Source organism: Acinetobacter sp. YH12023 (assembly GCF_013420135.1).
Classification (GTDB): Bacteria; Pseudomonadota; Gammaproteobacteria; order Pseudomonadales; family Moraxellaceae; genus Acinetobacter; species Acinetobacter amyesii.
Genome location: NZ_VOYU01000008.1, coordinates 1 through 115343, shown reverse-complemented (window position 1 = coordinate 115343; position 115343 = coordinate 1). Strand labels below are relative to the sequence as shown.

Here is a 115343-nt window from a genome sequence, read left to right as displayed (position 1 = left end):
CAAGTTTTTTGCACAGCAAAGACAAATCGACTGCTTCTTTTTGAACAGTCTTATTGTTGGGAAACTCTGGTGCAGGTTGAGGTTCAGGCTGTTGTTGGCATCCATTCAACATACTGAAACATAAAAACATTGCACTAAACTTTGCAGGCAGCTGAAAAAATTTTGACACAGGAACTCGATGCGCTATAGAAGTGGTATTGTCCGATGGAATGTCGACTATTTTATAGATGAAACACGTGCAATATGTGTACTATTGTACAGTTCTTTGTTATAGCGTTGTGAGTAGTGTCCGAAAACGACTGAAATTATCCGGTTTTGTCGCATTTGATATAAAAAATTAATAAAAATCATACGGAAATTTGCAAGGATATGATTAGTATCTGCTTAGTTTTAGGCTTGAATATTCAATCTCGGGTATTTGAATATTAGGAATTTACAAAAAAAATGAACAAAAAAGTTGTGGTGGGTCTTTGTTTGCTTTTCACGAGTCAATGGGCGTGTGCGCTAGATCTTGTGCAAGCTTATGAACGTGCAAAACAAGAAGACCCCAATTGGCAAGCCAATAAACTACAATATGAAGCGGATAAATTGAATTTGGGGATTGCCAATGGGAACTTACTCCCGACGGTAACAATCTCTGGAAATGTGACCCGAAAAAATCAAAATTCCAACCAAAGCGGCGCTCAAGCCGGGCTGATCATGCCAGACAGCACCACAACAAGACAAATTGCGCTCACTGCCCGTCAGCCCATTTTTCGTTGGGATGCATGGGAAGGGCTGAAGCAAGTCAAGACCTCGATTAATTTAAGTGAAATTAATCTGCGGATTCAAAAACAAGATCATATTTTAAATGTCTCTGAAGCTTATTTTAATGTCCTACGCCAACAGGCATTAACGGTTGCCAACTTACAAGAAGAACAGGCGCTATCTGAACAGCTGCGCATGATGAATGCTAAATTAAAAGAAGGCTTGGTGGCAAAAAGTGATGTCAGCGAAGCCAATGCTCAATATCAAAATGCTCGGGCCAACCGCATGGCAACCAATGTTCAATTGGTTTTGGCGCAGGAACAATTACAACAGTTGATTGGGCCATATCGAGAAAATTTGGCGGTGTTACGTGAAGATTTTCAGTTTGAAAAACCGATTCCAAACAATGTACAAGCGTGGGAAGAACTGGCTCAGGAGCAGAACCTAGGCATTTTACAAGCGCGTATGCAACAACGTTATGCGGAAGATGGCAAACGCGTCGAAAAAGCTGCTTTATATCCTCAGATTGAAGCGGTAGGGACCTATGGGTATAACAAGCAAAGTCCACAATCCATCATGTCGCAAGATGGTCAATTTGATCAGGTGGGGATTGAAATGAACTGGAATGTGTTTAATGGTGGACGGACACAGAAATCCATTAAGCAAGCGGCGATCAATGTTGAGAAAAGCCAAGCACAGGTGGATGCAGCAATTCGAAAAGCACAAACCGATGTAAAAAAATCTTATATGCAAGTCGAAATGGATCAAAGTAAATTACAGGCACGTAAAGCCGCGATGGATTCTTCCGCGCAAGTGTCTTTGGCGTCACAAGCTCAGTACCAAGAAGGTCTGAAAACTATAGTTGATGTGCTACTGGCACAGCGTAATGCCTTCTCAGCCCGTCAAGATTATTTAAATTCCAAGTACGATTATTTAATTCATGTTCTACAACTTAAAGCCTCCGTTGGGAAATTAACGGAAGCTGATTTAGTGGAAATGAATGCATGGTTGGTCGATCAGAAAAATCAGCCATCGATCCTACTAAAGAAATAGGCCATGGTCATAAAAGTTTCACAATCAATATGCTTTAATATGGCACTAAAATCTGCCGATTCACGTTGTAGTGGAGACTCGCTTTGCCTAATAATCCTGTTTTAAACCATCACATTTCTTCGCAATTCAATGAAGAGTTGCAGGATGTGCATACCAAATTTATGACCATGGGTGGTTTGGTGGAGCAGCAGGTTGCAAATGCCATTCATGCCTTATTGGATACGGATGCAACGATGGCGATCGATGTTCAATTTCAAGACAATACGGTGAACCGTATGGAAACTGAAATTGATGAAGCGCTTACCCTAATTTTGGCGCGTCGTCATCCTGCTGCGATTGATCTACGCATGGTGATTGCGATGTCGAAAGCCAACACCGATTTAGAACGGATTGGTGATGAAGCGGCAAAAATTGCCCGTATTGCACAAAGCTTGTGTGAAGAGGGTGGTTCACCGCGGGGTTATATGGAAACACGTCATATTGGCAACCAAGTCCGCGTTATGATTCATGATGCGCTTGATGCCTTTGCACGTTTGGATGTAGATCAGGCTTTACGTGTCCTTTTGGCCGATGCTGATATTGACCGCGAGTACCAATCGGCAACCCGTACCCTCATGACGTATATGATAGAAGATCCACGGCACATTACTCGGGTCATGAATGTACTTTGGGTGCTGCGTTCACTTGAACGTATTGGTGACCATGCTCGAAATATCTCTGAACAAGTGATTTATATGGTGAAAGGTCTAGATGTCCGTCACACCAGTGTTGAAGAAATTGAGCAAAAAGTTCAGCGTTAATTGAATAAAACAAATATGAACGAAGCCCATCAAACGATGGGCTTTTTTCGGTCTAAAATTAACTATGTGTTTCTTCGTCTTCCTCAAAAGTACGGGCAATTTTGTCAATATTTAAACTTTTCGCCATCGCATCGAAGATTTGCTTATAAGCACCTTCTTGATGGTACAAATCATGATGCTCCCCGTGTTCTACGATTTGTCCGTCTTTCATCACATAGGTGTAATCGGCATCGATAATTTGCGACAAACTATGTGAAATCATGATGACGGTACGCCCTTGCTTAATTTGATCCAGACTATTTTTAATTTGTTCAGCAGCGATCGCATCTAAACTAGCCGTCGGTTCGTCCAAGAAAATAATCGGCGGATTTTTTAGAAACATGCGTGCCAAGGCAATGCGCTGTTGCTGTCCACCTGAGAGCAGTAAAGCATCGGCTTCATAGGCATGCGGAAGTTTTAAGATCTGATCATGGATCGAGGCTTTCCGTGCTGCATCAAAGACTTCTTGCTCTGTAGCTGTACTTTTGCCATAGCGAATATTTTCAAAAATTGAACCTGGGAAAATATGATTTTTTTGCAATACCAAACCAATATTTTCACGTAAATACTGTGTATCAATCTGTTCTAAATCGATGCCATCGAGTTTGATATTGCCCGCTTGAGGATGATAAAACTTATCCAGTAAGCTAATTAATGTCGATTTTCCAGCCCCAGATAAACCAACCAAGGCGGTGATTTTGTTCGGTTGGATGGTCATGTTGATGCGGTGCAATGCCTGAAAACCATTGGGATAGCTAAAGTCGACATTGCTTAATTCAAACTGACCTTGAATCGGAGGCTGGGCAGTGCCACTGGTTTCAATTTCATGATCCGCTTCTAAGATGTTAAAGAAGCTTTCCGAATAAATCATCGCAGAGTTAATTTCATCATAGATACGATGTAGCGAGCGAATCGGGGCAGAGACATTATTAAATAACAACACGTGATACATAATCATCCCGATACTCATTTGCCCATCCAAAACAAAATAGGCTGTCAGAATGATGATCAGTACCACACCGACCTGTTCAATAAAGGTTTTGAGTCCGTCAAAGATATAACTGGTTTGCCGTGTCTGCATCTGGTTTTCAGTCAGCGACTTTTGCAGATTTAATTGTTTTTTCGATTCGACGGCTTCTTTGTTAAAAGATTTAATGACCGTTATCGAATTGATAATACTCAGAATACCCTGATTTTTCTTTTCAAAATTATCGCGTAGGGCACGGCGTTTGCCTGCCAGTTTTTGTGATTGTTTGAAAGTTAGCCAAAAATAAATCGGCACAATAATTGTGGCCACCACGCCAACCCAAACATTGGCATAATACATTAAGCCCAGTGCAATAATAGCACTGGTAAATAGCGGTAAAATATCAATAAAAAAGATTTGAACCAGTCGTGTGAGCGAGCTAACCCCCCGATCAATTCGAGTTTGGAGTTTGCCTGCTTGGTTGTCTTGTTGATCGAAGAATGCCAATCGATAGGTGATAAATTTTTCAATAATGCCTTGGGACAAATCCTGAGAAATTAAAATACGTAACTTTTCACCAAACGATTTTTGTCCAAATTGCACGATGGCATTGATGACTTCTTTTCCCAATAAGACTACGGTGATGGTGATTAATATATGCCAACCATTGGCTAGACCGAGGCCTTGTTGTAAAAGCTGATTGATGCTGTCTACGGCATATTTGAGTGTCAGGGCATTCACCTGTGCCGTGAGTGAGCCAATTAAGGTCAAGATCAGCGTCACGACCACCAGCCAGCGGTATGGCTGTACAAATGGACGTAATTTTTGGAAAAGCTGCCACAGGTTCATAAGCAATTATTTTTATTGTGAATATGAGCTTTAGTCTAAGACTGAAAATTCTATGCGACAAGTAATGACAATGTTTTGATTTGTGACGAGAGTTTTTCGGCTAAGATATTTTTTAAATGTGCTCACGACATCAGCATTACGCTGCTGTGCCAAACAGTGTTGAGTTGAACCGATGAATTTTGAATTATTTACGCCTGAACCGCATGCAAATCTGTTGCCCTATGATGGTGAAGTTGAAGATTATGGATTGATCTTCAATGCTGAAGACAGTGAAAAATATTTACACTATTTCCTCACGCAGTTGGCTTGGCAGCATGATGAAGTCATTTTGCATGGACAGTATTTTCAAACGGACCGAAAAGTGGTTTGGTATGGAGATGCTCATTATGAGTATCACTATTCAGGCATGCAAAAGCAGGCATTGATCTGGAATCCAGCTTTACTGCGCTTAAAGCAACATATTGAGCAACGGGTGGGTCAGACGTTTAATTCCTGTTTGGCCAATTTATACGAAAATGGTACGCAAGCGGTGGGGTGGCATAGTGATGATGAGCCATCTTTGCTTTCACCCACACAGCAGGTAGTGATTGCATCCTTAAGTTTTGGGGCAAGCCGAAAGTTTTGCTTTAAACATAAAAGCACTCAAGAGAAAGTACAGCTTTTATTGCAAAGTGGACAGTTGATTGTGATGCGTGGGAAAACCCAACGGTATTGGAAACATGCCCTAATGAAGTCGATGAAAGTGACCGAGCCGAGGGTGAATTTAACCTTTCGTTATTTCTATGATCAACAGCCGTAAAAAAAGCCCATATCTAGATGAGCTTTTTTCTTTCTCTGAGGAAGAGTATAGCGACAATCAACTGAAATCATGGAACACATGGTTGAGATGACTGCTAAAGAACAATAATCATATTATGATAATTTATCTAATATTTATAATTAATAAATTCAATTAATAATATAAATTTATCAGATTAATTAAATATCATCTTTACAACATCGCATCAGTTGTGCGCAAACTGATCAGATTTAAATGGCGTCAGATTCTTCCATCATACTGCTGTATTTTTTCTCAATACGCGCTGTACAGTCTTGCATCATTTCTACGACTTTTTGAAAATTCATAAATTCAAAACGATTTTTAGACGCCAATAGGGTCAAAGCAAGCGGGGGTTCTTTACTGGAAAATTTAATCGGAATCGATAAGCTCGACATATTCGGGTCAACTTCACCATTGGAAAAATAGTAACCCTGCTTTTTAATCTTTTTCATTTGCTGCATAAATTCTTCTTCATTATGCGCAAAACCAACTTGTGATAACTCGTCCGCAAAACGGTGGTAATAATCTAAAATCCGTTGCTTAGGTAACTGCGACAAAATCACTTTAGACGATGAGCCTTTGTACATCGGACGCGGGCTACCTCGACCATAAGCCAAGGCTGCATAGTCTTTATAAAGTTCATGATGTACATCAATACATGAGTCGATATTCAGATGCGTCAATAAGCAACAAGACTCTGTGCGTTCCACAATTTCTTTCATGAAGGGAATGCTAATTTGCACCAATGGATCGGTGGTGCGAGAAATAAAATCAAGCACAGCAATTTTTGAACCCAGTGTGTAATCGCCAGAAGTCCCACTGAGGCGCTGCAATAATTCAGCAGAAACCAGTTCTTTTAAATAGCGATAGCTCGTTGGTTTAGATAAGCCTAATTCTTCACTAATAATGTCGACATTGATGATGGGACGAGCAACTGAAAATAAGTCGAGTACGGTGAGAATTTTACCAAAACTGGAAAGCGCCATAAGAACCTGCTTGGTCACAATAAAAATGAATCGTTAAGTTACTATATAACAAATTGCTCGGCCTGATGTTGCGCTTTTCTACATTGAAAATGAAACAAATCTGAAATATCACAGGGTTTCTTGGGTTATTCTGATAAAAGCATAATAAAAAATTGAAATATGCATTTAAAATATAGGTCAATTATCAAAATAAGATATTAATATTGACTTTAATTTGTTTTTTTAGCAAAATTATTGTGAAAATATCCTATATTGAATAAATATTGCCCATTCTTTCGATGCGCAGGCAATGTTGCACACTACTTTTTGTATTCAAATGGTTTGAAACACGATTTGAATCGCTTCTTTACTTATTGAAATTTCTAGTCATTCCTGTGCCGTGATACAGGTTGTGCTGTCGAATGTTTAAGCATTCGATACGAGGCCGTTTTCACTAAAAAGAAGCAAACCGACGAGATCAATCATGTTGCTGACGAAACAAATACTCGCTTTTCGGCCCAATAAAATGGACTGGATTTTTGCGACCAAAACGTTCATCGCGGGCATGTTGGCATTGTATGTGGCCTTTGTACTGAATTTGGCTTATCCGATTTGGGCAATTGGCACCGTTTTCGTGATCGCGAATCCATATTCAGGGATGACGTCTTCAAAAAGTTTGTATCGTGTATTAGGAACGTTCTTAGGGGCGGCCGTGTCGGTGGTGGCACTGCCACATCTTATTCATATGCCAGTACTGTTTACAGTTTTTTTGGCGGTTTGGGTTGGGTTTTGTTTGTATTTGTCACTGCTAGACCGTACGCCTCGTAGTTATGTTTCCATGTTGGCGGGTTATACCACGGTCATTATCTGTTTTAACGTCGTGTATTTTATTGATACCGCTTCGATCTTCGATATGGCCTTGGGGCGTTTTCTGGAAATTACGGTGGGTGTGGTCTGTAGTGCCATCGTGACCACGACGTTATTTCCAATGCATATTGGTCCTGCGGTTGAAACACGCGTGAGCAAAACCTTTGCCGATACCAAAGAAATATTTGATCAGATTTTATTAGAGCCTGCCGAACTAGAAAATTATTCAAAAAATCTCGGCAATATTGCACGAGATATCGCGGATATACATGTCATGGCGGTGCATTTGTCATATGAAAAATCCACCTTAAAAGGCATGACACGTCCGTTGCAGGAAATCTTGCATCAGTTGAGTTTGTTGGTCAGTAACTTGGTGGCCATGTCTGAACGGATGAAACAATTAGACGCTCTGGACACACATTATCGGACGGCACTCAAGCAAGCCCATGAACATATTGCCGCGTTTTTATTAGATCAACATCAGATTGAGGAAAGTAAACTTAATCAATTGCCTGAACAGTTTGAGCAAGATTTTCAACAGATTCAGGCACAGGCATTGCCATCACAACAGGTGATTTTGGGCAGTCTAAAAATGGATATTCGCCATTTTATTCAGAATATTCGTGCGATTCGTCTGCTTTGGCAGCGGGTACAACAAGGCGACTCCACTTTACCAGCTACACTGACTGCCTTGGGCAATAGTCATTATCCGACTTTGCACCGAGATGCGGGGGTTGCCATTCGTGGCGGGGTGTCTGCATGTTTGATTATTTTAATTTCTACGGGTTTTTGGATTGTTAGTGGTTGGAAAGCTGGATTTATGATGGCTGAAATGGCTGCGATCAGTGCTTGTATTTTAACTGCAATGGATAATCCTGTTCCTGCATTGAAAATGTTTATTCGCGCCAATATGTATGCGGCGTTCATGGTGTTCATCTACGCCTATGGCATTTTCCCGCATGTGACCGCCTTTTGGCAGTTGATCGTGGTGTTAGCACCATTTGTGATGTTCTGTCTGATGCTATTTTTACATCCGCCTTTGATTGGGATCAGCTTGCCGCTTTTGATGGGCACCATCATGGGACTGAATTTTCAAAACCGCTTTAGCCTCGATCAGGTGTTTTTCTTTGATGCATCGATTGGGACGGTTTTGGGACCCATTATTTCGGTGTTTATTATTCATTTAGTGCGTGCGATGTCACCAGATATGACGGCCCAACGCATACTTTCACAGCATTACAAGGCACTGCGTCAGGCTTTATATCTGCCGTACGGCTTACCGTTTCGGGTGCATTTACGCAGTATGTTGGACCGAATCGGCATCCTAAATAGCAAAATGGTGCAATCAGGGAACTTGAAACAACAGATCGAGTGGGCTTTGGTGGAAGCCAGTGCGGTGATTGATTTGACCCGCTTGCAAGAACTCATGAATAAACTCGATCCGAATGATGCACTAGTCAGCGAACTCGAAGAGTTACAACAAGATTTAGATGACTATTTTCGGGCCATGGAACAAGGGCAAAAGAATGTCTTTATGAGCTTGAAACAGCAAATTGTAGAGCGAGTTCAACGATTGAATCAGGCCGTTCAGGGTGTGGAAAACGACGATGTTATGCATCGAATTCTGTATTCACTGAACAATATTCAAAGCAGTTTGTGTCATGTCCTAACACAGCAGACTCCAAATCATTTACAGGTCGAGGCACAACATGGGTGAGCTAAATGTATATGGCATTTATGTGCCCATTCTATTGATTCAAGCGGTATTGGCCTATCTGTTATTGCGGGTCATCATGCGTTTGCTTGACCGATGGATGGCGCAAGATTGGGTGCCGATGCCCAATATTTTTTATTTGGGTGTATTTGTGATGTTGCTTTGGCTGGTGCATGAAATCTTTATTTTCTGCCAGTTCTAAGCCCTTAAAAAAATGAAATGATTGAGGTAATCGTATGACCAATTTGAATGTCCGAAAATATATTCGGCCTGTATTGTTGATAATCGTGCTATGTGGCGCATTACTTGCGCTAAAACATATTTGGGACTATTACAATTCGGAACCTTGGACGCGTGATGGGCGGGTACGTGGTGATGTAATTCAAGTGTCATCGGATGTTTCTGGTTTGGTCACAGACGTTTTGGTTCAAGACAACCAACAAGTGAAAAAAGGCCAAGTGTTATTTCGTATAGATGTGGCACGTCAAGCGTTGGATGTTGAGCAAGCCAAATCTGACTTGGCGAAAGCCAAAGCAGGACTGGCAGGGGCTGAAGCACAGCTTGCTGAAGCCAAAGCCAATCTAGTGAAGTCACAAGCCAATATCAATCTTGCAGATAAAAATGCAAATCGTTATGCAAGTTTGATGGACGGTGCGATTTCAAAACAAGAACAAGATCAAATGTTTGCAGTGCGTGATCAATCACATGCAGAGCATGAGCAAACTCAGGCAGCGATTGAACAAGCCAAAGCCAGTGTGGTGCAGCAAAAAGCCCTAATTGAAGCAGCGAATAGCAGTTTGCATTTGGCTGAGTTGAATTTAAAACGTTCGGAAGTGGTTGCACCAACAGATGGAACTTTGTCTAACTTTGAACTCAAAGCAGGGAATTACGTCAAAGTAGGACAAGCCGTGGCGGCTTTAATTGACCGTCAACAATTGTATGTTGTGGGATATTTTGAAGAAACCAAACTGGATAAAATCTATGTTGGCGCACCTGCAACAATCCAACTGATGGGAAGTTCTGAAGTTTATAAAGGCCATGTACAAGGCGTTGCAACAGGGATTGAAGACCGTGAACGTACCTCGACTGATGGCTTACTTGCCAATGTTAATCCAACCTTTAGTTGGGTCCGTTTGGCACAGCGTGTACCAGTGAAAATTGTACTGGATGAAGTACCGCATGATCAGTTGGCTTTTGTCGCGGGTCGAACCACCACGATTCATATTGTGGATAAAAACTAAGTTATCCCCAATCATTTCATTTGCGCAGCATTGAGTGATCAATCTTGCGCATAAAAAAACATCCTTTTTCGGATGCTTTTTTATGTGCCTGTTTGTTGAAAGCGCTTAGGGTTTTAGTCCCACTGGGTTTCGATACCAACTTTCAATAAACAATGCTGCAGCAAGGCTGTCGGCAGAAAGATGCTTCGCACGGCCTTGGGATTGATAGTGATCTAATTCATCACGCGCTTCACGTGTCGTTAAGCGTTCATCGACCATCAAGGTTTCAATATTGGTTTGGTGGCGAAGACGTCGTGCAAATTTACGCGCACGTGTGGAGAGTTCAGATTCGCTATCATCCATATTGAGCGGTAGACCCACGATGAACAAATCCGGCTGATACTGTTTCACAATCTTGAGTAGATTATCCCAATTGGGAATGCCATCTTTCATGGGAAAGAGTGGCAGGGGATTTGCACTTTCAATCAATGCTTGTCCCACAGCCATTCCTGTTTTTTGTGTGCCAAAGTCAAAGGCCATAATCATTTGATATTGTGATAAATCAGGCATGTCCAATCTCAGATGATAACCACGTGCGGTCTACGCCCATTTTTTTATAGGCAGCGTCCCAACGGTCGTCATAAGGTAAGTTAAATATTAAATCCATGTCTGAGTCACAAATGAGCCAATCACCCCGAGCAATTTCTTCTTCTAATTGGCTTTTACCCCAACTGGCATAGCCTAGAGCCACCTGATAACGACCCACACCTTCATTGTGTGCAATCGCATCTAAAATATCTTTAGACGTGGTAATGCAGACATTTTCACCTACAGCAATAGACGAATGCCATGTCGGTTGACCGGTATGAAGAACAAAACCTGCCTCTGGGCGCAAAGGACCACCTTGCAACACTTCATGAGGATGCACATTATCTGCCTCAATTTCCAAATCATTCAATAGTTCTTTGATCTGCAAGCCCGAAGGACGATTAATAATGATGCCTTGAGCGCCATCTTCATCATGTCGCGCTAAATAAATCACCGTATTGGCAAAGAATTCATCGTTCATTTCGGGTGGAGCAATCAGGCAGCGGTGTGTGAGGTATTGTTTAGTCACCTAATGGCTTCTCCTTATTGGGGTAAGTTTCATTCTTGGGGGGAATTGCATTCGAATAACGTTGTATTTATCAACATACTAGACTCACAAGTTTTCAACAATGAGTTTTTCTGCAAATTCAATATTTGTCATGCTCGACCAGTGAGGGACATGCTAAAAATCTTCATCGTGCAGGCGGGTCTGCAATGTGGTGAATTGTGAAGCGATGACAGGTGATTTGAACAACAGCAGTACAAAAGCGAGGAGAAGATACACGTGATTGATGATAAGGATTGCTTAAAATAGCAGGATAAACTGAGGGTAAAACAATGACACATTATTCAAAAATAATAGGGGTGGCACTCTGTGTAAGCCTACCTATTTCGGGCTTTTCAGGAATTGCTGACTTACAAAAACATGAATCTCAAGTAATTAAAAAATATAAAAACTTAAATTTTTATGAGGTCAATGGTGATATAGAAAGTGCAGTTGTAGACATTATTTCAGCTGATCAGAGCAGTTTTAATTATGATTTTCCTCTGTTGACCGAGCAAGGCTATGTACGTATCCAATATTCGCCTGACAAAAAACTGAAGTTTTATACATTTGATGTTTCGGGTGGCGGCACTATGGGGGAGTGGAGCAGCTATGTGCAATATGCAACGGGAAAAACGCAACATTTAGATCAATTTGACTCAGGCTATATCAATCAAATTTTGCCGGTCAACATCCAAAATAAAACCGTATATTTGGTGAAGAGTTATTATAAAGGTGATAATTGTAGTGGACTGCATCATCTAAGAGCTGTTGAAGTTGGGCCAAAGCAATTACTAAAATCCTATGTATTTAAAACCAAGCAAAAAAACCTGCATGAAATTTCAGTCGATTATGATTGCCACTACGATAAAGACAGAAGCTCCAGTCAAAACTATTTAAAAGTTGGTCCTAAACATGTGGATGTGATGTTATTAAATGAAAACTATCAGCCACAACAGAAGTACTTACGTTATAGCTTGGGCTCAAAAGGCTTTGTCTATCAAGGAATTATTAAATAGAAGTCGTAATTAAATAGAGGTTGTATCACAAGTGATAAAAAAAGCCTTAGTCAAAGTGAACTAAGGCTTTTTTTATTTAAGACATTTACGGTGATTTAGCTGTGCTGAAACTTTAATTGGCGTAAATGTTTGGCATGTTGTAATGTGGTATCGCTAATTTCAACACCACCCGTCATGCGAGCAAGCTCTTGAATTCGATCATCTTCTTCTAATTCGATAATGGTACTGCTTGCAGGATCCGTTTGACGTTTTTTCACCAAGAGATGTTGGTCAGATTGGGCAGCGACTTGGGCTTGGTGAGTAATACATAAAATTTGAACATGCTGCGCCAAATCAGCCAACAAACGCCCGACAATTTCTGCCGTTCCGCCACTGATCCCGACATCAATTTCATCAAAGACCAAGACTTCGGATTCGGTTTTTTCAGCATTCATCACTTGCATGACTAAGGCAATACGTGACAATTCACCGCCCGATGCCACGCGTGCTAGAGGCTGAGCAGGAATCCCTTTGTTGGCTGTGAATAACAGCTGAATAAAGCTTAAACCTTCACTCGAAACATGTTCAAGCGGTTCAAATTTAAATTCAAAATGCGCTTCAGGCAGAGCCAGTTGTTTGACTTGTTCAGTCAACTGCTTCGCCAATGGCGTAGCAGCATCTCGGCGTATTTGATCCAAGTGCTCGGCTTTGGAAATGAAGTCTTGATGAGAAACCTCAACTTGTTCTGCCAACGTTTCAGGATCTTCCAGCTGATGCAGTTGCTCTAACTCAAGTTGCCACGCCTCGTATTCTTGTTTTAAATCTTCAGGCTGAGTACGATATTTACGCGCTAAGCGATGAAAAACTTCCAGTTTGGTATTTAATTCGTCCATACGTTCAGGATCAAAACTTTGACGATCAATAAATTGACGTAAATTTGCGGTGGCATCTTCAATTTCACTTTGAGCGTTCAGTAGCGACGTATAAATTTCAGAAAGTTGTTCACTACGTCCTGCATGCGATTCAATTCGACGAATGATCGCGCCCATTTCTTGATTGATATTTTGCTCGGCGTCATCGAGGGCATTTAGACCATAGCTACAATCCTGCATGATATGTTCATGATGACTGAGACGGTCAAATTCTTGCTCGATTTCTTTGTAGTCCGTTTGCACAACGTCTTCAAGTTCTTCCAATTGAAGTTCAAGCGTTTCTATCCGTTGCTTACGTGTGGCTTGGGCATCGAGTGCGGCTTGGTGCTGTCGAATATCCTTTTGCCACTTGCTATAGGCATCACGAACGGCTTGAGCCGGCTGATAGAAATTATAATAACGATCCAGCCAATGCTTTGGGTAGGGTGGTTCTAAAAGTTGTTGTTGGCTGTGTTGGCTATAGAGTTGAACCAATAAGCGGCCAATTTCTTTTAATTCGGATAAGCTGCTCGGACGTCCATTAATCCATGCCTTACTACGACCTGTTGCAAAAATCACGCGACGTAAATGGATTTCGCCAGACTCATCATCCAATTCGTGTTCTTTGAGCCAAAGCGCTTCAGGACTGTGCTCTTGATAGCTAAAGGTCGCTGTTACATCGGCTTTGTCTGATCCATAGCGCACATAGTTGGTGTCTGTACGTTCACCTAAGCAAGCTGATAATGCGTCTAGAAGTAAAGATTTACCAGCACCTGTTTCACCCGTCAGGACGTTAAAACCTTGTTCAATGTCGATGGCTAAATGGTCGGCTAATGCAAAATTGATCAGAGTTAAATGTGTCAGCATAAACGCATCCGAGCTGCGAAAAGTTCTAGTTAAAGATAATTAAGTTTTGTTTTGGTCACAAGATAAGTTTTATTTTAAGATGACGAAAAACCTCATAATTCTATCCTAAATTTCAGTTTAATAAGAAATTAGTTTCGTATCTGCCGTAAGCACGCAGTGTAGTGATGCAAAGAGTAAATGATCTTGCATAACGTGAGCTTAAACCATCCAACATTTTGCTAAGTTCTCACAAAACACGTTTGTGTATGTATTCTTGTATTTAATCTAACGTGTTATTGCCTTAAAACGTCATGATTTGGTCTCTTAAATCCATCCATATAATTCATTATCCATGTATATCTGTGAAATGATTTTGCAGCGTTTCTATAGACCCTAACTAGGACTTTAGTGGATGAAATAAAAAAAGTATTTTGTACAAAAGTACAGTTTGTTTTAGATTCTCAATGTCAAGATAGTGAGATGGTATTGGGACATATCCACTTCTCAGATTTTTGTAATTATCTATCTCAAAGTTTTCAACACTGATTGATTAGTTTTTGCAGCACAATTAAACTACTTCGATCAAAATATTATAAATATGCTTTATCTGGAGAAAACGCATGTCAGCACAGTTTGATCATGTATCAGTCATCAAAAAATCAAATGTTTATTTTGGCGGTCTATGTATCAGCCACACTGTGCAATTTGAAGATGGAACCAAGAAAACACTGGGTGTGTTGCTTCCAACTGAACAAGCGCTGACTTTTGAAACCCATGTACCTGAACGTATGGAAATTATTTCAGGTGAATGTCGTGTTCAAATTGCTGATAGCGAAGAAAGCGAACTATTCCGTGCGGGTCAATCGTTCTACGTGCCAGGTAATAGCCGATTTAAAATTGAAACAGATGAAGTCTTGGATTATGTGTGCCACTTAGAAGGCTAATAATTCAATCCATTTAGGCACAGTTTTTTAACTTCAAATCGGTTAAACTATGTGTCATAGCATAAATCCTGTAAAGCTTGCTTTGCAGGATTTTTCTTTTTGATAACCTAAGCTGTGCGCTGGGTGATCATACCCTGTTTAAAAGTTTATCGAAGTTTGCAAATTAGAGGTCGTTCATGGCGAAACCGGAATATTATTATGGCGTTCATTCAGTGGAGTCATTACTGGAACTTGAGCCAGAACGCGTATTAACTTTATTTGCATTAAAAGGACGTGATGATCAGCGTTTAAAACGTATTTTTGAGTTGGCAGAACCGTTTGGTGTCAGCATTCAAAAAGCTAGCCGTGATAGTTTGGAAAAGCTTGCGGGACAACCGTTCCATCAAGGTGTGGTCGCGGCTGTACGCCCCCATCCAGTCTTAAACGAAAAAGATTTAGAGGCTTTATTACAAGCCAATCCCAATGCGTTGCTATTGGCTTTAGATCATATTACAGACCCACATAACCTTGGTGCATGCATTCGTACAGCGGCAGCTATGGGCGTTGAAGCCGTGATTGCACCGCGTGATCGTTCAGCAACGCTTACCCCAACAGCCCGTAAAGTTGCTGCTGGTGGTGCTGAAAAAGTGAAGTTTATTCAGGTGACCAACTTGGCACGTACATTGGCTCAAATCAAAGAAGACGTTAATGTACGTGTGGTCGGTACTATGCTAGATGAAAAAGCTTTGCCGATTCAAAAATTTGACTTCACTGGTACGGGTGTATGTGTGGTGATGGGCGCTGAAGATATAGGTTTGCGTCCTATTACGCAGGCGCAATGTGATCAAACTGTTTACATTCCAATGGCTGGTAACTTGCAAAGCTTAAATGTCAGTGTCGCAACCGGTATGGCATTGTATGAAGCATGTCGTCAACGTAACAATGAATTGAAATAGAAGTGATGATGTCTCCCCAAAAGCAAGGTTATTTATATGTTTTCATTACCATGTGTATTTGGGGCGGATTCACCTTAACAGCGCGTTTAAGCGCCAATTGGGGAATCAGTGCTTGGGACATTACCGCACTTCGGTTTGCTTTGGCATTTTGTATCTTAATGCCGATTTTAATTTATAAAAAAGATACGGCTTTTTTATGGAAGAAAGAGCCTTTTATCCTTGCCATGCTCGGCGGGGTGACCTATTGCTTAACGGCCTATAGTGCGTTTCATTATGCTCCTGCGGCTCATGCTGCAATTTTTCTCAATGGTTGTATTCCCTTATGTACAGCCATAGCCGCGTTTCTGATCTTCAAACAGCCGATCGATAAGCATACGTGGATCAGTGTGGTGATTATGGTCTCTGCCATTAGCTTAATGAGCTATTTAATGTACGTCGAGACTGGTGTGGCATTTGGTTTAGGTGATTTGCTATTTTTTATCAGTGCCATTTGGTGGGGGATATTTACGGTATTGCTTAAGCAATGGAGGCTCTCTGCTTGGCATGCCATGGCGGGGGTTGCGGTTTGGTCTGCCGTGGTATTCGTGCCTATTTATCTACTATTTTTCCCTAAACATTGGTCTGACCCAGAGCCATTGCAACTCATTGGACAAGTTATCTTTCACGGTATTTTTGTGGTGATTATTGCGACTTTAACGTATGTAGAGGCGATCAAGCGTCTGGGTGCATTTAAAGCCGGAAGTATCGTAACTTTGGCACCTTTTATTGCTGCAATTTTAGCGGTACCGCTGCTGAATGAACCCTTAAGTTTTGCAATTGTGTGTGGATTGGTCGGGATGGGGATTGGAGCGATTCAACCTTGGAAATGGTTGGGACGAAAGGATAGTCTAGAGCAGCAACTCGAACAACAAAAAAAGCAGTCTGAGTAAGACTGCTTTTTATTTAGCTTTTTTCAGCGTGCGCTAAGTACTTAAGATGCAATGGCCGAAGCTGCGCATAAAGATGATCTAAATGACCATCATTCAGCACGATATCATCGGCGATTTTTTGCTTTTCCTGACGTGACATTTGTACGTGAATAATTTTTTGGATTTGCTCGATAGTTTGACCATCACGCTGTGATGCACGCTGAATTTGCAATTGTTCCGTGGCATCAATAAGCAAGGTTTGATTGGTTAATTCATGTTGATTGGTTTCAAATAACAGCGGCGAAACCAAGATGACATAGGGGCTGCTTGCTTCATTTAACTGTTGGGTAATGGACTGACGTATTGCAGGATGGGTAATGGCTTCAAGTGCTTGACGTGCTGTGGGATCTTTAAAGATATATTCTCGTAAAGCGCGCCGATTTAACTCACCATTCGCAAGTAAAACCCAATCACCAAATTGTTGTTGAATCTGAATCAGTGCGGGTTGGCCCGGTTCGACAACCTCGCGAGCAACGATATCAGCATCGACGACTTGAATGCCTTGGAGTTCAAACCAATTGCTTGCAGCAGATTTTCCGCTACCGATACCACCTGTTAAACCCAAGACAAATGTCATACAACGACCTTACTGACCCAAATAAATTTTCATAATTTGATCACCCCATAAAAAGGCGATCCATCCGGCGATGGCAATATAGGGACCAAATGCAAAAGGTTGGTTTTCTTTACGAACCTTGAGCAAAATAATGCCAATGATTGCACCTACCAGTGAAGAGAGTAATACAATCAGTGGAAGCAGGAAAGGGCCCATCCATGCACCCAAGGCAGCTAAAAGCTTAAAGTCGCCATAGCCCATACCTTCTTTGCCAGTGATGATTTTAAATAAATAGTAAACAACCCATAGGCATAAGAAGCCGATGATATATCCCCAAATGGCTGAGGTTGCAGAGGTATAAATGGCATAGCTATTCACGCCAAGCCCGAGTGCAGCCAAAGGAAGGGTATAACGGTCAGGTAAAAGTTGGGTGTCAAAGTCAATAAATGTTAAGGCAATCAATACATAAGTCAGCACCAAACCAAACAGCATCTGGATGGTTGGACCAAAAACTGCAACAACAATCAGCGCACAGATCATGGTGAGTAATTCGATCAGTGGATAACGGCTACTGATCGGGTTTTTGCAACTTCCACATTTTCCGCGTAACACGATCCAACTGATGACTGGAATGTTTTGATACCAACGAATTGGCGTTTTACATTTTGGACAGGTTGAAGCAGGGGTACTCAGGGTAATCTTTGTTTCATCAATAATCGGTTGGTCTGGATGTAAAAACAGTTGGCAATCCGTGCGCCATTCTTGTTCCATCATCTTCGGCGTGCGGTAAATCACCACATTCAAAAAACTGCCGATGCAAAGACTAAAAATCCCAACTACGATATACATCGCAGTTGGGTTGTTGATTAAGTAGCTAAAAAAATCAGTAAACAAAATATTTCCTTTCCTTGGTTTTAACCAACCACTGAACCCATTTGGAAGATTGGGAGGTACATTGCGACAACAAGCCCCCCTACTAAAATCCCGAGAATAGCCATAATTAAGGGTTCCATCATAGAGGTTAAACCATCTACAGCATTATCTACTTCATTCTCATAATGTGTCGCCACTTTATCTAGCATGGCATCTAAAGCACCAGACTCTTCACCAATAGCGACCATTTGGACTGCCATAGGTGGAAATTTATCGGTAACACGCATGGCGAATTGCAATTGCTGACCAGTCGCGACATCTTCACGAATTTTCATGACCGCTGTTTCATAGACCACGTTGTTGGTTGCACCTGCAGTCGATTCTAGTGCATCGATTAAAGGTACACCTGCGGCAAAGGTGGTTGCCAAGGTACGGCTATAGCGGGCAATAATTGCTTTATAAACCAAATCACCAAAAATTGGTGCTTTTAGTGCAGCTTTGTCTAAGAAGTCTCGGAAAGCTTTGCTACGTTTTTTTGCTTCTAGAAACCCACCAATTAATATTGCAATAACCACGAGCATGATAAACCAATAATCTTTAGTCCAATTTGACATATTGACAACCATCTTAGTAAAAGCTGGCAGTTCTGCACCAAATGAACTGAAAAGGCCTTCAAATACGGGTACAACTTTCACCATCAAAATAATGGTCACAATTATCGCGACCACAATAACTGTGGCTGGGTATTTCATGGCCTTTTTGATTTTTTGCTTAAGCAATTCACTTTTTTCTTTATAAATGGCAACACGATCCAGCATGGTTTCAAGTGCACCCGATTGTTCGCCTGATTCAACCAAAGAGCAAAATAGGTTGTCGAAATACTGCGGATATTTACGGAGTGCACCTGCAAAGGTATTGCCGCCTTCAACTTCACCTTTAATCCCCAAAACCACTTCACGCATGGCTGGGTTTTCTAAGCCTTCTGCCACGATCTCAAAGCCCTGAACGAGCGGTACCCCGGCTTTCATCATAGTTGCAAGTTGGCGCGTGAATACCGTGATATCCAAAGTGGATACTTTCTTTTTCATCAAGCCTTCGAGAATGTTTTTACGTTTTTCTCGAATGGTTTTAATGGTGATGCCTTGCTTACGTAAAGTGACTTTGGCTAAAGCCATATTACGCGAAGGCATTTCCCCTTTGATTTTCGCCCCTTTGCGATCCACGCCTTCATAACTGAAGGTTGGCATCATCTGCGCTTTTTTTACAGCCATGAATTTATCCTTATTTTTAAATACTAATTCACTTACTCACTGGTCACACGATTGACTTCTTGAAGTGAAGTCACCCCCTGCATGACCTTAATTAAGCCTGAACGGCGTAAATTGTTAAAACCTGCTTGATTTGAAGCTTCGGCAATTTGTAAGGCATTGCCATCTTCCATAATAATTCTTGAAATTTCAGGTGTCACTTTCATGACTTCGTAAATACCCACACGACCTTTATAGCCTTCACGGCATTCGGCACAACCCACAGGCTGGTATATTTGGAATTCTGGTGTATTTAAATCATCTTCGGTAAAACCAAGCTCCAATAGACTTTGTTTTGGTACGTCTACTGTTTCTTTACATTGTGAACATAGGCGACGTGCAAGTCGCTGCGCAATGACAAGGTTCACGGATGTCGCGATGTTAAATGAAGGCACGCCCATATTGCGTAAGCGTGTCAGTGTTTCAGGTGCACTATTGGTATGCAGTGTAGACATCACCATGTGACCTGTTTGAGCCGCTTTAATTGCAATTTCAGCCGTTTCTAAATCTCGAATCTCACCGACCATCACAATATCAGGGTCTTGACGTAAGAATGATTTTAAGGCTGCAGAGAAGGTGAGGCCGACTTTATTATTTACGTTGACCTGATTGATCCCTTCTAAGTTAATTTCCACAGGATCTTCGGCCGTTGAAATGTTGGTATCTTCACGATTGAGAATATTTAAACCTGTATATAGAGATACGGTTTTACCGGAACCCGTTGGACCGGTAATGAGCAGCATGCCTTGTGGTTTTTCTAAAGCCTGCATGAACAGTTCTTTTTGATCAGGTTCATAACCCAACGCATCAATTCCTAGCATCGCACTAGATGGATCAAGGATACGTAGAACAAGTTTTTCACCAAACAATGTCGGTAAAGAGTTCACACGGAAGTCGATAGCTTTGTTCTTTGACAGCTTTAACTTGATACGACCGTCTTGAGGTATACGCTTTTCCGAGATGTCCATTTGTGACATGACTTTTAAACGTGAAGCGAGTCGTGTAGCGAGCTGCAAGGGCGGATTTGTAATTGTTCTTAACACGCCATCGACACGGTAGCGGACGCGATAGGTTTTTTCGTAGGGTTCGAAGTGTAAGTCAGATGCACCCATACGAATTGCGTCGACTAGCAGCTTATTGATGTATTTAACAATCGGAGCTTCATCCCCCGTTGCCTCATCTTCATCTTCTTTCGCTGGATCAATAGTTTCCTGTTCTAAATCAAGATCAAAGTCATCATCAAAGTCAAAAGTACTTTCTTCAGAAAAGTTCTGTTCAATTAACTTGTCAAGTTTGTCATGTTCAACAATAATTGTTTCAGTATTCAGCTTACTACCAAATCGAATGGCATCCACTGCTTCAATATTGGTGGGATTACTGATCGCAACGAATAATAAATTGCCATGTTTAAAAATAGGCAAAATACGATGCTTGGTAATTAACTTATCTTCAAATTCATCACGAATAATTAAGGAGGTGTCATAAGTCGAAATATCAAAAACCGGTTCACCGAATTCTATCGAGATGGTTTCAGCGATCAGGCGTGCTGAAAGTTGATATTCCTGAATCAAATGCGGCACGATATCTTGATGAGCCTTTTTTGAATTTTGCAGCGCTGTTTGCATTTTTTCGGCAGACAGATGCCCTTCGTCAACTAAGCGACGAATAAACCCCGTAAATCTTGAAGAACCTTGAACTGCTGTCATGCTTTTACTTGCCTATGCTTCAGTCTGTTTATAATTGGTATAGCAAAATTATACTTTTGTTGCACAAAAATACCATATCTTAAAGTGTTGTCACTAGCTAAGAATTGGTAAAAAGCATGAACCAGTCCTTAAATCTGCTTAATTTTTTTACAGAAAAGTGAAGATCTTGGAATGACTGGTGTGCTTCGAAGATGCAAATGTGTTGAAATTTATCTTCAAAATTATGAATTACGTGTAGAATGTGCCCGATTTCATCTTTGTCATGTGGGATAAATATGTCGGGTTCGACGATTACGCCTTGGGTAGTGGGTAACTGGAAAATGAACCCATTGCAAGCCGATGCTGGCGCACTTCTTAAGAATTTTAAGCAATTATTAGATGAACAAAATATTGCTGAAGCGGCATGTCATATTGGGGTTGCACCAACAGCTATTGCTCTGACCACGGTGCAAAATGAATTAACACAAGCTAGCCGTAACATCATAACCGTTGCACAAGACGTTTCTCGCGTTGCTGGTACAGGTGCATATACGGGTGAACTCAGTGCTGAGCTATTAAAAGATTATGGTGTTGAATTTGTACTGATTGGTCATTCGGAACGCCGTGAAATATTCGCTGATCAACCGCATATCATTAATGAAAAAGTAAAAAATGCATTAAACGCAGGTTTGACTGTGATTTATTGTGTGGGTGAAAGCTTAGAACAACGTGAAAGCGGCCAAGCAGAACAGATTGTGTTACAACAAATATGTGATATTGCTGCTGTTGTACAAGCAGAGCAGTGGAAACAAATAGTGGTAGCTTATGAGCCAATTTGGGCCATTGGCACAGGTAAAACAGCGTCACCTGAAGATGCGCAAGCGATGCACGCTAAAATTCGTGAAGGTTTAAGCCAAATCACCCCAATGGGACTTCATACTGCGATTCTTTATGGTGGTAGTGTAAAACCTGAAAATGCAGTAGAGTTGGCAGCCTGTCCAGATATCAATGGTGCGCTGGTCGGTGGTGCATCATTAAATGCAGAGTCGTTTTATAAAATTGCTCAAGCATTTGCAAATACAAAATAATTAGGAGTTCAGCATGCATACGTTTGTGCTGGTGGTACATATTATCTTAGCGATTTTAATGATCGTGCTGATTTTAGTTCAGCATGGTAAAGGCGCAGATGCGGGTGCATCTTTTGGTGGCGGCGGTGCTGCAACTGTATTTGGTGCATCAGGTTCGGGTAACTTTATGACCCGTTTGACTGCGATTTTAACGGCTTTGTTCTTCGTTACGAGCTTGACACTTGCTGTGTTTGCAAAGAAACAAACGACAGATGCTTATAGTCTGAATGCGATTTCTTCAGTACCGACTGCGCCTGCAAAATCGGCTGAAACTTCGCCAACTGCACCAAAAAGCGCTGAATAATTTATTTAGCACTTTCTTTTTTGACGTGTTGCGACTAGAATGCGTCACAGCTGCGGTGGTGGTGGAATTGGTAGACACGCTACCTTGAGGTGGTAGTGCTTTCGGGCGTGGGGGTTCAAGTCCCCCCTTCCGCACCAACTTATAATCCAGAACATAAGTTGGTGTATGCAGCAAAACTCTGTTGATGCGGGATGGAGCAGTCTGGTAGCTCGTCGGGCTCATAACCCGAAGGTCGTTGGTTCAAATCCAGCTCCCGCTACCAATCAATTCTATTTTTAAGATGCAAACTTTTAAATGGACAGCTTTTAAAGCTGAGAAAACTATTTGCATATTGATGCGGGGTGGAGCAGTCTGGTAGCTCGTCGGGCTCATAACCCGAAGGTCGTTGGTTCAAATCCAGCCCCCGCTACCAATCTTATATAGCACACAATCTATATAAGCAGTTTATCTGAAAGTCATTGTGATGTTGATGCGGGATGGAGCAGTCTGGTAGCTCGTCGGGCTCATAACCCGAAGGTCGTTGGTTCAAATCCAGCTCCCGCTACCAATCCTCTGAGATGCAACTCAGTAGGGCAATTCTTCAGGTTGTTTTAGATTGAAAATGACCAAGAAATTGTATATAATTTTTGCATGTTGATGCGGGATGGAGCAGTCTGGTAGCTCGTCGGGCTCATAACCCGAAGGTCGTTGGTTCAAATCCAGCTCCCGCTACCAAGTTTCTAAAAGAGGCTCACAACTAGGTGGGCCTTTTTGCACAGTGGACTATGGTTTTCTGTGTAATAATGGGGCGATTTACGCCCTTTTTTATTGGCTATCGTGTAGTGTCGACAGTATTTTGGTCAAACCGTCATGTTTCACTACTACTATAGTTTCGCATTGGTCTGTAGTGGTCATTTCGACCATCGAATCGCACAAATTTGACGAGAGTAAATGAAGCTATCAAATAAAACTCAAGCACTTCAGGACTTAATTGCCCCAGCGGTGCAAGCATGTGATGTAGAACTTTGGGGGATTGATTTCCAACCTCAAGGAAAACGTTCACTGTTACGTATTTATATCGACCGTGAAGTTGATGAAAATGCAGAACCTGTCATCAATGAAGATGGCGAAGTTGAGCAAGGCCGTGGTATCGGCGTGCAGGACTGTGTTCGTGTCACTCAGCAAGTGGGTGCGATGTTGGATGTACATGATCCAATTTCAGGCGAATATGCATTGGAAGTGTCATCTCCAGGTTGGGATCGTCAGTTCTTTAAATTGGAACAAATGACGGCATACATTGGTCAGCAAGTCGCTTTGCGTTTGATCAGTGCTGTAGATAATCGTCGTAAATTCCAAGCTAAACTTGTTAACGTAGACCTTGAGAACGAAATGATTCAGGTTGAAGTTGAAAAGCAACAAGTGTTGGATATTGACAGCCACAATATTGATAAAGCAAATCTGGTTTTCCAAGATTAATTTAATAAATAAGAATCTGAACGAATAGGTGACTTATGGCTCGTGAAATTCTTACCGTAGTAGAAACGGTTAGTAACGAAAAAGGTGTAAGTCGTGATGCAATTTTTGAAGCGCTTGAACAAGCTTTAGTTGCAGCGACTAAGAAGAAATTCTACGAGGGAACTCACTCGGAAGAAGCTCGTCTACGTGTAGAAATCGACCGTCGTACTGGTGATTACCGTACTTTCCGTCAATGGGAAGTGGTTGCCGACGAAGATCACGAAATGCCAGCATGCCAAGATGCGATCTCTGATGTAGATCCTGCAAAATGGGCAATTGGGGATATCCGTGAACTTGAAGTTGAATCGATTGATTTCGGTCGTATTGCGGCACAAATTGCGAAACAAGTGATTGTTCAAAAAATTCGTGAAGCAGAGCGTGCGCTAATTGCAGATGCTTACGAATCTAAAGTTGGTGAACTCATCTACGGTGAAGTGAAAAAACAAACCAAAGATGGCTTTATCATTGATTTAGGTGACAATGCAGAAGCATATCTTGCGCGTGAGGAAATGATCGCTAAAGAAATTCTACGTCCTAAACAACGTGTAAACGCGATTTTGTTTAACGTAAACCGTGAAGGCCGTGGTGCTCAGTTATTACTTTCTCGTTCTAAACCAGAAATGCTTATTGCATTGATGAAGAAAGAAATTCCTGAAATTGCTGAAGAAATCATTGAGATTAAGGCTGCTGCACGCCAACCTGGCGTTCGTGCTAAAATCGCTGTGAAAACAAACGATCACCGTATTGATCCTGTAGGTGCATGTATTGGTATGCGTGGTACACGTATCCAAGCAGTTCAATCGGAGTTAAATGGTGAGCGTATTGATGTAGTCGTTTGGTCGGATGACGCGGCACAGTACATTGCAAGTGCTTTAGAGCCTGCTGATGTATCAGGTATCGTGATTGATGAAGAAGAACGTACTGCAGATATTATTTTTGCAACGAGTGATCAGTTAGCACGTGCAATTGGCTCTCAAGGTCAAAACGTACGCTTAGCATCTGAATTGACTGGTTACAAGCTCAATATGATGCTTGAAGAAGAATATCACGCACGCCAACAAAACGAAGCGCAACAATATTTAGATATGTTTGTTACACGTCTAGATATTGATGAAGACTTAGCGATGGCGTTAGTTGAAATGGGTTTCACATCATTAGAAGAAATCGCGTATGTTCCTGCGGAAACATTCGATGAGATCGAACTTGATGCTGAAACTGTTGAAATGCTACAAGGTCGTGCAAAAGAAATCGCATTGGCTGATGCATTGAAGCAACAAGAAAACATCCAAGAGCCAAGCGAAGAGCTTGCTGCAATGGAAGGCGTGACTAAAGAAATCGCATATGCGCTTGCCGCTCGCGGTGTGGTAACTGTAGATGATCTTGCAGATCAAGCCACTGACGATATCTCTGATATCGAAGGTTTAGGTGCTGAAAAAGCAGGTCAACTTATTATGAAAGCGCGCGAATCATGGTTTAACTAGGAGGTAATATATGACGGACAAGTCGATTAAGGAGTTAGCTCTCAGCGTGGGTCGTCCAGTTGAGAAGCTACTGGAACAGGTTCGTGATGCGGGTTTACCACAAACTAAACCTGACGATATTATCTCCACTGAACAACAAAATGCCCTCGTTAACCATTTGAAAAAAGTTCATGGTCAGGATGCGGGCAATGCAGGACAAATCACGTTGAAACGTAAAACTACCAGTACTGCTAAAGTGGCGAGTACATCGGGCAAGGCAAAAACGATTAATGTAGAAGTTCGTAAGAAACATACATTTGTTAAACCGGATCCTGAGCAAATTAAAGCTGAAGCATTAGCGAAAGCACAAGCTGACCAACAAGCACGTAAACAGGAACCTAAGGTTGAAGCGAAAGCTGAAGAACCGAAGCAACAACCAGTATCTAAAGCGAAACAAGCTTTAGAAGCAATGCGCGCTGCTGCGAAGCAAGAACATGCGAAGCAAGAAACACCGAAAGCTGCGGTTGTTGTAAAACGTAAGTCAAACAACAAGCCAATTACAAAACCTGTTGAAACTCTAGAACAGAAAAAAGCACGTGAAGCTCAAGCAGCACAATTGAAAGCTGTAGAAGAAGCGGCGCGTCGTAAAGCAGCTGAAGAAGCGCAACAACGTACACTTGAACAAATGCGTCAAATGGCGTCTAAGTATTCTAACGAAGACACTACTGCGACCATTCGTGTTGTAGATGATTCTCCGCTTGCTGCCGGCCTTGTAGGTCAGGCATATGAAGATTCATTTGCGAAAGAAGACCGTGAAATTAAACGTGGTACCAATACCAACAATTCACGTTCACCTAAAAAAGGTGGTCGTCGTGGCGAAGAGCAATCTTTCCGTGATAACTCACATAAACGTGGTTTAAAAACAAGTCAAGCGAACAAGCATGGCTTTGAAAAACCAGTTAAAAAACAAGTTTATGATGTTGAAATTGGTGAAACAATTGTTGTTGCTGACTTGGCTGCGAAAATGGCGGTTAAAGTTCGCGAAGTTATCAAATCACTCATGAAAATGGGCGAATTGGTTACTCAAAACCAAGCGATTGATCAAGAAATTGCAGCACTTGTTGTTGAAGAAATGGGTCACAATCCAGTACTTGTTTCGGATACACAAGCAGAAGACAACTTACTTGAAGCAGCTGAAGAAGCGCGTGGTGTCCAAACCACTCGTCCGCCAGTTGTGACAATTATGGGTCACGTTGACCATGGTAAAACATCACTTCTTGACCGTATTCGTCGCTCTAAAGTGGCTGCAGGTGAAGCAGGTGGTATCACACAGCATATTGGTGCTTACCATGTGAAAACTGAAAAAGGTATTATTACTTTCTTAGATACACCGGGACACGCAGCATTTACTGCAATGCGTTCACGTGGTGCGAAATCTACAGATATCGTAGTGTTGGTTGTTGCAGCAGATGATGGTGTTATGCCACAAACTGCGGAAGCGATTGACCATGCACGTGCAGCAGGTACGCCAATTATTGTTGCTATCAACAAAATGGATAAAGAGTCTGCTGATCCAGATCGCGTATTGAACGAGTTGACGACGAAAGAAATCGTACCTGAACAATGGGGCGGTGACGTTCCAGTAGCAATGGTTTCTGCGCACAGCGGTGCAGGTATCGACGAGCTTCTAGACTTGATCTCAATTCAAGCCGAACTTCTTGAGCTTAAAGCATCTGAAGAGGGTGCAGCACAAGGTGTTGTAATTGAAGCACGTGTAGACAAAGGGCGTGGTGCGGTAACATCGATTCTTGTTCAAAACGGTACATTGAAAGTGGGTGACCTTGTTCTTGCAGGTTCGTCATACGGTCGTGTACGTGCGATGACAGATGAAAATGGTCAACGTATTAAATCTGCTGGTCCTTCGATTCCTGTGGAAATCTTGGGTCTACCAGAAGCGCCAATGGCAGGTGATGAAGTTCTTGTTGTAAATGACGAGAAAAAAGCACGTGAAGTTGCTGATGCGCGTATGGATCGTGAACGTCAAAAACGTCTTGAGCGTCAATCTGCGATGCGTCTTGAAAATATCATGGCGTCTATGGGCAAGAAAGATGTGCCTATTGTCAACGTGGTATTGAAAACAGACGTACGTGGTACTTTGGAAGCATTACACGTTGCACTTGCTGAACTTGCAACTGATGAAGTGAAAGTACGTATTATTGGTTCAGGTGTTGGTGCGATCACTGAGTCTGACGTAACACTTGCTGAATCATCAGAAGCGGTTCTTCTCGGCTTTAATGTACGTGCTGATAATACTGCACGTCAAAAAGCTGATGCTGATGGTATCGACATTCGTTACTACTCGATCATCTATCAATTAATTGATGATGTGAAAGATGCGATGAGCGGTAAATTGGCGCCTGAACACCGTGAAACAATTCTGGGTGTTGCTGAAGTACGTGAAGTGTTCCACTCAAGTAAATTCGGTGCTGCTGCAGGTTGTATGGTACTTGAAGGTACATTACACCGTAATAAACCGATTCGCGTATTACGTGATGACGTGGTGGTATTCCAAGGCGAGCTTGAATCTCTTCGTCGCTACAAAGATGTGGTTGAAGAAGTTCGTGCCGGTATGGAATGTGGTCTTGCGGTGAAAGGCTATAAAGACATCAAACCACAAGATAAGATTGAAGTCTACGATGTTCAATTGATTAAACGGAGTCTTTAATGGCGGGTAGTCAACGTCTGAAGCGTATGGCGGATACAGTACAACGTGAGTTGTCAGAACTGATCCGTCAGGAGCTGAAAGATCCACGCTTAGGTGGTCTCGTGACCATCTCTGCCGTGAAGGTGAGCCCAGACTTAGGATATGCCGAAGTTTATGTGACTGTAATGGGTCGTGAGCTAGGCGATGAGCAAAGTGAAGCCGCAAATAAAGAGACTTTAGATGTCTTGAATAAAGCATCTGGTTTCTTGCGTCATGAACTAAGCCGTCGTATCAAAACACGTATTACGCCACGTTTGCGTTTCCATTACGACAAAACAAATGCTTATGGCAACTATATGTTTGGTCTAATTGCGGAAGCGGTCAAGGACTTACCTCCTACTGACGAAGCAAAAAAAGATGATGAATAATTCAGTTCGCTGAATGAAAAAAGCCACCTTTGGGTGGCTTTTTTATGTTTGAATAACGGTAATTTAAAAACTCAATCACTTTAAAATTATAATATGCCAATGAAAGACAGGTCGAACATGATATTCAATCCGCCTATCTGTAAAAACAATGAAATGAAAAAAATCATGCTATTGAGCAGCATATTACTCATCACTATGCCAAGTTGGGCATGTCTAAATACCTATGTAGAAGATTTTTATACATTTGATTCAGAAAAAGAAAATCAACGCGAAGAACATCATGACGAAAAATTGAATCACTTTGTATCAAGGCATCCTAGCCCAATAGACTATCAGGCAGAAAATGATTATGCCGTACATCAGATTTATGCAGGTAAATACGATTTAGCCATTATGGTTTTAAGTAAATTGAAAAAGAGCATCCAGGTTTACCAAAGACTGCAGTGAATTTAGGTACTGCATATGAGTTGATTGGCAATATTCCACAGGCCAAAAGATGGATTGCTGAAGGTATGAAACGTGATCCAACGATTCACCTTGGAAGTGAATGGATTCATCTGAATATTTTAGAAGCCAAAACCAAGCGCGCAACACCAAAATATTTTCATGAATATCCATTGTTAAATGTACATTATGGAACAGGCTATGTTCCTGATGGACATTGGAGTGATCAGCGCAAACCCACAACAGCGGAATACAATGCCATACGATAACAGGTCAGCTTACAAATCAGTGAGCGGAAGAATTTTGTTTCAAGACAGGATGCCGTGATGGCACAGCTGTTTTATGAATTGGCGAATCTTGAGATGAGCCAGAATCAGCCTGGCTGGTATAACAATTTTCAAAGTAGTTTTGAGACTAACTTACTGATTGATTTAGCTAGGCAGTATGGTTTAAAAAAAACACCTTATAACCAAAAACGTTTGCAATATATGGCTCAAGGGAATGTAATTGAGAAATTATGGATGAAAATTAAAGATTTTTGGGCTATAAGGGATAATCAAAACTGGATCTAGATTTAATCCAGATCCTCCGGTTTTGAATGGAGTTTAGAGTGAAATGCACGGCGCCGAGTTCGCTGCCAAGGAAGAGGGCGATTCAGAGCTTCTGGTGCATCACCACTCATCGAGCGCAGTCGTAAATGTAATGCCGCTTGTGCCATGAGGTTTGCAGAAACCGGTGCAGTGATAAAAGCAAAAAGCGTGATCAGGATTTCTGCAAATCCAAAACGGCCTTGAAATGCTGCATAAATAATTGCAGCAATTAGAAAACTTCCTAAACCTAAGGTGCTTGATTTAGTCGGTGCGTGTAGACGCATAAATAAGTCGGGTAGGCGAACCATACCAATACCCCCGACCAACATGAAGAAAGCACCAATCACCAAAAAAATCGAGACCAAAATTTCCATGACTAATTGCATATTAAAGGACTCCTAGTCGATGACGTGGCCAGTGGTGAAATAACGCGCTAAAGCAGCTGTAGATACAAACCCAAGCATGGCAACCAATAAAGCCCCTTCAAACATTGATGTACTTGCCCAATAAATACCTAAAATGACGATTAAGCAGGTGGCATTTAAGAACAAAGTATCTAAAGCAAGTAGTCGGTCCACAACTGAGGGTCCCATCACCAAGCGGATGAGGCACAGTAACATCGAGATCGTCACCGCAACTAAACAAATGCCAAGCGCATAAGGTAAAATTGTCATGCAGACTCTCCTGTATCAGCGCCAAAAATAAGGATGAGAGGGCGCTCATAGCGCTCTTTAATGGTTTGAATTTCTGCTTCAGGATCATCCGTGCTCAGAGCATGGACCAAAATATCACCACGGTCTTGGTCAATTCCGGCAGACACCGTACCGGGTGTCGTGGTGATGATCATCGCAAGCAGAGAATTGACTTCTTCATGCTGTGTATCGAGAGGAACACGGAACCATTTCGGATGCAATTTATGTGTCGGACCAAGGACGAGTTTTGCAACATGGATATTACTGACAATAATATCCCATAACACCACAAAGAATAATTTACATGCTGCCAGCCAGTTGATATTCGGTGTTCGATCAATAAAAGGGCGAACCATTCGCGGAATAACAATTGCTAAAACCAAGGCCATGCAGAGTGTGGCCGCATCTAAACTGTGCGCTAACATCACCCAGCTCAGACCAACCATGACTGATACCAATGGATGCGGAAACCAGCGATTGAATAAAGATATTGTCGCCATGTTAAGGCACCTCCATTGGTTTCAGCTGGGTCTCTTCAGGCAATTTTTCTTCTTGTTGCTGTCCCTGAATTTGGCGTTGCTTATATTCAGAAATATGTTCGCCATTTAGGGTTTCAGGCGCAATCAATGCAGGGATGAGGTGTGCATTTGGATCCGCTGATTCGCCACCATATTTGGTTTCAGGTAAATTTTCAGGATCATAAGATTGAACACTGATAATTTGACCTTCTTTATCCTTTTTCAATAGCAACGATTCATATAATGGGTTGTCTTGAATTTGCTGCGCAGTCTTGTAGGTATAGTCATAGATTGGTGCAGCAAAGACCATATATCCCACAAGCGCTGTTAATAGTAGATAAATGGTCTTGTCATTGCGTAGCGGAGCCTTATTCGGCAAAGCCTGATAGCGTTGATATTCTTCAGTATCAATATCATCTTCTGGACGAGATGAACGCCAGAAAAGTACAAAACCAACGCGGGTAAATGCTATGATACTGAGTAAACTCACCAACAAAACAATTAAAATAATCATGATTTGGTAAGGTGAATTGGCCGTGGCTTGTAAGATAAATACTTTACCCAAAAAGCCGCTAAAGGGTGGTAGACCAGCCATCATCAACGCAATGATGAAATAGCAGACAGCAACGGTATTATGCTGTTTCATGCGGGGCGCAATTTTAAAATGATCTTTAAATTCGCCGCGTTGTGAGGTAATCCAACCCGATAGAATATAAAAAGCTGCACCAATAATGGTACTGTGAATCAGGTAATAAAGTCCTGCAGCCCATGCATCCGTATTAAAGAGTGAAATCGAAACCAATATTGTGCCGATAGAAGACAAAATCATAAAACCGACAAAACGACGTAAACGATCCGTTCCGATAGCACCATAGGCACCATAGAGCGAGGTTACTAAGCCAATCGGTAACAGCCATTGTTGTAAGATTTCACGGCTAATCCCATCGTCAAACACAGTGCCATTAACACGGAGAATGGCATAGATGCCGACCTTGGTCATAATGGTGAACAAGGCTGCGACAGGAGTGGTTGCCACAGCATAGGTCTTTGGTAACCAGAACCCTACAGGCAGCATTGCTGCCTTGATGCCAAAGACGGTAAACAGTAACAATGCACCAGCTACAGCAATACGATGTTGATCCGCTTCAAGCAAAGGCATAAGTCGTGCAACATCTGCCATATTTAAGCTACCTACACTGCCATAAATCATCCCGAGTCCGATCAGGAAGAGAGCAGAGGCAAATAGGTTAATGGTGACGTAATGAATACCCAATTGAAAACGTGCTTTGCCTTGGCCGTGTAAGAGCAATACGTACGATGCCATCAACAGGATTTCAAAGAAGACAAATAGGTTAAATAAATCGCCTGTTAGGAATGCACCACACAAACCCATCAGTAAGAAATGGCACATGGCATGGAAATAACGACCCCGCTCATCCCATTCTTTGCTGGCAAACCACATCACTGGCACAGCAAGACCATAAGTCAGCACCAACATGAATGCTGAGAGTCGATCTAGAACTAAGACAATACCAAACGGTGCGGCCCATTCACTCAGGTTATAAACCAAGACTTGGCCAGAGCTGGCGATCATCAAATAACTGATAGATGTGATCAGCCCAAGGATGCCAGAAACATAGCTGATTCCACGACGCCAAGGTTGTCGCCAGTCATGTGCCAACGAGCCAGAGCCGGGGTTGCCCAACAGAACTAAAATAAATGCAGTAATTGCTGGAATTAAAATACTGAAAATCGGGCTATGCGTAGTCCAAAATTGGATGAAGTCATGCATTATGGCTCATCCTCCCGCGGGTCAATTTGCGGTATTTCTTCTTTGGAGTCCACATGATCTGTTCCGGTTTCATAGCGGCTACGCAGAGCCAATTGTACGATAAACGCAGTGGTCGCAAAGCCAATCACAATGGCGGTTAGGACCAAGGCTTGCGGTAAAGGATCGGTCGCTTTGGTTGTTTCCGTTAACACAGCCGGTGCGTTGACATGAATACGTCCCATGACAAATAAAAATAAGTTCACAGCATAGCCAATCATGGCTAAACCCAGCACGACAGGAAAGGTACGTGCCCGCAAAATCAGGTATACCCCTGTTGCGGTCAGTAAGCCAATGGCTGAAGCGAGTAAAAATTCTAAACTAATCATCTTATTCGCCTCTTGGAACTGGACCAGACATACTCGAGTGACGCGAGTCGCCTAAGACGGAAATCATTAACATCGTCGCACCCACAACAGTGATGTAGACACCTGTGTCGAAGAGGGCAGCGGAGGCAAGGTGCATTTCACCTAAAATGGGTGGTGAGACATAGATATGAGCACTGGTCAGGAATGGGCGGCCCCATAGCCAAGCAGCGATCCCTGTCAAACCCGCAATGGTTAAACCAATACCAATCCACACTTCATATAAGCGACCTGATTTTGCACCAATCAATTGTTCAGCACGGTCTTGACCGAGCGCGATATATTGAATCACTAAGGCTAAAGAGGTAATTAAACCTGCAATAAAGCCACCGCCAGGTAAGTTATGACCCCGTAGGAAAATATACAGACTGATCACCAAGGCCAAAGGCAAAATCCAAGATGAGGTAATACGGAACATCAGTGGCGACGGATTAAAACGATAGGTCAGACCTTGCGTAATGGTGGTGCCATGAGCACGCATACCATCCATCATGCATAGCGTACCAATTGCAGCAATTCCCAGTACGGTAATTTCACCAAAGGTATCGAAACCACGGAAGTCCACCAAGATCACGTTGACCACATTGGTACCACCACCAAGTGGGATAGACTGCTGCATGAAGAACCATGAAATGGAATTGTGATCACGGGTCATGATCAACCATGAAATCCATGCAATCCCTAGACCTGCAATAATCGCAATCAATGCATCTCGCCAACGACGTGACACGCTCGACTCATAAGGGGTGAGCTGTGGTAATAACGATAGGCTCATGAGTAAGAGCACGGTGGTCACCACGTCAACAGTAATCTGCGTTAACGCCAAATCGGGAGCGGAGAAACAGATAAATACCATGGTCACAACTAGACCGACTGCACCACTGATGAGGACGGCTTTAATACGTTCATGGTGGAACCAAAGCATCATCCAACATGCAGAGAATAATAATAGCCACAGAACGATCGCGATGACCGGAGCATGTACCAGTTCACGACTGCCTGTGCCGATGCCTTGCAGCCAAAATGGAACGATGACGATGGCTACACTAAAGATTAAAATCCACAATACATAGCTTTGTAATTTGCCATTTTCAGTAAAGCGACGGAATTTTCTTGAGCTGAGTAAAAGATATTTTAAAAATAAGTCGAACAGCACTTTACCTTGCAAACGACCCAAAAATGGATCTAAGTCGATCCGCCGTAATTTGCCGCCCTTTGCCAATGCGAAGTAGAAAATTAAACCACCCAATAGTGCTATTACACTCATCAAAAGCGGTGCATTTAAACCATGCCAAATCGCTAAATGTGTACCTTCAAACGCAGGGTTTTGAATACTCGCACGTGCTGTGCTGTTGACTATATGCTCAACCAATAGGGCAGGGAATAATCCAACTAAAATACATAAAGCAGCCAGTAATGTTGCTGGTGCGCGCATACCAAACGGTGGTTCATGTGCTTCTTTATTGGGAATTTCTTTCCCCAGTGGACCATCAAAAAACACCCCATGAACCAAACGTACTGAGTACGCGACAGCAAAGATACCGGCAAAAGTAGCGATGATAGCCGACACGATCATCACTGGCCCAGTCAGGTTGGCTAAAAGTTCAGTAAAGAACATCTCTTTAGAGAGGAAACCATTAGTTAATGGGACACCTGCCATAGAGGCCGCAGTGATCATGGTTAGCGTTGCGGTAAACGGAAGTAATTGCCATAAACCAGAGAGTTTTCGTAAATCACGTGTGCCTGATTCGTGGTCAATAATCCCCGCGATCATAAATAGGGCTGCTTTGAAGGTCGCGTGGTTAATGATATGGAAAATGGCAGCCGCAACTGCAAGGGGAGAACCGATCCCCAATAAGCAAACGATCAGACCTAAATGGCTGATGGTGGAATAGGCCAAAAGCCCTTTTAAATCTTCTTTGAAAATGGCAAAGAATGCTGCCATACATAAGGTAAATAAGCCAATAAAGGTGACCAAGTTGTGATACAACGTAGCGCCTGCAAAAATCGGTAATAAGCGTGCAAGCAGGAAAATTCCGGCTTTCACCATCGTGGCAGAGTGTAAATAGGCCGAGACGGGGGTCGGTGCCGCCATAGCATTTGGCAACCAAAAATGGAAAGGGAACTGCGCACTTTTAGTAAATGCTCCCATTAATATTAATAGCAGTGTGGGTACAAAAAGCGAGTGCTGCTGAATTTGGCTACTCATCGTTAGGATTTGATCAATCTGATAGGTGCCCGTGATTTGCGCCAACAGAACAAAACCACCCAGCATACATAAACCACCCATACCTGTAATGGTCAAAGCCATTCGAGAGCCACGCTGAGCTGCGTCGTAATTGCTCCAATAACCAACCAAAAGGAAAGATGAAATGCTGGTAAGTTCCCAGAAAATAAGCAATAAAATTAAATTATTAGACAATGAAATGCCGAGCATGGCAGCCATGAACAGCATCAATAAAACATACAGTTTACTGAGCGAATTCTTTGGACTTAAATAATAGTAGGCATAGATATAAATTAAGGTGCCGATCCCGGTAATGAGCAGGGAAAACAATAAGCCCAGTGCATCGAGGCGGAAACTGAAATCAATGCCAACTTGAATGAGCCATGGCCATGTTTGAATGATGGTTTTGCCATTAAATACATCTTGAGCCTGACTCAATAATAAAACTAAACTGCTGAGGCTGACGCCAATCGCCCCTAAAGCTGTTACCCCGCGAGAGAATTGCTTCAACCACGAGACAAGTGTTGTGCCTAGTATTAACGGTAACAATATAATAATCGGTAGCACACTCGTATCCATTGTCATGATTAGGCGGTGAAACCTAGGTGTATTTCATCTTTCAAGGATTACAGGACAGCAAAGAGCAGTCCAAAAATTCAATCTTGAAAGCCATGTGTGTCAAAAAAAAATTAAAAACAAGCTGTGTTGCGCAACTCGTGAAGCGATAGCAATTTCCGATGTTACTATGAAAATTGCAAATAAAACCGATCATATTACATGCGTAAAACAACATCAATCTTTTTTATGAACCACTTACACATTATACGCCTGACGAAACTGTCTAGACATCTATTGCGGCCTTATTGCTGAATATTTAAACATCGAGGCTATGGATTACACTCAGTCAATCAACCTCAGTATTTTTAACTCAGCGGTTGGATCGTAATGTCCTGATCACCTCGCTGTGATAAAGCCCTAACCAATTCTTGTTGCTGTTGCTCGGTCAGTTGTGTCTGAATTAATTGCAACATGTGCTGGATGGTATCCGGATGGTTCAGCGGCTCATTTAATTCAGTCTCTTCTGTTTTAGGTGGAAGCGATGGTTTAGATCCGAGTTGCAACTGCTGATAAATTTGATCATAGGTTTCTTGTAGTTTTTCAGGCTGAATCTCACTGAGCTTTTTATTCTGTAGTTTTAAGCACTGAAAGCGAGAAGCCTGTTCCAGCAGTTCGGGACGGTTGCCGCTGGCAATGATTTGGAGTCGTGGAAACGCTTGATTTAAACGGGTCAAAATCACTTGAGTCATGTTTTGATCGAGTTGGTGGTCTATGGCGTCGATCAATAAAATACCGTCACCTTCTTGGCACGGATATAAGCTATGAGGATTGAGCAGACAGAGGCGACGCACAATATCACCAATTAAGGCCACAAGGTTGCGTACACTATTTGATAGCTGTTGGAACAACATATCTTTGCCTTGATAGCAGACTATTAACTGTAATTTGGGGTGATATTGCAGATAAATATTGGTCACATCGGGCAACACGGTCTTTAAGGCTTGTTTTAATGATCTGAGTGACGGCGCGTGTAGATCGGCCTGAGCTTGCGCCAGTTTTTGTCCAAAAAGTGGCGTGTCAGATGTGTTGGGTATATCGGCTTGGGTTTTAGGATGTAATAAATTTTGAATTAATTCGGCACTTTGCGCATTTTCAATGTCGGATATTTCTCGAAACCATTCAAAAAAACGAATAAACGTGGTAAAGGGAATGGCCGATATTTCATAAGCATACGAAGGCTGAAAAATAGCAGGATTATTTTTATTGAGAATATTCACATCGTTGACGAAACGTTCAGCAGGGTAATAGGCAATGAGTGGCAACCCTTGTAACGGATCGGCTTTGAGGGCTTTTTGATACAGCGCAACCATCGATTCTAATTGCTGTGTTTCGGCCTTACTGAGGCCGACGCCTTGACTGTTTAAGGTTTTGTACAATTGCCATGAACAACATTGTGGGTCTTGGTCTTGTTGATCACTTGAAAGCTGAAATGAGCCAATCTCTTCGGGAAAACTGACTTGAATATCTAGTTTCGATTGCAAGCGATTTAACATGATGTCTTGATCGAGCATTACCACGCCTGCGGTGCGTAAATCTTTATAACGTGCAGCGAACCAAGTGAGGGCCTGATAACTAAAGCGTAGTAGGGAGGTTTTTCCAGAACTTTGATCACCCAAAATTAAGGTGATCGGCAGATCGTCGTAATTAAAATTGAGGGTGATATCAGTAAAATGAAGGGTGTGCTTGAGTTGGATCGATTGTAATTTCATGGTGCACCTTTTACTGATTTATTGTTTATTCACCTTTTTCATCATACTAGCTGACCGCTTGTGCCAAAGATTTTGGCATTTGACGTTTTAAGTGCTGCATCAAGTCATAAATATGATGGATATTTAAACTTACTTTAGCACGTGTGCAAGCCACGTAAAGTAACCGTAACTCTTCGTCACTAATTTTATAATCTTTATCGTTGAGCTTAAATTGGTAGTCATCTTCAATATGTACCCGATCCCATTCTAAACCTTTGGCTTTATGGGCGGTCGAGATGATATAGTCGGCTTGATCAATCGGGGTGATTTTCGCCAGCGCCTTTTTCAGTGGGTCAGTACCGTGGTCATCGACCAACTTCACTAGCGGTTTAATATCGCTGCCATCATTGGTTTCACAATATTCATGCACATCATGCCATGAGTTAAACCACGCAAGCTCTGGGACATCGACTACGCGCTTGCCTTGTTTGAGCATGGCTGCAGCATCGACAAAACGATTGAGTCGCGCATGATCTGCTTGCAGGCTAACTTTTTCGCCCTTAACCAAACCCGCCAATAACAGTTCCATCGCACGTGCATTGGTACGACATAAAATGGCATCGCGCATCTTGGTATGTGGTTTATTGACCACTTTAGAGTTGAGCTGCGGATTACCCAATAAAGGCACGGTTTCGTTCAATGCGCCCAGTAGAGCATTGGCGTTCAAGGCAATTTCTTCACCAAAACGGAAAGACGTGGTTAAACGGGATTCGGGTAAAGGGAGTTGCTGCATGGCATTGACTGCGCCACGCCATGCATAAATTTGTTGATGCGCATCGCCAACATAGATGACTTGGGTATTCCGCTGTTTCAGTAAAATCCCTAGCATTAGTGGGTCAGCATCCTGAGCTTCATCAAACAACACGTAGTCGGCAGGAATATTCGGTTCAGACAAAGCCCAAAGTTTTAAATAAATATCGTGTCCAATTCCTGCTGCATGGTTCGGATCAATCGACTCTAACCAACGACGTTCAATGGCAGGATACAAATGCTTTTGTAAGCTTTCGATATCGTCAGGATGCAGCCAACTCGGTGCTTGCAGATGTCGTGGGGCAGGGTACTGTGAACTGGTCGAACAGAAATAACTGACAGCATTTGCTACTAGACTCGCCAAGCGCGAAGGCATAAGCACATATTTTTCATAACGACCGCCCATCATACGACGTAAGGTGATCGGTTCTAGTCGATATTCTTTGGCAATAAAACTCGGACTTAAACGCGGTAGACGCAGTTTGTCAGTCACTCCACGTGGAACACTGCGATAGGCCAATGAGTGGAAGGTGCGACAGTCGACATTTTGATGAAAACGATTCTGTGCTTCGGTGGCAATGGCTTTGTTAAAGGCCAAGTACATGCCAAGCCGCTGAGGCATGGCATCACTGATCATTTGGAGTGTGGTTGTTTTACCTGTGCCAGCATAGGCAATCACTTTAAATGATTTACCAAGACGTGCGTTATCTATGGCGGTGGCCTGCTCATAGGTCGCGGTCGGTTTTTTAAGATCTGGCACGGTTGCGTCTTAGTGCTGACGGTTGGCTTTTTCAACCAAACCGGAAAGGCCTTGACGACGAGCGAGTTCGTTAAGTACCAATTGAGGATCAATATCGAAATAACCCAACATCACAATGGTATGGAACCAAAGGTCTGCTACTTCGTAAATCAAATCGTTTTTGTTGTCTTCATTGGCTTCGATTTTGAAATCTTTAGCGGCAATGATGGTTTCAACACTTTCTTCACCGATTTTTTCTAAAATTTTGTTGAGGCCTTTATGGTAAAGCTTTGCCACATAAGAGGACTCAGGATCAGCTTGTTTGCGTTCAGCCATCATTTTACCTAAGTAGTCGAGTACTTCGACTTGCTCAGATTGCGCATTGGATGCATTCATCGCAAGAGTATGTGGATTTGCTGATTTTGCACCATAAATTGCAGCCGGATCTTTTAATTGCGCATCGACAATTTCCCAGCCATTGGCAGTAAGCTTGCGGTAGAAGCATGACTCACGGCCGGTATGGCAGGCAATGCCGCCATGCTGTTCAATTTGTAGCACAATCACGTCAGCATCACAGTCCAAACGGATTTCATGTACGGTTTGGAAATGGCCAGATTCTTCACCTTTGTGCCATAGCTTATTGCGTGAACGTGAAAAGTACACCGCCTGATTTTTTTCTGCAGTTTGCGCCAACGCTTCACGGTTCATCCATGCCACCATCAATACGCGCCCGCTTTGATGATGCTGTGCAATAGCAGGCACTAAGCCTTGTTCGTTAAATTTTACTTCATCGAGCCATTGCAGGTTGTTCATGAGGATTTCACCAATTCAAAAATCAAAAAATAAATGCCGCAGCATTTGAGCAGCACTATAGTGTAAGCCATCAAGAGAATGATGGGGAGTTAATTCTTAATCAAATTTTAAATTGCGCAGTTCAGCCGCAGAGTCATCTGCAGGCTTTCGGGCAATGTCAGCATAATTCATGTGCCCAAATGCACCCGTTTTTAAGCCGGAAATCGTAATCGCCATTTCTTTGCGGAAAAACGGCAGCTGATACATAGCACGAAATGAAAAATCACGGAGCGGTGCTGTCCAGCGATGATGTGATTGATAAAAAGGAGTCAGCAAGCGACTAAAAAATTGGTAAAATCGCACGGAGGGCAACCGTAGCTGATGATACTCCTGCCAGAGGTTTTGCAGTGAGGAGTCCTGTTGATATTGAAGCAGAGCTTGACTGATGGCCCATGCATCGAGCAAAGCCATATTGGCGCCTTGTCCAAGCTGTGGACTCATGGCATGAGCAGCATCGCCTAATATGCCGATACGACCTTCACCAAGTTTGCTCAGCACCACATCACGATAATTGGCAGATAGCCATTGCTGCGGATCATCTGGATGTGGAATCACATGCGCTAACCATTCTGCAATACTCGGCCAGCGTTTTGAAACTTCAAGCAACCATTGCTGCTGTGCGTTCTTTGTTTTTAAGAATCCCTCTAAATCTTCTGTAGGCAAACTCCAGAAAATGCTCGAAAGGCGCTGTTCAGGCTGCGTTGGAATTGCTCCCGTTGGCATCACACCCATCATGATATTGGAACGGTCATAGAACTGATGCAAGATCTGCGGATTGAGTACTTCGCATTCAGGCACGATGATCCACTTCGCCCCCCAAGGATAGGCTTGGTTGAGCTTTTCCCATGCATTAGGGCGTAAATGGCTGCGTGCGCCATTGGCAATCAGCACGAGATCAAATTGACGTTGAAAAGATTGATCTGCGGACTGCCCAATTACGTTTATACCCTCACTGGATTCTTGAAGTTCATGCACTTCATGCGCCATGCACAACTCAACGTGTTGAGGATATTCACGGACTTTGGATGCGAGGACATGACAGAGCGTGGCACGGTGAATGCCGAGTCCATATGAACGTTCATCGGCTTGTCGATAATGACTGTTTATCAGCAAGTCGCCGCCAGCCAGTTGACCTTCAAGACCAGTTACCACAGCGCCAAGGCTTAAGGCATGTTCCAAAATGCCTAAATGTTCGAAAACTGCCAGTCCGGCAGGTTGTAATAATAATCCTGCACCCACAGGTTCAAGTTGTGAGACTTTTTCATATAAGCAGATCTGATGGCCTTGAGCAGCAAGCATTGCTGCAGCAGCTAATCCTGCTGTACCTGCACCGATGATGGCAATATTTTGAGTTTTCATTGTTATAAAAGTTGATTTTATCTCACCCCAATGTAGCAAAGTTGTCGTATAAAACCCAATAAAAAAGCCCTCATAAGGGCTTTTTTAGGGATGCATCAGGTCTTACCAATGTTCACCAGGGAATAGGCGAGCATATGCTTTTTGTACCCAATTGAGTTTTTCTTGCTTACCAATAGACGCTGAAGAGCTTGGGAACAGGTTATAACCAATCGACATGAGTTTATTGTTAATGTCAGGAGCAATGGAGTAGGTGATCGAAGCCAAACGGCCCAAATTGGTCGCCACTTTCTTCGGACGTTTCACGATGGCATACGCAATCAGGTCGGTTGCTTGTTCTGGAGAAAGCGTTGGTACGTATTTATAAATTTTGGTTGGGGCGATCATTGGTGTGCGCACCAATGGCATATATACCGACGTGATGGCAATATTATGCGAGTGAACTTCAGCACTTAGGCAACGACTGAAAGCATCTAATGCGGCTTTAGACGCAACATATGCAGAGAAGCGCGTTGCATTGGCCAATACACCAATCGAGCTGATATTAATGATATGACCTTCACGACGAATCATCATTTTTGGCAACAGGTTCATGATCAAACGTACCGCGCCAAAATAGTTAAGCTGCATGGTGCGTTCAAAATCATGGAAACGATCAGTTGATTCATGCACGGCACGGCGAATAGAACGGCCAGCGTTATTAATTAAGATGTCAATATGATCGACGGAAGCGAGGATTCGTTGTGCCACAGCATCAATGGATTCCATATCATTGAGGTCACATGGGAAAACATCAGCTTTACCGCCAGTGGCTTCAATTTCAGCTTTTACGGCATCAAGAGTTTCTTTGGTACGTGCAACCAATAGAACATGTGCGCCTGCGTTGGCAAGGCGATGCGCTGTGGTTAAACCGATACCACTTGATGCACCGGTGATTAAAATGGTCTTGCCGTTGACACGGTCAACGAAACGTTTCTCAAGTCTTGAATTCACGATGAGGTTCCCTGTTAAATCAGTTTTATTGTATTCATTTATCGGCCCGACAATGCTATGTGCAGGGCTGTTTTAAGTCAGCGGTATGATAGCGTTTTATTAAAAAAAAGCCATATGATAAGTAATTGATAATAAAATAATATTTAGAGTTTTTACTCTAAATTAAAATCCCTATTTACTCATTTTTTAACACATAAATATGTGAAAGAGAAGTGCTTTTATCCACATCGTTGCAACGTAAAAAAGTCGATTTTCAAGATAAATAAAATTGTAAATAAATATAGAAGCAGGGCCATAGATGCGCAAAATTGAAAGGCGGATAATGTGGGGGTGGTTATTTAATTGAAATGGAAATAAAAACAGGCCTTAAAAATAAGACCTGTGAATTGTGCACTTGTGGTTTAAACAGCAGCTAAGGCTTGCTCTAAGTCGGCAATCAAGTCATCTGCATGCTCGATCCCAATCGATAAACGAACCATATCAATGCTGACTCCGGCTGCTTTGAGTTCATCTTCATTGAGCTGACGATGTGTCGTGGTCGCAGGATGGCAAGCTAAACTTTTGGCATCACCAATATTCACAAGGCGAGTAAATAACTGCAACGCATCGATGAAACGCGTGCCGCCTGCAAGGCCATCTTGAACCCCAAAGGAAAGAATCGCAGATGGTTTGCCTTTGACATATTTTTGCGCCAAAGCATGCTGAGGATGGTCTTTTAGGCCAGCGTAGTTGACCCATTTTACTTTTGGATGCGCTTGTAAATATTCCGCCACTTTTTGCGCATTTTCAGTATGACGCTCCATGCGCAGGCTTAAGGTTTCCAAACCTTGTAAGATTAAGAATACATTATGCGGGCTGATCGCAGCGCCTGTATTACGCAGCGGGACCACGCGCGCACGGGCAATATAGGCTGCGTCACCTAAGGCTTCGACATAATTGACCCCGTGGTAGCTTGGATCAGGGGTGTTGAGTGATTTAAAGCGTTCAGGGTATTTGCCCCAAGGAAATTTGCCGCTATCGACGATGATGCCACCGATCGAATTACCATGACCGCCAATATATTTTGTGAGTGAGTGCACCACGATGTCGGCACCAAATTCAAATGATTTTTGCAGAACAGGTGTGGCCACAGTATTGTCTACGACTACAGGTATGCCAAATTCATGCGCAATTTTCGAAATTGCTTCGAGGTCAATAATATTGCCCAATGGGTTACCAATAGATTCGACAAAGACCAGCTTGGTTTTGTCATCGATGAGGCTACGCAGCGCTTCAGGGTTCTGATAATCAAAGAAGCGAACTTCAATGCCTTGTTTCGGCAGGGTGTGGGCAAACAGGTTATATGTGCCACCGTACAGGGTCGAAACTGAAGCGATATTGTCGCCTGCTTCAGCAATGGTTTGAATCGCATATGTAATGGCCGCCATACCAGAGGCTAAGGCCAAAGCGCCAATACCGCCTTCGAGCGCTGCAACACGCTGTTCAAGTACCGCCGTGGTTGGATTCATAATGCGGGTATAAATATTACCCTGAACTTTTAAGTCAAATAAATCAGCACCATGCTGCGTGTTATCAAAGGAATATGAGGTGGTTTGATAAATCGGCACCGCAACCGCTTTGGTGGTTGGCTCCGGTGTATACCCCGCGTGAATTGCTAAAGTTTCGTCTTTATAGGTCATGATTACTTCATCTAAGAGAGCTAGTTTTTAAACAGTCTATCACTTATATATATGAATAAAAGTGCTTTATTTATAAAATGAATATCATAATTATTCATATTATTGAAAAATTTTCAGCTAAAGATGAGCGAAATTATGCTTAAAAACGCATGTTTAAATTTTGTTCGCCATTAAACTTGTAACAATGCATTGAAGGCGTGTGCGAAACCTTATTTTTTCACGACTTTATGCGTATAATAGCCGATTATTTTTTCGCTCAATTGAGCAGGGGCAACTTTGTGTTGTTCCGTATATGTTTTGACTATTGAGGAGTCCTAAGTGGCCCAATATATTTACACGATGAACCGTGTGTCGAAGATGGTTCCGCCTAAGCGCGAAATCCTGAAAGACATCTCTTTATCATTTTTCCCAGGCGCAAAAATTGGTGTGCTTGGTCTAAACGGTGCAGGTAAATCTACCTTGCTTCGTATTATGGCGGGCGTAGATAAAGATTTCTCAGGTGAAGCACGTGCTCAACCGGGTATCAAAATTGGTTACCTTGAACAAGAGCCGCCATTGGATGAAAGCAAAGACGTTCGTGGTAACGTTGAAGACGGTTTACGTGAGCCGTTAGATGCTTTGGCGCGTCTTGATGAAGTGTTTGCAGAATATGCAGCAGAAGATGCTGACTTTGATGCACTTGCAAAAGAACAAGAGAAGTTAGAAGCCATTATCCATTCATGGGATGCACATAATATTGTGAACCAAATGGATCAGGCTGCTGCAGCGTTGAACCTTCCAGCTTGGGATGCAGATGTATCTAAGTTGTCTGGTGGTGAGCGCCGTCGTGTTGCACTTTGCCGTTTGTTATTGTCTAAACCAGACATGTTACTTCTAGATGAACCAACGAACCATTTGGATGCTTCATCAGTATCATGGTTGGAACGTTTCTTGAAAGACTTCCCAGGTACGATCGTTGCGATTACCCATGACCGTTACTTCTTGGATAATGTGGCAGAGTGGATTCTTGAGCTTGACCGCGGCATGGGTATTCCATACCAAGGCAACTACTCTTCTTGGTTAGAGCAGAAAAATGCCCGTTTAGAGCAAGAACAGAAGCAAGAAGAATCTTTTGCTAAAGCATTGAAAAAAGAACTTGAATGGGTTCGTTCAAATGCTAAAGGTCAGCAAAAGAAAAACAAAGCGCGTATGGAGCGTTTTGAAGAGTTGAACTCTCGTGAATTCCAACAGCGTAACGAAACGTCTGAAATCTATATTCCACCTGGTCCACGTCTAGGTAATAAAGTTGTAGAAGTTGAAGGTATTAGTAAATCCTTTGGTGACCGTACACTTTATAAAGATTTATCGTTCGTTGTACCACCTGCTGCAATTGTAGGTATCGTGGGCGAAAACGGTGCGGGTAAAACCACATTATTCCGTATGATGACAGGCGAACAACAACCAGATACAGGTACAGTTACACTGGGTGAGTCTGTTAAAGTGGCTTATGTTGGTCAGATTCGTGACACCTTAGATGACAACAAAACTGTTTGGGAAGAAGTTTCTGGCGGTTTAGATATCTTGAAAATTGGTGAATACGAAATCGCATCTCGTGCGTATATCGGTCGCTTTAACTTCAAAGGTCAAGATCAGCAAAAACGTGTAGGTCAATTATCAGGTGGTGAACGTAACCGTTTACAACTTGCGAAAATCCTGCAAATGGGTGCAAACGTCATCTTACTCGATGAACCGTCAAACGACTTGGATATTGAAACTTTACGTGCGCTTGAAGATGCCATTTTAGTATTCCCGGGTACTGTAATGGTGATCTCGCATGACCGTTGGTTCCTCGACCGTATTGCTACGCACATCTTGTCATTTGAAGGTGAAACACCTGAATTCTTTACAGGTAACTACCATGAATTTGAAGAATACCGTCGTAAACGTGATGGTGATGACCTTGTTGCAAAGCGTCAAAAATACCGCAAAATTGGCAACTAAGTTCCAGTTTTAAAATAAAAAACCAGCCTGCGGGCTGGTTTTTTATTGCTTGGGATGAAATGACTATACGACAATGTCTTCATAGGCATGATGTAAGACGAAGTCTGCATGTTCATGGCCTTGTGCAGCAGCTTTACTGAGCCAAAGTTCTGCAAGTTCATAATTACGGTCCAAGCCGAGTTCTCCACGTAAATAACCGAGACCTAAGCGATATTGGGCATCTTTATGACCTTTTAATGCGGCACTTAAAAAATTCCACATAGCATTGCGATAGTCAGTAGGGGATTGGTCTGTTGAATTCATAGTATGGTGACTGAGAAAGTCTTGATGGTGTTGAGCCGCAAGAATTTCGAAATAAGTTCCTTGGGCATAATTACCCTCGGCTTCTGGAACCGAAAGATGCATTCCTTGCAACTTTGGATTCATCTGTTGTAATAACAGTGCATAGACTTTTTTCAGAGCTTGTATCATCATTGTTAAACTCCTTGTTGCTAAATATAACCACTTGATTAATAAAAATATTAATTGCAGTCATTCGTGCGCTGCGATGAATGATTTAATTGTTTTAAACAGATCACACTTAAGATGAAAATTAGCATGCTTGTCATGATATGTGAATAGGTATTGAAAAATATTTATAAGTAATTTCAGTCATCTAGATCGCGAAAAATTAATTTGAATAAATTGAAAGAGGATGCTGAAAAAGCAGTTTAAGGTTTGAGAGTAAAACACAATGATGCTGGCTGAATGATGTAATTTTATTACGTTTACTGCACCTGTTAAGCTCATGACTGAAGAACATATAATTTATAAAGGTCAGAAAATAATGAGCGAGCATCATGGGCATGACCACAGCCATGCCGTTGTCACAGAAGGGAATGTCAAAAAATTAAGTTTTGCCTTAGCACTGACCACGACGTTTTTGATTATTGAAGTCATTGCTGGCTTTATGACGCAAAGTTTGGCGCTATTGTCAGATGCGGCACATATGTTCACCGATGCCGCAGCCCTTGCCATAGCATTGGTCGCGATTAAAATTGGCAAGCTGCCTGCTGATAACAAACGTACCTTTGGCTATCAGCGTTTTGAAATTTTGGCTGCCTTGTTTAATGCCTTGATGCTATTTGTGGTGGCTATTTATATTTTGTATGAGGCCTATCAGCGCTTTTCAACGCCGCCTGAAATTCAAAGCATGGGCATGATGATTGTGGCGGTTATTGGTTTGATCATTAATTTAATCTCGATGCGTATATTATTTTCCAGTTCGCAAGAAAGCTTGAATGTGAAAGGAGCGTATCTAGAGGTGTTGAGTGATGCCTTAGGTTCGGTGGGTGTGATTATTGGCGCGGCGATTATTTATTTTACCGGCTGGATGTGGGTCGATACGCTTATTGCGGTGCTCATTGGCTTTTGGGTTTTGCCAAGGACTTGGATTTTACTCAAACAAAGTATCAATATTTTATTAGAAGGCGTGCCTGAAGAAATTGACATAGAAAAGTTACGCAATGATTTATTGGCACTCAAAGGGGTGGAGAGTATTCACCAGTTAAAGGTCTGGGCAATTACGTCAAAGAATGTGCATTTGACAGTTCATCTCTTTGCACCTGAAGCCGATCGTAATGCCTTGTATTTTGAGGCGATTGAAATGTTGCAACATGAGCACGGAATCACGGAGATGACATTGCAAATCGAAGAAGATGAATGTGTAGTACACCAACACACTCAAAAGTCTGATCATGCACATGAGCATCATCAAGATGATCACGCGCATTCTCATGATGAATCACATCAGCACTAATGCTGATGTAATTTAAATGGCCGGCTTAGATTTCCCATTCATGATTACATTCGCGGCATTTCCATTTTTTCTGTGATTGCATAAAACCTTGCATTGAAATTTTGAAATCTGGCAGGTCGCGATAGAACATGAAGCCAGCAATCAAGCAAGCAATAAATACAACAACAGTCGCAGTTTGTAATGTAGTACCTGCACCGTCACCAAAAATCCACATTGCGATGCTGATAATCACCAACAGTAAAAGAATAAATACCGCAGGGATGAGGATAATCAGGCTTTTTGGCACGACAGGACGAGCAACAGGCTGGCCTGCTTGCGCAAGGGGCATAATTTTAGGGCTTTGACATTTTGGGCAACGGTATTGCATTGCAACTCCATAATTTTAATCTATGGTTTATTTTAATCAGAATGACGCAGAAAGCAAAAATACCGTAAATTTAAATCAGATAAAATTTAGGCAATAAAAAACCCAAGTCATAATGCTTGGGTTTTTTATAAGATGATTTGCATCACCTTGAATATGGCGTCCCTACGGGGATTCGAACCCCGGTTACCGCCGTGAAAGGGCGATGTCCTAGGCCTCTAGACGATAGGGACAATTTGAGGCAACTTAGAGTTGGTTGACACCATCTCTCGGTATGGGCGCTATATTAGGGGGATAACGCCCATCCGTCAACTAAAAAATCAATTAAGCTTCATCAACTGCATCATTTTTCGGCAGTTTTAAGCTTTCATTGAGTTTTTCCCATGCTTTTGTTTCTTTTTTACTCGGGCTGCCCACAATTTCAAGTGCATGACGTAAGCGAGCAAAGGTTAAATCAGGACCAATGGTTACCATTGATTGCATAACCGGTGTCGAAGATGTTGAACCTGCAATAGCAATAAAGAAGGTTGGCATGAAGTCACGAAGTTTAATGTTCATTTGGTTCGCCAAATCCATAAGCGTTTGGCTGACGGTGTCATTGTTCCAAGTGAACATGCTTTCTAGACGCCAGATGGCAAATTGAAGGCTTTGACGCACTTGTTCTTCAGTCAACTTTTTGCTTTCAAACTGTTCTTTGCTGAGTGTTGGGAATTGGTTGAAATAAAAACCTGCCCAATTCACTGCTTCAGATAATAAATTAATACGCGGTTGAATCGCAGCAGCAATTTCTTCCAAGGTATTACGATCTGATTTCCAAGCCAGCAGGGTGTCGAGCAATTGACCCGGTGTTAAACCTTTAATCCATTGACCATTTAACCAGTTTAGCTTTTCAACATCAAAGATTGGACCGCCTAGTGATACACGTTGAATGTCAAAGTGTTCAATCATTTCAGCCAAAGTGAATTTTTCACTTTCATCCGGCATTGACCAGCCCATACGGCCTAAGTAGTTCAATAATGCTTCAGGTAAAACGCCGATGTCTTTGTAGTAGTTAATTGACGTTGGGTTTTTACGTTTAGACAGTTTTGATTTATCTGGGTTACGTAACAGCGGCATGTGGCAAAGTACAGGCATGTCCCAACCAAAATATTTGTACAATAATTGGTGTTTAGGCGCAGATGGAATCCATTCTTCACCACGAATTACGTGAGTGATTTCCATTAAATGGTCATCAACCACGTTTGCCAAGTGATACGTCGGTAAACCATCGGTTTTCAGTAGAATTTGCATGTCGACTTGCGCCCAAGGAATTTCGACTTCACCACGTAGTAAGTCGTTAAATTTACAAATCCCTTCTTCAGGCACTTTCATACGAATGACATGCGGTTCACCAGCAGCCAAACGCTGTGCCACTTCTTCTGCAGTGTGTTTTAAGCCACGACCGTCATAACGCGGTGATTCACCACGTGCTTGTTGTTCCGCACGCATTTGATCGAGTTCTTCTGCTGTTGCGAAGCAGTAGAATGCATGACCTTTTTCAACCAGTTCCAAAGCATATTGTTTATAAATATCCATACGTTCAGATTGACGGTATGGCGCATGAGGGCCACCCACATCTGGACCTTCTGACCAGTTCAAACCTAACCAACGCAATGAATCTAAAATCATTTTTTCAGATTCTGGGGTAGAGCGCAGTTGGTCTGTATCTTCAATACGAAGAATAAATTCACCGCCATGTTGCTTCGCAAAACATAAGTTAAACAATGCAATATAAGCAGTCCCAACATGCGGGAAACCAGTAGGAGAAGGTGCGATACGAGTACGAACAGTCATAATCAGCTTTTAATCAGAATGTAAATTGGGATCTATTATAACGAAAAAGCCTGATCACTTAATGCTTAATTCAACATTGAATGATCAGGCATTTTTAAGTATTTTTTAGACGACAGTAGGGGAACTCGTCTAAAACAATAGCTTGGACAGCATCAGTATGCTGATGTCGTTATGAGCTGCTACCAGAAAAAATAGCTTGAACAAAACGAGAAAAACTTTGGTTTTGTGATGCAAAGAAACTTTGAGTCGGTGCAGCTTTAATAGACGTAAGTACTTTTAAATTATCGTCTGTACGGCCTTTACCTTCAGATTTTTGCTGATTAATCGCTTTTTCGATCAATGAGGTACGTTCAGCAGGCATCGTAAGTTTGTTATTCGATGCGGTGCTGGTTGCAGCACACAAAGCAGTCTGTGCAGTAACGCTTAAACTTAAGCCTAGGCATAGTGCGTATGAAAATTTCATGTCCAAATCTCCCCCTAGTTTTGGTGATGGAACTTTTTATTTGCAAAATAGTTTTAATATTTAGACTACGATTTAACCATCTTTCGTAATTAAAAAGTAGAACTACGTCACAATTTTTACAAAAAAACTAAAAAAGTCTGTACTAGGATTACCTAAATAGACTGTTTTCTCCAGATTTTCGGATGTTTTAGCAAACAACTATGAAGATAGCATGGAGATCGCTTCTGATTGTTGCTGCATTAGCAGAATTAAAGCTTTAAATACGTTATTTTTAGATATCTTTAAAACAGAAATAGATTTGAATTTATATTATAGATAGTTGATTGTTAAAGTTATTTTTGATTTATATAGTGCTCTCAAGATCAATTTGAGTTTGAGCAGATGAAAAAAATAATAGCATCGGGCATTTTCGCATTGTTGGGTGGGGTGGCGGTACAGGTGTATGCCGCAAAAGATTTCTTAAATGTCTCATATGATCCAACACGTGAGTTTTATCAGGAATATAACCAAGAATTTGGACAATATTGGAAAAAACGTACAGGACAAGAGATTAATTTTAAACAATCTCACGGTGGCTCTGGCAAACAAGCTCGTGCCGTAGCAACGGGTTTACAAGCAGACGTTGTCACTTTGGCATTGGCCAACGATATTGATGAAATTGTGGCGACCGGACAAATCAATAAAAATTGGCAAAAACAATTTCCACATAATTCTGCACCGTATACCTCAACAATCGTATTTTTGGTGCGTAAGGGCAACCCGAAAAAAATTAAAGATTGGAATGACCTAACCAAACCGGGCGTTGAAATTATTACGCCAAATCCAAAAACAGGTGGGGCACCGCGTTGGATCTATTTATCAGCTTGGGGATATGCTTTAAAACAACCGGGTGGAAATGATGCCAAAGCCAAAGAATTGGTGAAAAAACTCTATAGCAATGTCAAAGTATTGGATTCTGGTGCACGTGGTTCGCTCACGACCTTTGCTGAGCGTGGCATTGGAGATGTCTTATTGTCTTGGGAAAATGAGGCACTATTAGCGACCCAGGGCTTTGGCAAAGATAAATATGACATTGTTTATCCTTCTATTTCGATTTTAGCCGAGCCTTCGGTGGCTGTGGTAGATAAAACCGTCGATAAAAATGGTAATCGAAATTTGGCGAAGGGTTATTTAAACTATCTATATTCACCTAAGGGCCAAGAGCTAGCAGGTAAATATTTCTTCCGCCCTCGCGATGCAAAAGCCACTGCAAAATATGCTGCTCAGTTCCCGAAAGTTCAAACCTTTACCATTGATAAAGTGTTTGGCGGTTGGGCCAAAGCGCAAAAGACACATTTTGTGAATGGTGCGATTTTTGATCAAATTTATAGTGAAAAGAATAAAGAGTAAAACGACCCACTATAATGTGCGCTGTAAAAACGGATAATTGGGGTTATCCGTTTTTTTGCATATGTAATGCATAAAAATCTATATATAGAGAATAAGTAGATTGTTTTTGTGTATTTTAATATGAAAAACAAACAATTAAATTCGTAGCGTTAGCTGTATTCAGCAAAGGGTCTAAACACGCTGCAATTGCGATTTATGACTTTATTTCATATATTTAGCAGTATTGAATATAACTTTATGCTGGCTGTTATGAAAACTCAATTTAAGGCATGGCTCAGTGCTGCGTTGCTTGCCACTGGTGTTGCTTTCTCTGCGTCTGCTCAGGCCGCTGATCGTGAATTTTTAAACGTTTCTTATGATGCAACGCGTGAATTTTATGACGAATTTAATAAGTCATTTGGTGCATATTGGAAAGAGCGTACGGGTAAAACGGTCGCATTTAAACAATCACACGGTGGCTCAGGTAAACAAGCCCGTTCCGTGGTTGATGGTTTAAAAGGTGATGTCGTGACTTTGGCTTTGGCCAATGATATCGAGGAAATTGTAAAGTCTGGTCAGATTCAGCCGGGTTGGCAAAAAGAGTTTCCACATAACTCAGCGCCATATACGTCAACGATTGTCTTCATGGTGCGTAAGGGCAACCCGAAACATATTAAAGATTGGTCTGATTTAACCAAACCGGGCGTACAAATTATTACCCCGAACCCGAAAACTGGCGGTCTCCCACGTTGGGTTTACTTGTCAGCTTGGGGTTATGCTTTGAAACAGCCGGGTGGTAATGAAGCCAAAGCCAAAGATTTCGTGGGTAAAATGTACCATAACGTAAAAGTGATGGACTCTGCGGCACGTGCATCGATGACTACTTTTGCTGAACGAGGCATCGGTGATGTGTTATTGACTTGGGAAAACGAAGCTTTAGTTACGCAAAAAACTTTGGGTAAAAACAAATTTGATATCGTATATCCATCGATGTCGATTTTGACTGAGCCTTCAGTGGCAATCGTAGACAAAACTGTCGATAAAAATGGTAATAAATGGTTAGCTCAAGGCTATATCAATTATCTTTATTCTCCATTAGGTCAAGAGATGGCAGCTCGTCATTTCTATCGTCCACGTAATGCAGCAGTTTTAGCAAAATATAAAACTCAGTTCCCACCTTTAAAAACTTTTACTATTGATGAAGTCTTTGGTGGCTGGGCAAAAGCACAACAAACACATTTTGTGAATGGTGCGATCTTCGATCAGATCTACAATAACAAGCGCTAATACATCGAAATCTAGGATTTGAGATGTTCAAAGACCTCCTTCGGGAGGTTTTTTAATGGATGGCAAAAAATAAAAACGGTTTTCTCTATAGAAAGTAATATTTCTGTACAAAAAGACGTTTGGAGCTTTGCTAAAACAAGGTAATAATGTGCAGTTACATTTTTAGCTGTGTTGAACGAACCCTTATGTCGCATATTTCTGTATTACTTCATGAAACTGTTGATGCTTTACTGGCAGATCGCAATACAGGAATTTTCGTAGATGGCACATTTGGGCGTGGTGGTCATACGCGTTTATTACTGTCTAAATTAGATGAAAACGCACGTGTTTATGCCTTTGATAAAGACCCGCAAGCGTTGGCTGTTGCAGCAGAATTAGAACAAGAAGATGCGCGTTTTAAAATCATTCACGCTAGTTTTGCCGATTTAAAAGAGGAACTGCGTAGTCGTGGTATCGACTTGGTCGACGGTATTATGGCGGATTTAGGGGTATCATCTCCGCAGCTAGACCAAGCAGAGCGTGGCTTTAGCTTTATGAAAGATGGCCCACTCGATATGCGTATGGACAATTCACAAGGTCCAACAGCCGCAGAGTGGTTGGTTGATATTGAAGAAGAAGATTTAGCTAATATTATTTTTAAATATGGTGAAGAGCGTTATAGCCGCCGTATTGCCAAAGCGATTAAAGCGGCAGGGTATATTGAAACCACAGCTCAATTGGCCGAAATCGTGAAAGTTGCCCACCCGAAATGGGAAAAAAATAAACATGCAGCGACACGAACTTTCCAAGCAATTCGTATTGCTATTAACAAAGAACTCGACGATATTGATATCTTCTTACCTCAAGCGGTGGAGATGCTGAAACCTGAAGGCACTCTGGCAGTGATCAGTTTCCACTCTTTAGAGGATCGTTTAATTAAACAATTTATCCAAAAAGAATCTACACTTGCAGAAGACACAGGCTGGGGTTTACCACAAAAACGCGAAGATACCCGCCGCTTAAAAAAAGTGTCACGAATTAAAGCAAGTGAAGAAGAAGTTAAAGCCAATCCACGATCTCGTAGTGCTTGGCTTCGTGTGGCAGAGCGTTTAGCTTAAAAGGCAAAGAATGAAAACCGAAGCAATCGAAAAAAACTCTGATCAATCGCAGTCTAAGAAAATCATTACATACAGCATTTTATTGCTCTTGGTTTTTGTGAGTGCGATTATGGTGGTGTTTCAAGTTTTTGAATATCGCCAAGATTATCGTCAATTGAGTACCTATATGCGTGAAAGGGATGACCTCAATGCAGAATGGGGACGTTTGCTGATCGAACAACAAACTTTTGGTGCAACAGCCCAAATTGGGACACGTGCAGTTACCCAATTACGGATGTATTCGCCTCCTATTGCACAAACCGTTGTTATTTCATTGCCACAAACTCCAGAACAGAAAAAATAGGCTGCCGGTCACATGGTTGAAAAGAGAAACAAACAAACTCCGCGTAAAAAACAGCAGTCTGTTACTGGTCGTACAGCCATTTCGGTGGAGATGTGGCGCTATCACTTGATGTGGGCGGTGGTTTTACTGTGCTTTATTGCATTGGTCGGGCGGGCTTTTTATGTACAAATCATCAATAAAGACTTTTTACAAAATAAAGCCAATGCCAAAATTTTAAGAACTGAAACCTTAAAAGCCATGCGCGGTGTAATCTATGACCGTCACGGCGTTCCTTTAGCCATTAGTACTCCGATCATGAAAATCGTGATCGATCCACGTGATTATTTTGACAATAAAAAACTCTTTGAAGAAATTACGGCCGAATTGGCTAAAGATCCAAACAATCGTAAGTTAAAACGTCAATTACCAGATAAAAATCTGAATTTAGATGAACTCGCTGATGCTGTAGGGATGGATCGTGCTGAACTGAGACGCAAAATGAATGAGCGTCCACGTTCACGTTATTTAGTTTTAAAGAAAGAAGTGCCGCCACAACAAGCTGAATTGATCATGAAACGTGACTTTCAGGGGGTATATACCGAGAAAAACTATAAGCGCTACTATCCACAGCCTCAGCCAAACTCACAAATTATTGGTTTAACCAATAGTGAGGGTATGGGCATCGAAGGTTTAGAGATGCAATTGAATGAACGTCTTGCAGGCGTAGATGGTGCGCAGCAAATTGTCCGAGATAAAAAAGGCAACCGCGTTAAAGACCCTGAGATCGTGAAAGAAGTTGAGTCGGGTGAAAATATCACGCTGAGTATTGATTCACGTTTGCAATACATTATGTATCGTGAGTTGACTGCAGCCGGGGTAGCCAATAACGCACGTTCTGCCACAGCGATTGCTGTCGATGTCAAAACGGGTGAAATTTTAGCGATGACGTCTTGGCCGTCGTACAACCCAAATGATAAAAAAGGTGTCTTAAATAAAGATGCCATGCGTAACCGTGGTGCAATTGACTCATTTGAGCCGGGTTCAACTATGAAGCCAATGACCGTGGCAATGGCATTGGAAAGCGGTAAATACACGGCAAATACGGTGGTAAATACCACACCGGGTTCTATGCGTGTAGGGAATCATACTATTCGAGACACGCATAACTATGGTCCTCTGACTTTGGGTGGCATTATTCAAAAATCGTCTAACGTCGGTGTGGCAAAAATCGCTTTATCTCTCCCTTATGAAACATTACCAACGTTCTATCAACGTCTTGGCTTTGGTCAACGTTCAGCGGTGAAATTCCCCGGTGAAAGTGCTGGTCTGATTTTGCCGAAGAGCAAATGGAATGTGTCTGAAGTAGCAACCATGGCTTATGGTTATGGTTTGAACGCTACAGTGCTCCAACTGGCTGATGCTTATGCCATGATTGCCAACAAAGGCGTCAAAATGCCACTGAGCTTGTACAAGCTTGAGGAAAAGCCGAAAGGTGAGCAGATGGTTGACCCTAAAATTGCTGATCAAGTGCTTTTAATGATGGAAGCAGTGACCTTGCCGGGTGGTACGGCACGTCAAGCCAATATTCCGGGTTATCGCGTGGCGGGTAAAACTGGTACAGCACATAAATTACGTGCAGACCGTAAAGGCTATTCGACTTCAGAATATCGAGCACTCTTTGCCGGTGTTGCACCAGTGAGTGATCCACGTTTGGCCATGATTGTTGTAGTGGAAAACCCGACAGGTCAGTATTACGGTGGTCTGGTGGCTGCACCAGTTTTCGCTCGTGTAATGCAAGAATCTTTACGTTTAATGAACGTACCATTAGATAAACCTTTAGACACTCCTAAGATCCAGTAATAGGTGATGAATGAAAATTACGTTTCAAGATCTATACACCGTTGAACAGCCCGCTGAATGGATGTCGCAATCCTTTCAGGGCTTCAATCTGGATAGTCGCAAAGTTACAGCAGGGCAAATATTTATTGCCCTGACTTCGTTTTCGCAACCTGAAAAAACAGCACAATTTGCACGTGCAGCGTTAGAGAATGGCGCGTTGGCTGTCATTTCAGAAACTGATTTGGGCTTGGATCAAAGTGTCGTGATCGCGGATGTGCGTCAATTGATGGGGCAGTGGCAAAAGCAATATTTACAGGCGACTCAACCAGCTCAAGCTGCACGGATTTTGGCTGTGACGGGTACCAATGGTAAAACCACGATCTCACGCTTAATCGCTGAATTACTCATGCTGCAAGGCAAAAAATGTGCAGTGATGGGAACCACTGGAAACGGGATTTTACCGAATTTAGAAGCCTCATCTCACACTACTTTAGATGCGTTACATATGCAAAATGCATTGCATGCCTATGCGCTTGAGGGTGCAGAGTTTGCTGCCATAGAGGCAAGTTCGCACGGATTAGAACAAGGTCGATTAAATGGCTGTGCAATTGAAATTGCCGCATATAGCAATTTAAGTCGTGACCATTTGGATTATCATAAAACCCTTGAAGCCTATGCTGAAGCGAAATCACGTTTGTTTCAGTTTCCATCGCTCAAAGTTGCAGTCATCAATCTCGATGATGAACATGCAGAAGTGATGCTGAATGCCGCACGCCAAAATCCGGCTCAGCCTAAAATTTTGACTTATTCAACGCGTCAGGCTGCGGATTATCAAGTGACGGATATTCAATACAGCTTAACGGGCGCACAATTTAAATTGCGTACTGCTCAAGCTGAATTTGTGGTGCAAAGTCCATTATTGGGGCACTTCAATATTGAAAATATTGTGGCGAGCTTAATTTCAGCGGAGCAAGCAGGTTTTGACTTATCTGCCTTGATCGCAACTGCGCCCGAGTTAAAAGGTGCACCGGGTCGTATGCAAGTGATTCGTGATGATGAACGCCTGTTTGTGGTGGATTATGCACATACACCAGATGCTTTAGTTCAAGTGTTACAGACCTTAAAACGTCATGTATCGCAACAGTTATGGGCGGTGTTTGGCTGTGGTGGTGATCGTGACCGTGGTAAGCGTCCATTGATGACACAAGCGGCATTAAACCATGCAGATGTTGCGTTGATTACCTCGGATAATCCACGTACTGAAAACCCAGAACAAATTTTTGCAGATATGAAGGCTGGTATTGATTTTACTGGAAAAACTGTCCATGAAATCCATGACCGCCGTGAAGCGATTAAATTCGCAGTCAACCATGCCCAAGCGGGTGATATTGTGGTGATTGCTGGTAAAGGCCATGAAAACTATCAAGAAATTGATGGTGTTCGACATTGGTTTGATGATGTGGTGGAAGTGAAATCAGCGATTGATTCACAACATCACAACACTGACTCGGCTTATCCAGCGCAATAGGAAACAGATATGCATACTTCAACGACCAGTACGGTTCCGTTAGAACCATGGACTGCCGAACAGTTGGTTCAAGCGACACAAGGTCACTGGCATAACAATCAAGCGCCGACAGGTTCTGTAAAACGAATTTTGACCGACTCACGTCATGCAGAGCAAGGTGACGCTTTTCTTGCCCTGAAAGGTGAACGCTTTGATGCGCATGACTTCCTTGCTCAAGTGGCTGAAAAGGGTTGTGAAATTGCCATTGTCAGTCATCCGGTCGATGTGGATATTTATCAGTTGGTGGTTGCAGATACACGTTTGGCGCTTGGACATTTGGGTGCATTTCGTCGTGCCCAAAACCCAGCTTTAAAAGTCATTGCCTTGACAGGAAGCAGTGGTAAAACCACAACCAAAGAGATGCTCGGGAGTATCCTTTCTCGTCTTGCACCAACATTAATTACGCGCGGTAATTTAAATAATGACCTTGGTGTGCCGATGATGTTACTTGAGTTGCGTCCAGAACATCAGTATGCCGTGATGGAGCTTGGTGCCAGTCATAAAGGTGAAATTGATTACACCTCAAATTTGGTACAGCCTCAGGTTGCCGGAATTTTAAATATTGGCACCGCTCATATGGGTGAATTTGGTGGGCGTGATGGCATTTGTCGTGCCAAGTCTGAAATTTATGCACATATAGCGAAAACAGGAACATCGATTGTGCCTGCGGCAGATGATTTTACAGATGCCATTCGTCAAGCTGTGCAAACTGAGCAATTAATGAGTTTTGGTCAGGGCGGGGATGTCTTTGCGACTGAGACGGAGCTTCAGGCTCAATCTTCACGTTTTATCTTAAATACCCCACAAGGTGCACGTCCTGTTCAACTGCCATTTGCTGGTGAACATAATGTGCAAAATGCCACTGCAGCCGCAGCTTTCGCGTTGTCGATTGGTGTGAGTTTAGATGATATCGTTGTGGGGCTTGAACATGCGACAGGTGCCAAAGGCCGTCTAAACTTTATTCAACATAAAGATTATTTGTTTATTGATGATACTTACAATGCAAATCCAACCTCAATGCGTGCTGCTGCTGATGTACTTGCGCAGCAAGATGGCATCAAAGTCATGGTCATTGGGGATATTGGTGAGTTAGGTTCATCTGCTGCACAGCAGCACTACATGTTGGGACGTGATCTTGTATCACACTCTGGTCTTCAATTTGTCGTTGCTGTCGGTGAGTTTTCACCTGCTGTGCAAGAAGGCGCGCGCAGTACACAATATGGTAAAAAATTACAGGCCTTTCTTACTCAAGAACAGGCTTTACCGTTATTAATTAGTCTAGTCAAAACACATCAGCCTCAGTCCATGAGTTTCCTGTTTAAAGGTTCTCGTTATACCCACATGGAAACTTTGATGGCTGAATTGATGGAGAAACTTTAATGCTGTTATGGTTATTTGAGCAGCTTGCGGGTTATCACAGCTCGTTTCAGGTTGTTCGTTATTTAACGCTTCGTTCGCTACTCAGTGTCTTAACGGCATTGGCCATTGGTCTGTTGCTTGGACCTGTGATGATCCGCAAATTGCAAGCTCTCAAATATGGTCAGGCAGTCAGTTCATTTGCACCTGAAAATCATGCCAAAAAAATGGGCACACCGACTATGGGCGGTGTGTTGATTTTACTGTCTATTGGGATTTCAACCTTACTTTGGGCCGATCTTTCAAACCCTTATGTATGGATTGTACTTGTCGTGATGGTGATCTTTGGTGCTGTGGGTTGGGCAGATGACTGGATTAAAATCCGTTATAAAGACAATGCCGGTCTACCTGCGAAGAAGAAATTCTTTTGGACTTCTGTGGCATCGTTAGGCGCCGGTATTGCACTTTATGTGATTGCGACACAGCAAGCAAACCCAGTACATACCTCAAATATGTTGGATCTGCTGATTCCATTCTTTAAAGAAATTAGCATTCCATTGTCTATTATTCCACTCGGTATTGGCTTTATTGTCTTTACTTATTTGGTGATTAACGGCGCATCTAATGCTGTGAACTTAACCGATGGTTTAGATGGCCTAGCAATTATGCCAATTGTTCTGGTTGCCGCTGGTTTAGGTGTATTTGCTTATCTGGCTGGTGATGTTCGTTTTGCCGATTATTTACATATTCCTTATGTGAAATATGCATCTGAACTGGTCGTGATCTGTGCGGCAATGATCGGTGCTGGCTTAGCATTCTTATGGTTTAATGCGCATCCTGCTCAAGTCTTTATGGGTGATGTTGGTGCTTTATCTCTAGGTGCGATGCTCGGTACGATCGCAGTCATGGTTCGTCAAGAAATCGTTTTTGCCATTATGGGCGGTGTCTTCGTGGTTGAAGCTATTTCTGTCTTCTTGCAAATTGGCTCGCTGCGTATGCGGAACAAGCGTGTATTCTTAATGGCACCGCTGCACCATCACTATGAGAAAAAGGGATGGCGTGAAACTCAGGTGGTGATTCGTTTTTGGATTATCACAATTATGCTGGTAGTTTTGGGTCTAATGACTTTAAAATTACGTTAAGCAAATAAATAAACGAAACCGGCATTTGCTCCCACAGATGCCGGTTTTTTTATTTCAAAAATATAGTGGAGTAAATGATGAACCTGTTGATGTGTCCTGTATGCCGTGAAGCATTGAAACTCACAGAGCGGACATGGCGCTGTGAAAATAATCATAGCTATGATGTTGCAAAACAAGGCTATGTCAATTTACATGTGGTTCAACATAAACACAGTAAAAACCCGGGTGATACGCCAGAATCTGTACAGGCGCGCCGTGCGTTTTTGAGTGCAGGTCACTATGCACCTTTGCAACAGGCTGTGGTGGCATTGATTCAAAAATTGCGGGTTGAAAACTTGTTGGATATTGGCTGTGGTGAAGGCTATTACACCAATGCGATGCAAGCTGAAGTACTACAATGTGTGGGTGTCGATATTGCTAAAAATGCTGTGCAAGTCGCCGCTAAACTGAATAAAGAGGTGACTTGGGTGGTAGGGACAGGGGCGACCTTGCCTGTGTTAGATCACTCAATTGACTTGTGTACGAGTTTATTTAGTCCTATTCCTCAAGAAGAAATCCTTCGTGTGTTAAAGCCTGAGGGGCACTTGATGGTGGTCACACCTGCGCCAGAGCATCTTTATGCAATGCGTGAAGCCTTATTTGAAGAAGTAAAACCCCATGAACCGCATAAATTTGTGGAACAACTAGCTGCTGACTTTGAATTGGAAAGTGAGCAAGTGGTACAAGCGAAAATGTCACTTTCTCAGCAGGATCTCAAAAACTTAATTGCAATGACGCCTTATGCCTATAAAGTGAAAGCTGAGCGTCGAGAAGCTCTAGAAAAAAATGAACAATTTGAGTTGCAAGCGCAGTATCAAATTTATCTCTTTAAAAAGAAATAATGCATTGGAAGTGATAAAAAAAGCCCTCGTTTGAGGGCTTTTTTTATGCAGCTTATTTACTGAACTTGATCGATGAGATGATCAAGTGCGTCAGTTTTATGCTCTGTACCTTGTGGTTTAGGCTGCATTGGTGGTGGCGCAGTTCGAGTAGGTGCAAGATTGGTTTCAGCAGACCGTGGAAGATCTTCAAAATCATTTTGCGTAGCCTGTGGTTTTGGTACAACAGGAGCAGGACGATACAGCGGTTGAGCCATCGGCGGCGTTGCTGCACGATCTTGTTCAGGTTGACCTTGAGTCGCTTTAGCTGAATTGCGATTGATTGGATTTTTGGCATGAGTGTCTAAACGCACCCAAGCTTCAGGTGTGCCTTTGAGTGATTTCGCCATAAAATCTGACCAAATCGGCAGAGCTGCAACACCACCATATTCACGACGACCTAAGGTAGAGGGTTGGTCAAAACCGACCCAAGCCACAGTGACTAATTTTCCATTAAATCCAGCAAACCACGCGTCTTTTGCATCATTGGTTGTACCGGTTTTACCACCTAAATCACCGCGACCAATTTTTAATGCCGCACGACCTGTACCATGTTGGATCACGTCACGCAAGATGTTCGCCATATCAAAGGCCGAACTTGACTTCAAAATCCGCTGAGCTTGTTTATAGTTTGCTGCTTCAGTATCGGAAATTTTTGATTCAGCAGGTTTATTATCCTGATTAGTGACTTCAATCACTTCATCATCCGGCGTGGTCGGATCTGCTGATTCAACTTCGTCTTTTTGATTGATACATTGAATACATGCATATTCAGGATTGGCTTGATAAATCACTTTGCCATAAGCATCTTCAATACGGCTAATAAAGTGCGGTTGAATACGATATCCACCGTTGGCAAATGTCGCATAACCTGTCGCCATTTGAATCGGCAATACCTGTGGGGTACCTAAAGCAATGGTGTAGTTACGTGGAATTTGGTTTTCTTGCAAACCAAAATCCATAAATAATTGGCGAGTACGTTCAATCCCGACGACTTGTAATAAGCGAACTGAAACTGTGTTACGTGATAAATAGAGGGCGCGGCGTAGAGGAATCATCCCCAAATAGCGACCGTCAGAGTTTTTAGGCGTCCATTTGCCAATCGTAATTGGATTGTCATTGACCATGGAGTATGGAGTCATACCGCGTTCAAGTGCTAAAGCATAAACAAAGGGTTTAATGGTTGAACCCGGCTGACGCCAGCCTTGTAGAGCACGGTTAAATTTAGATTGATAAAAATTATAACCACCGACAATGGCTTCAATGCCACCATTATTGGGGTTGAGTGCGATCAATTGACCTTGCGCTTTTGGAATTTGCACCAAAGCCCATGAGCTTTTATCAGCATTCGGACGTAGGCGAATAATATCTTTTACTTTAACAATTTGTGAGGCTTTGCTTGGCGCATTGCCTACACTATTGGCATTGCGATAGGGACGTGCCCAAGACAGACCTGACCATGGAACAGTCACACTACTGCCGTCTTGCATCAACACTTCGATGCTGGTGTTGTTGACTTTAGTGACTTCGGCAGGATAAGTGTTAGCATATGGAATAAAGTTTTTTAATGGCTCATCATGTGCTTCTGCACCACGCCAACCATGTCGTCTATCGTAAGCTTCAAGACCATCTTGCACAGCTTGCTCAGCATAGGCTTGGCGTTGGCTGTTGATGGTGGTATAGACTTTATAGCCAGAATCTGTCGCTTGTTCGCCAAACTTTTCTACGAGCTCAGAGCGAACCATTTCCCCGACATAGGGGAATTTGTTGCTAACTCCGCGGTCAGGCATATCGAGATTAATTGGTTCAGCAATTGCTTCTTGATATTCCGATTGATTGATATAACCCAATTGCAACATACGTCCTAAAATCCAATTACGACGCTCTAAAGCACGTTTTGGATTGGCTACAGGATTATATTTTGATGGTGCTTTGGGTAGGCCTGAAATCATTGCCATTTGAGCCAAGCTCAAATCTTGCAAGCTCTTGTTATAATAAATTTTTGCAGCTGCTGCGATCCCGTATGCATTTTTGCCCAAAAAGATTTTGTTAACATACAGCGTTAAAATTTCTTCCTTACTTAGATTTTGTTCAATTTTTCGAGCAAGGAAAACTTCGGTTAGTTTACGTTTTAAAGTACGCTCTGGAGTCAGATAATAGTTTTTTGCAACCTGCATGGTAATGGTTGAACCACCCGTTTGCACATCTGAGCCTGTAATACTTTCACTGACGGCACGCCCCAATCCTTTGAAACTAATTCCGCTGTGTTCAAAGAACGAAGAATCTTCCGCAGCTAAAAAGCCATGAATGAAATGAGACGGGATTTGGTCGTACTCTACAGGAACCGAAAGTTTGCCACCATATTCTGCAATCAGCTCATTATCAGCACTATAAACTTGCAATGGTTTTAATAATGGAGCCTTTTTTAAGATGGACATTTCAGGCAAAGACGGGGCAATATAGAGATACATGCCATAGAAACCCATTGGAATTGCGACCAAAACAATAATAATGGCCAAAAAAAATGGATGAACAAGGCCTGAACAAGATAGCTTTTTCATAACAAGTAAGTTTTAATAAGAGCTAATGGCAAACTAATTGGTGGTCAGTATATCCTTTCGATATACGGATTGTTAGATGAGTTATTGTATCTGTATAAAATTATAGACCAATGCTAATTAGTGGGTTAATTTTTTTGGGGATAAAAAAATAATAGGAATTATATTGTGCTCAGGTTATATCGTAAGCCAAATAAGGGGTTAATAGGAGTAGATATTAGTTCGACTTCTGTTAAGGTTTTGGAACTTTCTGTAAAGAGTGGGCGGTATTGGGTAGAAAGCTATGCTTTGGTGCCATTACCAGAAGGAAGTGTTGTTGAAAAGAACATATTGAATCCGGAAGCTGTCGGTGACTGTTTAGAGCGCGCAATTAATTTGGCCAATACGCAGACCACTAATGCAGCTTTGGCGGTTCCAACGTCGATGGTGATTACAAAAATCATCGAAATGGACGCAGATATGAACGATGATGAACGTGAAATTCAGATTCGTGATGATGCTGAGCAATATATTCCGTTCCCACTTGATGAAGCGAGCCTTGATTTTGAGGTCTTGCCAGATCGTCTGTCCAACCCAAATCGTGTCAATGTTTTGCTTGTCGCTACGCGTATTGAAAATGTTGAAGCGCGTGCGGAAGTCATTCAGCTTGCTGGTCTTACACCAAAAATTGGTGATGTAGAAAGCTTTGCAATTGAAAATGCATTTAAAGTTTTTTCAGATACTTTGCCAATGGGTGTGAATACAGTGGGTATTTTAGATATTGGTCATAGTATGACGACCTTATCTGTCATGCAGAATAACAAAGTGATTTATACCCGTGAGCAAGTGTTTGGTGGCAAACAATTGACACAGGAAATTCAAAATCGCTATGCATTGTCTTTCGAAGAAGCAGGTCGAGCGAAAAAAACACGTGCCTTGCCAGATGATTATGATATCGAAGTCTTAGAACCCTTCTTAGAAGCTGTCGTTCAACAAGCAGCACGTTCTTTACAGTTCTTTTTCTCATCTTCACAGTTCAACGAAATTGACCATATTTTATTGGCAGGGGGGAATGCCAATATTCCGGGGCTTGCAAAATTACTTCAACAAAAATTGGGTTACCGCGTCACGATTGCCAATCCATTCTTACAAATGGGTTTTTCACCTCAAATTGATATTAAAAAAATTGAAAATGATGCCTCATCACTCATGGTGGCATGCGGTCTAGCATTGAGGAGTTTTGATTAATGGCAAAAATTAACTTGCTCCCTTGGCGTGATGAGCTAAGAGAGAAACGAAAAAAAGAATTTGTTGCACTTTGTATTGGGGCTTTCTTAATTGGGGTAATTGGGGTTGGTTTAACATGGTTGTACTTTGATCACAAATTAAAAGATCAAGAACAAGCGAACCAATTGATTATCAGTCATAACCAAAACTTAGATGTTCAATTAAAGTCTTTGGATGGTTTACAAGAACAGCGTAATGCCATTATTGAACGAATGAAGTTGATTCAAGGCTTACAAGGTCAACGTCCAATTGCTGTACATCTTGTAGATGAATTGGTTCGTGTGACACCTGCCAATATGTACATCACAAAATTTGAACGTAATGGCGACAAATTTATGATCGAAGGGCGTGCGGAAAGTCCAAACACTGTTGCAGATCTACTGCGTAATTTGGAAGCATCACCTTGGTATCGTAATGCCTTCATGAGCTCATTCCTTGTGGCGGAAGAGAAAAAAGACAAAGCACCGACGTCAGTGGTTCCTCGCGTAGAAGAATCTTATGGTGCATTTACTGTGACTGCTGATTTGGAGCAAATTGCGCAGCCGACCATTAATGATCCAGCAGCAAATGCAGGACAGTCAGCTTCATCGGCGCAAACATCTGACGCACAAACTGCAGCAACACCAACTCCGGAGGCTGCAAAATGAGTCGTGATGAATTTGAACAATTGAATCAAGATGCTGTGGTCATTCCGAAAAAGAAAATGACTTTTGATAAGTTTGTACAGCAGTTCAATACGCTAGATCCGAATAACTATGGTAGTTGGCCAATTTCAGTCAAAATTACATGTTGGGTTTTTATCATTATCCTAGTGGCAATTTTGGGCTATTTCTTGGCGATTAAAGACAAGATTGAAGCTATTTCAAGTGCCAATGCGCAAGAACAAAATTTGTTAAATGAGTTTCGTGAAAAAGATTCAAAACTACGTAATTTGCAACAATATCAATTGCAGTTGCAGGATATGGAAGCACGTTTTAATCAACAGTTAGAACAATTGCCGAAAGAAACTGAAATTCCAGGTTTGGTTGAAGATATCAACTTAACAGGCGTGAATTCTGGATTGAAATTTAAAATTATTCGTCTTGAGCCTGAAGTGAAGCAAGAGTTCTTTACGGAACAGCCAATTCATATTGAGGCAACAGGTGATTACCACGCCTTTGGTTCATTTGTAAGTAGTATTGCGGGTCTTTCACGGATTGTGACTTTGCATAATTTAACGATTACAGCAACTGAAAATAAAGAAAAGAACTCAGATATTCCAAAAATTGACTATGTGATTTCTGCAAAAACATATCGTTATGAAGGGAATACTGAAAGTGCTGCGAAAGCTGCAGATTCAGCAAGCACACAGGAGGCTCCAAAATGAAAATGAATAAATTGGCACTTTCTGTGATGGTTGGATTTGTATTGGCTGGTTGTGAATCACGTATTGATGTAGTCAATCAAGAGATGGCAAATATACGCAATCAAGCTCCACTAGCGATTGAACCTGCGCCAGATTTTGTACCTGTCGAAACTTTTAATTATGCGGCGCATTCTTTAAAAAGTCCGTTCTTGCCAAGTTCCTTGGCAGCAGAACTTAAAATCATGGCCGGTAAGCGTGTTTATCCAAACTTGAGCCGTCAGCCTCAACCTTTGGAGAGTTATGCACTCGAAACCCTGAATATGAAGGGTAGTATGCGTAACCAATCTGGGCAAATATTAGCCTTGATTCAGACACCTGATGGTGAAGTTGAGCGTATTCAACGTGGAAGTTATATGGGGCTCAATCATGGTCGAGTGGTAAATATTACCCCGACTCAAATTGATTTGATTGAGATTATTCCGGATGGGCGAGAAGGATATGTAGAGCGTCCTAGAAGTCTCATATTAATTGGACCAGCACCTTAAGCTTAAAGGAATAAAAATGAAGAATAGTGTACAAGATTTTATTTTTGGGGATGGCAATACAATGAATCATGTGTTTCGTCAGTTTTCGATGGGGGCTGTTGCAATGGCGATGATGCAAGTTGCTAATGCTCAGGTGAGTGTAACCAATGTGGTACCAATGCAAATTCCAGGTCAAGGGACTGAAATTCGCGTAATGTTTAATGGCTTGCCGCCACAACCACAAGCTTATCAACTCGATCAACCATCACGACTAGTTTTAGACTTTGATAAAGCACAGCAAAATTTAAAACAAAGTTCAATTCCTGTTGCAACGGCTGAAGCGAGCACTGTGGATGTGAGTTCGGATGCACAACGTGCGCGCTTAACTGTGAATTTAGCCAATGCTGGCGCTTTTACCACGCGTGTTGAAGGTAATACCTTTATTTTAAAAATCAACTCTGCACAAGCTGCAAATTATGTACAGCCTGTAGCACAACGTCAGCAACAGGGCATCTCAAATATTGGTTTCCACCGTGGTTCTAATGGTGAAGGTCAAGTTGTTGTTGATTTACTGGGTGGAAATACTCCCGTTGATGTTCAACAGCAAGGCAGTAAAGTGGTGATCCGTACTTTAGGCAATAAAGTACCTGCACATTTGACTCGCCGTTTAAATGTCAATGATTTTGCAACACCTGTTGCAACGGTGGATGCACATAATGATGGCGGTAATGGTGTGATTACCATTCAGTCGACGGGCAGCTATGAATATATGGCGTACCAAACTGATAATAAATTAACGGTAAGTTTGAAACGTCCGGAAGATAAAAATCCATTACGTCCTAAAGCTGCCAATCATTATATCGGTAAGAAGATTTCATTAGACTTCCAAGATATTGAAGTACGTCGTGTGCTGCAACTTTTGGCTGATTTCACTGAAATCAATATGGTTGCTGCTGATACGGTTCAAGGAAATATTACACTTCGCTTAAAAGATGTGCCTTGGGATCAAGCACTAGATATCATATTGAAAACCAAGAATTTGGACAAACGTCGTAATGGTAATGTGATTTGGATTGCGCCTGTATCTGAGTTGATTAAAGCGGAAGAAGAAGAAGCAAAAGCCTTACGTCAAAGTATGAAGTTGGCACCATTACAGACTGAATATTTAACGTTAAGCTATGCAAAAGCTGCTGAGATAGAGAAGCTGATTACGCAGTCTAAAACTGCGGGTAATAGCGGTTCGTCAAATAATAGTAATAATGCTGATGATGATCGGGGTAATTTGTTAAGTCCACGCGGAACGATTTCTGCAGATACGCGTACAAATACACTGATTATTAATGATACCGCGCAAAACATTGATCAGATTCGTAAGATGGTGGATTTGCTTGATGTATCAGTCAAGCAGGTCATGGTCGAAGCACGTATTGTAAAAGCATCTACTGATTTTACCAAAGAAATGGGTGTGAAATGGGGTCTCTTGTCTCAAGGGATTAACCAAAATGACCATTTATTGGTGGGTGGTAGTGATACTACGCTTTGGGACTTAAAAACACCGGATGATGATGGGAAATATACGATTCAGCGTCCAAGTAACTTAAACGTGGACTTAGGGGTGACTACTGCAGGTGCCAGTCGAATTGCGTTTGGCTTAATTAGTCTTTCTGATTTTATGTTGGATTTAGAGCTTTCTGCTTTACAAGCGGATGGTTATGGTGAAGTCATTTCTACACCAAAGGTACTGACAGCGGATAAACAACCCGCCAAAGTTGCATCAGGTCAAGAAATTCCATATCAAACCACAACGGGTACAGGTTCAAATGCGACTTCTTCTACCGAGTTTAAAGAAGCTTTATTAAGTCTGGATGTCACGCCTAGCATTACTCCAGATGGTAAAGTGCAAATGAAGCTGAATATCAAGAGCGACTCACCAGCAGGATATGCACAAAATGGTGAAATCATCCTGAATAAAAATGAAATTAATACCGATGTCTTAGTCAACAATGGTGAAACTGTTGTGCTCGGCGGTATTTTTAATCAGGAAACACAAAGTAAGCAAACTAAAGTACCGTTCTTAGGTGATATTCCTTATGTGGGTCGCTTATTCCGTAAAGATATGAAAAGCGATGCAAAAAATGAGTTACTGATTTTTGTTACTCCGCGAATTGTTAATGACAGTGTTACCAGAAATCATTAATATATTTTCAATTTAACAAAAGAAATAGGTGACTCCTTGCCAAGCAAAGAGTTTGAAACCCTACCAAATATCTATTTGGTAGGGCCAATGGGGGCAGGAAAAACAACCGTAGGGCGACATTTAGCAGAATTGTTAGGACGTGAATTTCTAGACAGTGATCATGAAATTGAACGTAAAACAGGTGCGACCATTCCTTGGATTTTTGAAAAGGAAGGGGAAAAAGGCTTTAGAAGTCGTGAAACGAATGTCATTGATGAGTTAACTGCAAAGAAACAACTGGTCTTGGCGACTGGCGGTGGTGCTGTGACTCAGCCCCCAAATCGTGAATTTTTAAAACAACGTGGTATTGTTGTTTATCTATATACTCCGGTGGAAATTCAGTTACAACGAACCTACCGCGACAAAAATCGCCCACTTCTTCAAGTGGAAAATCCAGAGCAAAAGCTACGAGATTTATTGGCTGCCCGTGATCCTCTTTATCGTGAAGTCGCGCACTATATTATTGAAACCAATCAAGGTGCTGCGAGAGATCTTGCGCAAAAAATTTTTAATTTAATTGTTTCACAAAATATATCTCGTTAGAAAAGGTTAAATTCATGCAAACCTTACATGTTGAACTCGGTGATCGTCGCTACCCTATTTTTATTGGGAGTGACCTTAATCCACAAACTTTACTTGAGCCTTATGTTCAGGGTAAACAAGTGATGATTGTCTCTAATACCACAGTTGCACCGCTCTATTTAAAACATTATGTAGAAGCAATTGAGGCATTAGGGAAAACTGTTGCGACATGTATTTTGCCTGATGGTGAAAAGTATAAAAATTTAGACCATTTGAATTTAATTTTTGATGCCTTGCTCGAAGCAGGCTTTAACCGCGATTGTACGGTTTTGGCATTAGGTGGTGGTGTTATTGGAGATATGACCGGTTTTGCCTCTGCATGCTATCAACGCGGTGTGTATTTTATTCAAGTACCGACGACTTTACTTTCTCAAGTGGATTCAAGTGTTGGTGGCAAAACAGGGATTAACCATCCACTAGGTAAAAACATGATTGGTGCCTTTCAGCAACCCCAAGTGGTTCTTGCGGATATGGCGCAATTAAAAACTTTGCCAGCGCGTGAACTTTCTGCAGGTTTGGCTGAAGTGATCAAATATGCGTTGTTGGGTGATGTTGAATTCTTAACTTGGCTTGAACAGCATATGGATGCTTTAGTTGCAGGTGATGCAACTTTGTTGGCTGAAGCGGTTTATCGTTCATGCGCTCATAAAGCGCGTATTGTGGCTAATGATGAAAAAGAACAAGGTGAGCGTGCGTTATTAAACTTGGGTCATACCTTTGGCCATGCGATTGAATCGTACTTGGGGTATGGTGAATGGTTACATGGCGAAGCCGTTGCAACAGGGATGGTGATGGCTGCAGATTTGTCCCATCGTATGGGCTGGATCACAGTTGAAGATTTAGAGCGTACAAAAAAAATCATTTTACGTGCACAATTACCGATAGTTTGTCCTAAAATTCCGCTAGAGGAATTTTTGGCGTATATGTCCCATGATAAAAAAGTATTGAATGGGCAATTACGACTTATTTTACTGAAATCATTAGGTCAGGCCATCATCACCAAAGAGTTTGATGTCGAATTAATGAAACAGGCAATTTTGGCAAATCAGGCAGAGTAGATACATCATGGCAGCGCGGCAGTCTCAATGGCAAAAAGTTCATCACTACACATGGTTGGTGGGTGGAGCTGTGTGTCTGTTCGCTGCATTGGTTTTTTGGGCGATTACAGATACCAAAGAATTGGTTGAAGTTGAAAAACAAGCGGAAACCGAAGTCGATTTACAAATTCAGCCAGAGAAAGTGGCAGCAATGTCCCATCTTGGTGCATTAAATGACGAAGTGCGTCCGCTTGATATGACGACCCGTGTGGTTGCTACGGCTCAACATGAACCAGAATTTCGCGGCACTAAATTTATCAATGATTCTGTCAAGCTTTATGGTATTGAATTGTTTAGGGTTTCTGAAGAAGATATTTTAAAAAGCTTCTTACGCAAGCAGCCTGAGCGTCACAAATTTATTTATCTACGTCTTTCTGGTGAAGATCATCCTGAGCAATACGTCATTTTAACAGGACCATATTCGTCTCAAAATGATGCGAAAACTGCAATGTCGATCCTCAATATTGCTTTGCCTGCATCAATTAAACCTAAGGTTGTGGAATTTAAACAATATCAAGCATATGTGAATGACTTAGGCGCGGAAGAAATGTCGTCGAGTCAAAAGTTATATGCTGTTAAATTAAAGTCTGTGCCTTTACCGAAAATTGATGAAGCTCAAATCGCAGCACGAAAAGCAGCGGCTGCAGCGACAGTAACAACTCCAGCTAATGCAACAACAAGTACTACGGTGACTCGCCGTGATGCTGAAGGGAATGTGATTGATGTGCAAAAATCACAAAGTAGTGTAGATGCACCACGTCCAAAACCTGCACCGGTAGAGCAAGAAGTAACCGATCCATTTAATTAGTTCTAAAATAGCGCAAGATGTCTTAGGAAAAGTCTAAACTGCACAGAAAAAGTGCATAAAATTATAAAAGAACAATTTAAATTATTTGTTATAACTAAAAAATGTTTGTAATCAGCCATCTTAGGAGAAAATGCATCAAGTTGGCATGTAAATTGCTTATTTGGTGCGTAAATTGAACTTTTCTCCCTGTTTTGGCGCGAAAATGATTCGATAAAAGTGCGAAGTCATTAATCCAGTCGTTATCCCTGATCTGAACTGCAAAAGCAGAAAATTTGACTTTTATTCATGCATCTAAGATGAATTCGGTTTATCTTAAGGGTGTGAATAAGAAATAATTTTGCTCGACAGAACAATTCATGTGAGTAAGTTAAGACGAATCGCAACAAGAAATTAGTTTGTTAAGTGCTCGAAAGAGCTGTAAAGAAAAGAAGGGTACGCTATGCACATGCCATCGCCTAATACTGTAGCTCCCGCTCAAGGTTTATACCAACCGGATGAGTTTAAAGATAACTGTGGTTTCGGTTTAATCGCCCATATGCAGGGTGATGCAAGCCATGATCTCGTCAAAACCGCAATGCATAGTTTAAGTTGTATGACCCACCGTGGTGGTATTGCCGCAGATGGTAAAACCGGTGACGGCTGTGGTCTACTCCTTGCTATGCCAAAAGAATTTTTCCGTGAAGAAGCGAAAAAACTCAGTGACATTACATTGAGTGAAATCTTTGCTGTGGGTACGGTATTTCTAAACCTAGACCCTGCATTAGCCGCACATGCAAAACAAATTTTAACCAAAGAAATCGAAGACGAAGGTTGTAAAGTCATCGCTTGGCGTGTTGTGCCAACTAATAACGATGCGTTGGGTTCAATCGCGATGCAGTCATTGCCTGCATTTGAACAAATTATCGTGAATTGCCCAATGGGTGTTTCAGAGGTTGAATTCAACCGTAAGTTGGTGATGGCACGTCGTCGTGCAGAACAACAGCTGACTGCTGACCCATACTTCTATGTAACTACTTTATGCTCAACTGTGATCAGCTATAAAGGTTTGATGATGCCAGCAGCCATTGCTGATTTCTATACCGATCTTGCTGATGAGCGTCTAAAGTCACACATCGTAGTATTCCATCAGCGTTTCTCAACTAATACCTTGCCTCGTTGGCCATTGGCTCAGCCGTTCCGTTACTTAGCACACAATGGTGAGATCAATACCATTACTGCTAACCGCAACTGGGCAATGGCACGTACACCAAAATTTGAAAACCCATTATTGCCGGGTTTAACTGAGCTAAATCCAATTGTAAACCGTACAGGCTCGGATTCTTCAAGCTTAGATAATATGCTGGAAATCCTTGTTGGTGGCGGTATGGACTTGTTCCGTGCGCTACGTATGTTGGTTCCACCAGCTTGGCAAAACGTTGAAACTTTAGATGCGGATTTACGCGCATTCTATGAATTCAACTCGAAGCATATGGAAGCATGGGATGGTCCAGCAGGGCTGGTAATTCAAGATGGTCGTCATGCGATTTGTATGCTTGACCGTAATGGTTTACGTCCAGCACGTTGGGTAATTACCAAAAATGGTTACATCACATTGGCATCAGAAATTGGTGTTTGGGGTTATGAACCTGAAGACGTTGTATCTAAAGGTCGTGTCGGTCCGGGTCAAATCTTGGTGATTGATACCTTTACCGGCAAAATGCTCGATACTCAAGATGTGAGTAATCACCTCAAACGTATGCGTCCGTACCGTCAGTGGTTACGTGAAAACTCAGTACGTGTCCAAGGCAGTCCAGAGCTAGAAGAATATTTATGTGATCAAGGCTTAAAAGGTGATGACCTGAAAGCTTCACAAAAAATGTTCATGGTGACATTTGAAGAACGTGACCAATTGCTTCGTCCAATTGCTGAAAGCGGTCAGGAAGCCGTGGGCTCAATGGGTGATGATACGCCAATGGCAGTATTGTCTCGTCAAGTCCGCCATGTGTCTGACTACTTCCGTCAGCAGTTCGCTCAGGTTACGAATCCGCCAATCGATCCATTACGTGAATCGATCGTAATGTCGTTAGAGACATGCCTCGGCCGTGAACAAAATGTATTTGAACAAGGTCCAGAGCATGCAGATCGTCTGATCATTTCAAGCCCAGTATTGTCAAATTCGAAAATGCATCAAATCCGTACCCTTGGCCGTAAAGGTTACGAAATTGCAGACATCGACCTAAACTATGCAGAAGATGAAGGCTTAGAAGCTGCTATCGCGCGTATTTGTGAAGAATCAGCACAAGCGATTCGCGATGGAAAAACATTACTTGTATTGTCTGATAAGAAAATCCGTCAAGGTTTCTTACCTGCCAATGCCTTAATGGCAACTGGCGCGGTTCACCACTATTTAATCAATGTGGGTCTGCGTACTGATACCAACATTATTGTCGAAACTGGTTTGGCACGTGATGCACACCAGTTTGCGGTGATTCTTGGTTTCGGTGCGACAGCGATTTATCCGTACCTAGCTTATGACGTGATCAATGACTTAATCGCGAAAGGCGAGTTGTTGGGTGACCCAATCCATGCGCAAGCGAACTTCCGTAAAGGTATTGAGAAAGGCTTATTGAAAGTACTTTCTAAGATGGGTATTTCTACTGTTGCCTCTTACCGTGGCGGTCAGTTGTTTGAAGCAGTCGGCCTTTCTGATGAAGTGGTTGCAAAATGCTTTACTGGCGTACCGAGCCGTATTAAAGGCGCAACATTCTCTGATCTAGAAAATGACTTGAAAAAATTGGCAGATTTGGCGTGGAAATCACGTAAGCCAATCGATCAAGGCGGTATGCTTAAATTTGTATTCGGTAAGGAATATCACGCATTTAACCCAGACGTGATCAATGCGCTGCATAAATCTGTGCGTTCTGGTAATTATGCGGACTTTAAAGAATACGCAGAGCTAGTGAATAACCGTCCAATCGCGACGATTCGTGACTTATTTAAGCTAAAAACAGATCAATCGATTGCACTCGATCAAGTTGAATCCGTAGAAGAAATTCTGCCACGTTTTGACTCTGCAGGTATGTCTTTAGGTGCATTATCACCTGAAGCGCACGAAGCTATTGCAATCGCTATGAATACCATTGGTGGTCGCTCGAACTCAGGTGAGGGCGGTGAAGACCCAGCGCGTTACGGCACTATTCGTAACTCGAAAATCAAACAAATTGCATCTGGCCGTTTTGGTGTGACCCCTGCATATCTAACTTCTGCAGAAGTCCTTCAAATTAAAGTGGCACAAGGTGCAAAACCAGGTGAAGGTGGTCAGTTGCCGGGCGGTAAAGTGAATGGCTTAATTGCACGTTTACGTTACTCAGTACCGGGTGTGACATTAATTTCTCCGCCGCCGCATCACGACATCTACTCAATCGAAGATTTATCACAGTTAATTTTCGATTTAAAACAGGTTAACCCACAGGCGATGGTGTCAGTTAAGCTGGTTTCTGAGCCCGGTGTTGGTACGATTGCGGCAGGTGTGGCAAAAGCATACGCAGACTTCATTACCATTTCTGGTTATGACGGTGGTACAGCGGCTTCTCCACTTTCTTCAATTCACCATGCAGGTTCTCCATGGGAGCTTGGCCTATCTGAGGCACATCAAGCCCTTCGTGTGAATGACCTACGTGGCAAAGTCCGTGTACAAACTGATGGTGGCTTGAAAACAGGTCTAGACGTTGTGAAAGCAGCGATTCTTGGGGCAGAAAGTTTCGGTTTCGGTTCTACACCAATGATCGCATTGGGTTGTAAATACCTACGTATTTGCCACTTAAACAACTGTGCGACCGGTGTTGCAACACAACAAGATCATTTACGTCAGGAACACTATATCGGTGAGCCTGAAATGCTGATCAACTTCTTCCACTTTATTGCGGAAGAAACACGTGAATGGTTAGCAGCGCTAGGCGTTGCAAGTCTGAAAGATTTGATTGGCCGTACAGATTTACTGGAAATGCTTCCGGGTGAAACTGAAAAACATGCACACCTTGATTTGAGCGCATTGCTCCAATCGCATCCTGCGGCTGAAGGCAAAGCACAGTACTGTGAAGTACAAGGTAATGCACCATTCGATAAAGGTTTATTGGCTGAGAAAATGGTAGCTGAAATGCTGCCAGCGATTGAAGCAGGCACAGGCGGTGAATATAGCTTCACTATCGGTAACTGTGACCGTTCAATTGGCGCGCGTATTTCGGGTGAGATTGCAAAACGTTATGGCAACCTCAGTATGGAAGCGCACCCTGTTAAAGTTAAATTAACAGGGACTGCAGGTCAGTCATTGGGTGTTTGGAACGCCGGCGGTTTACACATCAGCCTAGAGGGTGATGCGAATGACTACGTGGGTAAAGGTATGGCTGGTGGTCGTATCTCGATCTTCCCACCGAAAGGTTCACCATTCCAAACGCAAAATACTGCAATCATTGGTAACACCTGTTTATATGGTGCAACAGGCGGTAAATTGTTTGCTGCAGGTACAGCAGGCGAGCGTTTTGCAGTACGTAACTCAGGTGCGTTTGCTGTGATTGAAGGTGCAGGCGACCACTGCTGTGAATACATGACAGGTGGTATCGTGACTGTATTGGGTAAAGTGGGTCATAACTTTGGTGCGGGTATGACAGGCGGTTTCGCTTATGTGCTCGACCTCGACAATGACTTTGTTGACCATTACAACCACGAACTGATTGAATTGAACCGTATCTCTACAGAATCGATGGAAGAACACAAAGAGTTCTTGTGCCGTATCTTAGATGAACATATTAAAGAAACAGGTAGTGCTTGGGCGTATAAGATCCGCAACGAGTTTGACTTCTATAGCCGCAAATTCTGGCTTGTGAAACCAAAAGCTGCTAATTTGCAGACTTTGTTGAAAACAACTCAAGCTGATCCACAATAATTCCACTACTGCAGATTTGATAGGCAGGTGTAAGTCAAAACATGCTTACACCTACCCACGGAGAGAGACATGGCAGAGCGCCTAAATAATGACTTTCAGTTCCTGGATGTAGCACGCCAAGATCCAGAGAAAAAAGATCTAGTTGTCCGCAAAGCAGAATTTGTGGAAATCTATAAACCGTTTACAGCTGAAGTTGCAAAAAACCAAACACACCGCTGCTTAGGTTGCGGTAACCCGTATTGTGAATGGAAATGTCCAGTACATAACTACATTCCAAACTGGTTAAAACTGATTGCAGAAGGTCGCATTTTCCAAGCGGCAGAATTGTGTCATCAAACCAACACCTTGCCTGAAGTTTGTGGTCGTGTGTGCCCGCAAGACCGTTTATGTGAAGGCGCGTGTACGCTAAATGACGGCTTTGGTGCAGTCACCATTGGTAATGCTGAAAAATACATTAACGATACGGCTTTTGCATTGGGCTGGCGTCCAGATATGTCACACGTTAAGTGGACAGACAAAAAAGTTGCGATTATTGGTGCAGGTCCTGCTGGCCTTGGCTGTGCTGATATTCTTGTACGTAATGGTGTGAAGCCAGTTGTATTCGACAAACGCCCTGAAATTGGTGGTTTGCTGACATTTGGTATTCCAGAATTCAAAATGGAAAAAGATGTGATGAAACGTCGCCGTGAGATTTTCTCTGGCATGGGCGTTGAATTCTGTCTAAATACTGAAATTGGTACAGATGTGACCATTGATCAGCTTTTGGCTGATTACGACGCTGTATTCATGGGTATGGGAACCTATACTTACATGAAGGGTGGTTTTGCGGGTGAAGATCTTGTTGGTGTGCATGATGCACTGGATTTCTTGATTGCCAATGTCAACCGTACGCAAGGTTGGGAAAAAGATCCATCTGAATACATCAGCATGGAAGGCAAAAAAGTGATTGTTCTGGGTGGTGGTGATACCGCGATGGACTGTAACCGCACCTCGATCCGTCAAGGTGCCGAATCCGTTGTCTGTGCCTACCGTCGTGACGAAGAAAACATGCCGGGTTCACGTCGTGAAGTGAAAAATGCGCGTGAAGAAGGCGTAGATTTCCAATTTAATCGTCAGCCAATTGAAATTGTAGGTGAAAACGGCAAAGTGACGGGTGTTAAAGTTGTGACTACACAGCTTGGCGCACCTGATAGTCGCGGTCGTCGAAGCCCTGAACCAGTTCCGGGTTCAGAAGAAATTTTACCAGCAGATGCAGTATTGCTTGCCTTCGGTTTCCGTACCAGCCCTGCAGATTGGTTTACTACATCAAACATCAGTATGGATGGTTCAGGTCGTGTCATTGCTGCTGAACAGCAAGAATTTAAGTTCCAAACATCGAATCCGAAAATTTTTGCCGGCGGTGATATGGTCCGGGGATCTGACCTTGTGGTAACCGCAATCTGGGAAGGTCGCCAAGCTGCAGAAGGTATTCTTGACTACTTAGATGTTTAAGTCACGATATGCCAGTCCTTGTAATGGATTAATTCAAAAACCCGCTTCGGCGGGTTTTTTATTTTTTGGAATTTACCTCAAATGACACGTGAATGGATTTTGCAGATAAATACGCTGAAAAGTTGTCAGACAGCGCTTTAGAATGGTGAATTATGCAAATGTGCTAGCACATTTTGCCATGTGTGAAAGAGCTTAGGAATTACATACTGCGATCATGATCTAAATCTTAGGAAGCGACAATGACGCAAGTGACGACACAAAAAACATATCTAAATCGTCCTAAAGCCATTGGCATTACGGTACGTCGAGCACAATTCAATCCTAAAGCGATTCGCAGGCATTATTTTGCCAACTCACCGGTTATGTCGCATTTGTTGACGGCATTGTCATCGACCTTTCCCATTGGTGAGCAATTCTTTGTGCATAGCGTGCGTAATGTACGCGATAAAGTCAGTGATGAAAAATTACAAGCTGAGATCGCGGCATTCATTGGGCAAGAAGCGATGCATTCCAAAGCCCATGCTGAATTTAACGATGCTTGGCGCAGTGAAAGCTATAATTTAGATCGTTTCCAAGCATGGCTGGCACGTAAAGATAGCTATGTAAAAAACTTACATCCAAAAATACAGTTGGCAATTACCTGTGCATTTGAACATTTTACCGCTTTGCTTGGTGGTTATATTTTAAGACATCCTGAAGTATTAAGTACTTTAGATGATGATGCAGTGAAACTTTGGGTTTGGCATGCGATTGAAGAAATTGAGCATCGCGCAGTGGCATTTGATGTATATCAACATGTCTATGGAGATGACAAAATACGCCGCATGATTATGCGCAGTGTGACCACGGGTTTTGCAAGTCTTACGTTTTATTCTGCAACGAAGCTATTTATGCAGGATAAGAAAAAAAGTTTGCCGAAGGTTGGTGGAAATATATTCGGGGCGTATTTATTGGCAAAAATGTTTATTCAATTGACGCCAGAATATTTGTCATATTACAAAGCAGAATTCCATCCGAGCGAAATTGATTACAGTCAGATCGTGAACTATTGGAAAGAACGCCTTGCTGATGAATATCAAATGGAAAGTTTTCAGACTGAAATTACACCGCAATTGTATAGTTAATTCAAAATGTTAAAAAAGCCCGAGTTGTGGGCTTTTTTTAATGCTAAATATTTTTCGAGTAGATCAGTTTAATCACAAAGAAAATACATAATTCATTCGAAAAATAGGGTTAGAATGAATTTATTTAAACAATTACAAATAAATACTTGAGGTTAAGGGTTATGAATTCAATGAAAAAAAGCATGCTCGCAATCGCATTAGTCAGTACATTGACCCTGAGTGGTTGTGGCTATAACACATTACAAGTCAAAGACGAGGCCGTTACAGCAGCATGGTCTGAAGTACAAAACCAATATCAACGCCGTGCAGATTTGGTACCTAATCTTGTCAATGTGGTTAAAGGCTACGCGAAACATGAGGAACAAGTACTGACCGAAGTGACTCAAGCACGTGCCAATGTTGCAGGCTTAAAAGTGGATAAGGAAGTTTTGGAAGATCCAGCACTGTTCCAAAAATATCAAGAAGCTCAAGCGCAGATGACCAGCGCACTTTCTCGTTTAATTGCAGTCTCGGAAAATTATCCAGACTTAAAAGCCAATGAGCAATTCCGTGATTTACAGGTACAGCTTGAAGGCACTGAAAACCGAATTGCTGTCGCACGTAATCGCTACATTACTACGGTACAAGACTTTAACGGCTATGCACGCCAGTTCCCGCAAGTGATGACGGCTAAAGTCATTGGCATGGATACTAAACCTAACTTTAGCGCAGAGCAAAGTGCACAAACTGCACCGAAAGTTGATTTTAATTAATTGGCGTCACTGCATTGTGAGGTGGGCTGATGGTGGATTTTGAGCTAAAACATACAGGTTTGTTGTGGTTGCAGCGCATGGTTTTAGCATGCTTATTGTGTGTGGTGGGTTTCACACATGCTGAAACTGCCACCGCTACAGATGTAGATGCTGAAACAGTTGTTGTCGGTAAAATATTAAAAGATCAGCAGTCAGCTACGCAAAAAGAAACAACAGCACAGCCTGAAATCAAAATTCAGCAGCCGGATATCGCCAATGATATGGCAGATGGCGAGTCGATTCGTGGCTTGCCGACGCTAAATGAACCGGTAGTTGATCAGGCAAATTTACTTTCGGCTGTTGAAAAGCAAGCCATTAGTCAGAAAATTCTACAGTTGCACGAACAAGGTAAGGCACAAATTGGTGTCGTGATTGTGCCAACCACAGGTCAAGAAGATATTTTTGATTACGCCATGCGTGTTGCAGAAAAATGGCAACTCGGTTCAGCAAAACGTGACAATGGGATATTGATGGCGATTGCTGTGAATGATCACAGAATACAAATCCTGACGGGTTATGGGCTGGAAGGAATCATGCCCGATATCATCGTTAGTCGAATTATCCGTAATCAAATCACACCGTATTTTAAGCAAGCCCAATATGCTCAAGGCATAGATGCTGGCTTAACGGAAATAACACGTATTTTAAATCAAGACCCTGAAGTTGCCGCTCAAGCGGCCCAAGAGCTGAAAGAACGTCAGGAACAAGCCTTACACGAGCAACAAGCCAAAGAGAAAACGTTTACAACGGTTCTCATCATTTTGGTGATTGGTATTTTTGCATCCTTTATTGTGGGTAAGCGCTTAAGTGCGTCAACTGCTGCTGTTGCAGGTACCGTTGCGGGTTTGGTCAATGGTGCAGGTCTACTCACCAGTCTGTTGATGGGTGGAGCAATTTTCTTTCTACTCATAACTGCTATTGCTCAAACCATTTTTCAAATGTTCCTTGCCGGTGGTAGTGGGGGTGGTGGCCGTAGCGGAGGTGGTGGCTTTGGTGGCGGAGGCTATAGTGGGGGCGGTGGTGGCTTTGGCGGTGGGGGAGCATCAGGTTCATGGTAACGAAAACAGAAACAACAGAAATTGTCACCTGTTCTAAAACACAGGAAATACAGCAACCAAGTTTTAAACGCTGGTTGAAGCACTTTTTTTATATGCCTGCAGCAAACCGGTTTTTTAATAAGCAAGATCAGCAGGCCATTGCACAAGCGGTGACAGAAGCTGAGCATGGCCATGTGGGCGAAATACAGGTGGTGATCGAAGGGCATATTCCTTCGAACCAAGCCTATTATCAAAATACCCGTGCACGTGCTGAACAGCTCTTTGCTGAACTGGGTGTGTGGGATACAGAATTTAATAGTGGTGTTTTGCTTTATTTAAACTTGTGTGAACGTCAGGTGGAAATTGTGATTGATCGCGGGATGAGGCAGGCGACCGATGCCCAAGTATGGCAGGATATTTGCGCGCGAATTATCCAAAGCATGCAAAATAAACAATACCGAATAGCTTTGACGGTTGGTGTAAAAGAGATTGGTGAAGTGATGGATCACTTTTATGCAGGGAAGTCTGTAGATCGAAATAATGAAATCGCAAATGCGCCAATAATTTTGCGCTAAAAAACGGTGATAAAGTGACACAAATCGTCACTTTTAAACACAAAAAGAGACGCAATGATTACAAAAAATAAAAATATTTTTTTAAAGTGCTGTTTTTTCTGTCATTTTCACTATAATAAATCTTGGCACGCTCTGTGCTATTTATAAAACAAGCTACATAGCTTTATTAAATAATTAAATTAAAAAACATTTGTGGAGAATGTTATGAACGCTCAAAAAGGTTTTACCCTTATTGAATTAATGATCGTTGTTGCAATTATCGGTATTCTTGCTGCGATTGCGATTCCTCAATACCAAAATTACATCGCTAAGTCTCAAGTTAGCCGTGCTATGGCGGAACTAGGTGCTCTTAAAACAGCTTATGAAGATTGTTTAAATAATGGTAACAGTGCTGCTAAAAAATGTGCAATGGGTTGGACCGCTTCAAATATTCTAACTCAAACAACACCGGGAATTGAAGCAGATGGTACTAATACGGCGGCACTTGCTGAAGACGGTACTATCGTTGGTACATTCAGTGGTAATGCTGCAGAGACTTTGAAAGCTTCTACGGCTAAAACGGTAACTTGGACGCGTACTGCGGCGGGTGCTTGGTCGTGTACTACTACTGCACCTACTAAATATGCTCCAAGCGGTTGTCCTGGTGTTTAATTAATATTTTAGTATTTTGTTAAGATAATATGCTAAGTACTTGGATATGATTTTAACAATTGAAAAAGCTCTCCTTGTGAGGGCTTTTTTATTAAAATTTAGGGGAAATTATGGAAAATTCTAAACGTGTACAATTTTTTAAGTTACATTTTTTAATATCCTTTTTATGTGCATTATTGATTTTATATTTTATCAATTTTATTTGGTACCCTGCACCTTTGGCTATAGAAGAAGGCGTTGGTACTATTGCAATAATGATTATTACGATAGATATAATTATTGGACCTATGCTTACTTTGTTGGTGTATAAAGATGGCAAAAAAAGTTTGAAAACTGATCTTAGTATAATTATTTTTATTCAGATTTTAGCAATAGGTTATGGTTTGTTTAGTGTGGCATCTTCTCGGCCAGTTTGGATTGCTCAGAATGGCAGTATCTTTCAGCTTGTTAGGGCTAATGCTATCTTACCTAAAGATCAAGAGATGGCGGGTAAATTATATGAAAAGAACGGATGGGGGAAACCTCAATGGGTTAGTGTAAATGATCATCATCCTAGGTATGAATATTATGCGGAACAGACACTCGTACCTAACTTATATACTGATTTAGATATCGCTGTGCCAAGAATTCAAAAATATGCTCAAAGTTTAGAAAGTTTATATACATTTAATAAAGCTAAGGAAGTAGATCGAGAGTTGAAAAAATTTCCATTAGCCAATTCATGGATGCCTTTACGAACTACTGGTTTGGGTTTAGTGGTACTACTTGATAAACAAAACGGTTCAATTATTGGAATTTCAAATTTAAGGCCTTGGAAATAAACACATACGATAAGACTAAATTTGTCACATATTTTTGAACTATACTTTTTCTGATGTAATTTTATTTTAGCATAATAATTCTAGATCGATTTTATTGAAATTTAAAGTAAAATTAATTTTGAATACTAATAAATTTTAAATATTTAAAGTATTCTGACTTGAAATATTATTTTGGGTTGACTTTGATTGAACTGATGATTATTGTGGCAATTATTGATGTTATATTAGCAATTTCTATTCCTCTATATCAAGGGTATGTCGCTAAGTCTCCGATTGCAGCAGCATTAGCTAAATTGAATGGTGCTAAAACTCAATATGAGTTAATTATTAATGGAGTCTCTGATTCTTCAAGTAATAATTTTACTATCGAAAACATGTTTTTTTAATGATGAAAAGTCTAATATTTGCATTTATGTTATAAATTCACCATTTACAAGTGGTGTGGTTGATGAAGTATTTGTATGTCAAATAAATTACGTTGCGAGTGCAATACAAGTGTATGTTTGATTCGAGATGCGTCAGCGAGTTGGTCATGCACTACCTCTGTAGAAATTCCAGATAAATATAAGCCGAACAGTTGTATAAAAATTTATTATAAAACCCGCATCCGCGGGTTTTTTATTAAGTTTAAATCTGACTTTGAATATAATTTTCTATACCCACAGAATCAACAAGGTCTAGCTGTGTCGTAGTCCAATCCAACCATTCTTCTTCTTTCTCTAAAATTTCTTGAGCCAGATCTCGAGTGACATAATCTAACTGTTCTTCTGCTAGTTTAACTGCAGTTTGAATGGCTTCAATGTTCTCTTTGACTTTACGCACATCACAATTCAGTACTTCAACCGTGTGTTGACCAATATACAGCTTACCGAGGTGCTGCAAGTTTGGCAGGCCTTCTAAAAATAGAATACGTTCAATAATTTTATCGGCATGCTTCATTTGACGGATTGATTCTTTATATTCTGCTGAACCAAGTTTCTCAATGCCCCAATCGTTAAACATCCGTGAATGAAGAAAATATTGGTTAATTGCAGTTAAATGATGATAAAGCACCTGATTTAACTGATTAATTACATCACGATTGCCTTTCATGTCTGACTCCTTAACTGCAATAAAGCTCGAACTAAGCAATATAACTTCGATATTAGAATAGAAATATCTTAAACAACAAAGTGTAATTTAGCGAGTGTTTTATAGAACAGCAAATGAAAATCACAATCAAAACAAGGCGCTAATTTTCAGGGTTTTAATAAATAAAAACCCGCTTAGAGTCAGAAGCGGGGGAGGAGGAATGGTCTGAGACCATTGGTTTTATAATTATGATTGTTGAGGAAATTTAAAAGCTTGGTTTATGCAGCAATTGCGATCCGGGCTGCAATTTGCGCAACTTCATCACTGATGATCATACGAGCTTCAGGAGCACAGCGACCACAACAGGTGCCTAAATCGAGCATATCGCGAACTTCACGATAGCTTTCTGCACCATTGGCAATTGCATCTTTAATGTCTTGATCAGTAATACCACGGCACAAACAAACGTACATGAATCAAACCAAGTGAATAAATGGGATAAGTAATATTATTGATAATTATTATCGTTTGTCAATAAAAATCATTTAAAAATGCTTTTAAAGTGATTGGGTTTTTGAATAAAAAATGTCATTTAAGCGGAAATCTGAGTAATGCTCAGATTTCCATGTGAGGCTTTTGTTCTTTTAGAATGTGATATTTAGTGAAGGGTTTAAGCGATGTTTACTAACTTATTGATTAATAATCACCACGCCATCCATTTCAACTAGGGCACCTTTTGGTAGGCTAGCTACACCGAGTGCTGCGCGTGCTGGGTAAGGTTGAGCAAAGTATTCGCCCATAATTTGGTTGACCAATTGGAAGTTAGAAAGGTCAGTGAGGAAAATATTCAGCTTAGCGATATCTGCTAGCGTACCACCTGCAGCTTCACATACTGCTTTTAAGTTGTCGAATACACGGCGAATTTGAGCTTCAATGCCTTCTACCAGCTCCATGCTATATGGATCTAAGCCAATTTGACCTGATAAATACAAAGTGTCGCCCACTAAAATGGCTTGTGAGTAAGTACCAATTGCAGCGGGTGCATTTTCAGTATGGATTACCTGGCGGGACATCTATTTCTCCTATTATCATCACAGACACAGCACATATACATATGCGGTGTCAGGTTAGCTGGCAACTTTCGCAGGCTCAGCAATGGCAACAGGTTGTGCCAAACGACTGATGCGTGGGAAGCCAAAATTCATTCTTAAATTACGGATAATTTCGGCAATTTGTTTACGATTGTGTACAACAATATTCACATAGGTTTTTTCTTCATGTGAACGGACAGTTTCTACACCGACTTTTTCTTTACGGCATAGATAGATCAGCTCTGAAATTTGTTCATCATTTAACAGCATGTTTAAGCATAAATAGGCTGTAAAACTAATGTCCTCACTGTCTTCTGTAGTCCAGTGTAAAGGCATGATATTTTCAGGATGTAAATGCTGTTCATGCAATAAGTTGTGACAACGTGAACGGTGCACAATCAAACCACGACGCGATAAATGACCTTGAATGGGATCGCCTAAAACCGGGTTACAGCAGTGCGCATATTTAACGTCGACACCATCAGTACCCAAGATTAAGCGTGCAGAGTTTGAAGTCTGAATGGTATCTTGAGCATATAAATGATTGGCAACCAATTGAGGTAGTAAGTCCCCCACAGCAATCTGTTCAAATAATTGTTCTTTATCATTTAAATGACGCCAATTCAGCACATTTTCCCAATCCGCTAATGTCAAATCACTTACAGAACGGTTAAAGAGTTTTAATGCGCGATTTAAAGCTTGCTGACCAACTAAACGTTGTTCATCTTGGTCTTGGTCACGGAGGATATTTTGTAACGCGCGGCGGGCTTTTTGGGTATTAATAAAGCTTAGCCAGTCAGGGTTTGGTGTTGCAAGAACATCAGTAATAATTTCAATCACTTGACCACTCAGTAATGGTGTTGAAAGGGGCTTGGTTTCCCCATCAATTTTCGCACCAACGGCATGGTTGCCCAAAAATAAGCTTGCTGAATAAGCGAAATCAACCGCTGTGGCACCCTGAGGGAGTTCATGCAAATGACCATGTGGGGTATAAACCCAAATTTTCTCTTGATGTAGATAATCGAGTAATTCACTAAATGTGGTCTTGGCACATGCGCCATCGACTAACACGTTTAAATTTTGCATGGAGGCTTGGATCGCTGAGCGACAAGCTTGTGGTGCATTTTCACCGAGAACCACACCAAAGCGCGCCGCTTTACGCATCAACTCCGTTTGGATGGTCAGAGACAAAATAGTCTTTTCGCCTTTTAAGCGCATCATCAGTGACTGGTTGCCACCGGGTAACGGGCGACGGATATGATCGGCGTAATTAAGAACTTTAAAGCTTTCTTTGAGAATGTCAGCAAGTCGGTCACAGTCTGCGATGCTTTGTAAAATAATTTCAAAGGCATGACTATGGGTGAGCTCTTGCAGATCGATATCGTTTTTTACAAAGTGGCGAAGTAATTCAATATTATTATTTTTCTTTTTAATTCGACCTGAAATATGGTGCTGTTCTAGTAGGGTGGTAAGGTTGTTTTCCCACTTGGTTTGGTATTCGCAGCGTTTCGGTTTGGTTTGTAATAGAGCTTCTTGGACATTGTTATACATATCTAAGTCTAGATTTTGATAACACAAATGTTCAAGGTTGTCGGCCATTTCATTCATACCGACAAGGCGTGCCATAGGCACAAAAATTTCAAAGGTTTCTTGGGCAATACGAGCACGCTTATCGGGGCGTAAAGCACCCAGTGTGGTCATATTGTGATAGCGATCTGCCAGTTTAATAATAATGACACGTGGGTCTTGTAGGGTGGCTTGCAGAATTTTACGGAAGGATGCAGCTTTATTATATTCTTTATCGCTAGAATGGCTGAGTTTGGTGACGCCATCGACGAGTTCAGCAACGGTCAGACCAAATTTTTCAGTAATATCTTGTTTGGTAAATTCAGTATCTTCGATGACATCATGTAGTAAAGCAGCCATTAAAGTTTCCGCATCAAGACGCATATGCGCCAAAATACAGCTCACCGCAATTGGGTGAAGGATGTAGGGTTCGCCACTTTTACGTGTAATGCCATCATGGGCAATATCCGCATAGTCGCAAGCTTCAAGCACGCGTTCGACATCACTTACTGAAAGGTAAGCGTCGATAATCACATTTAACTGTTGCTTGGCTTGGCTGACCATTGGGCCTGGCATAGAACACCCTTTTACTACTAATTTACAAATGAAACGGTTAATACTTTAATGAAATGCATATCGCATGACTTGTCAATTTTTTAGTTTAAAAAAATGAAAATCTTTTTTGCTTGCTTTGCACTTCTTAAGCTTATGTTATAACTGTTCTGAGTAAAATATTAAAGAGAATCCATAAAAAAAGCCTAGTTAAAAACTAGGCTTTTAAGGTCAGGTTTATCTTATTGGAAAGAAAAACCGTCTAAGTTTAGGTTATTTGCAGAAAGTGCAAGGTCTAAACTTGAAGTTTGGTAGTCTTGTTCACGTTGTTTCAAAATGTCTTTAGAAACGTGACCCGCTGCGATTTCACGAAGAGCAACAACGGTTGGTTTGTCATTGTCCCACTCAACAGTAGGTTCGATACCTTGACGTGCCAATTGACGCGCGCGTTTGCTTGCCACTAGTACAAGCTCAAAGCGGTTGTCTACATGGTCTAAACAATCTTCAACGGTTACGCGTGCCATAAGAATTCTCGTTTGAATATAAATTTTTAACAGACTGTGCAGTATAAGGTGCTTTGTCTATAGACTCAAGTTTTAATCACTGTTCCGTAGGGGTGATTAATTTCTCAATCAATTTTTCGTGACGCATGGCCTGTTGTTTTAAAACAAGACGATTGGCAATAATCACGGACTCTAAGTCATGCAGTGCTTTATTAAAGTCATCATTAATAATGATATAGTCAAAATTAACGTATTGCTGCATATCTTCTACGGCACAGCTAAGACGATGTTCAATGACTTCAACAGAGTCTGTACCACGATTGGATAAACGTTGACGTAAATCGAACTGACTCGGAGGGAGAATAAAAATTTGTCTAGATTCAGGAAAAAGTTTACGAACCTGTTCAGCACCTTGCCAGTCAATTTCAAGTAAAACGTCATGACCTTTGGCCAATTGTTCTTTTACTGTGCGCTGTGCAGTACCGTAATAATTACCAAAAACTTCTGCATATTCAATGAAGCCACCTTCATTTACTAAAGATAGAAAATCTTCTTTTTTTGCAAAATGGTAATGTACGCCGTCTAATTCGCCAGGACGCTGACCACGAGTGGTATGAGAAACAGAGACATGTAAATTGTTTACACGTTCAAGCAGGGCTTTAACGAGGGATGTTTTGCCCGTTCCCGAAGCAGCAGAAACGACAAACAAGAGACCCGACATGATATTTTTCCTGATATGATAAAATATCTTCTCTATTTTAGAGCAGACGCGCGCCAAACAAAATAGTCAGACGTCTATTGTTTACATTTATTTCAAGTGATACCCGTAAAATTGAGTGGGCATTGAGGATTCTATGGAAATTGTTTTAGCCAATCCACGCGGTTTCTGTGCAGGTGTTGATCGCGCCATCGCGATTGTGAACCGTGCACTGGAATGCTTTAACCCCCCAATATATGTGCGTCATGAGGTAGTACATAATAAATTTGTGGTGGACGACTTGCGTCAACGCGGTGCGATATTTGTGGATGAACTGGATGAAGTGCCTGATGACAATATCGTGATCTTCAGTGCGCATGGTGTATCTAAAGCGGTACAACAAGAAGCTGAGCGCCGTGGGCTAAAAGTTTTTGATGCGACTTGCCCTTTGGTGACTAAGGTACATATAGAAGTGACCAAGTATGCCCGTGAAGGTGTGGAAGCAATTTTGATTGGTCATGAAGGTCACCCAGAAGTTGAAGGGACAATGGGTCAGTATGACACCAAAAATGGTGGTTCGATTTATTTGGTTGAAGATGAACAAGATGTTGCTGATCTAAAAGTGGTGCATCCTGAAAAAGTAGCGTTTGTAACTCAGACCACGCTTTCTATCGATGACACAGCAAAAGTGATTGATGCCCTACGTCAGAAGTTCCCTGAAATTCAGGGGCCGCGCAAAGATGATATTTGTTATGCCACTCAAAACCGCCAAGATGCCGTACGTGATCTGGCTGAGCAGTGTGATGTTGTATTGGTTGTGGGTTCGCCGAACTCTTCGAATTCGAACCGATTACGTGAATTGGCAGAACGGATGGGTAAGCATGCGTATTTAGTGGACAATGCCGATCAGTTACAGCAAGAATGGTTTAATGAACAGACTAAAATTGGTGTAACTGCAGGAGCATCTGCACCTGAAATTTTAATTAAACAGGTAATTCAGCGCTTACAAGATTGGGGAGCAAAAGCACCGCAAGAACTGGATGGTCGTGAAGAAAATATTACATTTAGTTTACCAAAAGAGTTACGTATTCCTGTAACTCAGGCATAAAGTGTTAATGACTTAACATTCTGAATTTTTTAAGAATTGACAGATAATTGCTTTTTGGCAATTATCTGTTTTTTTATGCCTTTTATCCTAATTTGTGTTTGTTTTGTAATTTAATTAGATATTATTTTTAATAGGGTAAAGTTTGGCGCGCCTTGGGGGGAGTATGCAGAAAAATAATGGATTTACGTTAATTGAGCTGATTGTGACAATTGCTGTGATAGCAATTATTGCGGGAATGGCAGCGCCATTTATGAATAATATGCTTTTAAATCAGAATCTAAATAAAAGTACGAATACTTTAATCTCGGTAATGAATGAGGCAAGAGCTCAAGCTGTATTAAATCGTCAAAATGTAGAGGTTGATCTTTCATTAAATACTGTTACCCCGAGTAGCGCTGAAAAAGAAAAAATGAGAGAAAAGCTTTTGTTTGGGTGGAGTCCTTCTGGTAAATCTGAATTAAAAACATCAGTTAGCCCTATTGTATTTGATATGACAGGAAGAGTGAGTAGTTCAATGACTGACGTAGTCATTGAAGTCTGTAACGAAAATTCCGGAGAGAAATCAAAGATAATTACGATTTCAAGAATGGGGATAATTCAACAAATTGTAGAGGGTACTTGCTAATGCATCATTACATATCAGTACAGAAAGGTTTGGGATTGATGGAGGTCCTAGTCGCGCTATTAGTGCTAGCAATAGGCGTGCTTGGATTTATTGCATTGCAATATCGTGCAATTGAGGCATCGGCTGAAAGTACCTATCGAGTAGAAGGCATGAGTTTGGCTCGTGATTTTGCCGAGCGCATTCGTGTAAATCGGGGTGCTTTGGAAAAATATAAGTCTGAAATAACAACGCCGGCTGAACAAAAAACGTCTACTAAAAACTGTTATCAGACCGCATGTGATGCAGATGAAATGGCTGATTTTGATGTTTCTGAAATTGTTAAAAAAGCACATGAAAAAGCTATGGCAGTAAATTTGATCGATTGTCAGGGGAATGATGATGGTCGTGCATGTATATATGTCGCGTGGGGGGAGACAAGCCCGACGAATGAAACGGATGCAGGGGCTGGTGGATGTACTAACTCGACTTCTTATGATCCAAGTTCAACATGCCTGATCATGGAGGTGTACTAATATGAAACTTCAACATGGTTTTACATTAATTGAGTTAATGATTGCATTAGCATTGGGTTTGATTGTTTCTGCTGCAGCAATATTGATGTTTATTACGGCTCAAAAAAGTTATGCTTTACAACAAGGTATGGCTAATTTGCAGGATAATACCACTTTTGGTTTGAATTATATTACTGACGAAATTAGATCTACTAATTTAAACAATATTAAATCCATCATAAATGACGAAACAACATATGGAGGAATAGTATTTACATCTGCTGCAAATGCACGAACTATTCCTGCAACTGATACCGTACCCAAAAAAGTATTTAGTAATTTATATCCAACATTAATAGGCGCTAATACGGCGGAATCTTTTTTGACATCTAGTGGGATTCATTCATCTAATGTCTCTTGTGCTGATGTAATAGATAATGGTTGTGAGTCGGGTGATGTGTCTAGTGATCAATTAGTTATTCAATACAAACCTCAATATGTCACAGATGATAAAGGAACAACAGTTACATCAGATGATATGTGGTTTGGGGGATACGATTGTGAAGGTAATAAAATTGAATTTTTAAAAACAGAACCTGCAAAGCGAATTATTGTACAGCGCTATTTCTTAAGGGAAGATACCGATAAAGGTACTGAACCAAATGAATCACTTTCTTTAGCTTGTGATGCAGGGTGGTATTGGGAGTCTTATAAAAATAGCGCTTCTGCAGACGTCAATCCAACAGTATTAACTGATTTTGGTGGTCAGGGTGAAATTATAATGAAACGAGTTGACCACTTTCGGGTTTTATTTGGGATTCATACAAAAAATGGTTATGAATATATTTCTCAAGAAAAATATATGGATTTAACAGAAGAGCCTAAACCGCGGATTTTATCTGTACAGTTAGGGCTATTAGGTCGTTCGACCCAAAGTGTTGGGAGTGATTCAGCTTTTAAGGATGATCAAGAATTTAAAGTTTTGGATCAGACAGTCGTTGTTAAAACGCCAAAAACTAATTCATCTTCTAAGTACGTAAGACAGGTTGTGTCGCAAACGATTGCGTTACGTAACACGTTTGGGGAGCGAGGAAAATGAAAAATCAAAATGGTGCAACCTTGATTGTTGTATTGGTACTTTTATTGGCGATAACTGTAATTGGAACATTAGCTATAAAAAATAGTGTAGTGGGTTTAAGCATTGCTACAAACAGCCAAGCTCAACAACTACTTTTACAAAATGCTGATTCAGCTTTTTTTAGTGTGGAAAAAGAAGAGAACTTAATTCAAAGTTTAACCACGAGTGGAATGTTTGGTTATATCAGTGGGGCTGAAAATAAAGATAAAGAATTAGTATTTTGTTATAGAGGTGATAAGGCGGACTTTTTTGATATTAATCGTGCCAGCATTATGCAATGGGAAGGTGGACAGTCAAAACCAACAGCAAATGCAATGGGAATGGATGGTTATTGCAGTACATCAACATCTGCTACAAGCAACTTTTTTACGAGTGGTCGTAAGGCTGTTATTACTCAAGTTGCTGTGAAATATTCAACTCAGTCTGATGCGGATCCATTTTATGGAATGCAGTTCGGTTCTGATGAAAAGGGTGTGAAGTTTGAAAAAAGTAAACCAGTGAAAGTGTTCGCTGTTTCGATTATGCCTGCGCTCAGCACAGCAGATCGCTCGAAAATTGATACTTGTTTTAATGCAAGAATGAATGAAGTTTCCATACCTGATGGTACGACAAAACCATCTAAAGTTGATCCCATCGAGGATGATCCAACTAAAAGTGTGACGGAATGTTTGTCGGGGTTAAATGTTCCATATACTTCACATGCGACTGAGTATGTGATTGCACAAGATTTTACGTGATTTGGGAGTAAGAAAAGATGAAAAAGATTGAACAGAATGCGATAAAAAAATCCTATCGTCAGAAAATTCTTGCGACCAGTATCGCAGCAATTTATACCAGTTTAGTTGCGACAAGTATTGCTCAGGCTAGTGATATTGATATTTATCAGGAAGCTAAAGCTGGTGACATATCTTTAATGTTTTTAATAGATACTTCAGGCAGTATGGGATACCCTCAGCAAGTTGGAAATGCAAGCTCTTGTGATGTTGGAAATAATACTGTTGAAAGTAGCAATAGTATTAATTCAACTAATGGAACTCCTGTTTATAAACGTTATTATTGTACTGTTAAAAATGCAAAAATTTATCATTATAAACGTGTAAATGTTGGAACATCTAAAAATCCAATTTATGAGGTTTATGGTTGTGGCATTGATGGTTCCGTATTTCAAAAAAGTTGTTTAAATTTAATATCCGGTTCAAAAGTGCCTGATGTTCCTTTAAATATGTCCAATGATGGTACTTATTGGTATACAACTGAATCAAATAAAAAATTTTACGATCGTATAACACGTGTAAAAGATGGGATGTTTGATCTTTTAAATGGTAATAGCTTAAAAGGGATAAACAAGTTAGATGATTCTAAAGTCATTGGTTTAACTACATATTCACGTGTTACAAAGACCAATAGTTCTGGTGAGCCCACTGATGCAGATGGTTATCGTGGGCAAGTTCGAATCCCTGCAAGAGCGTTGGGTGAGACTGTTAATGGCGTAACTCAGCGACAGATATTGCTTAATGAAATTGCAAAATTAGGAGCTAATAATGGTACTCCTACAGCGCATGCTTACGCAGAAGCAGCAGCAGCTTTAATGGGAACGTCTACTATAGGGCAAACATATAGTGGATTTGATTACGCAAGTAATGGTGCGACAAGTGGAAATAATTACGTTAAACCAAAAAGTATAGCAAATGCTCAGCAACAATTAGTTGCTTCTGGTGGAGTTGGAAAACAATGTAGTGGGCAGGGTGTATATGTATTAACTGATGGGGATCCAAATGCGAGCGGTTCAGCATATGGACTAATGAATAAATCTTTGGATGGTAAAGCTTTTTCATGTACTAATAGTACAGCAGGATGGGATTGTACTCATAAGTTTTCTCAGGCTTTATTAGGAGGAGCAAGTAATCCAACAGGATTAATTATTAAAACAGCAGTAGTGGGATTTGGTGGTGATTTTAATGTTATTCCCTCATTTAATCGCAAGCTTACTCAAAAAGAAAATTTAGATAATATTGCAAACTCTACTGCTACTCCTAATCAGAAGGAGGCTGCAAGTTGGGGAGTTAAAGCTGAAGGCGGGTGGTATTCTGGTAATAGCTCAAATGATATTGTTGACAGCGTAAATTCATTTTTAGGTGATTTGGGGGTTACTATCCCGTCAGTAACCACAGGTTCACCTTCTGTTCCGCAAGACGCTTTAAATCCATCAGTTATTCAAGATTTTGCATATTATCCTCAATTTCAACCAACCCCAGAGAAAAGCTTTCAACTTTGGGCGGGTAATTTAAAAAAATATGCTGTTATCAACGGTGTATTAAAAGATAAAAATAAAAATACTATTTTAGATGATGATGGTGCGATTAAAGATAATTATGACCTGTGGGCAGCATCAGTTGTTGATGCAAATAAAGAAGGTGATGAGTTTACAGAAGGTAGTACTAAGTTTGCATTGCGTGGAGGGGTGTTTTCTCAACTAAAATTAGGGTTTAGTGCGAGTGATAACACAAAAGAGCAACGTAAAGTATTAACAAATCGAGATGTAAATTCAGGTGTTTGGAGTGGTGGGACTAAACTTAGACAGGTCACTCGGGCTGATCTAACAAATAGTGTCTATAAAGCCGATAATGCAAATAATAGTTATCTTATGGCTTTGCTTGGCTATAACGTAAATGATTTAAACAACCCAACATCAACAACTTTAAATAAAGAGTTACGCCAAATCGGTGCAGTAATGCACTCATCTCCTTTATTAATTACGAATAAGGGTAAAATTGCATACGATAAAGATGTCAAGCGACTCAGTTCTGAGGGGCGTGAAGATTACATTTTATTTGGTACTACACAAGGTGTTTTACATGTCGTTAAAGCTGGAAAACAACGTTTAGAAAATGGCGATATTGTAATTGGTGATAAAAATGGATCTGGAATTTCTGATGCTGGTGGTGATGAAGTATTTACATTTGTGCCAAATGAAATGATTGAAAAGCAAAAAAATGCTTTTCTAAAATATGATTCTACAAATGGCGGTGTTAATAATCTTTATTATGGTATAGATGGGCCTTGGACCGCTTATACCGAATATGTGGTAGATGATAATGGTTACTTAACCGTTGGTTCAGGAAAGGGAACGCAAAAAGGCCGACAGATGGTATATGGTGGACTACGCATGGGCGGAAAAAGTTACTACGCGTTAGATCTGCAAAATATGAGCGATCCTAAGCTGAAGTTCCATATAGACCCAGAAAATCAAAAAGTTTTTTACAATAACACGTCTAAGTCGTTCACCCAACTTCAACATATGGGGCAAAGTTGGTCTAAACCAGCAATTGGTTGGATCAATTGGAAGGATTCAGCAGGAAAAACGACTCGTAAGCAAGTAATGTTTGTTGGTGGTGGTTATGATGCAAAAACTGGGACAACAGCATGTAATACTGGTACAGATACGGTAGCCAAGACCGTTGGATATGAATGTGAAAAATTTGCCCCTTCTGAATCAACGCCTGCAAAAGGTGCGGGTGTTTATATGTTTGATGCACAAAATGGAGATTTATTATGGTGGTCGGGTGCGAGTGCTACAACTAGTACAACAGTACCTTTAGCAACTAAAGTTTCAAACATGTACCATAGTGTTGTCAGTGAAATACGAACTGTAGATCGTGATGGAGATGATCTTATTGATAATATTTATTTTGGAGATTTAGGTGGGCAAGTATTCCGCGTAGACTTTAATAATAAAGCATCAACCTTAGGTACGATTGTTAATAATCCTGTTAGATTATTAAACCTTAATAAAACCGGTGGTATGAGTCCTCGTTTTTATGATATGCCTGCATTTTCTTTATATAGTGACCAAGGGGCGGTATTTGCTTTAATTAGCATTGGTTCAGGGAATCGAAGTAAGCCATTACAAGATTACACTACTGGTACAGCAGATTATGAGGCGGTTTATAATATTTATGATAAAGATGTAGCTAATAAAAATTTAATGTCATTATCTACTTATAGCACCAAAGATATAATAAAAGGTGATTTAGCTGTTATCACTGATACAGATAGAAAAGATGACACAACTCTTAAGGCCCCATATGCCACCTCTAAAGGATGGTATTATGAGTATAAAAATTGCTCAGGAACTGCACCATGTTCAAATTATAAAGCTCAAAGTGAAAAAGTATTTGGAACTCCTATCGCAATGAATTACGTACTTTACGTAACAACTTTTGATGGTTCGCGTCCGGGTATTTCGGGCGATTGTGGTGCTGGTGTAAAAGGTCAAAGTTACTTGTCACGAATTTGTTTGCCTTATGGTCAATGTGATAAAACAAAATTTGGTACTGAATGGTATGGCAAAGATGAAATTGGTGTAGGTATTCATACAGGTACAGTGGTCAGTGTTGATGACGGGTCTGGTAGTGGAACTGGCGGTGGAAATGGTGGTGGAAATGGTGGTAGTGAAAACAATTATTGTTTAAGTACTGGGACTCGAACTATTTATAATGGTCTGGGTGGTAATACCGGTGAAGCGAGTAAGATTTGTTTAATTCCTCAGCGTTGGTATGCCAAGTTACAATAGGTGGGCGGTATGTATAACAAAAATACTTTATTTGCTCAAAAAGGTTTTACTTTAATTGAGTTGATGGTTGTAGTTGTCATCATTGCAATACTTGCAGCTATTGCTATTCCTAGTTATCAAGCTTATGCAAGAAAATCTTTAGCATCGCAAGCACAACAAACGATGAAACAAATCGCTGTTGATTTGGAGAAGCATAAAACGCGTAATTTTAATTATTTAAATTTTACTGCTTCATCCAATTTGTTGGTTGTACCTAATGGTGCGACGGGCACTGATATTAAATATAATATTAGTGTTCGAGATGGAGCGAATACAGCAAATACTTTAAGTAATTCATCTTCTACCGGGCAAAGTTGGGCAATTATGGCTACATCAACCGATGAAAAAAATAATAGTTATGTAGTAACGAGTACCGGTATACAGTGTTTTAAGCAAGGGAAGACAATAGGTTTTGATTGTTCCGGAGCAGAGTCATGGTAAGAAAAAATGGCTTTACACTTGTTGAATTGATGATTGTTGTTGCGATAGTTGGAATACTTGCAGCATTTGCATATCCCTCATATCTTCAATATGTGAAAAAAACTAAACGTACTGATATGCAAGCAAATATGTTGCAAGTTGCTGCACAAATTCAGCGCTTTAAAATTGCTAATTTTAAGGTAACAGGTGTAACTATGACTGATATTGGGATTAAGACTACATACCCGATTCAGGGCAATCCTTTGTATATGTTAGAACTGCAATGGCTTGATGATAGTGGAGTTATTGATACATCCTCACCCTTAGGTTCAGAAAGGTGGTTATTAGTTGCTACACCAATTGCAACTTCAACTCAGCACCTTGATGGGCATATTGCACTAAATTATAAAGGTGAGCGGTGTTGGACTGTTGGTACAGATAATTCTGGTACTGCTTGTACTCCATCTGCCACCTCAAACTGGGACGGCAAATAACCTCAAATTCAAAATTGTGGATAAACACTTTTTGATCTTTCATTCAGGGCAAATTTCACGTAAAATATTGCCCTCTATGAAAGGGGTTTGAAATGTATCGATGGTCGGTACAGGGATAATCCGTAAAAACTATAAGGTTCTATCATGGTTGTTATTCGTCTTGCACGCGGTGGTGCTAAAAAACGTCCGTTCTATCAAATCATTGTGACTGATAGCCGTAATGCACGTGACGGTCGTTTCATCGAACGTATCGGTTTCTTCAACCCTACAGCTCAAGGTAAAGCAGAAAAACTTCGTTTAGATGCTGACCGTTTTGCTCACTGGGTTTCACAAGGTGCTCAACCTTCAGAACGTGTTGCTTCTTTAGCTGCTGAAGCTAAGAAAGCTGCAGCTACTGCTTAATTAGTAGTAGGTTACCCATGACACCAACACAGAATGTTCCCGAAGATCGTATTCAGATTGGACAGCTACGTTCAGCATATGGATTAAATGGGTGGCTCTGGGTCTATTCCAATACAGAACCTATGAGCAATATTTTTGACTACCTCCCTTGGTACATTGAGACCAAAGCAGGTTGGCAAACAGTAGATGTAAAACGTTGGAAACCACATGGCAAAGGCTTGGTTGTTTCGCTAAAAGGTGTGAGTGATCGTACCGCAGCAGATAACTTGGTTGGCGCAAATATCTGGATTTCTAAATCGCAACTGCCTCAAGCAGGCGTGGACGAGTATTACTGGTCAGATTTGAAGGGCTTAACAGTGTTAGGTCTTGGAGAAGATGAACAAGAAGTCAACCTCGGTAAAATCCACGAATTGTTTGAAACAGGTGCTAACGACGTGATGGTAGTTCGCGCTACTGCTGACAGTGTCGATAGCGAAGAGCGAATGATTCCATGGCATAAAGATGTAGTACAGCGTGTTGATCTCGAAGCTGGTCGTATCTACGTAAATTGGGGCGTAGATTATTAATCCTTTAAGGATTGACGCAGCAGGAAAATAGAGGAGTCTGCGATGTTTTTTGCAGTCATTACGCTTTTTCCTGAAATGTTTGAAGCGATTACAGCCTACGGTATTAGCGGGCGCGCAGCAAAACGTGACATTGTGCAAGTTCATTGTATCAATCCACGCGAATTTGCTGAGGGCAACTACAAAAGAGTGGATGAACGTCCATTTGGTGGTGGTCCTGGTATGGTGATGATGGCTGAGCCATTAGCGAAAGCAATTCATCGTGCCAAAGAGCTTGCCAAGCAAGCGGGTGCTGTTCATGTCCCTGTGGTGTATATGTCACCGCAAGGTAAGACCTTAAATGAACCTGCAGTACAAGATTTCGTCAAATATGATGGATTAATTGTATTGTGTGGTCGTTATGAAGGAGTTGATGAGCGTTTGATCCAACAATATGTTGATCAGGAATGGTCAATAGGCGATTACGTTTTATCTGGTGGTGAACTCCCTGCGATGGTTTTATTGGATAGTGTGATTCGGAGACTTCCGGGTGCAATGTCTGATGAGCAATCACATGTGCAAGACTCATTTGTGGATGGTCTTTTAGATTGCCCACAATATACCAAGCCAGACCATTTTGAAGGTTTAGACGTTCCTGAAGTATTAAAATCGGGACATCATGCCAATATTGAGAAGTGGCGGTTTTTGCAGCGATATCAACGCACTTTAGAGCGCCGACCTGAGTTGGTTGAAAAAGTTGAATTGACCAAGCAGCAAAAGAAATGGCTAAAAGATTCCCAGGTTTAAATTTTTTAAATCTTATATTAGGCTCTTTATGCATTGAAGCGGTCAAGCATAAAGGGAAAGTCAATCGGGTCTATGCGCTTTAGCCTCTAGCCCCAGCGATGATTAGACCTCTTCTAACTCGCATAATCGGAGATACCCCATGAGCGGTAAACATCCTTTAGTACAAGCTGTTGAAAATGCACAGTTGAAACAAGACATCCCTGCTTTTGCTCCTGGTGACACAGTAGTTGTTCAAGTTAAAGTAAAAGAAGGTGAGCGTGAACGTCTTCAGGCATTTGAAGGTGTTGTAATTGCTAAGAAAAACCGTGGTTTGAACTCTGCGTTCACAGTACGTAAAATTTCTAGCGGTTTCGGTGTTGAGCGTGTATTCCAAACTCACTCACCAATCGTTGCTGGTATCGAAGTGAAACGTCGTGGTGACGTTCGTCGTGCTAAACTTTACTACCTACGTGAATTGTCTGGTAAAGCTGCACGTATTCGTGAAAAATTACCAGCTCGTAAAGCAAAATAATTTGTTTTACAACGCTGTAAAAAAATGCGCCTTTTGGCGCATTTTTTTATCCATGAAAGAAAGTTATAAACCTTGAAGTTTCAAACGATTGGCATGTTGACGGTAGACTGAAACAGGGTCTGGTGCAAATAGTCCCTTCAAGCCCAATACTTGATTGACTTCATCGAAATGGTTCCACTTGTAATTATCACGGACGGTTTTACCTAATTTACTGCTGCATTGGCTCACTAAGCCGTCGTTCGGTTGTCCGCTAAATGCAATTGGCCCCATTGCGGTAAAGATCGTATCTGGATCAAGTAAGTTGGTGGTGTTAGAAATACCTGTCCATGAATAGAAGCTAATGCCATTGGCAACACTTGGGCCATCAGCACATTTAGTTGCAGGCATACCGAGTGGAAATTTTGCATTAAAGGCTTTCACACCCGGTTGAGACATACTGTAGATCGAAGCTTTAAAATTTGAAGGCAGATTGGACTGCTGGGCGAAGTTAATCACTGGGGTCATTAATGCATCCATAACTGTCGCTAATACGCCATTTAAAATCGGCACATTCTGTACTAAATCCGCCACAGGTGAACCGTCATTGGTGCCTGCAACTGTACTGACAGAGGCAACCAAATCAGGCCGTACACCAGCAATATATCGAGCCGTAGGACCACCATGTGAATGACCAATTAAATTCACTTTGGGTTTGCCAGTAATGGCAACTACTTGTTCAACTTGGTCTAACAGTTGTTCTCCACGAACTTCAATGGATTCCAACGGGGAGATTTGTGTCGCAAAGGCCGTAGCTTTATGGCTTGCCAAATCGGGAAGAACTTGATACCAATAATCCAGACCAAAAACGGCACCGCCTAAGCGGTTAAAACCAAACATCCCGTGTACAAACACTAGGGGGTATTGGGTTTCAGCATAATTGTCGATGACTTTTTTAGTGGTCGCTTGCTGTATACCCAATTCAGCATGCGTTTGGGTCACTGCCATACTTGCAAGGAGCGTGGCGCAGAGCAATTTTCCTTTCATTTTTCATTCCTTTCTTTTTGTTTTGGTATTCAAACTGTGATTTAGTTCAGTTTGGAAATAGACAAACTCGTCTATTTGACAATTTTTATTGTCATTAAGGATTATAAAAAAAGAAAGTAGAATGTGCGAACTAATCGATGGAATGAAGATGATTTTGTAAATTGATTAATGAAAATATCATTAAACCCTGAATTTACAGGGTTTAATGTATAGCTTTACTAAATTATAAACCTTGAAGTTTTAAACGATTGGCATGTTGACGATAAACGTCGACAGGATCTGGTGCGAACAACGCTTTGAGACCAAGCACTTGGTTGACTTCATCTAAATGGTTCCAGTTGTAGTTATCACGAATGGTTTTACCAAACTTGGCACTACAGCGTGATACGAGGCCATCATTGTCTTTTCCGCCATCGATCAGTAATGCGGTCACTTTTAGGGCTGAGTCTAAATCTAAAATATTGGTGATTTGGCCCACACCTGTAAATGAATAGTTATAAATGCCTTTTTCCACGCTATTGCCATCAGCACAATTGGATTTAGGCAAGCCCAGAGGGAATGCGGCATTGTACTTTGCAGAACCCGCTAGCGTTAAACTTGAACCACCTGCCAATGCATCATGAGGGTAAGTCTTTGGATCTAGACCTTGCGCCCAAACGATGGCTTTAGAGACAAAATTCACAGCTCCAACCAAGGGTGCTTCGACAGCGGTGCCTTCAGCTTTTAAAATTAAGTCTGCAACAGGGGATCCTTGATGAGGTCCTGCAACACTGGTTAATGAAGCCACAACATCTGGGCGAACACCGGCAACATAACGAATCGTTGGTCCACCATGACTATGTCCAATTAAATTCACTTTATCCGCACCTGTGAGTGCTTGGATTTCAAGAACTTGTTGTAGAAGCTGTTCGCCACGCACTTCGGTAGAGTTAAAAGGCGATACGCGAGTTGCCCAAACATTTGCACCATTTCGGGCAAGATCAGGAAGGATTTGATACCAATAGTCGAGTCCAAATGAGTCCGTACCAACGGTAATAAAACCACCCATACCATGGTTGAATACGATTGGATATTTGGTCTTTGCATAGCTGGAACTAGCTTTGGCAGTGACTTGGGTTGCTTGCGATGCAGATACATTACCGATGAATGTAGCTGCAATTAAACCTGCTAAAAATGATCCGTATTTCATGAGCGATCCTCAATGTATTATTGTTTTATGACAATATTTATTGTCATTTCTAATAAAGCAATAAAGACCACCTGTTGCAAATTGAAAAAGATTAACTGTGACGCTAAATGTAACAAAATAAACGATCATGAATTTTCAGATCTATAAAAGTAAATAAGAGGGCCGAAGCCCCCTTATTGCATTTAAACTTCAACGATAAGAATTAAAGTCCTTGCAGTTTTAAACGGTTTGCATGTTGACGGTACAGCGCCACAGGATCTTGTGCAAATAGCCCTGTTAAGCCAAACATCATATTAGCTAAATCGGTATGGTTAAGTTTGTAGCTATCGTTAATGACTTTACCGATATAAGCACTACAACGTGCAACCATACCGTCATTGTCTTTATTGCCATAAGACAATGGCCCGAGTTGCATTAGGATCGTGTCGATATCAAGGATATTCGTGGTTTGCGCAACACCCGTCCATGAATAGTATTGGATGCCTTTGCTGTCGACTTGCTTCAAGTTCTTACTGCAATTTTCTGAAGATGCCAAAACACCGTCAGCTACAGCAGATTTTGCAACTGTACTGTTAAATGCAGCAGAACCTGTTTGTGATAATGATTTCATTGAAGCATCGAAATTAATTTCAAGCTCAGGTTTTGCCTGACCTAAAGCAATCAGTGGGCCGACAATATAGTCACCTAAAATATTAAAGGCAGTGCGAGAAAGTGAGTTGCCTTGAATATCATCCGCTACTTTAGAGCCGTGATAGGTACCTGCAACACCTGTAATAGACGCAATGTACTGTGGTTTCGTTTGAGCAACATACAATACAGTTGGACCACCATGAGAGTGACCGATTAAGTTAAGTTTTGGCTTCCCTGTAATAGCCAAAACATCTTCAACTTGTGCAATTAACTGCTCACCACGATGTGCTGTGGTATTTGCAGGAGATAATTGCGCTGCGAATACGGTTGAGCCATTTCGTGCCATATCTGGCAAGATTTGGTACCAATAATCTAGTCCGATGGTGTCAGTGCCGATACGTGACCAACCGAGCCAACCATGCACCATTAAAATTGGATATTTGGTTTTTGCATAGTCAGATTTTGCCGTTTCCTTCACCTGGAGGACGCTAGGCGCAGCTTGAGTGCTTGCCGATATACTCATCGCTAAGCCTGCAACTGCAGCTACAGAGGCCATCTTGGCCGTGTTTACTAAAGATCGCATAAATGTTCCTTGATCTGATGTTGTTTTTATTACTTTTTAATAATGAAAATACTCTCTGTTTTTAAGCAACATCTTTGTGATTGGTCAGGCCATATCTTTGATTTTAGAGAGTTTGAATAGACAAAGATGCCTTGTCATTTTTTCATGCTCGGTTTGAAATTCCATGTCATTTTAGGACATGGACGGCGTTGAGGTGATAAGTACATTTATATACATTCGTTTTTTATTTTTATCGTTTATTTTAGTTGTTATCATTTAAGAACTTATTGAATTAAATTGTTTAATGCGTACAAATAAAAAAATTGTAAACAAAAAAGGACGTCCAAAGACGTCCTGTTCAGTGCTGAAAGGGAACTAACTTTTGAGTTAAAGTCCCTGTAATTTTAAACGATTGGCATGTTGGCGATAGAGCGCAACTGGGTCAGGTGAAAATAGGCTGCGTAGGCCAAAGATCATATTCACTTCATCTAAGTGGTTGTGATTGTAGTCATCACGGATTACTTGTCCGATGTGGGTGCTACAGCGTCCAACCAAACCGTCATTGTCACGATTTCCATAGGCCAAAGGGGCAAGCTGACTAATCACTGTATCTAGTACATCTAATACATTTGTGGTTTGCGCTGTACCTGTCCATGAGTAGTAATACACGCCATTGTCGACTTTGGCACCCGACTGATTACAGTTCGCAGCCAGTGCTGCGGTTGGAAATTTTGCATTAAATTCAGCAGAACCTTTTTCACTGATCGCGGTAAGTGATGCATCAACACTGTTGGGTAGATTCGAGTTGCCTTCAGCCCAAGTAATAATCGGTGCTAAGAGTTGATCGCCAAGGACCCCAAAGACTGAATTAATGGTTTTATTCGCTTGGATTTTATCTGCGACTAGAGAGCCACGATAAGTGCCTGCAACCCCAGTCACCGAAGCTACATATTCAGGTTTGATCGCTGCAATATAGCGAGTTGTCGGTCCACCATGTGAATGACCAATGAGGTTCACTTTGGGTTGGCCGGTCAGAGCAAGGACTTCTTCGACTTGAGAGAGCAATTGCTCACCACGGACTTCTGTCGACTCTAGCGGTGAAACTTGGGCAGCAAAGGTATTGGCCCCATTACGAGCTAAATCTGGCAAAATTTGATAAAAATAATCCATGCCAAAGCTGTCAAAACCAATGCGAGTAAACCCGAACATACCATGGGTAAACACAATCGGATATTTGGTCTTGGCATAGTTTGCCGAGCTGTTGGTGGTGACATGTTGGAGTCCTGCCGCCGCTTGGGATTGTGTGCTGGCGATCGCTGCTGATGTAGCGATGATTGCGCATAAAAGAGCTTGTGGTTTTTTCATCATTTCATCCTGAAATTGAGGTTGTTTTTAAATTGTTGTTTGCAGTTATTCTGCGAAAGGTAATTTTCCACCTTGATCATGCACAGATTCAAAGGTACTGACGCGGAGCTGATCTTCCTTCGATTTAAAATGTTGATTACGGAGTTGCTGCACCGCTTGTTGTTTCGCACTGTCACTCATATTGCTTTTCACAATGCTGTCACGCTCTGTGAGGTATTGATTTACGCTAGATTTCCAAGAGCTGCGCTGGCTGTCTAGATTTTCAAGGCGCTGAGTAGCTTCTGGACCCACTAAATTTAACCGCATTTGATGGATTTCTTCGCTTGAACCACCACGGGCTTTAATGTCTGCTGTGAGCTTGCGTAAATCTTCAAGTTTATTGATTTGTTCCAGATTTTCTTTCCAATCTTCTGGGAGTTCATCAAACAGGGCTTTTAGTTTTTTGGCTTTTTCTGATTCAGATAGTTTTTTGTCATTTACTACTTCCATCCGTTTCAGCGTGTATTCGTGATAAGTATTTTCCTTGCCAAATAAACCTTCAATTTCATAATCAGAAAAGAACTGTTTTCTTAAATTCTGGGTGCTGCTGTAGATCGAGCGATAGTATTGTGGTGATTCTTTGTCGTCGCTTGGTGGCTGTAAATGACCTAACTGTTCACGATATTTCATATAACGATCCCACAAATCATAAATTTGGGACAGCGCAGGTTCTTTATGACCTTGTGCAATGTAGGTTTTAAAATCCTTTTTGATTTGATCTATCGACTTTTCACCATATTGAGTGATGAAATATTCAAAACAATTCCGTGTTTGTTCGTTCACGATCAAACGGTTTGAACCATCCATACTGATTTGACAGTTAACTTCCGTGTCTTGTTGACTTGGACTGAGCAGCGAAGAACCGCTTGTTGCTTGAGCCGTAGCGGTTTCGCCCTGAGCTAAAGGCGTATTTTGTTGTTGAATCGATTGATCTGAAGGATCATTTTGTGATGCTTTTGGCGCCAGCCAAAATATAAATACAGCAACTGCGATAACGACCAAGGCAATGATGAGCCAAAGTTTATTTTTTTGCATATCCCAATGCACCTTTATTCCGTTTTTAATTGTTTTAGAGTTCTAAATGCGAACTCAATATGACATAAAACGCAGATAAAAACATAGAAGAGTTGTAAACGTTAGAGGTGGGTTGATACCATGGCGCAGTTCTCTTTTTGCCCTATTTTAGTCATGAAAAAAGCTTCTCTTAAGATTCAGCGTCGTCCTGTACATGGTGTATTTTTATTAAATAAGCCTTTGGGCATTAGCTCGAATGCTGCATTACAAAAAGTGCGTTGGTTGTATCGAGCACAAAAAGCAGGACATACAGGTGCGCTAGATCCATTAGCCTCAGGTTTATTACCAATTTGCTTAGGTGAAGCAACAAAGTTTTCGCATTTTTTATTGGATTCGACTAAACGTTATAAAACCACCGTCTTTTTAGGACACAGTACCACGACGGGTGATGTGGAAGGTGAAGTACTATTAGAGCAAGCTGTTCCAACATTGACTGAAGAAAATATTCAAAATGTCTTGGCGCAATTTGTAGGGGATATTCAACAAATTCCACCCATGTATTCGGCATTGAAAAAAGAAGGCCGCCCTTTATATGAATTGGCACGTAAAGGGATAGAAATTGAACGAGAAGCGCGCCCAATCACCATATATGCCATCGAGTTATTATCATTTAATGAGAATAGTATTACACTCGACATCACCTGTTCCAAAGGCACGTATATTCGTGTATTAGGCGAAGATATTGCCAAAGCATTGGGTACTTTTGGACATTTGACCTATCTACACCGTACGCAAACGGGGCATTTTGACCTCAATCCAACTTACACCATTGAATATTTGGAAAGCTTGACCGAAGGGGAACGTGAAGCATTATTGCTGCCAGTGTATTCACCTGTCGATCATTTCTGCAAAGTGCAAGCGCCGGAAGGTCGAGCTGAATATTTTAGTCGTGGAATGGAAAGTAATATTGAGCATGCTGCGGAAGCGCAGGTTTTGGTATTTGATGGTGAGCGTTGTTTAGGGCTGGCTGAAATTACAGACCGTAAACGTTTGGTGCCTAAGCGTGTGTTAAATCTAGAGTAGCTGATACAGCATTGAAGACTTCTTATGGACTTTGAAATTATTTTAAGCCTCTTATTTTTTGCATTTTTTGCCGGTGCAATTGATGCAGCAGTGGGGGGCGGAGGATTAATTCAAATTCCAGCCATTATGAATGCCATGCCGCACTTATCTCCAGCGACTGTATTTGGCACCAATAAGTTGTCTTCGATTTTTGGTACAGCGTCAGCTTCCTATTCTTTTTTACGCCAAGTCAAACTCCGTTGGAAATTACTTGCGGTCATTGCAAGCTGTGCATTTGTTGCCTCCTTTGTGGGAGCAGCCTGTGTATCAATGATTCCAAAAGAAGTCTTACGTCCTTTCGTTTTGGTCATGTTGATTGTGATTGCAATTTATACCTTTGCCAAAAAACAATTTGGTCAGGTGCATGTACGCCAAGAACTGACTCCTAAAATTCTCGGTTTTGCCGCTATTGGTAGTCTGGTGATTGGCTTTTATGATGGCATCTTTGGACCTGGCACTGGCAGTTTCTTTATTTTCTTTTTTATTCGTTATCTACAAGCAGACTTTTTACATGCCTCTGCTTTGTCAAAAGTCGCCAACTTAACCACCAACCTTGCAGCACTGAGTTTTTTTGCGCCCACTGGCCATGTGTTATTTGCGATAGGCTTAATGATGGCTGTAGCAAATATTTTAGGCTCGATCGTTGGTGTACGTGCGGCAATTAAATACGGTAGTGGCTTTATTCGAATTCTATTTTTGATTTTGGTGAGTATTTTGATTGTACGGTTGGGTTATCAAACCTTTACGGGACAAGCTTAAAACAAATCTTAACAGAGCGTTGCTGAATTCTGTCGCTGAAATGATTAGTATGAAAATAAGCGACTCGTTTGAGTTGTGGATAATAATTAAATTTCATAATACACAATTAGCTAAGCATCAGAGGTCATCACTACAATGAATATATTTGAAGCTTTACGCCAAAGTCATGAAAAGCAACGTGAACTTGCTGAAAAACTCATTCAAACATCAGGGGATACACCTGAGCGTCGAGATTTATTTGAGCTGCTCAAAAATGAGTTATTTGCTCATGCTGTTGGCGAAGATCGTTATTTTTACATCCCGTTAATGATGACTGATTCAGGCCTAAACATCACCCGTCATGCATTGGCGGAACATCATGAGATGGATGAATTATTAGAGCAACTGACGGAAACTGAATTTAGTAATCCAGGTTGGTTGGCAATTGCGAAAAAGTTATCTGAAACGGTACATCATCATTTGCAGGAAGAAGAACATGGCTTTTTTCAGCAAGCGGGTAAAATCTTAGATGAAAAACAAAAGGAAAGTTTAGCCAAACAATATTTGGCAGAATATAAAAAATACAAGAAGGCGGATAAAGACAGTTTGACGGGATAAATATTAGTGAGTTTTGAGGACAAATTCCAAATTAAAAAAGACGGCAGAGGTCGTCTTTTTATTTCAACTATAAATATAAAAAATTAGTCTGATACGCTGCTCGGAGTATTGCGAGAGGAACGTAAAGTCACCCCGACGGACGCCAACATAATGCAGACTAAGGCCACCCATTGCCACGTCCCAATATTTTCGCCAAGCAGAACCATACCTGTAATGGCAGCTAATGCAGGCGACAAACTCGATAAAGTCCCATAACTAAGTTTACTGAGGATTTTTAACGCTTTTAAATCCAGTGCATAAGGTATGGCCGTGGCTAAAATCGCAATTAATAAGGCTTTCGGCCAATATTGGGTATCGAGTAGGGCGGGTGCATTGTTATATAGTCCAATCGGGAGCAAGGTCAGTGCGGACAGTGTGATGGCAATCGTTAGCGCATGCATACCAATATTTTGATGTACCACTTTTTGTCCAAAGTAAATATAGAATGCCCAACAGAGTCCCGCTGCTAAGGCACAGGCTGCCCCAAGTATTGAGAAATTACCATCATGAGCTTGTCCCCAAGGCACCATCAAGGTAATGCCTAAGATTGCTAAAAAGACCCAAATATAATCACTGCTGTTTTTAATGGATAACAATGCCAGACCCAAAGGGCCGATAAACTCTAAACCCACGGCAATGCCTTGTGGCAATTTACCCAGTGACATATAGAACAACACATTCATCAAACAGAGTGCCGCGCTATAGCAGAACAGATCCCGCCATTTTAAAAAAGACAGCCGTTTTAAAATGTGCCATGAACGAAACATTAAACAAATAATAATTGAAGCAAAACAGAGTCGTAAAATGGTCACGCTCAGTGGGTCTAGTACCAAAAACAGTTGTTTGGCAAATGAAGCACTGATCTGATAGGAGATCATGGAGAGCACCATGAAAACTACAGCGAGAAGTTGTGAATTTGGCATGTGGCACACAGTTGTTGGGCGGTGTTGAGCCCTATTTTTGAATCAGTACAGTATAGCGGTTAATGCTGACAGTTGAGTGAATTTTAACATTTGACCAAATCATGATGGATTTTGAATTTAAATTGATTTGGCCTTTTGCGTAGTATAGGTACACCCAATCGATGCACAGATGATGACAGCAAGGGCTAACCACTGGGTCCACAGCAATTGTTCATTTAAGAAAACAAAACCAGAGAGTGCTGCAATTGCAGGTTCTAGGCTCATGAGCGTTCCGAAACTGAGCGCCGTTAAATTGCGGAGCGCAATCATTTCTAGAGTAAAAGGTAAAGCACTGGCTAGGGTCGCAAGTGCAATAAAATACAGCAGACTACTTGGCTCAAACGCCTGTGCCGGCATACCTGCAAAGAGTGCGATGGGCATCAAAACACACATGCCGACGAACATGCCTAAGCAAACGGTATGATTGCCTGAGACCCCTGACGGTTTTTGACCAGCCACGATATAGAGTGCCCAACACGCACCTGCGCCAAGGGCGAGGGCAATGCCCAAGGGATTAAGTCGTTGTGCAGCTTGGTCAAAAGGAAAAAGTAGGATAAGGCCTAAAATAGCCAGTCCGACCCAGACGAAGTCGAATTTTCGTCTTGCTGCCAATAATGCAACACTTAAAGGGCCAATAAATTCAAAAGACACGGCAATGCCGAGTGGAAGACGATCAATCGACAAGTAAAACAGCATATTCATGCCTGCAAGCGCACAGCCATAGCTCAGAATAGACGACCATTTCACTTGTTTAAAATTGATCTGCCAAACTTTAAAAATAATCGCCAAAATCAAAGCGCCTAGCATTAAACGCATGGCCGAGACGGTCAGTATGGGAAATTGACCGAAAAGATATTTGGCAAATGAACCACTGCTTTGCATGCTGATCATGGCAATAAGCAAGATCAGCGGTGCTTGGACAGCCGGTGCAACTTTAAAATTTGGCATAAACTAAATTTTTTTCGATGACTCGAAGAGCGGGAGAGTGGCACTAGCCAGATTTTAAAAGTTTATAACAATAAAAAAACCACAGCCCGAAGGCTGTGGCTTCAGTGTCTAATGTGCTTAGAACAATACGCGAACTCGGATCGTACCTTCAACTTCGTGAAGTGTATCCAAAGCTTCTTTAGAAGCAGTTGCATCAACGTCCATCACAAGATAACCCACATCACCTTTAGTCATTAAAGACTGACCAGAGATGTTGATACCGTGTTCAGCAAACAAGTTGTTGATTTTTGAAAGCACGCCCGGCACGTTTTTGTGGATGTGAAGTAAACGGTGTTTACCTTCAGTCAACGGTAACGCGATTTCTGGGAAGTTCACTGCAGATAAAGTCATACCTTTATCAGAGTAAGCAACGAATTTTTCAGCAACTTCAAGACCGATGTTCGCTTGCGCTTCCATTGTTGAACCACCCACGTGAGGAGTCAAAATCACGTTGTCTAAGCCACGAAGTGGAGAAACGAATTCTTCACCGTTTGCTTTAGGTTCTTTAGGGAATACGTCTACAGCCGCACCAGCAATATGACCAGATTTGATCGCATCAGCAAGATCTTCAATGATGACACATGTACCACGTGCAGCATTGAGGAAGATTGCGCCTTCTTTCATTTGAGCAAATTGCTCTTTACCGAAGAAGTTACGTGTAGATGGAACGTCTGGAACGTGTAGAGATACGACGTCTGCATTGGCAAGAAGTTCACCCATAGAACCGACTTGACGTGCATTACCCATTGGAAGTTTAGTTACAGCATCGTAATAAATTACGTGCATACCTAAACTTTCAGCAAGTACAGAAAGTTGCGAGCCAATCGAACCGTAACCAACAATACCTAAAGTTTTACCACGAGTTTCAAATGAACCAACTGCAGACTTGTTCCAACCACCACGGTGAGTTGAAGCAGATTTTGCAGGAACACCACGAAGCAATAGAATCGCTTCAGCAAGAACTAGTTCAGCAACTGAACGAGTATTTGAGTATGGTGCGTTAAATACTGGAATACCGCGAATCATTGCAGCATTTAAGTTCACTTGGTTTGTACCGATACAGAAACAACCCACAGCAATCAGTTTGTTCGCCGCTTCAAAAACTTCTTCAGTTAATTGAGTACGTGAACGAATACCAATGAAGTGAGCATCTTTAACCGCTTCTTTCAACGCTTCACCCTCAAGCGCAGTTTTACGGTAGTCAATGTTGGTGTATCCAGCAGCATTTAGAGTGTCGATTGCGTTTTGGTGAACGCCTTCTAACAACAAGAAACGAATTTTATCTTTAGGTAAAGAAAGATGTTGGCTCATTACGGCTCCGCTACAAAGGCCAAATTTAGTGCGCATATAATAGCATAGGAAGTCGCCTGATATACATTTCCTTTATGACCGACGTCATGGCTATTTTGGCGAATGATGAGTCAATATTTTTTAGATTTGGTCTAATTAACTTGGTCATATTCCTCGTGACATTTTGAAATCACGTTTTTCTTTGGGTTTTGTCAAAAAAAGCCCAGTTATAGCTTATAATGGTGCCGCTCAAAATCATCATGACCAATTCCCTGACATTTTGATGCGCTCTGTTTCAGGCTTTTTCCCTTGAAATATGCGTTACCGCAGTTTTGACTGAATGAAGTCTGGACCTTTAAAAACTTGTTTACTTCTTGCAAGGTCTGAAAACGATGAATGCTCCAGTCGCTTTAACCCCAGAGTTATTGACCCAATTGACCGCTATTGTTGGCGAAAGCCGAATTAAAACCGATGCGGATAGTCTCCAAAATTGGGGTCGTGACCATACTAAGCACTTCGATCCAAACCCGTCGGTCGTCGTTTTCCCTTCAAGCACAGAACAAGTTCAACAAATTGTAAAACTTGCGAACCAATTTAATGTAGCGATCACACCAAGTGGCGGTCGTACAGGTTTATCTGCGGGTGCTGTGGCTGCTAACGGTGAAATCGTGGTGAGCATGGACAAGATGAACCAAATCTTGGAATTCTTCCCAGCTGACCGTATGGTTCGCGTACAAGCAGGCGTGGTGACTGAACAACTTCAAAACTATGCTGAAGAACAAGGCATGTACTACCCAGTTGATTTTGCATCTTCAGGTTCTTCACAAATTGGCGGTAACATTGGTACCAACGCAGGTGGTATTAAAGTCATCAAATACGGCATGACTCGTAACTGGGTATTGGGCATGACTGTGGTTACAGGTAAAGGTGACATCCTGCGCTTGAACAAAGGCATGATCAAAAACGCGACTGGTTATGCGCTTCAACACTTATTTATTGGTGGTGAAGGTACGCTAGGTTTAGTGACTGAAGCTGAAATCAAACTTGAACGTCAACCCCATGACTTACAAGTGTTGGTTCTCGGTGTGCCTGATTTTGATGCGATTATGCCTGTTCTACATGCCTTCCAAAAGAAAATCGACCTGACTGCATTTGAGTTCTTTGGTGAGCTTGCAATGCAAAAAGTATTGGACAATGGTCATGTACAACGTCCATTTGAAACACCATGTCCGTTCTATGTTTTACTTGAGTTTGAAGCACCATTTGAACCGATCATGGATGCGGCAATGGAAATCTTTGAACATTGCATGGAACAAGGTTGGGTACTGGATGGCGTGATGAGCCAAAGCTTAGACCAAGTACACAGCTTATGGCGTTTACGTGAAGACATTTCAGAGTCAATCGCACCGTTCACACCATACAAAAATGACATCTCAGTTCTAATTACACATGTGCCTGCATTTATTAAAGAAATTGATGCAATTGTGGAAGAGAACTACCCAGACTTTGAAATTTGCTGGTTCGGTCATATTGGTGACGGTAACTTGCACTTAAATATTTTGAAACCTGCGGATTTAAGTAAAGATGAATTCTTTGCAAAATGCCAAGTGGTAAACAAATACGTATTTGAAACCGTGAAAAAATATGACGGTTCAATTTCTGCAGAACATGGCGTGGGTATGACTAAGAAGCCTTACCTCGATTACACACGTTCAGCAGAAGAAATCGAATATATGAAAGCATTGAAAAAAGTATTCGATCCAAATGCAATTATGAACCCAGGTAAATTGTTCGATCTTTAATTTTTTAAAGACGATTGAAAACGCATCTTCGGATGCGTTTTTTTTGGCTATAGCACGCCTTTTTAGCCGCGTATGGATGAGAGACCACACATTGATTTTTGGAATGGGGTACTTCTTTTACATTGCTTAAATAGTGTTTTGGACAAATGTTCGGCATGATAGGTCTGAATAATAAATTTGAGTTGGTTCTATGTATCGTTTAATTGCTGTGTCTGCATTGTGTGTGGGGATGTTGGCGGGTTGTGCGACAACGCAGAAAATTGTGTCTAAAGTCGGTTTTTCTGCTACACCACTCGATCAGGTATTAAAAGAACGTCCTGATTTACGTAAAGAGCTGTCGACTGTAGAAATTCGTCAGTACTTTAACCGTGTCGAGTCGCCAAATGCGGGGCAGGTGAAAGTGACGGAAACAGGTTTGATGGATGATTCGGTGAAATCGGTTCGTACCATTTATAGTTTTAGATTGGTGGATGGTAACTGGGAGCGTGTAAATACGCAAAAGGAATATCAGTGCCAACGTGGTAAAAATACCAAGACTTTCCAAACTGCGAAGTGTCCTTAATAAATCTTTGATTTATGGTTGAAATTTAGACAAGAATACCTCATAAAAGCGTATCGATTGATGCGCTTTTTTATTGGGGAAATAATGGAAATTGAACAAGAATTAACGAGCTTATTAGAAAGAAAAAAATCTGCACCGTTTCTATTTTTAGGTTCAGGCTTTTCAAAAAGATATATCGAGTTGGAAAGCTGGGAGGGGCTACTATCAAAGTTCTGTGAGCATTTAAGAAATTACTCCTACTATAAAAGTAAAGCTAATGGTTGTATTGAAGAGTCAGCAAAGCATTTAGCAGATGATTTTTTTGAACACTGGTGGTCACATTCTGATTATGAAGTTAGTAGATCTGAAGATCCAAAGTTATCATTTAGGGATTCCCCATTAAGATATGAGATTGCAAAGTATTTAGCTGCCAAAACAGATAATATTCCATTGGAATCATTGGCATTATATGAAGAATTAGAGTTATTAAAAGAATGTGAAATAGATGGGGTGATAACCACAAATTGGGATTTATTAATAGAAAAAATTTTTCCTGAATATGAAGTGTATAAGGGTCAACAAGATATTTTGTATTCTAATATTATGAATATTGGTGAAATTTACAAAATTCATGGCTGTTGTTCGGATCTCGATTCAATGATATTAACGGATGATGATTACAAAGATTTTAATGCAAAGAATGCATATCTTGCTTCTAAACTAATTACAATTTTTGTAGAACATCCTGTAATTTTTATTGGATACTCCCTTACAGATAAAAATATAAAAGCATTATTACATTCGATTGCTTTGTGCTCGGGTCAGGATAATCTTGAAAAATTACGTGATAATTTGATTTTTGTAAATCGATTGAAAGGTGATGGGGAACCTCGAATAGAGAACTCTTCAATCACAATAGATAATGTACAAATTCCAATTAGGCTAATAAAAACAGATGATTTTATGCCTATCTATCAATCTTTAAGTAAGTTTCAGAGAAAATTACCAGCTCATATTTTAAGGATGTGTAAAGAAAGAGTATATGAACTAGTTGATAAAATTGACCCAGCTTCAAAGATATCAGTAATTGATTATGAAAAAATAGATAATTTTAAAGATGTAGAAATAGTATTTGGTATAGGGGTAACAAATCAATTAGGAGAAAAAGGGTATGATGGTATGGATACTTCTGATTTAATAAGGGATGTTATATTTAATGATGAAAATTATAACTGTGATTTCATTTTAAGTCGGACTTTACCATCTCTTAATGCAAAGACAAAATTTGTTCCATTATTTAAATATTTAAAACAATCAAATATCTTAAAACTAAGTTCTTATCCAAATGATATTAATCTATTGAAAAAATTTATTGGGGTAAAATTTAAAAATATGATGTGTGCTTAAAAAACAGGAGGGTTTAACTTGGTAAACTATACATACTCATTAGGAGTTTACCATGAGCAAGAAACAGAAGACTTACACCGCAGAATTTAAAGCTGAAGCCATAAAAGCCATTG

General features: G+C 41.4%; 106 protein-coding genes and 6 tRNA genes (1 of these 112 running past the window's edge). 70 read left to right on the top strand and 42 right to left on the bottom strand.

Annotated features, from left to right (window positions below; all coding sequences use genetic code 11):
• Positions 1–130, bottom strand: partial view of a hypothetical protein gene (locus FTT92_RS10375; protein WP_180172098.1) — the 5' end (the start) only. It extends 848 nt beyond the left edge of the window; 130 of the gene's 978 nt are visible here — the first part of the coding sequence; its start codon is at positions 128–130; the stop codon falls past the left edge of the window.
• A 314-nt stretch (positions 131–444) separates the two neighbouring features.
• Between FTT92_RS10375 and FTT92_RS10370 the strand changes: the two genes are divergently transcribed.
• Together FTT92_RS10370 and phoU are read left to right on the top strand one after the other, a co-directional pair.
• Positions 445–1800: a TolC family outer membrane protein gene (locus FTT92_RS10370; protein WP_180172073.1), complete on the top strand. Its 1356-nt coding sequence runs from the start codon at positions 445–447 to the stop codon at positions 1798–1800.
• Between the two features lie 83 nt (positions 1801–1883).
• Complete coding sequence (gene phoU / locus FTT92_RS10365; RefSeq protein ID WP_078189433.1) at positions 1884–2600, top strand: phosphate signaling complex protein PhoU; 717 nt, start codon at positions 1884–1886, stop codon at positions 2598–2600.
• 58 nt (positions 2601–2658) lie between these two features.
• On the opposite strand, the gene FTT92_RS10360 is transcribed toward phoU, so the two are convergent.
• Positions 2659–4455 (bottom strand): ABC transporter ATP-binding protein, encoded by a 1797-nt coding sequence (locus FTT92_RS10360; protein WP_078189432.1) that lies wholly within the window; start codon positions 4453–4455, stop codon positions 2659–2661.
• A gap of 172 nt (positions 4456–4627) precedes the next feature.
• On the opposite strand from FTT92_RS10360, the gene FTT92_RS10355 reads away from it, so the two are divergent.
• Positions 4628–5254: an alpha-ketoglutarate-dependent dioxygenase AlkB gene (locus FTT92_RS10355; RefSeq protein WP_180172072.1), complete on the top strand. Its 627-nt coding sequence runs from the start codon at positions 4628–4630 to the stop codon at positions 5252–5254.
• Between the two features lie 230 nt (positions 5255–5484).
• On the opposite strand, the gene FTT92_RS10350 is transcribed toward FTT92_RS10355, so the two are convergent.
• Positions 5485–6261, bottom strand: coding sequence for an IclR family transcriptional regulator (locus FTT92_RS10350; protein ID WP_078189430.1), 777 nt, complete (start codon positions 6259–6261; stop codon positions 5485–5487).
• A gap of 463 nt (positions 6262–6724) precedes the next feature.
• On the opposite strand from FTT92_RS10350, the gene FTT92_RS10345 reads away from it, so the two are divergent.
• The 3 genes from FTT92_RS10345 to FTT92_RS10335 are packed head-to-tail and all read left to right on the top strand — an operon-like array spanning position 6725 to position 10062.
• Entirely contained in the window at positions 6725–8824 is a 2100-nt protein-coding gene (locus FTT92_RS10345) for an FUSC family protein (RefSeq protein WP_180172071.1), read from the top strand.
• Positions 8817–9023 (top strand): DUF1656 domain-containing protein, encoded by a 207-nt coding sequence (locus FTT92_RS10340; protein ID WP_180024254.1) that lies wholly within the window; start codon positions 8817–8819, stop codon positions 9021–9023. The genes FTT92_RS10345 and FTT92_RS10340 overlap by 8 nt, the downstream gene beginning before the upstream one ends.
• A 34-nt stretch (positions 9024–9057) precedes the next feature.
• Complete coding sequence (locus FTT92_RS10335) at positions 9058–10062, top strand: HlyD family secretion protein (protein ID WP_180172070.1); 1005 nt, start codon at positions 9058–9060, stop codon at positions 10060–10062.
• 105 nt (positions 10063–10167) lie between these two features.
• Here FTT92_RS10335 and ruvX read toward each other — a convergent pair whose 3' ends face one another.
• Together ruvX and FTT92_RS10325 are read right to left on the bottom strand one after the other, a co-directional pair.
• Positions 10168–10611, bottom strand: a complete 444-nt coding sequence (ruvX, locus tag FTT92_RS10330) for a Holliday junction resolvase RuvX (RefSeq protein ID WP_180172069.1) — start codon at positions 10609–10611, stop codon at positions 10168–10170.
• Positions 10604–11158 carry a YqgE/AlgH family protein gene (locus tag FTT92_RS10325; protein ID WP_180022050.1) on the bottom strand — a complete coding sequence of 185 codons (555 nt, stop codon included), beginning with the start codon at positions 11156–11158 and terminating at the stop codon, positions 10604–10606. The genes ruvX and FTT92_RS10325 overlap by 8 nt, the downstream gene beginning before the upstream one ends.
• Positions 11159–11466: 308 nt before the next feature.
• Between FTT92_RS10325 and FTT92_RS10320 the strand changes: the two genes are divergently transcribed.
• Positions 11467–12192, top strand: a complete 726-nt coding sequence (locus FTT92_RS10320) for a hypothetical protein (RefSeq protein WP_180172068.1) — start codon at positions 11467–11469, stop codon at positions 12190–12192.
• Between the two features lie 95 nt (positions 12193–12287).
• Here FTT92_RS10320 and recN read toward each other — a convergent pair whose 3' ends face one another.
• Entirely contained in the window at positions 12288–13949 is a 1662-nt protein-coding gene (gene recN, locus FTT92_RS10315) for a DNA repair protein RecN (protein ID WP_180172067.1), read from the bottom strand.
• A gap of 599 nt (positions 13950–14548) precedes the next feature.
• Between recN and FTT92_RS10310 the strand changes: the two genes are divergently transcribed.
• The 3 genes from FTT92_RS10310 (at position 14549) to FTT92_RS10300 (ending at position 16736) form a co-directional block, all read left to right on the top strand.
• Positions 14549–14872 carry a pyrimidine/purine nucleoside phosphorylase gene (locus tag FTT92_RS10310; RefSeq protein WP_067763086.1) on the top strand — a complete coding sequence of 108 codons (324 nt, stop codon included), beginning with the start codon at positions 14549–14551 and terminating at the stop codon, positions 14870–14872.
• A gap of 176 nt (positions 14873–15048) precedes the next feature.
• Positions 15049–15807 (top strand): 23S rRNA (guanosine(2251)-2'-O)-methyltransferase RlmB, encoded by a 759-nt coding sequence (gene rlmB / locus FTT92_RS10305; RefSeq protein WP_180172066.1) that lies wholly within the window; start codon positions 15049–15051, stop codon positions 15805–15807.
• A gap of 8 nt (positions 15808–15815) precedes the next feature.
• A complete protein-coding gene (locus FTT92_RS10300; RefSeq protein ID WP_372491165.1) occupies positions 15816–16736 on the top strand; it encodes a DMT family transporter in 921 nt (306 codons plus the stop codon).
• 13 nt (positions 16737–16749) lie between these two features.
• On the opposite strand, the gene coaE is transcribed toward FTT92_RS10300, so the two are convergent.
• The 4 genes from coaE to pilB all read right to left on the bottom strand — a co-directional run bounded on the left by coaE (position 16750) and on the right by pilB (position 21217).
• Positions 16750–17352 (bottom strand): dephospho-CoA kinase, encoded by a 603-nt coding sequence (coaE, locus tag FTT92_RS10295; RefSeq protein ID WP_180172065.1) that lies wholly within the window; start codon positions 17350–17352, stop codon positions 16750–16752.
• A gap of 9 nt (positions 17353–17361) precedes the next feature.
• Entirely contained in the window at positions 17362–18180 is an 819-nt protein-coding gene (locus tag FTT92_RS10290; RefSeq protein ID WP_180172097.1) for an A24 family peptidase, read from the bottom strand.
• Positions 18181–18245: 65 nt separating this feature from the next.
• Entirely contained in the window at positions 18246–19475 is a 1230-nt protein-coding gene (locus FTT92_RS10285; protein ID WP_180059132.1) for a type II secretion system F family protein, read from the bottom strand.
• Between the two features lie 32 nt (positions 19476–19507).
• A complete protein-coding gene (gene pilB / locus FTT92_RS10280; RefSeq protein WP_180172064.1) occupies positions 19508–21217 on the bottom strand; it encodes a type IV-A pilus assembly ATPase PilB in 1710 nt (569 codons plus the stop codon).
• A gap of 275 nt (positions 21218–21492) precedes the next feature.
• Here pilB and tpiA point away from each other — a divergent pair, with 275 nt between their 5' ends.
• The 14 genes from tpiA to FTT92_RS10210 all read left to right on the top strand — a co-directional run bounded on the left by tpiA (position 21493) and on the right by FTT92_RS10210 (position 29729).
• Positions 21493–22284, top strand: coding sequence for a triose-phosphate isomerase (gene tpiA / locus FTT92_RS10275; RefSeq protein ID WP_078192561.1), 792 nt, complete (start codon positions 21493–21495; stop codon positions 22282–22284).
• A 13-nt stretch (positions 22285–22297) separates the two neighbouring features.
• Positions 22298–22627 (top strand): preprotein translocase subunit SecG, encoded by a 330-nt coding sequence (gene secG / locus FTT92_RS10270; RefSeq protein WP_078192560.1) that lies wholly within the window; start codon positions 22298–22300, stop codon positions 22625–22627.
• Between the two features lie 52 nt (positions 22628–22679).
• Positions 22680–22764 (top strand) — tRNA-Leu (locus FTT92_RS10265).
• Positions 22765–22812: 48 nt separating this feature from the next.
• Positions 22813–22889, top strand: a tRNA-Met gene (locus tag FTT92_RS10260).
• A 73-nt stretch (positions 22890–22962) separates the two neighbouring features.
• Positions 22963–23039, top strand: a tRNA-Met gene (locus FTT92_RS10255).
• Positions 23040–23097: 58 nt separating this feature from the next.
• Positions 23098–23174 (top strand) — tRNA-Met (locus FTT92_RS10250).
• A 90-nt stretch (positions 23175–23264) separates the two neighbouring features.
• A tRNA-Met gene (locus FTT92_RS10245) sits at positions 23265–23341 on the top strand.
• 216 nt (positions 23342–23557) lie between these two features.
• Complete coding sequence (gene rimP / locus FTT92_RS10240; protein ID WP_078192559.1) at positions 23558–24082, top strand: ribosome maturation factor RimP; 525 nt, start codon at positions 23558–23560, stop codon at positions 24080–24082.
• A 35-nt stretch (positions 24083–24117) separates the two neighbouring features.
• On the top strand, positions 24118–25602 hold the full coding sequence (gene nusA / locus FTT92_RS10235) for a transcription termination factor NusA (protein ID WP_078192558.1): 1485 nt from the start codon (positions 24118–24120) through the stop codon (positions 25600–25602).
• Between the two features lie 10 nt (positions 25603–25612).
• Positions 25613–28306, top strand: a complete 2694-nt coding sequence (gene infB / locus FTT92_RS10230; RefSeq protein WP_180172063.1) for a translation initiation factor IF-2 — start codon at positions 25613–25615, stop codon at positions 28304–28306.
• Complete coding sequence (locus FTT92_RS10225) at positions 28306–28713, top strand: ribosome-binding factor A (protein WP_078189413.1); 408 nt, start codon at positions 28306–28308, stop codon at positions 28711–28713. The genes infB and FTT92_RS10225 overlap by 1 nt, the downstream gene beginning before the upstream one ends.
• Before the next feature lie 153 nt (positions 28714–28866).
• Positions 28867–29160 carry a hypothetical protein gene (locus FTT92_RS10220; RefSeq protein ID WP_180172062.1) on the top strand — a complete coding sequence of 98 codons (294 nt, stop codon included), beginning with the start codon at positions 28867–28869 and terminating at the stop codon, positions 29158–29160.
• The gene (locus FTT92_RS10215) at positions 29157–29426 is read left to right on the top strand and encodes a hypothetical protein (protein ID WP_180172061.1); all 270 of its coding nucleotides are present in this window, start codon (positions 29157–29159) and stop codon (positions 29424–29426) included. The genes FTT92_RS10220 and FTT92_RS10215 overlap by 4 nt, the downstream gene beginning before the upstream one ends.
• Positions 29427–29483: 57 nt before the next feature.
• The gene (locus FTT92_RS10210; RefSeq protein WP_180172060.1) at positions 29484–29729 is read left to right on the top strand and encodes a hypothetical protein; all 246 of its coding nucleotides are present in this window, start codon (positions 29484–29486) and stop codon (positions 29727–29729) included.
• Between the two features lie 2 nt (positions 29730–29731).
• On the opposite strand, the gene FTT92_RS10205 is transcribed toward FTT92_RS10210, so the two are convergent.
• The 12 genes from FTT92_RS10205 to FTT92_RS10150 form a co-directional block, all read right to left on the bottom strand.
• Positions 29732–30133, bottom strand: coding sequence for a Na+/H+ antiporter subunit G (locus FTT92_RS10205; RefSeq protein WP_180024269.1), 402 nt, complete (start codon positions 30131–30133; stop codon positions 29732–29734).
• 12 nt (positions 30134–30145) lie between these two features.
• Positions 30146–30421, bottom strand: a complete 276-nt coding sequence (locus FTT92_RS10200; protein ID WP_078192553.1) for a monovalent cation/H+ antiporter subunit F — start codon at positions 30419–30421, stop codon at positions 30146–30148.
• Positions 30418–30939, bottom strand: coding sequence for a Na+/H+ antiporter subunit E (locus tag FTT92_RS10195; RefSeq protein ID WP_078192552.1), 522 nt, complete (start codon positions 30937–30939; stop codon positions 30418–30420). Before FTT92_RS10195 ends, FTT92_RS10200 begins: the two co-directional genes overlap by 4 nt.
• Before the next feature lies 1 nt (position 30940).
• Positions 30941–32749, bottom strand: a complete 1809-nt coding sequence (locus tag FTT92_RS10190; protein ID WP_180172059.1) for a monovalent cation/H+ antiporter subunit D — start codon at positions 32747–32749, stop codon at positions 30941–30943.
• Positions 32749–33114 (bottom strand): Na+/H+ antiporter subunit C, encoded by a 366-nt coding sequence (locus FTT92_RS10185; RefSeq protein WP_078189407.1) that lies wholly within the window; start codon positions 33112–33114, stop codon positions 32749–32751. Before FTT92_RS10185 ends, FTT92_RS10190 begins: the two co-directional genes overlap by 1 nt.
• Before the next feature lies 1 nt (position 33115).
• On the bottom strand, positions 33116–35956 hold the full coding sequence (locus FTT92_RS10180; protein ID WP_180093209.1) for a monovalent cation/H+ antiporter subunit A: 2841 nt from the start codon (positions 35954–35956) through the stop codon (positions 33116–33118).
• A gap of 344 nt (positions 35957–36300) precedes the next feature.
• Complete coding sequence (locus FTT92_RS10175; protein ID WP_180172058.1) at positions 36301–37704, bottom strand: AAA family ATPase; 1404 nt, start codon at positions 37702–37704, stop codon at positions 36301–36303.
• A 46-nt stretch (positions 37705–37750) separates the two neighbouring features.
• Entirely contained in the window at positions 37751–39253 is a 1503-nt protein-coding gene (locus FTT92_RS10170; RefSeq protein ID WP_180172057.1) for a UvrD-helicase domain-containing protein, read from the bottom strand.
• A gap of 9 nt (positions 39254–39262) precedes the next feature.
• Entirely contained in the window at positions 39263–40045 is a 783-nt protein-coding gene (gene hisIE / locus FTT92_RS10165; protein WP_078189402.1) for a bifunctional phosphoribosyl-AMP cyclohydrolase/phosphoribosyl-ATP diphosphatase HisIE, read from the bottom strand.
• Positions 40046–40141: 96 nt separating this feature from the next.
• Complete coding sequence (locus FTT92_RS10160) at positions 40142–41443, bottom strand: NAD(P)/FAD-dependent oxidoreductase (protein WP_180172056.1); 1302 nt, start codon at positions 41441–41443, stop codon at positions 40142–40144.
• Positions 41444–41545: 102 nt separating this feature from the next.
• Complete coding sequence (locus FTT92_RS10155) at positions 41546–42433, bottom strand: SDR family NAD(P)-dependent oxidoreductase (protein WP_180172055.1); 888 nt, start codon at positions 42431–42433, stop codon at positions 41546–41548.
• A gap of 401 nt (positions 42434–42834) precedes the next feature.
• Positions 42835–44112 (bottom strand): O-acetylhomoserine aminocarboxypropyltransferase/cysteine synthase family protein, encoded by a 1278-nt coding sequence (locus FTT92_RS10150; RefSeq protein WP_180092590.1) that lies wholly within the window; start codon positions 44110–44112, stop codon positions 42835–42837.
• A gap of 318 nt (positions 44113–44430) precedes the next feature.
• Between FTT92_RS10150 and ettA the strand changes: the two genes are divergently transcribed.
• On the top strand, positions 44431–46092 hold the full coding sequence (gene ettA / locus FTT92_RS10145) for an energy-dependent translational throttle protein EttA (RefSeq protein WP_180042172.1): 1662 nt from the start codon (positions 44431–44433) through the stop codon (positions 46090–46092).
• Positions 46093–46155: 63 nt separating this feature from the next.
• Here ettA and FTT92_RS10140 read toward each other — a convergent pair whose 3' ends face one another.
• On the bottom strand, positions 46156–46566 hold the full coding sequence (locus FTT92_RS10140) for a tetratricopeptide repeat protein (protein ID WP_180172054.1): 411 nt from the start codon (positions 46564–46566) through the stop codon (positions 46156–46158).
• Positions 46567–46918: 352 nt separating this feature from the next.
• Between FTT92_RS10140 and FTT92_RS10135 the strand changes: the two genes are divergently transcribed.
• On the top strand, positions 46919–47890 hold the full coding sequence (locus tag FTT92_RS10135; protein WP_180012416.1) for a cation diffusion facilitator family transporter: 972 nt from the start codon (positions 46919–46921) through the stop codon (positions 47888–47890).
• Between the two features lie 25 nt (positions 47891–47915).
• Here FTT92_RS10135 and FTT92_RS10130 read toward each other — a convergent pair whose 3' ends face one another.
• The 4 genes from FTT92_RS10130 to FTT92_RS10115 all read right to left on the bottom strand — a co-directional run bounded on the left by FTT92_RS10130 (position 47916) and on the right by FTT92_RS10115 (position 50550).
• Positions 47916–48257: a hypothetical protein gene (locus tag FTT92_RS10130; RefSeq protein WP_078189395.1), complete on the bottom strand. Its 342-nt coding sequence runs from the start codon at positions 48255–48257 to the stop codon at positions 47916–47918.
• 154 nt (positions 48258–48411) lie between these two features.
• Positions 48412–48487 (bottom strand) — tRNA-Glu (locus tag FTT92_RS10125).
• A 91-nt stretch (positions 48488–48578) separates the two neighbouring features.
• Positions 48579–50087 carry a glutamate--tRNA ligase gene (gene gltX / locus FTT92_RS10120; protein ID WP_180077127.1) on the bottom strand — a complete coding sequence of 503 codons (1509 nt, stop codon included), beginning with the start codon at positions 50085–50087 and terminating at the stop codon, positions 48579–48581.
• A gap of 169 nt (positions 50088–50256) precedes the next feature.
• Positions 50257–50550 (bottom strand): hypothetical protein, encoded by a 294-nt coding sequence (locus FTT92_RS10115; RefSeq protein WP_180062805.1) that lies wholly within the window; start codon positions 50548–50550, stop codon positions 50257–50259.
• Positions 50551–50931: 381 nt separating this feature from the next.
• Here FTT92_RS10115 and FTT92_RS10110 point away from each other — a divergent pair, with 381 nt between their 5' ends.
• The 9 genes from FTT92_RS10110 to FTT92_RS10070 all read left to right on the top strand — a co-directional run bounded on the left by FTT92_RS10110 (position 50932) and on the right by FTT92_RS10070 (position 61409).
• Positions 50932–51939: a sulfate ABC transporter substrate-binding protein gene (locus tag FTT92_RS10110; protein WP_180102333.1), complete on the top strand. Its 1008-nt coding sequence runs from the start codon at positions 50932–50934 to the stop codon at positions 51937–51939.
• A 249-nt stretch (positions 51940–52188) separates the two neighbouring features.
• The gene (locus tag FTT92_RS10105) at positions 52189–53205 is read left to right on the top strand and encodes a sulfate ABC transporter substrate-binding protein (RefSeq protein WP_078192855.1); all 1017 of its coding nucleotides are present in this window, start codon (positions 52189–52191) and stop codon (positions 53203–53205) included.
• A 185-nt stretch (positions 53206–53390) separates the two neighbouring features.
• A complete protein-coding gene (gene rsmH, locus FTT92_RS10100) occupies positions 53391–54302 on the top strand; it encodes a 16S rRNA (cytosine(1402)-N(4))-methyltransferase RsmH (RefSeq protein WP_180011304.1) in 912 nt (303 codons plus the stop codon).
• 10 nt (positions 54303–54312) lie between these two features.
• Positions 54313–54645 (top strand): cell division protein FtsL, encoded by a 333-nt coding sequence (gene ftsL, locus FTT92_RS10095; protein WP_180106813.1) that lies wholly within the window; start codon positions 54313–54315, stop codon positions 54643–54645.
• 12 nt (positions 54646–54657) lie between these two features.
• Entirely contained in the window at positions 54658–56484 is a 1827-nt protein-coding gene (gene ftsI / locus FTT92_RS10090) for a penicillin-binding protein PBP3 (protein ID WP_168378186.1), read from the top strand.
• 10 nt (positions 56485–56494) lie between these two features.
• Positions 56495–57991: a UDP-N-acetylmuramoyl-L-alanyl-D-glutamate--2,6-diaminopimelate ligase gene (locus FTT92_RS10085; protein WP_180102334.1), complete on the top strand. Its 1497-nt coding sequence runs from the start codon at positions 56495–56497 to the stop codon at positions 57989–57991.
• A gap of 9 nt (positions 57992–58000) precedes the next feature.
• Complete coding sequence (murF, locus tag FTT92_RS10080) at positions 58001–59410, top strand: UDP-N-acetylmuramoyl-tripeptide--D-alanyl-D-alanine ligase (RefSeq protein ID WP_180011309.1); 1410 nt, start codon at positions 58001–58003, stop codon at positions 59408–59410.
• On the top strand, positions 59410–60528 hold the full coding sequence (gene mraY / locus FTT92_RS10075; protein WP_078192535.1) for a phospho-N-acetylmuramoyl-pentapeptide-transferase: 1119 nt from the start codon (positions 59410–59412) through the stop codon (positions 60526–60528). Before murF ends, mraY begins: the two co-directional genes overlap by 1 nt.
• 77 nt (positions 60529–60605) lie before the next feature.
• On the top strand, positions 60606–61409 hold the full coding sequence (locus FTT92_RS10070) for a putative RNA methyltransferase (protein ID WP_180172096.1): 804 nt from the start codon (positions 60606–60608) through the stop codon (positions 61407–61409).
• A 56-nt stretch (positions 61410–61465) separates the two neighbouring features.
• Here FTT92_RS10070 and ponA read toward each other — a convergent pair whose 3' ends face one another.
• Positions 61466–64006: a penicillin-binding protein PBP1a gene (gene ponA, locus FTT92_RS10065; protein WP_180172053.1), complete on the bottom strand. Its 2541-nt coding sequence runs from the start codon at positions 64004–64006 to the stop codon at positions 61466–61468.
• A 165-nt stretch (positions 64007–64171) separates the two neighbouring features.
• Here ponA and FTT92_RS10060 point away from each other — a divergent pair, with 165 nt between their 5' ends.
• The 17 genes from FTT92_RS10060 to FTT92_RS16810 all read left to right on the top strand — a co-directional run bounded on the left by FTT92_RS10060 (position 64172) and on the right by FTT92_RS16810 (position 83658).
• Positions 64172–65230, top strand: a complete 1059-nt coding sequence (locus FTT92_RS10060; RefSeq protein WP_078192532.1) for a pilus assembly protein PilM — start codon at positions 64172–64174, stop codon at positions 65228–65230.
• Positions 65230–65916, top strand: coding sequence for a PilN domain-containing protein (locus FTT92_RS10055; RefSeq protein WP_180172052.1), 687 nt, complete (start codon positions 65230–65232; stop codon positions 65914–65916). The genes FTT92_RS10060 and FTT92_RS10055 overlap by 1 nt, the downstream gene beginning before the upstream one ends.
• A complete protein-coding gene (locus FTT92_RS10050) occupies positions 65913–66635 on the top strand; it encodes a type 4a pilus biogenesis protein PilO (RefSeq protein WP_180172051.1) in 723 nt (240 codons plus the stop codon). Before FTT92_RS10055 ends, FTT92_RS10050 begins: the two co-directional genes overlap by 4 nt.
• On the top strand, positions 66632–67159 hold the full coding sequence (locus FTT92_RS10045; RefSeq protein ID WP_078192530.1) for a pilus assembly protein PilP: 528 nt from the start codon (positions 66632–66634) through the stop codon (positions 67157–67159). The genes FTT92_RS10050 and FTT92_RS10045 overlap by 4 nt, the downstream gene beginning before the upstream one ends.
• Positions 67160–67220: 61 nt before the next feature.
• Complete coding sequence (pilQ, locus tag FTT92_RS10040) at positions 67221–69335, top strand: type IV pilus secretin PilQ (protein WP_180106974.1); 2115 nt, start codon at positions 67221–67223, stop codon at positions 69333–69335.
• A 36-nt stretch (positions 69336–69371) separates the two neighbouring features.
• On the top strand, positions 69372–69917 hold the full coding sequence (gene aroK, locus FTT92_RS10035) for a shikimate kinase AroK (RefSeq protein ID WP_078189378.1): 546 nt from the start codon (positions 69372–69374) through the stop codon (positions 69915–69917).
• A gap of 14 nt (positions 69918–69931) precedes the next feature.
• A complete protein-coding gene (gene aroB, locus FTT92_RS10030) occupies positions 69932–71014 on the top strand; it encodes a 3-dehydroquinate synthase (protein ID WP_078192528.1) in 1083 nt (360 codons plus the stop codon).
• Between the two features lie 7 nt (positions 71015–71021).
• Positions 71022–71861, top strand: a complete 840-nt coding sequence (locus tag FTT92_RS10025) for a hypothetical protein (protein ID WP_180172050.1) — start codon at positions 71022–71024, stop codon at positions 71859–71861.
• 445 nt (positions 71862–72306) lie between these two features.
• The gene (gene gltB, locus FTT92_RS10020; protein WP_180172049.1) at positions 72307–76782 is read left to right on the top strand and encodes a glutamate synthase large subunit; all 4476 of its coding nucleotides are present in this window, start codon (positions 72307–72309) and stop codon (positions 76780–76782) included.
• Positions 76783–76851: 69 nt separating this feature from the next.
• Complete coding sequence (locus tag FTT92_RS10015; RefSeq protein ID WP_180172048.1) at positions 76852–78273, top strand: FAD-dependent oxidoreductase; 1422 nt, start codon at positions 76852–76854, stop codon at positions 78271–78273.
• 239 nt (positions 78274–78512) lie between these two features.
• Positions 78513–79397 carry a metal-dependent hydrolase gene (locus FTT92_RS10010; RefSeq protein WP_180172047.1) on the top strand — a complete coding sequence of 295 codons (885 nt, stop codon included), beginning with the start codon at positions 78513–78515 and terminating at the stop codon, positions 79395–79397.
• A gap of 161 nt (positions 79398–79558) precedes the next feature.
• Positions 79559–80149, top strand: coding sequence for a LemA family protein (locus tag FTT92_RS10005; RefSeq protein WP_078189372.1), 591 nt, complete (start codon positions 79559–79561; stop codon positions 80147–80149).
• A 29-nt stretch (positions 80150–80178) separates the two neighbouring features.
• Positions 80179–81246 (top strand): TPM domain-containing protein, encoded by a 1068-nt coding sequence (locus FTT92_RS10000; RefSeq protein ID WP_180172046.1) that lies wholly within the window; start codon positions 80179–80181, stop codon positions 81244–81246.
• Positions 81240–81800, top strand: a complete 561-nt coding sequence (locus FTT92_RS09995; RefSeq protein ID WP_180172045.1) for a TPM domain-containing protein — start codon at positions 81240–81242, stop codon at positions 81798–81800. Before FTT92_RS10000 ends, FTT92_RS09995 begins: the two co-directional genes overlap by 7 nt.
• A 204-nt stretch (positions 81801–82004) precedes the next feature.
• Entirely contained in the window at positions 82005–82451 is a 447-nt protein-coding gene (locus tag FTT92_RS09990) for a pilin (protein ID WP_180172044.1), read from the top strand.
• A gap of 110 nt (positions 82452–82561) precedes the next feature.
• Positions 82562–83272, top strand: coding sequence for a TfpX/TfpZ family type IV pilin accessory protein (gene tfpZ / locus FTT92_RS09985; RefSeq protein WP_180172043.1), 711 nt, complete (start codon positions 82562–82564; stop codon positions 83270–83272).
• Between the two features lie 194 nt (positions 83273–83466).
• A complete protein-coding gene (locus FTT92_RS16810; protein WP_180172042.1) occupies positions 83467–83658 on the top strand; it encodes a hypothetical protein in 192 nt (63 codons plus the stop codon).
• Between the two features lie 241 nt (positions 83659–83899).
• Here FTT92_RS16810 and bfr read toward each other — a convergent pair whose 3' ends face one another.
• The 6 genes from bfr to gmk form a co-directional block, all read right to left on the bottom strand.
• Entirely contained in the window at positions 83900–84364 is a 465-nt protein-coding gene (gene bfr / locus FTT92_RS09975) for a bacterioferritin (protein ID WP_180172041.1), read from the bottom strand.
• 257 nt (positions 84365–84621) lie between these two features.
• Positions 84622–84816: a bacterioferritin-associated ferredoxin gene (locus FTT92_RS09970; protein ID WP_078192519.1), complete on the bottom strand. Its 195-nt coding sequence runs from the start codon at positions 84814–84816 to the stop codon at positions 84622–84624.
• A 216-nt stretch (positions 84817–85032) separates the two neighbouring features.
• Positions 85033–85416: a RidA family protein gene (locus FTT92_RS09965; protein ID WP_078189365.1), complete on the bottom strand. Its 384-nt coding sequence runs from the start codon at positions 85414–85416 to the stop codon at positions 85033–85035.
• A 54-nt stretch (positions 85417–85470) separates the two neighbouring features.
• Positions 85471–87576 (bottom strand): bifunctional (p)ppGpp synthetase/guanosine-3',5'-bis(diphosphate) 3'-pyrophosphohydrolase, encoded by a 2106-nt coding sequence (locus tag FTT92_RS09960; RefSeq protein WP_180172040.1) that lies wholly within the window; start codon positions 87574–87576, stop codon positions 85471–85473.
• A 218-nt stretch (positions 87577–87794) separates the two neighbouring features.
• Positions 87795–88076: a DNA-directed RNA polymerase subunit omega gene (gene rpoZ / locus FTT92_RS09955; protein WP_067762989.1), complete on the bottom strand. Its 282-nt coding sequence runs from the start codon at positions 88074–88076 to the stop codon at positions 87795–87797.
• Between the two features lie 76 nt (positions 88077–88152).
• Positions 88153–88776, bottom strand: coding sequence for a guanylate kinase (gmk, locus tag FTT92_RS09950; RefSeq protein ID WP_078192517.1), 624 nt, complete (start codon positions 88774–88776; stop codon positions 88153–88155).
• 133 nt (positions 88777–88909) lie between these two features.
• On the opposite strand from gmk, the gene ispH reads away from it, so the two are divergent.
• From ispH to rplS, 12 genes are all read left to right on the top strand, one after another.
• Entirely contained in the window at positions 88910–89860 is a 951-nt protein-coding gene (ispH, locus tag FTT92_RS09945) for a 4-hydroxy-3-methylbut-2-enyl diphosphate reductase (protein ID WP_078189362.1), read from the top strand.
• Between the two features lie 163 nt (positions 89861–90023).
• Positions 90024–90485, top strand: coding sequence for a GspH/FimT family protein (locus FTT92_RS09940; protein WP_078189361.1), 462 nt, complete (start codon positions 90024–90026; stop codon positions 90483–90485).
• Positions 90485–90997 carry a type IV pilus modification protein PilV gene (gene pilV / locus FTT92_RS09935; protein ID WP_078189360.1) on the top strand — a complete coding sequence of 171 codons (513 nt, stop codon included), beginning with the start codon at positions 90485–90487 and terminating at the stop codon, positions 90995–90997. Before FTT92_RS09940 ends, pilV begins: the two co-directional genes overlap by 1 nt.
• Before the next feature lies 1 nt (position 90998).
• Positions 90999–92075, top strand: a complete 1077-nt coding sequence (locus tag FTT92_RS09930; protein WP_180024302.1) for a PilW family protein — start codon at positions 90999–91001, stop codon at positions 92073–92075.
• Entirely contained in the window at positions 92072–92851 is a 780-nt protein-coding gene (locus tag FTT92_RS09925) for a PilX N-terminal domain-containing pilus assembly protein (RefSeq protein WP_180055423.1), read from the top strand. The genes FTT92_RS09930 and FTT92_RS09925 overlap by 4 nt, the downstream gene beginning before the upstream one ends.
• 17 nt (positions 92852–92868) lie before the next feature.
• Positions 92869–96687 carry a hypothetical protein gene (locus FTT92_RS09920; protein ID WP_180172039.1) on the top strand — a complete coding sequence of 1273 codons (3819 nt, stop codon included), beginning with the start codon at positions 92869–92871 and terminating at the stop codon, positions 96685–96687.
• 9 nt (positions 96688–96696) lie between these two features.
• Positions 96697–97167 (top strand): type IV pilin protein, encoded by a 471-nt coding sequence (locus tag FTT92_RS09915; RefSeq protein WP_180024305.1) that lies wholly within the window; start codon positions 96697–96699, stop codon positions 97165–97167.
• Positions 97161–97640, top strand: a complete 480-nt coding sequence (locus FTT92_RS09910; RefSeq protein WP_180172038.1) for a type IV pilin protein — start codon at positions 97161–97163, stop codon at positions 97638–97640. The genes FTT92_RS09915 and FTT92_RS09910 overlap by 7 nt, the downstream gene beginning before the upstream one ends.
• A 144-nt stretch (positions 97641–97784) precedes the next feature.
• On the top strand, positions 97785–98042 hold the full coding sequence (gene rpsP / locus FTT92_RS09905) for a 30S ribosomal protein S16 (protein ID WP_078189354.1): 258 nt from the start codon (positions 97785–97787) through the stop codon (positions 98040–98042).
• Between the two features lie 17 nt (positions 98043–98059).
• Positions 98060–98608, top strand: a complete 549-nt coding sequence (rimM, locus tag FTT92_RS09900) for a ribosome maturation factor RimM (protein WP_180172037.1) — start codon at positions 98060–98062, stop codon at positions 98606–98608.
• 42 nt (positions 98609–98650) lie between these two features.
• Complete coding sequence (gene trmD / locus FTT92_RS09895) at positions 98651–99391, top strand: tRNA (guanosine(37)-N1)-methyltransferase TrmD (RefSeq protein ID WP_180024307.1); 741 nt, start codon at positions 98651–98653, stop codon at positions 99389–99391.
• 139 nt (positions 99392–99530) lie between these two features.
• Positions 99531–99902, top strand: coding sequence for a 50S ribosomal protein L19 (rplS, locus tag FTT92_RS09890; protein ID WP_078189351.1), 372 nt, complete (start codon positions 99531–99533; stop codon positions 99900–99902).
• A 63-nt stretch (positions 99903–99965) separates the two neighbouring features.
• Here rplS and FTT92_RS09885 read toward each other — a convergent pair whose 3' ends face one another.
• The 5 genes from FTT92_RS09885 to FTT92_RS09865 all read right to left on the bottom strand — a co-directional run bounded on the left by FTT92_RS09885 (position 99966) and on the right by FTT92_RS09865 (position 105745).
• Positions 99966–100925, bottom strand: a complete 960-nt coding sequence (locus FTT92_RS09885) for a triacylglycerol lipase (RefSeq protein WP_180172036.1) — start codon at positions 100923–100925, stop codon at positions 99966–99968.
• A gap of 223 nt (positions 100926–101148) precedes the next feature.
• Positions 101149–102114, bottom strand: a complete 966-nt coding sequence (locus tag FTT92_RS09880) for a triacylglycerol lipase (protein ID WP_180172035.1) — start codon at positions 102112–102114, stop codon at positions 101149–101151.
• Positions 102115–102316: 202 nt separating this feature from the next.
• The gene (locus tag FTT92_RS09875) at positions 102317–103327 is read right to left on the bottom strand and encodes a triacylglycerol lipase (RefSeq protein ID WP_180172034.1); all 1011 of its coding nucleotides are present in this window, start codon (positions 103325–103327) and stop codon (positions 102317–102319) included.
• Between the two features lie 366 nt (positions 103328–103693).
• Entirely contained in the window at positions 103694–104674 is a 981-nt protein-coding gene (locus FTT92_RS09870) for a triacylglycerol lipase (RefSeq protein ID WP_180172033.1), read from the bottom strand.
• A 42-nt stretch (positions 104675–104716) separates the two neighbouring features.
• Positions 104717–105745: a lipase secretion chaperone gene (locus FTT92_RS09865; protein WP_180172032.1), complete on the bottom strand. Its 1029-nt coding sequence runs from the start codon at positions 105743–105745 to the stop codon at positions 104717–104719.
• 153 nt (positions 105746–105898) lie between these two features.
• Between FTT92_RS09865 and truB the strand changes: the two genes are divergently transcribed.
• The 3 genes from truB (at position 105899) to FTT92_RS09850 (ending at position 108202) form a co-directional block, all read left to right on the top strand.
• Positions 105899–106807, top strand: coding sequence for a tRNA pseudouridine(55) synthase TruB (truB, locus tag FTT92_RS09860; protein WP_180172095.1), 909 nt, complete (start codon positions 105899–105901; stop codon positions 106805–106807).
• A 24-nt stretch (positions 106808–106831) separates the two neighbouring features.
• A complete protein-coding gene (locus FTT92_RS09855; protein ID WP_180059151.1) occupies positions 106832–107605 on the top strand; it encodes a TSUP family transporter in 774 nt (257 codons plus the stop codon).
• Positions 107606–107740: 135 nt separating this feature from the next.
• A complete protein-coding gene (locus FTT92_RS09850; RefSeq protein ID WP_078192502.1) occupies positions 107741–108202 on the top strand; it encodes a hemerythrin domain-containing protein in 462 nt (153 codons plus the stop codon).
• Positions 108203–108285: 83 nt separating this feature from the next.
• On the opposite strand, the gene FTT92_RS09845 is transcribed toward FTT92_RS09850, so the two are convergent.
• The 3 genes from FTT92_RS09845 to serA form a co-directional block, all read right to left on the bottom strand.
• Entirely contained in the window at positions 108286–109164 is an 879-nt protein-coding gene (locus tag FTT92_RS09845; RefSeq protein WP_180172031.1) for a DMT family transporter, read from the bottom strand.
• A gap of 117 nt (positions 109165–109281) precedes the next feature.
• Positions 109282–110151, bottom strand: coding sequence for an EamA family transporter (locus FTT92_RS09840; protein ID WP_180172030.1), 870 nt, complete (start codon positions 110149–110151; stop codon positions 109282–109284).
• 117 nt (positions 110152–110268) lie between these two features.
• The gene (gene serA, locus FTT92_RS09835; RefSeq protein WP_180021554.1) at positions 110269–111501 is read right to left on the bottom strand and encodes a phosphoglycerate dehydrogenase; all 1233 of its coding nucleotides are present in this window, start codon (positions 111499–111501) and stop codon (positions 110269–110271) included.
• 371 nt (positions 111502–111872) lie between these two features.
• Here serA and FTT92_RS09830 point away from each other — a divergent pair, with 371 nt between their 5' ends.
• From FTT92_RS09830 to FTT92_RS09820, 3 genes are all read left to right on the top strand, one after another.
• Complete coding sequence (locus tag FTT92_RS09830) at positions 111873–113282, top strand: FAD-binding oxidoreductase (RefSeq protein WP_180109838.1); 1410 nt, start codon at positions 111873–111875, stop codon at positions 113280–113282.
• Between the two features lie 190 nt (positions 113283–113472).
• A complete protein-coding gene (locus FTT92_RS09825; RefSeq protein ID WP_180172029.1) occupies positions 113473–113844 on the top strand; it encodes a hypothetical protein in 372 nt (123 codons plus the stop codon).
• A gap of 84 nt (positions 113845–113928) precedes the next feature.
• Positions 113929–115230, top strand: coding sequence for an SIR2 family protein (locus FTT92_RS09820; RefSeq protein ID WP_180172028.1), 1302 nt, complete (start codon positions 113929–113931; stop codon positions 115228–115230).
• Positions 115231–115343 lie beyond the last annotated feature (113 nt).

Bases quoted from the DNA above. Each gene is read 5' to 3' on its own strand.
- FTT92_RS10010 (WP_180172047.1), top strand. From the start codon at position 78,513: ATGACGCAAGTGACGACACAAAAAACATATCTAAATCGTCCTAAAGCC.
- murF (WP_180011309.1), top strand. From the start codon at position 58,001: ATGCATACTTCAACGACCAGTACGGTTCCGTTAGAACCATGGACTGCC.
- mraY (WP_078192535.1), top strand. From the start codon at position 59,410: ATGCTGTTATGGTTATTTGAGCAGCTTGCGGGTTATCACAGCTCGTTT.
- FTT92_RS09910 (WP_180172038.1), top strand. From the start codon at position 97,161: ATGGTAAGAAAAAATGGCTTTACACTTGTTGAATTGATGATTGTTGTT.
- FTT92_RS09970 (WP_078192519.1), bottom strand. From the start codon at position 84,816: ATGTACGTTTGTTTGTGCCGTGGTATTACTGATCAAGACATTAAAGAT.
- FTT92_RS10055 (WP_180172052.1), top strand. From the start codon at position 65,230: ATGGCAAAAATTAACTTGCTCCCTTGGCGTGATGAGCTAAGAGAGAAA.
- coaE (WP_180172065.1), bottom strand. From the start codon at position 17,352: ATGACATTTGTCTTGGGTTTAACAGGTGGTATCGGTAGCGGAAAATCT.
- FTT92_RS10345 (WP_180172071.1), top strand. From the start codon at position 6,725: ATGTTGCTGACGAAACAAATACTCGCTTTTCGGCCCAATAAAATGGAC.
- gltX (WP_180077127.1), bottom strand. From the start codon at position 50,087: ATGACTGTTCGTACTCGTATCGCACCTTCTCCTACTGGTTTCCCGCAT.
- FTT92_RS10105 (WP_078192855.1), top strand. From the start codon at position 52,189: ATGAAAACTCAATTTAAGGCATGGCTCAGTGCTGCGTTGCTTGCCACT.
- FTT92_RS10130 (WP_078189395.1), bottom strand. From the start codon at position 48,257: ATGCAATACCGTTGCCCAAAATGTCAAAGCCCTAAAATTATGCCCCTT.
- FTT92_RS10045 (WP_078192530.1), top strand. From the start codon at position 66,632: ATGAAAATGAATAAATTGGCACTTTCTGTGATGGTTGGATTTGTATTG.
- FTT92_RS10050 (WP_180172051.1), top strand. From the start codon at position 65,913: ATGAGTCGTGATGAATTTGAACAATTGAATCAAGATGCTGTGGTCATT.
- rpsP (WP_078189354.1), top strand. From the start codon at position 97,785: ATGGTTGTTATTCGTCTTGCACGCGGTGGTGCTAAAAAACGTCCGTTC.
- FTT92_RS10340 (WP_180024254.1), top strand. From the start codon at position 8,817: ATGGGTGAGCTAAATGTATATGGCATTTATGTGCCCATTCTATTGATT.
- FTT92_RS10150 (WP_180092590.1), bottom strand. From the start codon at position 44,112: ATGACCTATAAAGACGAAACTTTAGCAATTCACGCGGGGTATACACCG.
- FTT92_RS09885 (WP_180172036.1), bottom strand. From the start codon at position 100,925: ATGAAAGGAAAATTGCTCTGCGCCACGCTCCTTGCAAGTATGGCAGTG.
- FTT92_RS09865 (WP_180172032.1), bottom strand. From the start codon at position 105,745: ATGCAAAAAAATAAACTTTGGCTCATCATTGCCTTGGTCGTTATCGCA.
- truB (WP_180172095.1), top strand. From the start codon at position 105,899: ATGAAAAAAGCTTCTCTTAAGATTCAGCGTCGTCCTGTACATGGTGTA.
- trmD (WP_180024307.1), top strand. From the start codon at position 98,651: ATGTTTTTTGCAGTCATTACGCTTTTTCCTGAAATGTTTGAAGCGATT.
- ftsL (WP_180106813.1), top strand. From the start codon at position 54,313: ATGAAAACCGAAGCAATCGAAAAAAACTCTGATCAATCGCAGTCTAAG.
- rimM (WP_180172037.1), top strand. From the start codon at position 98,060: ATGACACCAACACAGAATGTTCCCGAAGATCGTATTCAGATTGGACAG.
- FTT92_RS10015 (WP_180172048.1), top strand. From the start codon at position 76,852: ATGGCAGAGCGCCTAAATAATGACTTTCAGTTCCTGGATGTAGCACGC.
- FTT92_RS09995 (WP_180172045.1), top strand. From the start codon at position 81,240: ATGGTAACGAAAACAGAAACAACAGAAATTGTCACCTGTTCTAAAACA.
- FTT92_RS10220 (WP_180172062.1), top strand. From the start codon at position 28,867: ATGAAAAAAATCATGCTATTGAGCAGCATATTACTCATCACTATGCCA.
- rlmB (WP_180172066.1), top strand. From the start codon at position 15,049: ATGGCGAAACCGGAATATTATTATGGCGTTCATTCAGTGGAGTCATTA.
- FTT92_RS10285 (WP_180059132.1), bottom strand. From the start codon at position 19,475: ATGGCTGTAAAAAAAGCGCAGATGATGCCAACCTTCAGTTATGAAGGC.
- FTT92_RS10005 (WP_078189372.1), top strand. From the start codon at position 79,559: ATGAATTCAATGAAAAAAAGCATGCTCGCAATCGCATTAGTCAGTACA.
- FTT92_RS10310 (WP_067763086.1), top strand. From the start codon at position 14,549: ATGTCAGCACAGTTTGATCATGTATCAGTCATCAAAAAATCAAATGTT.
- FTT92_RS09870 (WP_180172033.1), bottom strand. From the start codon at position 104,674: ATGATGAAAAAACCACAAGCTCTTTTATGCGCAATCATCGCTACATCA.
- ftsI (WP_168378186.1), top strand. From the start codon at position 54,658: ATGGTTGAAAAGAGAAACAAACAAACTCCGCGTAAAAAACAGCAGTCT.
- FTT92_RS09920 (WP_180172039.1), top strand. From the start codon at position 92,869: ATGAAAAAGATTGAACAGAATGCGATAAAAAAATCCTATCGTCAGAAA.
- FTT92_RS10160 (WP_180172056.1), bottom strand. From the start codon at position 41,443: ATGAAAACTCAAAATATTGCCATCATCGGTGCAGGTACAGCAGGATTA.
- FTT92_RS10185 (WP_078189407.1), bottom strand. From the start codon at position 33,114: ATGATTAGTTTAGAATTTTTACTCGCTTCAGCCATTGGCTTACTGACC.
- ponA (WP_180172053.1), bottom strand. From the start codon at position 64,006: ATGAAAAAGCTATCTTGTTCAGGCCTTGTTCATCCATTTTTTTTGGCC.
- pilQ (WP_180106974.1), top strand. From the start codon at position 67,221: ATGAATCATGTGTTTCGTCAGTTTTCGATGGGGGCTGTTGCAATGGCG.
- FTT92_RS09825 (WP_180172029.1), top strand. From the start codon at position 113,473: ATGTATCGTTTAATTGCTGTGTCTGCATTGTGTGTGGGGATGTTGGCG.
- FTT92_RS10350 (WP_078189430.1), bottom strand. From the start codon at position 6,261: ATGGCGCTTTCCAGTTTTGGTAAAATTCTCACCGTACTCGACTTATTT.
- ruvX (WP_180172069.1), bottom strand. From the start codon at position 10,611: ATGCCTGATTTATCACAATATCAAATGATTATGGCCTTTGACTTTGGC.
- FTT92_RS10335 (WP_180172070.1), top strand. From the start codon at position 9,058: ATGACCAATTTGAATGTCCGAAAATATATTCGGCCTGTATTGTTGATA.
- FTT92_RS10110 (WP_180102333.1), top strand. From the start codon at position 50,932: ATGAAAAAAATAATAGCATCGGGCATTTTCGCATTGTTGGGTGGGGTG.
- FTT92_RS10210 (WP_180172060.1), top strand. From the start codon at position 29,484: ATGGCACAGCTGTTTTATGAATTGGCGAATCTTGAGATGAGCCAGAAT.
- FTT92_RS10225 (WP_078189413.1), top strand. From the start codon at position 28,306: ATGGCGGGTAGTCAACGTCTGAAGCGTATGGCGGATACAGTACAACGT.
- FTT92_RS09855 (WP_180059151.1), top strand. From the start codon at position 106,832: ATGGACTTTGAAATTATTTTAAGCCTCTTATTTTTTGCATTTTTTGCC.
- FTT92_RS09840 (WP_180172030.1), bottom strand. From the start codon at position 110,151: ATGCCAAATTTTAAAGTTGCACCGGCTGTCCAAGCACCGCTGATCTTG.
- FTT92_RS09830 (WP_180109838.1), top strand. From the start codon at position 111,873: ATGAATGCTCCAGTCGCTTTAACCCCAGAGTTATTGACCCAATTGACC.
- gmk (WP_078192517.1), bottom strand. From the start codon at position 88,776: ATGTCGGGTCTCTTGTTTGTCGTTTCTGCTGCTTCGGGAACGGGCAAA.
- FTT92_RS10000 (WP_180172046.1), top strand. From the start codon at position 80,179: ATGGTGGATTTTGAGCTAAAACATACAGGTTTGTTGTGGTTGCAGCGC.
- pilB (WP_180172064.1), bottom strand. From the start codon at position 21,217: ATGACAGCAGTTCAAGGTTCTTCAAGATTTACGGGGTTTATTCGTCGC.
- FTT92_RS09940 (WP_078189361.1), top strand. From the start codon at position 90,024: ATGCAGAAAAATAATGGATTTACGTTAATTGAGCTGATTGTGACAATT.
- FTT92_RS10085 (WP_180102334.1), top strand. From the start codon at position 56,495: ATGAAAATTACGTTTCAAGATCTATACACCGTTGAACAGCCCGCTGAA.
- FTT92_RS10355 (WP_180172072.1), top strand. From the start codon at position 4,628: ATGAATTTTGAATTATTTACGCCTGAACCGCATGCAAATCTGTTGCCC.
- recN (WP_180172067.1), bottom strand. From the start codon at position 13,949: ATGCTGACACATTTAACTCTGATCAATTTTGCATTAGCCGACCATTTA.
- ispH (WP_078189362.1), top strand. From the start codon at position 88,910: ATGGAAATTGTTTTAGCCAATCCACGCGGTTTCTGTGCAGGTGTTGAT.
- FTT92_RS10115 (WP_180062805.1), bottom strand. From the start codon at position 50,550: ATGAAATTTTCATACGCACTATGCCTAGGCTTAAGTTTAAGCGTTACT.
- FTT92_RS09965 (WP_078189365.1), bottom strand. From the start codon at position 85,416: ATGTCCCGCCAGGTAATCCATACTGAAAATGCACCCGCTGCAATTGGT.
- FTT92_RS10200 (WP_078192553.1), bottom strand. From the start codon at position 30,421: ATGACAATTTTACCTTATGCGCTTGGCATTTGTTTAGTTGCGGTGACG.
- FTT92_RS10195 (WP_078192552.1), bottom strand. From the start codon at position 30,939: ATGGCGACAATATCTTTATTCAATCGCTGGTTTCCGCATCCATTGGTA.
- FTT92_RS10070 (WP_180172096.1), top strand. From the start codon at position 60,606: ATGAACCTGTTGATGTGTCCTGTATGCCGTGAAGCATTGAAACTCACA.
- FTT92_RS10135 (WP_180012416.1), top strand. From the start codon at position 46,919: ATGAGCGAGCATCATGGGCATGACCACAGCCATGCCGTTGTCACAGAA.
- secG (WP_078192560.1), top strand. From the start codon at position 22,298: ATGCATACGTTTGTGCTGGTGGTACATATTATCTTAGCGATTTTAATG.
- gltB (WP_180172049.1), top strand. From the start codon at position 72,307: ATGCCATCGCCTAATACTGTAGCTCCCGCTCAAGGTTTATACCAACCG.
- nusA (WP_078192558.1), top strand. From the start codon at position 24,118: ATGGCTCGTGAAATTCTTACCGTAGTAGAAACGGTTAGTAACGAAAAA.
- FTT92_RS10320 (WP_180172068.1), top strand. From the start codon at position 11,467: ATGACACATTATTCAAAAATAATAGGGGTGGCACTCTGTGTAAGCCTA.
- FTT92_RS10370 (WP_180172073.1), top strand. From the start codon at position 445: ATGAACAAAAAAGTTGTGGTGGGTCTTTGTTTGCTTTTCACGAGTCAA.
- tpiA (WP_078192561.1), top strand. From the start codon at position 21,493: ATGTCGGGTTCGACGATTACGCCTTGGGTAGTGGGTAACTGGAAAATG.
- pilV (WP_078189360.1), top strand. From the start codon at position 90,485: ATGCATCATTACATATCAGTACAGAAAGGTTTGGGATTGATGGAGGTC.
- rimP (WP_078192559.1), top strand. From the start codon at position 23,558: ATGAAGCTATCAAATAAAACTCAAGCACTTCAGGACTTAATTGCCCCA.
- FTT92_RS10205 (WP_180024269.1), bottom strand. From the start codon at position 30,133: ATGCAATTAGTCATGGAAATTTTGGTCTCGATTTTTTTGGTGATTGGT.
- FTT92_RS10175 (WP_180172058.1), bottom strand. From the start codon at position 37,704: ATGAAATTACAATCGATCCAACTCAAGCACACCCTTCATTTTACTGAT.
- FTT92_RS10025 (WP_180172050.1), top strand. From the start codon at position 71,022: ATGGCAGCGCGGCAGTCTCAATGGCAAAAAGTTCATCACTACACATGG.
- FTT92_RS16810 (WP_180172042.1), top strand. From the start codon at position 83,467: ATGATTATTGTGGCAATTATTGATGTTATATTAGCAATTTCTATTCCT.
- FTT92_RS10190 (WP_180172059.1), bottom strand. From the start codon at position 32,749: ATGCATGACTTCATCCAATTTTGGACTACGCATAGCCCGATTTTCAGT.
- FTT92_RS10290 (WP_180172097.1), bottom strand. From the start codon at position 18,180: ATGTATATCGTAGTTGGGATTTTTAGTCTTTGCATCGGCAGTTTTTTG.
- FTT92_RS09915 (WP_180024305.1), top strand. From the start codon at position 96,697: ATGTATAACAAAAATACTTTATTTGCTCAAAAAGGTTTTACTTTAATT.
- tfpZ (WP_180172043.1), top strand. From the start codon at position 82,562: ATGGAAAATTCTAAACGTGTACAATTTTTTAAGTTACATTTTTTAATA.
- FTT92_RS09880 (WP_180172035.1), bottom strand. From the start codon at position 102,114: ATGAAATACGGATCATTTTTAGCAGGTTTAATTGCAGCTACATTCATC.
- FTT92_RS09820 (WP_180172028.1), top strand. From the start codon at position 113,929: ATGGAAATTGAACAAGAATTAACGAGCTTATTAGAAAGAAAAAAATCT.
- FTT92_RS10360 (WP_078189432.1), bottom strand. From the start codon at position 4,455: ATGAACCTGTGGCAGCTTTTCCAAAAATTACGTCCATTTGTACAGCCA.
- serA (WP_180021554.1), bottom strand. From the start codon at position 111,501: ATGAGCCAACATCTTTCTTTACCTAAAGATAAAATTCGTTTCTTGTTG.
- FTT92_RS09875 (WP_180172034.1), bottom strand. From the start codon at position 103,327: ATGCGATCTTTAGTAAACACGGCCAAGATGGCCTCTGTAGCTGCAGTT.
- rplS (WP_078189351.1), top strand. From the start codon at position 99,531: ATGAGCGGTAAACATCCTTTAGTACAAGCTGTTGAAAATGCACAGTTG.
- FTT92_RS09845 (WP_180172031.1), bottom strand. From the start codon at position 109,164: ATGCCAAATTCACAACTTCTCGCTGTAGTTTTCATGGTGCTCTCCATG.
- FTT92_RS09850 (WP_078192502.1), top strand. From the start codon at position 107,741: ATGAATATATTTGAAGCTTTACGCCAAAGTCATGAAAAGCAACGTGAA.
- bfr (WP_180172041.1), bottom strand. From the start codon at position 84,364: ATGAAAGGCAATCGTGATGTAATTAATCAGTTAAATCAGGTGCTTTAT.
- FTT92_RS10300 (WP_372491165.1), top strand. From the start codon at position 15,816: ATGTCTCCCCAAAAGCAAGGTTATTTATATGTTTTCATTACCATGTGT.
- FTT92_RS10180 (WP_180093209.1), bottom strand. From the start codon at position 35,956: ATGGATACGAGTGTGCTACCGATTATTATATTGTTACCGTTAATACTA.
- aroB (WP_078192528.1), top strand. From the start codon at position 69,932: ATGCAAACCTTACATGTTGAACTCGGTGATCGTCGCTACCCTATTTTT.
- FTT92_RS10140 (WP_180172054.1), bottom strand. From the start codon at position 46,566: ATGATGATACAAGCTCTGAAAAAAGTCTATGCACTGTTATTACAACAG.
- hisIE (WP_078189402.1), bottom strand. From the start codon at position 40,045: ATGAACAACCTGCAATGGCTCGATGAAGTAAAATTTAACGAACAAGGC.
- FTT92_RS09960 (WP_180172040.1), bottom strand. From the start codon at position 87,576: ATGCCAGGCCCAATGGTCAGCCAAGCCAAGCAACAGTTAAATGTGATT.
- infB (WP_180172063.1), top strand. From the start codon at position 25,613: ATGACGGACAAGTCGATTAAGGAGTTAGCTCTCAGCGTGGGTCGTCCA.
- rpoZ (WP_067762989.1), bottom strand. From the start codon at position 88,076: ATGGCACGCGTAACCGTTGAAGATTGTTTAGACCATGTAGACAACCGC.
- rsmH (WP_180011304.1), top strand. From the start codon at position 53,391: ATGTCGCATATTTCTGTATTACTTCATGAAACTGTTGATGCTTTACTG.
- FTT92_RS09990 (WP_180172044.1), top strand. From the start codon at position 82,005: ATGAACGCTCAAAAAGGTTTTACCCTTATTGAATTAATGATCGTTGTT.
- FTT92_RS09925 (WP_180055423.1), top strand. From the start codon at position 92,072: ATGAAAAATCAAAATGGTGCAACCTTGATTGTTGTATTGGTACTTTTA.
- FTT92_RS09930 (WP_180024302.1), top strand. From the start codon at position 90,999: ATGAAACTTCAACATGGTTTTACATTAATTGAGTTAATGATTGCATTA.